The organism is Pseudomonas sp. O230 (assembly GCF_045447035.1).
Taxonomy (GTDB): domain Bacteria; phylum Pseudomonadota; class Gammaproteobacteria; order Pseudomonadales; family Pseudomonadaceae; genus Aquipseudomonas.
This window is the reverse complement of sequence record NZ_JBJGXN010000007.1, coordinates 284159-399501: the sequence shown is the minus strand read 5'-3', so window position 1 is coordinate 399501 and position 115343 is coordinate 284159. Positions and strand designations below refer to the sequence as shown.

The following is a 115343-nucleotide window of genomic DNA, read 5'->3' as shown; positions in this document are numbered from 1 at the left end:
CTGGAGGTCGCCATGAGGGATACCGCAAAGCCGCGCCGCGTGAAGGCGAAGATCACCCGTGTCGTCACTGAGTGGGCAATTGTCATTCTCGACCGCGACGGCAACGTTGAAGAGTTCGAGGAAACGCTTGATGAGATCGAGTGCGGCGAAGTGCTTGAACTGCACAGCATTGATTCAGTGCTGAGCATCCACGCCTAAATCTGAAAACCGGGCTCAGGGTAGTTTTCGCAGATAGCGCCGGAACGTATGTAGAGATCGCGACGTCTCCTCGACGCAGCCCAACAAATGACACACAAACAAAAACGCCGCTCAGTGAGCGGCGTTTTTGCGTTTTGGGAAAGGGAACCGAGACTCGCACCTGGCGTCCGCCCCATTGAAATATAAGGGGTTCCTTTTATTCCTGAAGCAGAAATGGACATAATTCTGGACTTGTTTTTTGGTGTATCAAGAGCAAGAAAAGGCATTACTCCAAAGTCACGCTACCGGCGCTCTGACCATCGCCAATCGGAGAAATGTCATTAAGCTGGCAGCATCAAATCTTGCGTAAGCCACCTTTCCAGCAGCGGCTAGGCGCAGATTTTGGCTGCGCTTAACGAGATTGACAGCGCCAAAGGTGTTGAGCGGTTATCGTTCGCCAGCCTAGATCTGAATCTGACTACAGGCAGCCTTGCCGCCGAAGAAGTTCTCAGCCACGCCTTTTTCATTCCCCTGCGCAGCAGGACGATGTCATTCCCCAGATCGGCACCCCAGTTCAATCAACCCCGCCAACCGTGAGTAGATCCGCCGCTACCCTTTCGAATCCGAATCGATACTGGACGCCGCTCTTTCCCGTACCGCTGCCGGCTTCTGCACTTGGCGCAGCAAACCTGTTGATCAACGCTCGCTGTTGCTGATCGTCCTGGCTCAGGCATTGCGCGACAAGACAGGTGAGCAATTGCAACAACTCGGCCCGTTCTCGTGGCAGTAGATGCACCTATCACCATAAAAAATGCATTGGGCGGGTGACCAGACCTTCCCAATGCAAAACGACCTGATTAGATGTTCCTCGAATCGATCAACCCAGCGTGTTCAGGCACACCACCTTGGGTTGGGTCATTTCCTCATAGGCGAAGCGCACCCCTTCCCGGCCCATGCTGCCGTACTTGGAGCCGCCAAACGGCATCGCATCGAAGCGGTAGTCGGAGGAGTCGTTGATCATCACACCACCGGCCTCGATTCTTCGTGCGGCGCTCAAGGCCGTTGCCAGATCATTGGTGAAGATTCCCGCATGCAGGCTGTATTCGGGCTCGTTGGCCAATGCGATGGCCTCATCGAAGGTTTCGAAAAGCTGCAAAACCACCACCGGCGCGAAGACTTCGGTGCGCCACAGTCGACTGCAATGATCGACGTTTTCCAATACCGTAGCGGCGTAGCACGAGCCTTGGCGCCGATGGCCGCAGAGCAATGTGGCGCCCTCTTGCAACGCGTCGTTCACCACTTGTTCGGCATTCTTCGCGGCTTGCGGAGTAATCATCGGGCCGATATCAGTGTCGGCATGCATAGGGTCGCCGCTCACAAGCGCCTTCGCCTGGCTGACAAAACGCTCACGGAACGCTTCATAAATCGACGCCTGAATCAGCAAACGCTGAGTGCCTATGCAGTTCTGCCCCGCTGCCCAGAAGGCCCCTGACAAGCAACTCTCGACGGCGGCTTCAAGGTTGCAGTCGCCCATGACGATCACCGGTGCATTACCGCCCAAATCCATGGCGAGCTTCTTCAAGCCGGCCGTGCGTGCAATCTGCTCCCCAGTGACGAAGCCGCCCGTAAAGGAAATCATCCGGACCTCACGTGAGGCGACTAAAGCCTTGCCCAGTTCCGCCCCCCCGGTGGCGACCGTGACCACCGATTCGGGCAACCCTGCCATGACCAGATACGACACCAGCTTGATGGCCGACAACGGCGCCAGCTCAGACGGTTTGAGAATCACCGCGTTGCCGCCGGCAATGGCCGGGCCGAGCTTGTGCGCCACCAGATTCAACGGATCGTTGTACGGGGTGATCGCCACTATCAGGCCCAAGGGCTCGCGGGAAAACCAGCCTTGACGCGACTCGGAGCCCTCATAGGCGTCGAATGGCACCACTTCTCCCGCATTACGCTTGGCCTCCTCGGCAGAAAGCTTGAGGGTGTTGACGCAGCGTTTGACTTCTTTTTCTGCCTGCTTGAGGGTCTTCCCGGCTTCGTCGACGATCAGCCGGGCAAACGCCACGGCATCGCGTTCGATGTTCAACGCAGCCTGTTCGAGAATGCGTGCCCGACGATGACGCGGTAACCCGGCACACTCTCGCGCACCGCTGCGCCCGGTATCCAGCAACTGCGGAACCTGTGACGCGCAGACATCCGCTACGGTCCCGATGACAGTACCGTCAAAGGGGTTGAAGATTTCGATTTGCGGCTCCACAACAGCCAGGGCCAGACGCGATAGATTCACAGGCTTTCTCCTAGTTGTGCGCAACAGACTGGTGGATGCTGATGATGTCAGACAGCAGCGCAAACGCTGTTTCCATGCGCCCGGCCCCCGGCCCCGAAACCGTCACTGCGCCGAGCAGATCGGTGCTGAACGACACGGCATTGGTGGCGCCGGAAATACCGGCCAGCGGGTGATCGTGTGTCAACAGACGCGGTTCGACACTCGCACTGATCGAACCATCGGCATGCCGCGTGGCTGCGCCGATAAGCTTCCAGCGTGCCCCGTCCTGCCGGGCTTTTTCGATATCGCCAAGGTCAAGTGAGGAAATACCGCTGCACCTGACATCGCTGACGTTCAGCTTGGCGTCCAGCAGTTCATTGGCCAGGATCACTACTTTGAGGCGCACGTCATGCCCCTCGACATCCGCCGTCGGATCAGCTTCGGCGTACCCCAACTGCTGAGCTTTACTGACCGCTTCGGCAAACCCCAAGCCACCTTCCATACAGGTAAGAACGAAGTTGGACGTGCCGTTGAGTATCCCCTCGAAGCCGACAATCGAACTGCCTGCCAGCGACTGCTTGGCGACGCGAATAACCGGCGTGCCACTCATCACCGAACCTTCGTATTCAAAGGCGACGTTATTGCGTCGGGCCAGTGCTTTCAGCTCGGCACCGTGCAAGGCAATAGGTCCCTTGTTAGTGGTGACTACGTGTTTGCCGCGCTCCAGCGCCCAACGGCAGAACGAGGTGGCCGGCTCGCCGTCCACCGGATTGGTGAAGGTGGCTTCGACAATGATGTCCGCGCCGCAATCCTTGATCACCGCTTCGTTCAGGGCCTCAGCTGCGCCACCCGGCAGCTGCGCGAATGCACCTTTGACTGCCGGCAGCGCAGCCAGCAACGCGGCATCCAGCCCTTCTCGGTCAATCACCGAACCGAGAAACAGGTCGGTCACGCCAACGACTTTCAGGGTAAAACCCAGTTCGGATTTCCAGTTTTCGTTTCGTTCGGCAATCAGCTGAGCCAATGCCCGGTTCACACCGCCGAAGCCGACCAGCGCCAGTTTGTATTCAGTCATTTTTTTTATGCCCTTGATCCGGGTGATGGGTTGTTGGGCTCTAGGTTAGGGGCGCGGCCAGGGCAGTGAAATAGGTCAATTTGCTCTATTTTATGAGCGTTTTGACCAGTGTCCGGGTAAAGCGTCAGGCATAAAAAAAGCCAACACTGGTTGGCTTTTGCAGAGCGATAAAGGAGCTAGACGACGGACGACAGCACGAATGAGGTCACGGTATTTTCCACCCCGGGCAATGCGCAGATTTCATTCCAGACCTTATGCACCCGCTCCGGACTGGCAGCGCCGACCCGCAGCATCAGATCGAACTCGCCACTCATCACATCGCACTGAATGACTTCCGGTATTGCCCGCAGGGCCTGCAGCACTTCCGCGCCGCGCATCCGGTCGTAGCGGTAGACGAAAATCACCGCATTGATGCTCGAGGAAGCATGTCGCCCCTCCCCCGTGCGTACCGTATAACCCTGTATGGCCCCGTCGCGCTCAAGCCGTTCTATACGCTGGCGCACGGCATTGCGCGACAGGTTGACCTTCGCCGCCAGCTCGGCGTGGGCAGCCCGGGCATTGAGCCGCAGTTCCGCGATGATGTGTTCATCGAGAGGGTCCAGAATTCGCTTCACATGGCCTCCTGTTGCCGCGCCTTCACAGTGCGCCAAGCAGCTGATGGATGGTGTCGAGGTCGTCCGGTTGAATCCGGTAAAGCTGCGCCGCCCCTTGCGCCGCAACCTGACGGTGTTGCGCGGGTGTGCTGACCCCCAGCTCGCCGAGCAGCACCGCCGATTTGGCCGGCGAGATTTCCCCGAGGGTAACCATCGGCGCCACCAGGCTTCGGCGGTACAACCGGGCCGCGAGGACACCGGTGGCGGTATGCGGGTCGATGACGTAACCGGTGTCACGATATAGCGAGGTAATTTCCGTCAGTGTCTCCTCATCACTGACCGCGTAAGAGTCGATGATCATCCGTGCCTGCAACCAGAACTCGTTGGCGATGGTCATCTCGCCGCTGGATTCGAACGCTGCCATCAGCGCACTCACGGCCTGATCGTCATGCCCGTAGAGCTCCCAGAGAAAACGTTCCAGGTTAGAAAAGATCGACAGGTCCATTGCCGGCGACAAGGTCTTGTTGGCTCGCAACCTGGAGTAGTGGTTCTTCAGAAACAACTGATGCAACGCGTCATTCTGGTTGGTCGCGACGATTATCTGAGTGATCGGCAAGCCCATTTTCTGCGCGATGTAACCGGCATAGACCTCGGCAAAACTCGCGGCTGGTACGCTGAAACCGATCGGACGCTGACCGCCCCCCAGTTGCAGCACGGCGTGGAAATAAAACACCAGTTGCGCCAACACACTGACCCAGTTGCTGGAGTTGAAACTGATCGCCTCGTGTTGCGTGTACGGCCACTGAAGGAAAAGCCGGGTGACGATGACCTGGCACTCGTCGAAGCTGCCATTCACTGCGAACTGATGAACCTTGGGATGCGCCACTGCTTGCAGATGCTGGAGTTGGTCTTGCGGTACACCTTTCTCCGGGTAAAACACCACCACGTCCGTTTCGTCGCAATGCTTGAATGCCTCTATGGCCGCCAGCCCGGTATCGCCGTTGGTGGCACCGAGCACCACCGCGCGACGCCCGCGTTTGCGCAGAAAGTATTGCACCAGCCGTGCCTGCAACTGGGCGGCAAAATCCTTCGAGGAGCGAGTCGGCCCATGGAACAGCTCCAACACCCATTCGTTGCGATCGACCTGATGCAAAGGTGCCAGGGACCGATGGCTGAATTGGCTGCCAGCCTCCTTGAGCATGCATTTGAGGTCTGCCTCGGAGATCGTCTCGCCAACAAACGGGCTGATCACCCGATAGGCCAATTCGTCGTAGGGCAAGGTCGACCAGTTGGCAATGTCCTGTGGTTCGAACAGCGGCAGTTCGAGCGGCACGAACAACCCGCCGTCCTCGGCAATACCAGACAACACGACCCTTTCGAAATTGACCTGAACAGCCGAATTTCGGGTACTCACATAACGCATGGTTGGCTCCGGTCATTCATTTAAAACGATGTGCCTGCTCGACCAGCCAGGTGGAAAACTTGACCGCGTCGGGGTGCTGGTCGGCCCCGGAACCGCGTACGAGGTAAAAAGACTCGCTGGCCTCGATGCGCTGGTCGAAGGGCTCGACCAGTCGTCCGTCCTGAAGCATCTCTTCAACCATCGAGGACCGAGCCAGGGCAATCCCCTGTCCCAACTCGGCCATGCGCAAGGTGGAAATCAGTGTGTCGAACTGCATGCCGGTCGACGAAGCGACGGTGTCCGCACCGACCATGTTCAACCAGTAACCCCAACCCTCTTCGTAACCCAGGACATGCAACAACGGAAGGTTCGCCACGTCCGCTGGCACCATCAGCGGCGAGCTCGCCATCAGGGCGGGCGAGCAGACCGGAAACAAGGTGTCCCAAGTCAGACGCTGCGACACCAAACCGGGCCATTGACCATGGCCCCAGCGGATTTCCATGTCGTCCTCACCATCCAGTTCCTTGACCCAGATGTTGCTGATGTAGCGGATGTCGACCTGTGGATGGGCCTGGCGAAAACCCACCAGCTTGGGCGCCAGCCAGTGCACGAAAAACGCCAGACTGCCGCGTACCTTGATCGGTCGGCGTTTGTGCTGACCAAAAATCTCGTTGGTCCCCACTGCCAGCCGAGTGATTGCATCCTGCACGACTGGCAGATAGGCCTGACCTTCTTCGGTCAGTCCCAGGCCGCGGGGCAAGCGCTTGAACAGCGCTACACCCAGATGACTTTCCAATTGGCGGATTTGCTGACTGACTGCACCCTGAGTCAGAAACAGTTCATCGGCAGCGTGAGTGAAGTTCAGGCAACGGGCGGACACCTCGAATGCCCGCAACCAGTTCAATGGGGGTAGCGTCTTTTGCTTCATGGTCTGAACCTCATTGACGCCCCCTCCACCGAGCCTTTTGCCCACCCCGTCGCAGACGGCTAGAACGCATCGGACGGTTGTGCCAAGGGGGCAACCGACAAGCGTCGCTCGCGGCTTTTGCGGGTAATGTAATACACGAAATAGCACCAGGCGATGAATGGCAAACCGAAGTACAGAGCCACCCGCTGTTCAGGGTCGAAAGCAATCCCGACACACGCCAGGCTGCAGCAGACCAGCGCTCCCAACGGCACCCACGGATAACCCCGGACGCGGAACTTAAGGTCGCGGACATCGCCGCCATTGGCCACATAGTGACGGCGGAAAGCTATCTGGCTCGCAGCGATGCTCATCCACACCACCACCACTGCCAGCCCGGAGATCGACACCAGTGCGAGGTAGACGGTGTCGGCGGCAAATACGCTACTGAGCAAGGAGGCGCCGCCGCCGACCATGCTCAACACGATGGCATTCAACGGCGTCCCCATGCGGGTCAGGTAAGAGAACTGCTTTGGCAGGTGGCCTTGGTCGCTCAAGGTCCAGAGCATCCGCGAAGCGGCGTACAACCCGGAGTTGGCTGCAGACAAAAGCGCAGTGATGATCACGAAGTTCATGATGTCGGCGGAGTAAGGAATGCCGATGTAGGTGAACACGGTGACGAAAGGACTCTCTACCAAACCGGCCTGCTCGCGGGGCAACAGGGTCGCCAGTACGAAAATGGTACCGACGAAAAAGATCGCCAGACGCAGCACGGTGGTCCGAATGGCCCTCGGCACATTGCGCTGAGGGTCCTTTGTTTCACCGGCGGCGATACCGATCAACTCGGTTCCGGAGAAGGCAAAGGACACCGCCAACAGGGTCATGGCAATCGACATGAAACCAGTGGGAAACAAGCCCTCGCGGGTGAAGTTACCCAGGCCGATGCTGTGGGCCTGATCGATATTCAACAGGCCGAGAATCGCCCCGCCGCCGATCATAAGGAACACTACCACCGTCACTACTTTGATCAAGGACAGCCAGAACTCAGTCTCGGCGAACAAACGCACCGAGATCACATTGGTCAGGAACACCACGCCAGCGAACAGCGCACTCCAGATCCACACCGGCGTGTCCGGAAACCAGCGCGTCATTAGAATACCGGCGGCGGTGAATTCCGAGCCGATGGCCACGGTCCACGTCAGCCAATACAGCCAGGCCACGGTGTAGCCGGTACCCGGCCCGAGAAAGCACGTGGCGTAGGTGCTGAACGAACCGGTTTCCGGCATCTGTACCGCCAATTCGCCCAGGCACATCATGACCATGTAAACCATGAGTGCGCCGATGATGTAAGCAATGACCGCACCCAACGGACCGGCCTGGTTCACGGTGTACCCGGACGTGAGAAACAGCCCGGTACCAATGACGCCGCCTAATGCCAACATGACAATATGGCGCGTCTGCATTTCCTGTTTAAAACCGGCACGCGTAGTGAGTTGTTGTTCTTTTATGGACATGGTTCTTCTCATGAAAGTTGTTAGGGCGCGCATTAACATCTGCGATCAGTTACTGGACAGAGTCAAAACAGGTCGCCACTAAGTTTTATTATTATTCCACTTCATGAACACCTCACTAACGACCTTGTCGTGAGGTACTAACGTTAAAACTTCAGCTTGCTGCCTCGATGCACGTTTTGTTATTCGAGTTCTCTGTGTTTGTCTGTGCCAGCTCATTGCGCGAACACCTGACAAAAGCGAACGCCTGCTTCAAATCGTCGAGCAGATCGTCAGTGTCTTCAATGCCGACCGATACCCGCACCAGTCCTTCGGAGATACCCAGAGCGAGTCGCTCCTCCAGCGTATTCTCGACATGGCTGGTGGTCCGGGCCGGGCCGTAAATGGTTTCCACCGCGCCCAGATTACCCGCGCAGTGGGCGAATCGCAGACGTGGCAAAAGCACCTTGACCGTGTCCATCCCACCGACCAGAACAAAACTGACGATGGCACCGAAACCGGACATTTGTGCGCACGCCACAGCGTGATTCGGGTGGCTGGTCAAGCCGGGGTAATTCACCGACTCCACCAACGGTTCGGTGCAGAGGAACTCCGCCAGGGCACGGGCACTGTATTGCTGCTGACGCATGCGCAGCACCAGCGTTTTCATGCCACGGATGATCATGTAGGCCGAGAACGGGTCGAGCGTCGCCCCGTTGATTTCCCGGTAATGACGAACCTTGGCCATCAAGGATTCGTTGCCGCACACCAGACCGCCGAGCACATCGCCATGACCGCTGAGGAACTTGGTCGCGCTGTGGATGACCACGTCCACCCCTAACGCCAGGGGGTTCTGATTCAGTGGCGTGGCAAAGGTGTTATCCGCCACCACCACAGCACCGACGCGCTTGGCCGCAGCCACCAGACGTTGGATATCGAGTATTTTCAGCGTCGGGTTAGTCGGTGTTTCCAGGTACACCAACTGGCAGCCTTTGGCGATTTCACGCTCGATCTCCTCATGATCGAACGTCTCGCACAAGGTCACCTCAACGCCCGTGCGCGGCAGGAATTCTTCGAAAATCTTGTTGGTGCCACCATAGCTGTCTTTGGTTGACACCACTCGATCGCCATTGGCCAGAAAAGTGAAAAGTACACTGCTGATCGCCGCCATGCCGCTGCTGAAGGCCACGGCGGACTCGGCCATTTCCAATTCGCGAATTTTTGCTTCGAGAGTCTCGACCGTCGGGTTGCTCATGCGACTGTAGATAAAGCCCGGCGTCTTGCCCAACGCAACGTCGTACCAGACGTCGATGTCGTCGTAACCGTAAGCGGCGCTGACTACGATCGGTGTTTGAGTGGCGTTGTAGGGGTGCCTGACTTGCTCCCCGCCCCAGACCGCTCGGGTCCCCGCTCCGGCGTTATCAAGCCCTGCGTTGTCAGGTTTATTGTTCATTAAAACTACTCGCACTGAGGGTGGTGAGTGTTGAGTCATTCACCAGATCTGGCGGCCAATATATTGAAAAGCGGTGCGCCCGAGAAACGATGTTATCGGTGCCAAAGGGCCGCTTTTTTTAATGGCTGAACGTTTAAACGATGACGCAGAATTTTTAGCGCCTGGTTGGTCGGTCTTTGTCGACCGCGATCCGGACATTGAAATGGGGAGTTTCTATATTGCCGGGGCAGTCCGAACACCCTTAAGCAGCCATTTTAGGAACCAAATAGAACATTAATGGAGGTCAATAAACATCAAAATATAAGACATCGCCTCAGCCATCTTTATACGAAAAACCCCTGATTATATCCGCCGGTATGACGCCTTCAAAACCCAGCTTGACCTGGTCGAGCTAGTAGACGTACGCGGGCCTTGATGGCTTCAATTAAAGCGCGTGGCAACCCGCGATACTTACCTGGTGCTGACAAGAACCTGGACAATCTCGCCAGCCCGAAAAGCGGTTTAATGCAGAGGTGAAAACGCCGCCGGAAGGTACACCGTCGAATGCATTTCGCGCAGCTGTGGCGCGGAGTTCTCCGGAGGCCAGACGCCGTCGCGCACGGCGCGGGTGCGTACGTCCAGGCGTTGTTCGAGCGAGTCGTAGGGCCAGATGTGCAGGTAGCGCGGCAACTGACCGTCGGTGGCGTAGAAGGCTGCATAGACCGGGGAGTAGTGCGCGCCGGTTCGCGGCCCTACGGCTTTTTCCCAGCCCTTGAGCGTGGGGGCCAACCCCGATGGCACGAGGTCGTATACGCGAAGTTCGTAGAACGGCCCGTGGCGCCCGGCAGGCAGCGGCTGGATAAAGGGAAACAAGGTGTAGTTTTCCACGCGCATGTCCGTCAGATACGCCTCGATGCCAAACGCGTCGGCATACAACAGATAACGTTCGCGCTCAGCCTGGCGAGACGCCTCGTCGGCAAAACCACGCAACACCGCGATTTGATTCAGCGGGCCGATTTCCGACGCCCAGCAGCCGATCAGTTTCACGGCGGCGTCATCGACGGCCAGGCGTTGCTCCAGACAAGCCATGGCAGTGGCGACAGTGCGCACACGCACGGTGAACGTGATCAATTCGTACAGCTTCATGACAACCTCGATTCAGGACCCGACAAATGCGTGGATGACTTGCATCCACCACGAAAAAACCGACGCCGCCATAACGGCGCGCCGGTTGTGTAACCAGGTCGTGAAGCTGTCGCGATCACACGTCAGCTCCGCGCTCAGAACGTTGCCACGCCACCGTTGAACACCGGTGACAGCCCCATCAACTCAAGCTTGCGGGTGAACTCACCCAGCCTCTGCAGTTTGTAGGCCTCCAGGTCAACGTCCTGGTAATCATAAAAACCCTGACCTTCACGCAGCCCGTTGCGTCCTTGCGCCATGTTCTCGGCAATGACATTGGGTGGCAGGAAACGCGGATCGATGGCTTCAGCCAGGTAATGGGAGGCATAGAACAGAATGTCGCCGCCGCCCCAGTCGATAAACTCAAGCATCCCCAGCACGGAGAAACGCAGACCGAAACCGACGCGAATCGCGGTGTCGATGTCCTCGGCACTGGCCACGCCCTCCTCGACCATTCGCGCCGCTTCATTCATCGCCAATGCCTGGATTCTCGGCACGATGTAACCAGCCGCCGGGGAGCATTGCACCGGCACTTTGCCAATTCGCTTGAGCAATGCCATCAGGCGTTGCACCACCTGCGGGCAGGTGTCCTTGCTGCGGCTGACTTCGACCAGCGGCATCAGGAACGCCGGGTTCAGCCAATGGGCATTGACGAAGCGTTGCGGGTGCGTAACCAGTGCCGCCAACTGCGTCACCAGAAAAGTCGACGTCGTCGATGCAATCACTGTTTCATCGCCACATGCCGCACTCAGCCAAGCGAACGTCAGGGCCTTGAGTTCAAGCACTTCAGGCACCGCTTCAAACACGACGGCGGCGCTGTGCAAATCGTCGCCACTGCCCTCGCGATCACTCAAGCGTACATGGCTCATCACCTGTTCGACTTGTGTCGGATCGAGTGATCCCAGACGTGCAAGCGTCGCCAGTTCGCCGCGCAAGTGGCCCTCGATCTGGCGGAAGTAGCGGTCCTGCGCCACGGGCTCGCGTTGCTTGATATCGATCAGGGTCACCGGCAGTCCAGCGAACATGAACGCCAAGGCAATGCCCTCGCCCATGCGCCCCGCGCCGACGATACAGATGCGTTGCGGATCGGCGCTCATGCTTGCAATCCCTGGTTCAGGCACTGCGCCATTTCGCTGCGGCTCAGTTGATCCAGCCCGAGGTTTTCCAGGGTTCGACCCTCGGCGTACAGGTCGATGCCACTGACCACCGTGGCCAGGCTCAACAGGCCCTGGGCGACCGGCGTCGGCACGCCAGCCCAGCGCCCCACCGACACCAGAAACGACAAGCCCAGTCGTGTGTCTTCAAGCATGTAGCGGTGCTTTTGCAAGTCGATGTCTTCACGCCAATCGCCGCTATCGGTCAGCTTGCCGTGAGCGCCGCGACCGTACATCCATTCATCGCCGTCGGTGGCGTAATGATCGGCCAGCGGGAAATGCGGTGCGCCATAGCCCAGTACTTCACGAACGGCGATACGCTCGGCGTCGAGGGCATTGGTCACGCGACGAATCGAAGGCACGGTCCCTTCGTTGTGGATGTCCCACGTCTCGAAATGCTCAAGTGGACCCGCGTTCATCAGGATCAACGGCGGATGAATGATCGGCCCGGCGTTCATCAGCGCGCCGCTGAGTGCATCTTCGATCGGTTCGACGCTGGGGTAAGCCTCGCGCAATACGGCGAACGCCGACTCGCTCAAACGACTCGGAAAAACCCCGGTCGGCAGACGGGTCGCGTAGCCGCTGATCACCACCTGGTTATCGCCATGCTTGCGTGCCAGATAGGGCAAGGTGCCGGTCTCCGCAAACGCTACCTCGCTGTGATTGCCCGCCTTCGCCATTGCCTGGGCGAACACCAGGCTGCCGAACGTCCCCGGCGGCAGGAACACCACTTGCCCGTCGCGCAACAAGGGCGCCAGTTCATTGGCAAGGGCTTGGTGGGAGGTCGACGGCAAGGCAATCACCAACAACTGAGCATCGGCCACGGCCTGTGTCAGATCGGCCGTCAAGGTCAAGGCATCCCCGATCTGCCCCAGGCTCAAGCGTCGTTCGCCACGAAAGTCGCGCACAAGCAGATGGCCCAGGCCTTGCAGTTTTTCCAGCGCGGCACTGTCTCGGCGCCACAACCGCACCGAATGGCCTTTCTCCGCCAACTCTATCGCTGCCGCGTAGCAACCGTGACCACCGCCGATAACACTGATATTCATGAAAGCACTCCTGTAGAAGAGCCTCGATCCTAGCAACGGCCCCGGCGAGCCACTGCCCGAAACGCGCAAGCGTCATTCCGATTCTGCAACGCAATAAACGGGTCGAATGCGACCACAATCAGTGTGGGAGCAGGCTCACGCCCACAAATGCTCAGGCGCGTCGTCGCTCGAACACGCTGTCGCCGTCAAGGTGGTTCAGGTGGGTGCAGCCCATCAGGTTCATGGTCCGCGCCAGTTCTTCCGTCAAGACGTCCAGCGCCCGGCCAGCACCCTCTTCGCCTGCCACCGCCACACCGTAAAGGGTGGAGCGCCCCAGCAGCACGGCATTGGCCCCGAGCGCGAGCGCTTTGACGATGTCACTGCCACGCCGGATCCCGCCATCCAGCAGCAGGCTGAGCTTGCCTTTCGCCTGAGGCGCAATGGCCGCCAACGCGTCAAGGCTGCAGAGGGCACCATCCAGTTGGCGGCCGCCGTGATTGGACACCACCACACCGTCGAGCCCGAGGGCGATGGCTCGTTCCACATCGGCCGGATGCAACACGCCCTTGAGCAACAACCGCTCGCCCCATTGATCACGCAGACGCGCCAGCATGTCCCAGTCGAGCAAGGTGTCCATCTGCTTGCCGATAAACGCCATTGACCCCAAGGGATTGCGCTCGCTCGGCGGCAAGTAAGGTTCAAGGTTGCCCATACCTGGCAGCCCCGATGGCCACATCACTTGCTTGAGCCAACGCGGGTGGCGGACCACGTCAAATTTGTTACGCAATGACAGCTGTCGCGGCCTGGCGAAACTGCGTCGGTCCCACTCGCGATTGCCTAGCACCATCGCATCACAGGTCAACACCAGAGTCCGGCAACCGACAGCGGCGGCGCGCTGTAACAGGCTTTTTTGCACCGCCGGATCGCGCATGGCGTACAGCTGGAACCACAGGTCGACGCCAGGCGCCGCCGCGACGAGGTCTTCAAGTGAAGTGTTGGACGCGGTGCTCAGGCTGAATGGCAAACCACGTGCCGTCGCAGCCCTGGCCAAGTGAATGTCGGCATCGCGGTGCAACAGACCGTTGTAGCCCGTCGGCCCGATCAGCATCGGCATTGGCAGCACCTTGCCGAACAACGCGCGAGACGTGTCGGGCGCATGGCAAGGCACCATGGCTCTGGCGTGCAGGCCATAAGCACTGAACGCGTCGAGATTATCCTTGAGCGTCAGTTCGGCTTCCGCACCACCGCTGAGGTATTCCCAGACGAAGTAAGGCACGCGTCGCCGGGCCATGTCGGCCAGTTCGGCAATGCTGTGCACACGATTCAAGTCGGAACCGGTATAGAAACGACGCATAGGTCATCCTCGTAGGGCGGATAAAAACCGCTGCGAAAAAAAGCCCGGAAGGAACGATCCGGGCGATGGAAAACCAGTGTTGACAAGCCTTTGCCCGATGCGCGGGCAGCCCGGAAGCCGCGAACGGCTCCCGGAGGATTTCAGAACTTCCAGGTGTAGGTGGTGATCAGGCGGTTCTCCTGATAGTCCGCACCCGAGGCACTGCCATTGCCATAACGCGTCTTGACGTCAATGCGGCGCCATTCGAAACCCACATCTTTGAGCGGACCGCTTTGCACCACATAGCCAAGTACGATGTTGCGTTCGCTTTCGACGTTTTGGTCGAGGGCATTGTTGCCCCGGTCGACACCGGTGCCGCGCATGTAACGCGTCATCAATTTCAGACCCGGCAAACCAATACCCGCGAAGTTGTAGTCATAACGCAATTGCCAGGAGCTTTCGTTCGGCTTGACGAACGCCACGGTCGACCAGTTCACCAGGTAAGGCTGCGGTGCATAGCCGTTGAGCGTCGGGAATGTCGACTCGCCAAGCATGCGCTGATAGCCGACACCGAACGCATGGGCCCCCTTCTTCAGGGTCGTCATGATCCCGTAGGACTTGTTATCGATGTCGCCGTATAACGCCTTGCCATCCTCGCTGTTATTGAAGTAACGGAGGTCGGTCTTCACGCCGTAACCGGCCCCCAGATCATGGTTATAGGTCAAGCCCAAGTAGTGTTGTTTGTAGATGTCCTCCAGCTGGCCGAAGAAGTAAGTACCGGACAAGTTCGGCGTAAACGCATACGTGGCGCCCCCAAAGTTTAAACCGTCACTGCGACGTTTAATGTTGGGCCCATTGAACAAGTACATCTTCTCGGTATTGGAAGACTCCCGGGAACTGATTTCGGTAAAACGGCCACCGGTCAGTGTCAGGTTATCCACTTCTTTCGATTCGAGCTGCACACCGTGATAGGTGGTGATTAATTGCCGCGAGTCGTCGATGTACGCCACCGGCAACGTCGGGCGAAGTTCACCTACCTTGAGTTCGGTTTTGTTGTAACGAACCTTCCCGGTCAGCGCCGCTCGGCCGTAGTCGCGGACCTGTTCACCTTTGCTGGTGTCGTACGGAATGATACTGTCCGGACCACGGCCACCGCCGCCATCCAGGCGATAGGCGTACTGCGCCGAGAGGTCCAGGCCAAACTGCAGCGTGCCTTCGGTGTAACCCGAGATCGCGCGAAAATCGAAGCCTTGGGTCCAACTGCCGATCCGCGATTGCGGCGCGTCATGCTGTTTGAAATCGCGGTCGATGTAGAAGTTGCGCATCCCCAGACTGACTTGGCTGTCGTCTACGAAATCGGCCTGCGCAACGATCGGCGTGAAGATCCCCATTACGGCCGCGGTGGTGATGCCACGGTTTACCCAGCTCTTCTGGAACATCAAACTTTCCTTCTTTTTTACATGCACACAGGCACGACTAGTGGAAGCAGATCAATTCAGCAAAAGTGCAACTTTGGCAGTCAATCCGCAGTATTGTTTTTATAACCACTTACTGCAAAAAAGTCGTAACGCAGCCGTTCGCCAGAACAGCGAAAACCGCTTTATAGTTATTTTAAACACTCAACGATCAGGAAAAGTCTTATCGTTTTTTTGGGCAAGCCCACATCAGGAAGTTGCTTTAGAGGCATCCCCCAAACGGTGGTAGGCACGATTGAAATACACCAGGCCTTCCTGGCTGTCGCCATTACGAATACCCAGCACCTCGCAATAGAAAATCGTGTGCGATCCCACTTCATGAGCCTGGGCGATACGGCAGTCGAAACTGACCAGTGACTCATCAAGCAGCGGCGCACCGCTTTCCAGCGTGCTCCAGGATGCGCAGGAAAAACGCTGTTCGGTATCGAGGTTGCGGTTGGAAAAAGCCCCCGACACCTCCTGATGACCAGGGGTCAGCACGTTGACGCTCAGCACACCGTTGCTCTTGAAATGCACGTTGGAAAACGACGAGCGATTCATGCACACCAACAGCGTCGGTGGCTGGTCGGTCACGCTGCATACTGCCGAAGCGGTAAACCCGAAACGCCCCGCAGGACCATCGGTGGTGATGACCGAAACCGCGCCACCAAGCATTGCCATTGAGTTACGAAATCCAGTTGTATCGACCATGGTCTTACCCTCCGGTCTATCAGATATCCAGCACCAGCTTCTTGGACTTGGCCCGGGAACAGCACACCAGAATCTGGTCATTGGCAGATTTTTCGTCATCCGTGAGATACACGTCGCGATGATCCGGTTCGCCTTCGATGACGTCGCACAAGCACGTACCGCAAACGCCTTGCTCACACGACACTTCAATCTTGATGCCCACGGCAGTCAGCGCATCGACGATGCTCTGGCCTTCGGCAACCTGTACGGTCTTGCCGCTGCGCTGAGCGACCACTTCGAAACCGGCACCCGACGCGTCGACTTCGACCTGGAAGTATTCGCGGTGCACATGATCGTCGGCGTACCCCGCCTCCAGGGCCTGGGCAATGACCCAGTCCATGAAACCGGCCGGCCCGCAGACATACACGTGTACGCCGGCTTGTGGCGTGCCCAGCACTGTTGGCAGGTCGAGTTTCTGTTCGGCGGCTTCGTCGTCAAAGTGGGTGTTCAACCGCGACGCAAACGCAGCGTTACCCAGTTCCTCGAGAAAGGCGCTGCGGCTGCGCGAACGACCGCAATAATGCAGTTCGAAATCGCTGTCGCGGGCATTCAGCGCGTAGGCCATGGCCACCATCGGGGTGATGCCGATACCGCCGCCGATCAGGATCGAACGCCTGGCATCGCTGGCCAGCGGAAAGTGATTGCGCGGCAGGCTGATCTCGATTTCGCGACCTTCCTGCAGCAGTTCATGCACCGCCACCGAACCGCCACGCGAGGCGGGATCCTTGAGTACGCCCAAGCGATAGGCACCTGCGTTGGCCGGATCACCGCACAGCGAATACTGGCGGACCAGACCGGTCTTGAGGTGGATATCGACATGCGCGCCCGCTTCGAAGGCGGGCAAAGGCTGTCCCGCAGGATCACTCAGATCCAGTACGACAACACCTTCGCCCTGTTCTTCGCGCTTGCGCACGACGACTTTCAATAATTGATCGCTCATACAGGACCATCCCGATTTCGTTGTAAGGGGGCACATCTGGGCACCCCCGACTGCTTTTTCAAACCGTGTAACCGTGGACTCAGCGCATGAAGATCCCGCCGTTCACGTCCCAGGTCGCCCCGGTGGTGAAGTAGGCGTCTTCGCTGGCCAGTTGCACGATCAGCTTACCGATGAACGCGGCGTTGCCCAATTGCTTGACCGGGATCGCCTCGATCAGTTTTTCCAGGCGCTCGGGCGGCACGGCGGCGCGCACCGCCGGCGACTCGATAGGGCCCGGGGCGATGGCGTTGACCGTGACACCGGACGCCGCCAGCTCCTTGGCGAAAATCTTGGTCAAGGTAATGATGGCGCCCTTGGACGCGGCGTAATGCGCGCCGGTCGCGGTGCCGCCGTTCTGCCCGGCCAGGGAGGCCATGTTAATGATCCTCCCGTACCCCCGGGCCGCCAGATAGCTGCCGAACACTTGGCAGCCGACAAAAGTGCCGCGCTGATTGACGCTCACAACACGGTCGAACTCTTCCGGACTGATCTGCATCACCGGTGTGGTCATGGTCATCGCGGCGTTGTTCACCACCACCTGCAATTCACCCCAATGCGCCACGACGGCCGCCAGCGCGTCTTCGAAATCAGCCTTGCTCGACACATCGAGCTTGAGCGCCAGGACCCGCTCGCCTGTGGCATCGAGTTCAGTGGCGGTGGCCTGTGCCGATTCCAGCGAACGATCACTGATCACGACCCGATAGCCGGCGTTCAGCAATTGTTCCGCAATGCTTTTGCCCAGCCCCTGGGCCGCGCCGGTGACCAATGCAACCTGTGTCATGGCAACGTCCTCAGAGGATGTAGCCGATACCGGCGAGGGTATCGGTGGAGTTGATCAGCTGAATCAACTTGCGCTGAATCTTGAAACTGTCACCGCTGCGCACCAGTTCAAACGTGACATCGGCGGTGTACTGCTTGAGCACATCCTTGCGAAACTCACGCAGGTTCTGTGCACAGCGCACGGTGACAATTCCGTCTTCATCCGACAGCACGCGAAAGCGCGACTGACTGCGCACGGTGCGCGCTCGCGGGGTGGTCGAAATCGATTCGCCGCTGGTCAATCGGGTGACACGCAACTGACGCATGTGGTGGTCGTCGTAGGCGTAGTTCAGGGTGTTCTCGAAGTCGGTTTCCAGCGGATCGATCGGGATGATGTAGGTCGCGTTCTCGGTCCACAGATCAAGCCATTCGGCAAAATCGCCATGGTCGAGCATGTCCGCTTCCTGCCAGATGAAAGCGCAGACTTGGTTGAGCAATTGCAGGTTGTTCATGGTGTTCTCCGTCACTCAGGCCGACATCATCTTTTTCCACTGCTGGTAACCAGCGCGCATGCCGGTCTCGGCGCTCACATCGCTCACCCGCCCGTCTTCGGATTCCTTTTCCCCCGGCAAGCCGCGGTTGAGCATGATCCACAGATCGGTGCCGGCACTGGCGCCGCGCTGTACGCGCTCCCAGGCCTCGGAATCGTCCGGAGTACCAAAACCCATCGGCCCCTGGAAGTGCTCATGCAGGCGCAGGCGATAACGGTTGGCCACGGCCGGGCCACCGTCCATGGTGATGACGGCGTGATGGATTTCGGTTTCGTTCACCGCGATCGGTTGCAGCACCCGGAAGAACGCCATGGAACAGGCGATGTTCGGGAACAGGTTGAGGTTGAAGCCCGAACCGCCGACCGCACGCACGATGCGACGGACCGATGCTTCGTCCTGGCCTTCGGCGCGCAACTGCGCGGCCAGCTCTTCGAAACGCTCAGGGATCGGCAAGTCGAGGTTGGCTTCCAGGTCGACCAGGTCAGGAATCATCACCATCACGCTGTGTCCGTTGCCGAGGTCTTCGACATAGCCCGGCCCTTCGACGAAGTCGAACAGCTCCAGGGTCTGCTCATCCACGGACGACAGGAACGACTTGTGTACCAGCGGGAAGTGGTAGGCGTCGGTGGTGTTTTCCAGCTGGATCTTCCAGTTGCCAGGGAAGCGGAAGCGGTGCTCGCCGCCCACTTTGACCGGATAGCCGGCGCCCTGCTTCATGAACAGATCGATCCACTTCCTGGCCGGGCCGAGGAAATCGGCGAGGGGCTCAATGTCATCCTTGAAGGTGGCGAAGATCATGCCGTTGTATTGCTCGACACGCAGGCTGACCAAAGGCAGTTCGCCCTTGTCGAGGCAATCGGCGTAGCTTTCCGGGTGCGGCACACCGCGCAAGCTACCGTCCAGGGCGTAGCTCCAGCCGTGATAAGGGCAGACAAAACTGTTGGTCTTGCCCTTCTTGTGTTCGCACACCGTTGCGCCACGATGGCGGCAGCGGTTGAGCAACACATGCACTTCTTTCTTGCGGTCGCGCACGACGATCACCGGCTGCTTGCCGATATAAGTGCTCTTGTAGCTGCCGGACTCCGGGATCTCGCTGGCGTGAGCGACCCAGATCCAGGTGCTGTAGAAAATCTTGTCCAGCTCCTGATCGAAGATCTTGCCGTCGGTGTACAGCGACGTGTGAACGCGGTCATGCAGGACCAGGTCGGAAGGACTGGCGTCGAGCGTTACGGTGCTTATCAGGTTACTCACGATCACTCCTCGTCGGCATTGTTCGCCGACTCTAAGAATTCTGGGTGGTACTTTCAGGACTGGCCGGACTTGCCGGGTACGGGCAGGTGCGCGGCGCTGTTCCAGGTGTCTACCGGTCGGCTGAACAGGTTCTCGGTCTGAAAATGCGCCATGCGCCACTGCCCTTGTTCCTGGGCGAACCGCACGGTCAGGCGGGCGCTGTTGAGGTGCGAGGCACCCGAGGCAAAAGTCGAGGTCTGCAACATCACCCAACTGGCATCTGCGGTCTCTCCGCTGACCCGGATCAGTTCCGAGGTCAGGAAGTGCACGTTCAGCGAAAAGTGCGCCGGTTCGACCATGTAGGTTGCGAACATCGCTTTGATCGCTTCTCGCCCGTGGTAACCGCCGAAGCTGTTCTGGTACTTGGCACCCTTGCCTTCCCAGACCGCTTGCTCGGTGAACAACCCGGCCAGTTCCTCGAGCGGGGAATCCACGCCCAGCTCGTCGCACAAAAACATGTAGCGATTCATGCAGACGCGGATCGCGTTCTCGCTTTCCAGCTGCTCGAGCCGCTGTTCCAGTGCGCGCAAATGCTCTTGTGATGACATGGCGACTTCTCTCGACTCAGCGCTGGATGATCAGTTCGCGACCGGTACGCGCCTCGACCTTGCAATACTTCCAGAGTTTGTAAGGGCCATTGCCGACATCCGTGGTGCGAAACAGATTGCAGGCGGCGTGGACGGTTTCGATGTCGGGTACATCGGCCAACAAGTAAGTGGTCCAGGGCCAGCCGGCAGACGGGCCGACCATGCTTTGATCGTCGTCCATGTTGCCCAGCACGGTGACACCTGGCAGGTCGGCGATGCCGTTCCACATGGCGCCGAACGCGGCCCAGACTTCCAATGCTTCAGGACGTGGGGCATCGAAAAAGTTTTGGTTGATGCCGATGCAGAACAGGACTCGCAGGGCTTTTTTATCGGTCATGGGGTTCACCAATCAGTAGGAAAAAATTACAGGTAGCCAGGCAGCGGCTTATTGCCGAAGAAGATCGCGCCGGCGTTCTGGTAGGTCATATCGCCCATGAAGGCGTGCTGGGTAATGACTTGGGTGTCGTTGACGAAACGCGACAGAGGACTGGTGCGGTACACCCCGCTCATGCCCGACAGCATTTGCGCGGTGCGCGCGACATCGGCCGCGACGCGCGTGGCGTGAGTCGAGGACAAGCGCAGCATATTGGTCTGCTCGACGCTCACCGGGTCGCCGGCCAGAACGCTGGCCCAGGCATCGTCGATGGACTGGTAGAACCACGAACGTGCAGCGCGCAGCGACGCTTCGGCCTTGGCCATCTCGACCTGGGCCAGCGGCCGGTCGGACAACGATGGAGCACCGGTCACGGAGATTCGGCCACTGGCCATGCCGCTCAACTCATCCAGTGCCGCGCGGGCAACGCCCAGCCCGACCACTGACAACACCTGCGTGGCGAACGACAGTGACGGATAGCGGAAGAACGGCTCGTCAAGATTCGATGGACCGCCGCGTACGAAGGTCCACTCCTCCGGCACCACCACGCCTTCGACGACGACGTCATGGCTGCCGGTGCCGACCAGGCCGACGACGTTCCAGGTTTCCTCGATCCGGACCTTTTCCCGAGGCATCACCGCCAGTCGTGGCAGGCCAAGCATCTCGCCGTTTTTCGGGCTGATACCCACGCCGATGAGCGATGCGCCCATGCAACCGCTGGAAAACTTCCAGCGCCCGTTGACCTCCAGGCCACCTTCAACAAAGGACGCAGGCTGCGGAGGGAAGATCCCGCCGGCGAACACCACGTCAGGCGAGTCGGCATAGATTTTCTTGATGGTTTCCAGTGGCAGCGCCGCCAGGTAAACCGGGCTCATGCCGAAGCTGGCGACCCAACCGGCGGAGCCATCAGCGATGGAAATATCTTCCACCATCTGGCAAAACTCGGCCGGCGAACGCTCGTCGCCGCCGAAGCGTTTTGGCACCAGAGCCCGATAGACACCGAGCTTGCGGAACTGCTCGATAACGTCCTGCGAGATGAATTTTTGTTGGTCGAATTCTTCGTTTCGAGCACGCGTACGAATCTCGACCAGCAGTTTCTGAAACGCTTCATTCGCCGTGATCGGCACGCAGCGCTGGTGATTCAGCTCGCTTGGCGCAGTCATGGGTTTCTCCATAGTAAGCATCACGATTACTCTTCCAGGCGCCGGACCAATTCGCGGGCGACTGCGCACAGCAGTTCGTCCGCGCCGTGGGCGGCAATGAGTTGAAGGCCAACCGGTAGTCCCGAGGCGCTTTCCAGAGGAATGCTCAGAGCCGGATGACCGGAAAGGTTGAAAGCGCGCACCAGGGATGTCATGCCCAGGGCGGCGCGAGTGTCGGCCGCATCGGCGACCCGCAAGGGGAAGTCGGGCATGGTCGGCATGGCCAGAATCGGGGTGATGGCCAAGGCTGCGTCCACTTCTGCGATAAACGCGCGACGAATGATTTCGGCTTCTTCAACGGACTCGGCCGAGGTCAGACTGGCGGCGCGCAGACGGTCGGCGACATCGCTGCCAACCCGACCGGTTTGCAGAAGATGACCACACGCAGCCCAGGTTTCGGCGTTGATGATCACCATGCCGGCGCCATACGCGGCGGCCATGCCAGGCAGCGTTTGCTCAAGCAGCTTGAAGTGCGAACGACCCAGCGCCTGGTTCACCACCGAATGGATCTGTTCGTTGGCCTCTACCGCGACAACGCCGATAGCAAGATGCTCAGGCACCGGGACCGAAGTGAACGTGGGATCAATGACGCGCATCGCTTCAATCAAGCGATCGATATCCAGTGCCAGAGGACCTACGCAATCGAGGGTACTGTGCGCAGGCATCACACCCTGACGGCTGACACGGCCGAAGGTTGGCTTGAGACCAAATACACCACAGCACGCCGCTGGAATCCGCACCGAACCGCCGGTATCGGTGCCGAGCGCGAAGTCGCAAAGACCTGCGGCCACCGCAGCGGCCGAACCACTGGAAGAGCCACCCGGTATATAGCCCGGGTAACGCGGATTAGACGCCGTGCCAGTCCATGCGTTGAGGCCGGTGGTGCCGAATGCCAATTCATGCAGGCTGGTTTTACCGGTGATCCGGCAACCCGCATCCAGAACAGACTGAACCACGTGGGCATGTTCGCCGGCCGCCGGCGCATCGGCCAGGGCGCTGCTTGAAGCGCGGGTCGGATAGCCGGCGATATCGATGGTGTCTTTCACCATGACCGAAAGGCCATTCCCTCCCAAGGCTAAATCCTCAACAACGATCGACATGCTCTTTACCTGCTCGTTATGTGTCACCAGAACGGATGACCTCGGCACCATGGCCGGGGAAAACGCTAAATCTAAAATCGTAATATTTACGTGAAATGTCAATTGAATTTTACCAAATAAAAGAGTGTGTATTTTCGGTGCAGATTTTCCATTTTCGCACCAGCGACGTGCAGTTTGGTAACACTGCTGCCAAAACAAAAAATTCCGGATATTTGATATTTTTTCGTTATAAAACAATGTGTTACTAGATTAAATAGAACAAAAAGCAACGAAACATTTAGAAAAATGTTGAGCGGGTGCCTCTCTGGAAAGGCAAACAGGAAAAAATAAATCAGCTCAAAAAAAAGCAGCCAAAAACAGCATAAAAAACCACTATTTTTTGAATTTTTAACCTAGTGTTTTTTGGCCATTTGAGGGCTTCCTTGATCCAGATCAAAGCCTTGTTTGATATGGCGTGCTGCGGGTTTTTCCCACCCGTCAAATGCCCCTCTGGAGGTCCTTCGGATCACCTTGGCCGGACCGCCTCGAAGCGTTCGCATCAGGCATCGCAGTAACGGCTTTCTGCCATGCACCGAAAAATTTCTGGCATGCAATCTGCTTTTGCCCTCTTCGCCTTCGACCGATCGCTCATGGTCGAGCGGCGCCCTGATGGCTCGGTAACAGACCAGGGGTGCCGCCGCAGTTCGATAACTAAAACAGGGCCGTACCTTGGGCCGTACTCGCACCACGTCGTGGTCGGGGCGGCTGGCCATTAGCCTTTTGCAGCGTTGCAACTCTTCGGAGAAAGTCATGCTTTTCAGAAAAGCCGTGTCCACGTTGTTGTTGAGTGCCGCCTGCGCCGCCGCTGCGCAGGCGGATGTGAAAGTCGGTGTCATTACCTCCTCCACCGGGCCGATCGCACTGGTCGGGCTACCACAGAAAAACACCGTGCCGTTGCTGCCGACCCAGGCCGGCGACCAGGTGGTGAAGTACATTTCTCTGGATGATGCGAGCGACCCGACCGCTACGGTGAAGGCGCTGAAGAAGCTGATCGACGAAGAAAATGTCGATGCCATCATCGGCCCGAGCGGCTCGCCCAACGCCATGGGCGTGATCCAGTTTGTCGCCGAGGCAGGCGTGCCATTGCTGGCACCGGTCGGCACCGCTGCAGTGGTGCTACCGATGACCGAGCAGAAGAAATGGGTATTCAAGACCACGCAGAACGATGACCTGATCGCCAAGGCGCTGTTCGAACACATGGCCAAGAAAGGCGTGAAGACCCTCGGCTTCATCGGCACCGGCGACCCTTATGGCGAGAACTGGGCCAAGGTCATGGCCGGTCTGGCAGCGCAGCAGAACATCAAGGTCGTGGCCAACGAGCGCTTCCAGCGCCAGGACACCTCGGTCACCGGGCAGAGCCTGAAAATTCTCGCCACCCGCCCCGATGCGGTGCTGGTCGCAGCACCGGGCAGCTCGGCGGTGATGCCGCAGACCACCCTGTTCGATCAAGGCTATCGCGGCCAGGTCTACCAGACCCACGGCGCGGCGCTGCAAGACTTTCTCAAGCTGGGCGGCAAGAAGGTCGAGGGCACCATTCTGGCGGCCAGCCTGATGCTGGTACTGGATGAAATCCCGGACAGCCATCCTTCGAAGAAAATCGCCAGCGACTACACCACCGCCTACGAAAAACTTAACGGTAGCAAGCCGGCGACCTTCGGCGGGAACACCTTCGATGCCGGTCTGCTGCTGCAGCAGGCGATCCCGATTGCAGCCAAAAAAGCGGCACCGGGCACGCCTGAATTTCGTTCGGCCCTGCGTGATGCGCTTGAGCAAAGCCACGAACTGGCCGGCACCCAAGGCGTTTACAACATGACGCCGCAGGACCACAGCGGCTTCGACGAGCGCGGGCGCGAATTGATCGTGGTGAAGAACGGCAACTGGATGTTGTTGCACGACAACTGATCGAAACCCGGGCGCACAACCACTGCGCGTCCTGCCCGCTTGCCGGCGAGCCAACCTGCGCCGGCAAGCGGGCCTGATATTCAATCTGTAGAAAAGAGCTCTCATTATGAATTTCCAGATAGCCATGCTGCTGGGCCAGGACGGCATGACCAACGGCGCGATCTATGCGCTGTTGGCCTTGTCGATCCTCCTGGTGTTCACCGTGACCCGGATCCTGTTGATCCCCCAGGGTGAATTCGTGACCTACGGCGCCTTGACCATGGCCACGTTGCAGAGCGGTCACCCGACTGCTCTGGTCTGGCTGCTGCTCGGCCTGACGCTGATCGACTGCGCACTCGATATTTGGGGCGCGGCACGTTCAAGCCAGGCCTTTCGGTTCCCCGTGCGCATTCTCTTCAAGCTGGGCTATGCCGGCCTGCTGGCGGTGTTGATCAACACCTTGCCGCTGGCCGAATTGCCGATGGCGGTCCAGGCCTTATTGACGCTGGCGCTGGTGGTTCCGCTGGGGCCGCAAATCTACCGACTGGTGTTCCAGCCGATCGCCTCGGCCAGCTCACTGGTCTTGCTGATTGTGTCGATCGCCGTGCACGTGAGCATGGTCGGTATCGCCCTGCTGCTGTTCGGCCCCGAAGGCGCCCGCACGCAACCGTTCTCCGAAGCTGGCCTGGAACTGGGCCCGGTCACGTTCAACAGCCAGACGCTCTGGGTGCTGGCCGTGTCTTTGGGGCTGATCGTCGGACTGTATCTGTTCTTCGAGCGCACGCTGTATGGCAAAGCCCTGCGTGCCACCGCGGTTAACCGCATGGGGGCGAGGCTGATGGGTATCTCGCCGACCCTCGCCGGCAAGTCGACCTTCCTGCTCGCAGCGCTGATCGGCACGCTGTCGGGGATCCTGATCGCCCCGATCACCACGCTGTATTTCGACTCTGGTTTTGTCATCAGCCTCAAAGGCTTTGTCGGCGCGATCATCGGCGGGCTGGTGAGCTATCCGGTCGCCGCACTCGGCGCCCTGGCAGTGGGCTTGATCGAAGCCTTCTCGATGTTCTGGGCCAGTACCTACAAAGAGATCATCGTGTTCACACTGATTATTCCGTTCCTGCTGTGGCGTTCGTTCACCAGTCGTCATGTGGAGGAAGAAGAATGAATTCGCGCTATCTGTTGCTTGCCCTGTTGCTGGTGGTGGGCGTTGCGCCGCTGCTGTTGCCGCCGTACTACGTCACCCTGCTCAATTACATCGGCATGTACGCCATGGTCGTCTTGGGGCTGGTGCTGCTCACGGGTGTCGGCGGCATGACCAGTTTCGGTCAGGCCGCGTTCGTCGGGCTGGGTGCCTACACCTCAGCCTACCTGACCACCACCGAGCAATTGCCAGCCTGGCTGGCGTGGGCCGGGACGTCACCATGGCTGACGCTGCTGGTGGGCGTGGTGCTCACCGCGTCAGTGGCACTGATTCTCGGTGCCCTGACGCTCAAGTTGTCTGGGCATTACCTGCCGCTGGGAACGATTGCCTGGGGCCTTTCGCTGTACTACCTGTTCGGCACGCTGGAATCCCTGGGCGGCCATACCGGCGTCGGCGGCTTGCCATCGATTTCGCTGTTCGGCCTGAAACTGGATAAGGGCGAAAACATTTTCTACCTGATCTGGGCCCTGCTATTACTGGCGATCGTCATCACCCAGAACCTCCTGAATTCTCGCGAAGGCCGCGCCATTCGCGCACTCAAGGGCGGCCAGGTCATGGCCGAGTCGATGGGGGTCAACACCTTCCGCTCGAAGATGGTGATCTTCGTCATCTCTGCGGTGTTCGCAGCCATTTCCGGCTGGCTTTATGCGCACACCCAACGCTTCGTCAACCCGACACCCTTCGGCCTGAACATGGGCATTGATTACCTGTTCATGGCCCTGATCGGCGGGGTCGGCAGCGTGTGGGGCGCCTTGCTCGGCGCGGGCATCCTGACCCTGCTCAAGCAATGGCTGCAGGACTGGTTGCCGCACTTGCTGGGTAACACCGGCAACTACGAAATCATCGTATTCGGCATCCTGATCGTGGTGCTTATGCAGCGTGCACCGGGTGGTCTGTGGCCTTTGCTGACGCGCCTGATACCGGCCCGCTTCAGGGTCCGCGCCAAGGTCCGGAATGTCGACGCCAAAGCGGCACCCCTGCCCCGTCGGCAACTGCCCAAACATGGCGAGCTGATCCTTGAAGCGCGCAATGTGACCAAGCGCTTCGGCGGACTGGTGGCCAACAACGACATGAGCCTGGAGATCCGTTCAGGTGAAATCCTCGCGCTGATAGGCCCCAACGGTGCCGGCAAAAGCACCATGTTCAACCAGCTCTCCGGCGTCGATACACCGAGCAGCGGCGAAGTGCTGTTCATGGGTCAAAAGATCAACGGCCTAAACTCGCGGCAAGTGGCGCGCATGGGCATGAGCCGCACCTTTCAGCACGTGAAACTGCTGGGCAACATGAGCGTGCTGGAGAACGTTGCCATTGGCGCGCATTTGCGCGGCCAGCAAGGTGTGCTCTCGGCGGCACTGCATCTGGATCGTCGCGAGGAAGCCGAGCTGCTCGGCGAAGCCAGACGTCAGCTGGAGCGCGTTGGCTTGGGCGATTACTTGTATGAAGAGGCCGGGAGCCTGGCACTCGGCCAACAGCGGATTCTGGAAATCGCCCGCGCCTTGTGCGCCGATCCTTGCCTGCTGCTGCTCGACGAACCCGCCGCTGGCCTGCGCCTGAAAGAAAAGGAAGCCCTTGGCATTCTGCTCAGCCGCCTGCGCAGCGAAGGCATGGCGATTCTGCTGGTCGAGCACGACATGGACTTCGTCATGGGCCTGGTCGATCGCGTGGTGGTCATGGAGTTCGGTCAGCGGATCGCCCAGGGCCTGCCCGAAGACGTACAGAAGGATCCGGCCGTGCTGGAAGCCTATCTGGGAGGAGTTGAATGATGAACATGCAAGTGGAACCGCACCTCGCACCGCGCAACCAGGTCGACGACGCCGTGCTGGAGATCAAAGGCCTGAGCGTGGCCTACGGCAAGGTCGAAGCGCTGAGCGACGCCAGCCTGACCGTCGGCAAAGGTCAGATCGTGACAGTGATCGGCCCCAATGGCGCCGGCAAAACCACCCTGCTTTCGGCCATCATGGGCGTGCTTGGCTCCCGGGGTCAGGTGCATTTCGACGGCAGCCTGGAAACCTTGCCGGAAGTGGAAGTGATGGTCTCGCGGGGCCTGGGCCTGGTGCCGGAAAAACGCGAATTGTTCACCAGCATGAGCGTGGCCGACAACTTGCTGCTCGGCGCTTTTCAACGCCATCGTCGAGGCGACCGTCGCTACAGCGAAACGCTTGGGGAAATCTACGAACTGTTCCCGCGCCTGTGGGAACGCCGCGAGCAATTGGCGGCGACGTTGTCCGGCGGTGAACGGCAGATGCTCGCCGTCGGCCGGGCGCTGATGGCCAAGCCCAAACTGCTGATGCTCGACGAGCCAAGCCTGGGCCTGGCGCCGCTGATTACCCGGGAGATTTTCCGCATTATCACGGCGCTGCGTGAGCAAGGGGTATCGATCCTGCTGGTCGAGCAGAACGCGCGGGCCGCCCTGCGGGTGGCCGATTACGCCTATGTGCTGGAAACCGGCCAGATCGCCATGCAGGGCCCGGCGCAGCAACTGGCTGACGACCCTCGCGTGATCGAAGCCTATCTCGGCCTGGCCAGCAAACACCAGGAAATGCTCGCCAACTGACCGCCGCCCCGCCCCGGCGCCCGAAACGGCGTCGGGTCCGGCCTTCACAGCCCTTTCTGATCATCCGGAGTCACGATGAACGCTTCTTCCTTGCGCATCGGCATCGCCGGCGCCGGTGCCATCGGCTGCACCCTGGCAGCCCGTCTTGCGGGTAACGGCCATACGGTCAACGTACTGGCCCGAGGTGAAACCCTGACCGCCATCCGCCGTGACGGCATCCACTTGTCCGATCTGGACGGTCATCATCATGTACGAGTCGAGGCCAGCGAGGACGCTGCCAGCCTTGGCGAGCAAGACCTGATATTCCTCTGCACCAAGGCACAAGCCCTGGCCAGCCTGCTGCCGCAACTGCAACCGATGATCGGCGCCGAAACGGTGGTGATCCCGGTGATCAACGGCGTGCCATGGTGGTACTTCCACGGTGAAGGTGGACGCTACGACGGGCAACGGGTGAACGCGGTTGATCCGCAGTCGACGCTCGCCCAGGCCCTGGACCTGCGTCACGTTATCGGCTGCGTGGTGTTCATCACCGCGCACTGCCCGGCCAATGCCGTGGCTGAATCGAACACCCCGCACCTGATGATTTTCGGTGAGCCTGACAACCGCCTCAGCCCCCGCCTGGAGCGTGTGCGCGCATTGATCGAAAGCGTCGGTATCGAAGCACGAGCCACCGACCGCATCCGCGACAATCTGTGGACCAAGATCATCGCCAACCTCACCTCCAACCCCCTCTCGGTGATTACCGGTGCGACGCTTGATCAGCTTTACAGCCTGCCGGAGTTACGCGACCTGGTCAGCAGTTGCCTGCACGAAGCCTTGCTGACGGCCGCCGCGTACGGCGCGCGCGTGAGCATCGATCCACGGACCTTTCTCGAACTCGGCGCCGGCATGGGCGCCGTGCGTACCTCGATGCTGCAGGACTATGAGAAAGGTCGCCCTCTGGAGTTGGCCGCCATCGGCGACGCCGTGCTGGAATTGGCCGATGGCATGGCGATCCCGATGCCCGTTACTCGACACCTCATTGCCCTGGCACGCTTTCGCGGCGAACAGGCCCGTCACTGACTCACTACGACAAGGACTCCGACATGGACCACACCCCAATGGCAAAACCGCACGCGTACAGCGACGAAGAATGGGCACTGCGCGTGCAACTTGCGCACTGCTACCACCTGGTGGATTTCTTCGGCTGGACCGAGACGATCTTCAACCATATTTCCGCTCGCCTGCCCGGCCCGGCGCACCATTACCTGGTCAACCCGTTCGGCCTCAATTACACCGAAGTGACACCGCAAAACCTGCTCAAGGTCGACCTGCACGGCAAGAAGCTCGAAGACTCACCCTACGACGGCAACCCCGCCGGTTTCGCTCTGCACAGCGCGGTGCACGGCGCCCGTTCGGACATTCAGTGCCTGATCCATACGCACACCACGCCGATTTCCGCCATCGTCATGAAAAAGGCCGGTTTTGCCCATAATGACTTTTACGGTGCACAACTCTACGGACGGGTCGGTTACCACACCTTCGAAGGCATCACGCTGTTCGACGACGAAAAAGCGCGGATGATCGACAGCCTTGGCGACAAGCACATCCTGGTGCTGCGCAATCACGGCATTGCGGTCGGCGAAAGCAGCATTGCCAAGGCGTTCTTCCTGCTGTGGACAGTGCAGCGCGCCGCCGAAATCCAGTGCCAGGCCGGCGCTCTCGGCGGTGAGGACAATCCGCTGCCTGAAGCGATCAGCCAGAAGTGTGCCGAACTCACGGCCATGCTCATTCGGGACAGCGGCTTCGCTGTGAAATTTTTCGACGCCATGGTTCGCAAAATGCGCGCCGAACGCGGCCAGTGCTGGTAATCGCGGGAGCGTTCAGTGGCTAAGTCAAAGGAAAACACGCCGCCGGTCATCGTTGCGGCGCAGCCAGAAATCCCGATCTCACGCCTGGATACTCGCGGCCATCTGATGGCCTGCAACGACGCCTATGTGGCGCTCAGCGGTTACGCCCGAGACGAGCTGCTGAACCAGCCGCACGAACTGATCAATCATCCGCTGATGCCCAATCGAGTCATTGATCGTATGTGGGAGACCTTGCGCAGCGGTGTGCCCTGGACAGCGCCCTTGATGGGTCGCGATAAACAGGGCATGACGTTCTGGTGCAATCTCTATGTGGTGCCACTGCTGGAGGGCGGTCAGCTGAATGCGCTGGGCACGGCATATCACCCGATGGACGCCGCCCAAAGCCTGCGAGCGGAAAAGCTCTATCGACGCTTGAATGCGGGCCACGGCCCGCTGACTTTTGCCCGCCGCGTACAGGAACATGCCAGCACTCAGGGTATCGCCTGGTTAGTGGGGCTTGGTGTGACAGGCGCCATGGCTGTTGGACAGATCGACCTGACACCCGGCCTGCTGGTGCTCGGTGGAGTCCTCGCCGCGAGCTGGCAATGGCGAGCCAGACAACAGGCGGACGTCCGCCGAATCATGGCCCGGCATGATCAGGTCTACAGCGACGCGTTGCTGGCCCCGCTTCAGGAAGGCAGCGCCAGCGTTGCCAACCGTTTTGACATGGCCCTCAACAGCCAGAACACGCGGATGCGCACGGTCATGGCACGTATCCGGATCAACGGCGAGACCGTGCGTCAACGCGCGCAGGAATCGTCGACACTGGTACAGACCCAATCCGGGCACCTGCAACGGCAACTTGAAGAAGCCGAGCAGTCCGCCGCGGCCGTCCATCAAATGAGTGCCACGATCCAGGAACTGTCGCGCAACCTGCAACACGCAGCCGAAGCCACCCAAGCCGTCGACCGACTGGCTCGCGATGGTGACCGGATGTCCGGGCAAAGCCAGCGTTCGATGACCGGCCTGTGCACTTCGGTCGAGGAAATTGGCTTGGCCGTCAGTCGCCTCGCGGAATCGATCGAATCCATCAGCGGCGTCGCGCATGTGATTCGCAGCATCGCGGAGCAGACCAATTTGCTGGCGCTGAACGCGGCCATCGAAGCGGCCCGCGCCGGCGAGACCGGGCGCGGCTTCGCAGTGGTCGCCGATGAGGTACGCAGCCTCGCGACTCGCACTCGTGAATCCACTGAGCAAATCCAGCGCTCGATCGAGCAGTTGCGTGACGGCAGCGCCCTCGCCCTCGCCACCGCGCAACGTGGCGAATCGGCCGCACGGGAATCACGCGAAGACGTATCGCAAGTCCAAACCGCATTGCGGCGCATCTGCGAGGAAGTCGGACAGATCTCTGGCATGAGTTTGCAAATGGCCTCGGCCATCGAACAGCAAGGTCAAGTCGCCCAAGAGATCAATGGGCAGATTTCCCAGATCGTGAATCTGGCGCAAATCAGCAGCGATCAGTCCCTACGCAGTACCCAGATCGGCGAGGAGCTGCATCAACTGGCCAACTCCCAACTCGACCTCGCCCAGCGTTTTCTACAAGGCTGAGCGATTCATCCTCATGCATCAGGCCTGACGTCGCAGGGTCTCGGAAGGCAGGCAGCCGTACTGTTTGCGGTACTGCATGGCGAAATGGCCGAAGCTGGCGACTCCGTGACGCAACAGGATATCCGTCACGCTGTCGGTCGGCCCGGCCTGCTGCAGGGCGACGTGAACCAACGCCAGACGACGTGTGCGGACATAGTCGCTGGGGGTTTGCTGAAGAAAGCGCGTGAAGCCATTTTGCAAGGTGCGGATCGACACATCGCAGAACTGCGCCAGGCTCACCAAGGCAATCGGTTCGGCCAGGTGCTGTTCGATGTAGTCACGGGCCTTTTTGACATGGTGAGGCATTGGTTGGCGCTGGTCTTGCAGCAGATCGACCGAATAATTGTGCGGCAGTTGGGTCAGCAGCACCGACAGCAGATAGTCCGACAGGCTCCCGCCCATGGTCGAGGTCAGCAGCGCCTGGCTGGCGTCGCCATAGAGCTGGCAGATGTAATCCAGGGTTTTCCTTACCGTCGCCATGCCCTGATGCTCGGCATCGACCTGAATATCGAACACCAACGGCTGACGCAAACGCCGGTTGAGCAACACTTGCAGCTGACGCTCAAGGGCTTGGCGATCAACGCGCAAAATCAGGTTGCGGCAGTCCTTGTCGATTCGGATAAAACTGCGCTCGGAAGGCGAAGAAATGGTCAGCCCGCCCTTGCGCAAAATCGCGCACTGCTTGCCCAGGCTGACCATGCCGCTGCCTTCCAGGGTGACCCGAATCAGGTAGTAGTCACTGATATCGCCGGCGTCGATTTCCACCGGTGCACCGTAGTGCAGATCGAACAATGCCGAGCTGCCGAAAAACACGCCATACAGGCGCGATTGCAGGGCGCCACCCTGCTGCATTTTCATCTGGTGGGGCCACAGGTAGTGACTGACCCGATCCTTGACCTCGCCAAACCCGCCGGAACTCAGAAGGCAATGATGACGGAGCGAAGAGTGTTGATCGAACATGCTGAAGCACCTCCAGAAAATGACACCGCTGCCCGCAGGCACGTCGATAATTTAGTGGAAATGGAAAGCAATTTTCACGCCACGCAAACGCTTCTGCGCGCCCGGAACAGCCTCTGCGCCTGGTGCATAGAGTCTAGGCAAACAAGGGCTTAAAAAGGTCCTGCAACACCCATATGCCAAACCATTGGCAACCTGGAACCGCACAACAAAACCAATAAACGCACCAGGGCAAGGCGCTCGGGTAACGACGGCGTCACCAATACACCCAATTGCGAACCGCTGCCGCCGACTGACTGATTGCCAACCCTGAAGGGGCCAAACAGCATGACCAGCAAAACACCGACCGAGGTCACCCGTAAAAGCTATGCCTACGAATGGTATGTCGTTGCCGTTTGCATGCTGGCCTATATTTTTTCGTTCATCGATCGTCAAATCCTGGCGTTGATGATCGAACCGATCAAACACGACATGCAGCTATCCGACACCCAGTTCAGCCTGCTGCACGGCCTGGCTTTCTCTCTGTTCTATGCCTTCATGGGCATGCCCATCGCGTTGCTGGCGGACAAGTTTTCCCGTCCGAAAATCATCGCCATCGGCATTGCGTTCTGGAGCCTGGCGACAGCCCTGTGCGGGGTGAGCAAAAACTTCTTGCAGATGTTTATGGCCCGCATCGGTGTCGGGATTGGTGAAGCGTCGCTGTCGCCGGCCACCTACTCGATGCTCAGCGATATGTTCCCCCGGGAAAAACTTGGGCGCGCCGTGGCGATCTACTCGATCGGCTCGTTCATCGGTGGCGGCGTGGCTTTTCTGATAGGCGGCTACGTCATCGACTTGCTGAAGAACCTCGACAGTGTCGCCGTACCGCTACTGGGCGAAATGCGGCCCTGGCAAGTGACGTTTTTTCTGGTGGGACTGCCGGGCATTCTCGTTGCCCTGCTGATTGCCCTGACCATTCGCGACCCGGCTCGCAAGGGCTTGAAGCTGGATGCGGCGGGTAATGTCCACGCGCCCAGCATGAAACAGGCATTCAAGTTCCTGGCAGTGCACCGCAAGACCTTTTTCTGCCACTACCTGGGGTTTTCGTTCTACGCGATGACGCTGTTCTGCATGCTCAGCTGGACCCCGGCCTTCTATATGCGCAAATTCGGCCTAGCCCCTAGCGATACCGGCTACATGCTCGGGATCGTGGTGCTGCTGGCCAATACCAGTGGCGTGTTTTGTGGCGGCTGGCTGATCGACTGGCTGGCGAAAAAAGGCTACAGCGATGCGCCGATCCGTGCGGGAGTCATCGGGGCAATCGGCATGGCCGTGCCCGCCATCGCGTTCACCCAGGTCAGCGAACTGTGGATGTCCGTGGCATTGCTGGCACCGGCGATGTTCTTCGCTTCGTTCCCAATGCCGGCCTCGACCGCTGCGATGCAAATCCTGCCGCCGAATCAGATGCGAGCGCAGATCAGTGCGCTATTCCTGCTGATTTCCAATCTGATCGGCCTGGGTCTTGGTACCACGTTGGTCGCACTGCTCACTGACAGGCTATTCCAAAATCCGGCCATGGTCGGCTCATCGATTACCCTGCTCAGTGCCTTCGCCGTCGCGCTCACCCTGCTCTTGCTGATCAAGGGGTGCCGCCACTTCCGTGAGAGCCTCAAACACGAAGGCCTGGCCTGACGTCCTTACCGGAGGCGGGCTAAGGCGTGCCTGCTGGTTTTTTGCCGCGGGTGGCGCGACAATGACGCCCGCTATCAAACCCGCTCACCTGAAAGACTACGCCAACCTTTATGACCACCCCGAAAAAGCGCCTGAGCCGATACAACCCTGCCAGCGAAGACTTCAAGAAGGAAGAGTTTCCCTTCTACTGGCTGGCTCGCCTGCACGGCCGCTACTCCATGGCCATGGAGAAAGCGCTGAAAAAAATCGATATGGACATACCGCGCTGGCGGATTCTGTTCATCCTCAAGGAAAATGGCGAGTCGAGCATTTCGGAAATCTCCATCCACGCCATCGCGAAGCTCTCGACCATCACCAAAATTGTCTATCGCATGAAAGCCGACGGCCTGGTAGAAACCAACACCAGCGCCAGCGACGGACGCGTGACTCAGGTCTCACTCACCGATGTCGGCCGCCATACCATTGAAGAAATCCAGCACGGCACCAGCGATATCTTCCGCACCAGTTTCAAAGGCCTGACCGAAGCCCAGATCACCAAATTGAACGGAACGCTGGAAAAAATATTCAATAACCTGCCGGAAGACTGACCCGCGACCACCCACGCGGTGGCCATTGGCGATAGTTTGCATGCCTTGAACGATGTTTTACGGCGCGTTCTGGTAGATGTAGCCAATCAAGCGATGAACGTCGCAGACAGCAGAATCATTAATAGATAGAGGAACATGGGTGCCGTTCCAATTTGACAGGAAGTCGGTGGTGAACGCCTGTCACCGCACCCCTCTCGCAAACTGGTTACGCCCCAACGCCTTGGCGTTATACAGCGCCTGATCTGCGACCTCGATCAATCTTTGCAAATGATCCAGTTCCGTCCCCGTGGCCACAGTAATCCCGATGCTGACACTGACCCGTCCGAACGGGCTGGATGTGTGCGGGATGTTCTCTTGCTTCAAACGGTCGAGGATAAGTTGCGCGACCACTGTTGCACCGTCACTGTCAGTGTCAGGCATGATTACACCCATCTCTTCTCCCCCATAACGTGCCACCAGGTCCGATGGTCGCCGCACACAATCGTCCAGGATTCTGCCAACTGTCTGCAGGCATGCGTCTCCAGCTACATGTCCGAGTGAGTCGTTGAACAGCTTGAAGTAGTCGATATCAATCATCAGCAATGCCAACGTCGTGCCGTCACGTTGTGCGCGTCTTGCTTCCATGACGAGGCTCTCATCAAAGCAGCGCCGATTTGCCAAACCGGTCAGGGCGTCCTTCATCGCAAGCAACTCAAGCTGCCGATTCGATGCAAGCAACTGCTGCTCAGTTTCCCGCAACTGATCTTCTGCCTTGGTACGCCGACGGATATCCAGGATCAGGAGCCAGCCGATGAGGCCTGTAAGCCCCAGCAACCCCGTCACCACCACAGCCGACAGGAGCGCCTCCATTCGCCACGCAGCGAGTGCCTCGTGCTTACCGATTGCGACGGTGGTTATCAGTGGCAACCGGTCACTCTTGCGGAAGGCGTAGAGCCGCTCCACACCATCCAGACTGGAGGTAAACGACGCGGTGCCGACTGATCGATCGACAAGATACTTTGCGTAGATCGGCGACTTGGAAAAGTTGCGCCCCATGTCCTGCTCGCGAAAGGGATAGCGAACCAGCAACGTACCATCGGTATAGGACAAGCCGATTGCGCCCTCCTGCCCTACGTCGATCGTCCCGAACAGCCGCAGGAAGTTTTCGACACCCAAGGTGACCGCCACCACGCCGGCAAACTCGCCGCGAGCATCATTGAAACGTCGGCTGACGGTAATCACCCACTCCTGATTGGAGCGGCTCTGGATGGGCGGGCCGATAAACGTCTCACGCGACGGATCGTCGCGATGATGAATGAAATAGGCTCGATCGCTACTGCTCGCCCCGGCTGGAATCGGCCGATTGGAAGACATCAACCAGCGACCCTGATTATCGTAGATGGTGATGCCGCTGAGCTGTGGCATCAGCGGTTCCTGGCGGTTGACCAGTGCACTTAGCCGTTGAATCTGTGCGGGGCCACTCCCTTCGGTTTCCAGGCGCTCGACGAGCCCGAGCAAAAGCAGCGAGCTTTGACGGACGATACCTTCGGAGTAAGTCGCAAGCGCCTGGGTAAGGTTCAAGCCATGAACGTCTACCTCGTCCAGTGCCCGATCTCGAGAAGCCAACACTTTCCACACCGTCAGAGACGCCAGGGAACAACTGATAACCAACAACAAAAGCACAACAAGGCGGGTATCACGCTTCACGTTACTACCTTATGGAAGGTCCGGTTTTCCGTTCCAGCGACTAATGGGCCAACTCCATCGCTGTCGCGCGTGTCATCGTCTTGAACAAGGATACAAGCAGGGACGGATCGCTGCAGCAACAGTTTCTTTGGTAGAAAAAGTACATTTTTGCTTTGCATCGCCGGGTTCAGACGATGCGAGTCCGAGACGTTAAGAAAGAAGCATCGCACTTGGCGAAACAACGACAAGAATGCCAGCCCAAACCATCGCCATGCTTTCAGAATATGATTAACTTGCTCTGCGCCGAATCCCTCATCAGCGGACAAAGAGCCGGTTATCTATCGGTGACTGCTGATTCACCTTTGTGCTCCAGGTATTGCGGCGCCGCGCTGGTAACCATGGTAGCCATACCGATGCGACGAACGACCAGGCTCGATTGCCAGCCGCAACGTCACGTGCAACCCGGCTCATTCGACACCGATCGGCTGCGTGGCAACCTGGTCGCCGCAGCCCAGGAGTTGGGGCAAGAAAGTGAAACGTTCCTCGCCGATTGTTGCAGCGAAATCCCGGCGAAACGTTTTGGCTGTCCCAAAGAGTTCGGTGTGCTTTGCGCGTTCGTTTGCAGCCGCCACGCAGGCTACCTGACCGGGCAGAACCTGCCGATCGACGGCGGCGCGATTCGCTCAAGTCAGTAGCTCCGGCGCTGGGCATCGCTCTTCAAGCAAACGCACGAACATGGTCAGGCTTTGCGATACCGTCCCCCTGCGCCACACCAGCCAGGTTCGCAAATAGCGAAAGGACTCGGACAACGGCCACACACTCACAGTGGTGCAGCCCGGCATGCTTTCGAGCATGCTGCGCGGCATCAGCGCCAGACCAGCACCGGAGCTGACACAGGCGAGCATGCCGTGATAGGACTCCATTTCGAAAATCTTGCCGGGCACCGAGGCGTCCTTGGCGAACCAACTTTCAAAGTGGTGCCGGTAAGAGCAATTGGAGCGAAAGGCGTAGATGTTTTCACCGTTCACATCCTGCGCGCGGTGAATCGGGGAATGGTTGAGCGGCGCGATCAGCACCATCTCTTCCTCGAATGCCGGTACGCCCTCGAGTGCCGGGTGCAGCACCGGCCCGTCGACAAACGCAGCCGCCAATCGACCCGAGAGCACGCCGTCGATCATGGTCCCGGAAGGTCCAGTGGACAGGGCCAGTTCGACCTTGGCGTGCTTTTGGTTATAGGCGGCCAACAATTCAGGAATACGCACCGCCGCCGTACTCTCCAGCGAACCCAGGGGAAACGATCCCTGCGGCTCTTCCCCGGCAACCGTCGCGCGCGCTTCCTGGACCAGGTCGAGAATGCGTCGGGCATAGTCGAGAAAACTCCAACCGGCCGGCGACAGCCGCAGGCGGCTTTTCTCACGGATAAACAGGTCCACGCCCAAGTCCAGTTCCAGCTGTTTGATCCGCGTCGTCAGGTTCGACGGCACCCGATGGATGTGCTGAGCGGCCACGCTGATGCTGCCATGCTCGGCGACCGCTTTGAAAATTTCGAGCTGAACCAGATCCATGTCATTCTCCAAACGTGAACGATATGATCAGTATTATTCAGTTTCCAGAACACTAACGCCACCGTAGTCTGAGCGCATCCCCACCTCGCAGGACGGTGCCATGACCAACGTTTCCAGCCTCACCCATGCCATCTCGATCAACCCCGCCAACGGCGAACAGATCGGTCACTACCCTTTTGAATCCGATGCGACACTGCAAACCGCACTGTCGCGTGCCGCGGCCGGGTTCCGTATCTGGCGCGGCACACCGGTTGCGCAACGCTCGCAACGGCTGATCGCACTGGCCAACGTCTTGCGCACCAATGCAGAAACGATGGCGAACATGATCACCCTGGAGATGGGTAAGCCGATCACTCAAGCACGTGGCGAAATCGAAAAGTGTGCGCAGCTCTGCGAGTGGTATGCCGAACACGGTCCTGCGATGTTGACCGCCGAACCAACCATGGTTGAAGGCGGCAAGGCGCGCATCGAATACCGCCCGCTCGGCCCGATTCTCGCGGTGATGCCGTGGAACTTCCCGATCTGGCAGGTCCTGCGCGGCGCCGTTCCGGTACTGCTCTCCGGCAATACCTACGTGCTCAAACACGCCCCGAACGTGATGGGCAGCGCTTATCTGTTGCTGGAAGCCTTCAAGCAAGCCGACTTCCCTGAAGGCGTGTTCGAGGTGATCAACGTCACGCCGGAAGGTGTTTCCACGGCGATCAAAGACTCACGCATTGCAGCAGTCACCCTCACCGGCAGCGTGCGGGCCGGCATGGCCATCGGCGCGCAAGCCGGTGCGGCATTGAAAAAGTGCGTATTGGAATTGGGTGGCTCCGACCCTTTTATCGTGCTCAACGATGCCGACCTCGACGAAGCCGTGAAAGCGGCGGTGATTGGCCGCTATCAAAACACCGGGCAAGTCTGCGCAGCGGCCAAGCGCCTGATTGTCGAGCAAGGCATTGTCGAGGCGTTCACGCGCAAATTCGTCGACGCCACGCGCAAGCTGGTGGTCGGTGATCCACTGATCGCCGCCACGTACATCGGCCCGATGGCGCGCTTTGATCTGCGTGATGAACTGCATCAACAGGTGCGCGACACACTGGAAGAAGGCGCGACGTTGTTATTGGGCGGCCACAAGGCCGAAGGCCCCGGCAACTTCTATGAGCCAACGGTTTTCGCGGATGTCACTGACCAGATGACCTCGTTCAAACAGGAACTGTTCGGCCCGGTCGCGTCGATCATCACCGCACGCGACGCCACCCATGCGCTGGAACTGGCCAATGACAGTGAGTTCGGCCTCGCCGCAACGATCTATACAGGCGACGTGGAGCGTGCCCAACAGATGGCCGGCGAACTGGAAACCGGTGGCGTGTTCATCAATGGTTACTGCGCCTCCGATCCGCGTGTCACCTTCGGCGGCGTGAAGAAGAGCGGTTTCGGTCGCGAGCTTTCGCACTTCGGGGTACGCGAATTCTGCAATGCGCAGACGGTGTGGCTGGATCGTCACTGAGTGCCAGAAACGAATGGCCGGCCGAGAAGGCGCTTGCGCTGATCAGGGCGGCTTGTATGGCGCCGGTGTGGTGTTCGAGGTGACCCTGGAGGAATTCTTCCAACGCATCCAAAAAATGCGGGGTCACAGCATCCACTTCAGAAGAATATGAGAGGCAATCCAGGAAGACGCGAGGGTCACGCCCACTCCGAACGCCAGGAACGCGGACAGGTACACCGCAAAAAATCGCATCAACGCCCGCCTCGACATCACCCGCCTCCAGATCCATTGAAACGCTCAAACCGGCTTTATGGCTTCGACGCGCGGCGATTTGAACAGTTCAATGTTTCGCGCGGTCGGGCATTCGGACGCCGTTGCGCCGCAGGATGGGTTTAATCACCTGCGAGTTTGCAAAGTCCGAGAGGCATCCGAAAAAGAAAGGGAACTGGCACTACGCCATCAATGTCGTAGCGGCATGACCTGGAGAATCGGATGACCCGCGCTCGGCACTTTCAGATTAACTATTGCTTCAAAAAAACACGGCAGATGTTCATTCAGCCGGACTCCCACATGAGTGATGACGATGCCTGGTACTACGCGTGCCTGCACGCCGGGGTGGGCCTTTTGTATGGCGAACACCATGATCAGCAAAATCATCTGCAGTTGCGCGCGCATGCTGAAAAGTCCGATTTGACCCACGTCACTTGGGAGGAGTTGCCTTAAAGCGGGCAGAGCGTGCGACCTGGCGCTACGCTCAATACTGTGCATCCTCCTTTAAAAAAGGTAGTCATCATGCCTTTGTCTCTGAGGTTACCTACCTGGGTTCCAGGCGGATTTCTGCTGCTGGTGCTTGTTGTCGGCAACGCTCAAGCGCAAGGCAAAACCTGCGAATGCGAGTTCAGTAGCCACGACTATCAGGCCTACGGCACGAGTGGTGCCTGTGGTGTGTTCATGTACGCGAAAGCGAGTATCTGCGAGATCTCCTTCGCCGCTATCGGCGCCAATCCCGATGTACTTATCAACCCGATGCTGGGCACCCACACGCTGCAGGCGCAGTCAGACGTCGCCCCGGATATTTTCAGTCGGTATCTCGAGTTCATTAAAACGGGCGATATCACCCCGCTCAGCGATCGCGCATTCATAGAACGCAGTTTGCCGGTCATGGCCCGCGCCAGCCTGTTCCGTGCATCCGCGCAAATTGCAGAAGCACCGATCAAACAGCTGGATGCCTTGGTTCAGGAGGTGGCACACAAGTACAGCGGCGAACTGGAAGCGATTTTCCTCGGCAAAAAAGAGCCGCACATCCTCAAGTGGGATGCCGAGAGCGACGTTGAACTGGGTCGCGGTTATGTCCAGATCAACTACCGACAGGATGCACGACTGCGCGTGCTTTACTTCTCGCCAGCACAGAGGTGAAGCCCCATGAACTTCACCTGCCTGGAAGAGCTGTCGGACCTTGAGCGTATGGCTTTGTTTGCGGCCATGGGCTTCGCCGCGATCTTACTGGTCATGGGGCTTGGCTTGTCCTTCCGACTGAAGCTCTGGCAGACACTGGCGGAAATTCTCTACGACAACATCCATTTAAAGTTGCCGCCTCCCCTCCTTTGTCTGGCGACAAGCTTTGCGCTGTTGGGCGGCATCTATTGGTACCTGGATCGCCAATACCCGGCCGACAGCCTGGTGTTCAGTTCAAAGCCGTGGACGCTTGGGGAGATCAAGCAGCGATTGGAAACGGTGTCGGGAGTGGATATTCAACTGAAGGGGGACGTGGCGGGTTTTGCGATTGATCGGCGGATCAGCGGGGCTTGCGCGAGTGATGTGCTGAAATCGCTGTGTGACGATTACCGGGATCAATTGGTTTGTCGCAATGAGCCCGGGCGAACGCTTATTGAACGTAAACCCTGAAGGGTGCCGTACAAAACAAATGTGGGAGCTAGCCTGCTAGCTCCCACAGGGATTGCTGTTAACCCGACAACCGGGTCAACAGCACTTCGGCCCGGCCTTGCTTCCGTAACGCGCTTCCTGACGTTCCCTAAAGAACATTTCGTAGCTCATCACCGGTTTGTCCGGGTGTTTGGTCTGCATATGCTCGACGTAAGTATCGTAGTCAGGCATGCCGACCATCAGGCGTGCGGCCTGACCGAGGTATTTACCGAGACGACTCAGGTCATTGAACATGCTGCACTCCTCGATCAGGCATCCGGCAGCGCCTGAAATGGCGCTTCTTTATCCGTGCGCTCCTTGGTTCCCCACGCGGCGATACCGACCTTGAGGGCAAAGAACAGGATGCTGAACACCACCAACAGGAACAGCGCGGTCAACGTCGCATTGGTGTAGGCGTTGTAGATCACGTGCTGCATCTGCTCGATGCTCTTGGCCGGCGCGAGTACCTGACCGTTGGCCAAGGCATCGCTGTACTTCTTGGCCAGCGCGAGGAAACCGATCGCCGGGTTGGCGTCGAACAGCTTGATGAAGCCGGCGGTGGTGGTGCAGATCAGCAACCAGACCGCAGGCAGCATGGTCACCCAGACGTAGCGCTGGCGCTTCATTTTGATCAGCACAACTGTCGCCAACATCAGCGCGATACCGGCCAGCATCTGGTTGGAGATGCCGAACAGCGGCCACAAGGTGTTGATGCCACCCAACGGGTCGATCACGCCTTGATAGAGCAAGTAACCCCACATCGCCACACAACCGGCGGTGGCGATCAGGTTGGCAGTCCACGACTCGGTGCGTTTCAGCGCCGGCACGAACGAGCCGAGCAAATCCTGGAGCATGAAGCGACCGGCACGGGTACCGGCGTCCACCGCCGTCAGGATGAACAGCGCTTCGAACAGGATCGCAAAGTGGTACCAGAATGCCATGGTGTTTTCACCCGGCAGGACGTGGTGCAGGATCTGCGCGATACCGACCGCCAGGGTCGGTGCACCGCCGGCACGGGCGAGGATGGTGGTTTCACCGATGTCCTTGGCCACTGCTTGCAGGGCTTCCGGGGTAATCAGGAAGCCCCAGCTGCTGACAGTCTGGGCCACCGAAACAGCATCCGCGCCGACAATGGCCGCTGGACTGTTCATGGCGAAATACACGCCCGGCTCGATCACCGACGCGGCAACCATCGCCATGATGGCCACGAACGATTCCATCAGCATGCCGCCGTAACCGATGTAGCGGGCATGCCCTTCACTGGCCAGCAACTTCGGCGTGGTGCCGGAAGCGATCAGCGCGTGGAAACCCGAAACCGCGCCACAGGCGATGGTGATGAACAGGAACGGGAACAGACCGCCCTTCCACACCGGGCCAGTGCCGTCGATGAACTGGGTCAGCGCCGGCATTTTCAGCTCGGGCATGGTGATCAGGATGCCGATCGCCAACGCCACGATGGTGCCGATTTTGAGGAAGGTCGAGAGGTAGTCGCGCGGTGCCAGTATCAGCCACACCGGCAGTACCGCAGCGACGAAACCGTAGCCGATCAACATCCAGGTGATTTGAATGCCGGTGAAGGTGAACGCCTTGGCCCACACCGGATCGGCGGCAATCTGCCCGCCCAGCCAGATCGACCCCAACAGCAACAGCACGCCGACCACGGAGATTTCGCCAATGCGACCCGGGCGGATGTAGCGCATGTAAATGCCCATGAACATTGCGATCGGGATGGTCGCCATCACCGTGAAAATGCCCCATGGGCTCTCGGCCAGGGCTTTCACGACGATCAGCGCCAGCACCGCGAGGATGATGATCATGATCAGGAAGCAGCCGAACAGCGCGATGGTGCCCGGGATGCGGCCCATTTCTTCACGGACCATGTCGCCCAGGGAACGGCCGTTGCGGCGAGTCGACATGAACAGGACCATGAAGTCCTGAACCGCACCGGCCAGCACCACGCCGGCAATCAGCCACAGCGTGCCGGGCAAGTAGCCCATCTGCGCCGCCAGTACCGGACCGACCAGCGGACCTGCGCCGGCGATGGCCGCGAAGTGGTGACCGAAGAGCACGTGTTTGTTGGTCGGCACGTAGTCCAGACCATCGTTATTGAGTACGGCGGGGGTGGCTCGATTGGGGTCCAGTTGCATCACCTTGTTGGCGATGAACAGGCTGTAGTAGCGGTATGCGACGAGGTAGATAGCGACGGCTGCGACTACGATCCAGAGGGCGTTGATCGCTTCGCCGCGGCGCAGGGCCACGACACTTAGCGCAAACGCTCCCAGAACAGCCACGGCAAACCAGGCGAGGTGTTTAGCCAGACGGGGCATAGCGTGTCTCCTGCCGACAGCTTGTGACTGCGGCGGTAATTTTTATAATTGTGTCCGCTGTGCGGAGCTGGCCCAATATCCGCGCATGCCGTCTACAAATAAATCCGCGTTACTACGTACGCGGTCTCTACGTAGTTCTACGTAGACACGCCGATCGTCAGCTGAAATGCAACACCCTGTGGGAGCGGGCTTGCCCGCGAAAGCGATGGGTCAGTCCACTTCAATGCCAACTGAAAGATTGCATTCGCGGGCAAGCCCGCTCCCACAGGGTTTTGTGTTTTCAACTGACTGACCTCCCAACCGCAGGTCATTCCGTCCAGCAGCGCTACTGGACGCGCGTATCTTTGGCATATGATGCCGGCCTTCGCCTTCCCCCGGTCCGGACAGGAGCCCAGATGCAGCTCAAACACAAAATCGTCGCACTCGGGATCCTGCCGCTCGTGTTGGCGATCGCTGTCATCTGTGGGCTGGTGATTTCGCTGAACCGCCAGGTGGGTGATCAACAGGCGCAACTGATCGAAGACAGCATCCTGGCGAGCAAGCGCGCCGAACTGAAAAACTACGTGGAAATGGCCCAGAGCCTGATCGCGCCGCTGTACGACGATGGCCACGGTGACGCGCGCGCCCAGCAACAAGTGCTGGAAGAACTGCGCAAGCTCAGCTTTGGCATCAATGGCTACTTCTTCGTCTATGACCGCGAAGGCCGCAGCCTGATGCACGCGCGGCAGTCGGAACTGGTTGGCCAATACCTGTGGGACATGAAGGACCCGCACGGCCTGGCGGTGATTCAGGCATTGCTCAAAAGTGCGCAATCGGGCGAAGGCTTTCAACGCTACGCGTGGAACAAGCCGTCTTCCGGCCAGGTCACCGACAAGCTCGCCTATGTCGTGATGCTGGATCGCTGGGGATGGATGCTCGGCACCGGCATCTACCTTGAGGACGTCGAGCGCGCAACCCAACAGGCGCGTGACGAGGTGGCTCAGGGCATCCGCAAAACCATGCTGGCGATTGCCGCTGTGGCCCTCGTGGCGGTGCTGTTTGTCTTCGCCAGCGGCATGACGCTGAACGTCAGCGAGCACCGTCTGGCCGACAAAAAACTTCAGCGCCTGACCCAGCGCATCGTCAGTTTGCAAGAGGAAGAACGCTCGCAGGTTTCCCGTGAACTGCACGACGGCATCAGTCAGGTCCTGGTGTCCATCAAGTTTCAGTTCGAACTCGCCAGTCATGTGCTGGAGAATGGACAAGACAAAGGCTTGAGCATTTTAAGAGAGGCCACCGAACGCCTCGGCGATGCGATTGGCGAGGTGCGCAGCCTCTCCCACGACCTGCGCTCATCCTTGCTCGACACCCTGGGTTTGTCGGCAGCCATCGGTCAACTTGCCGAGGAGTTCGAGCAGCGCAGCGGCCTCACCGTGACCTACAACGACAACGAATTCGACTGCCATCTGGTCGATGGCGCGGCGGTTTCGTTGTTTCGCATTGTGCAGGAAGGCCTGACCAACATTGAACGCCACGCCCAGGCAAAAAACGTTTCCATCAACCTGCACGGCGCTGAAGAATCCATCCGGTTGACGGTGATCGATGACGGTATCGGCTTCAACGTCGCCCAGGTCGAACGGGGTCACGCCGGCATCGGCCTGCGTAACATCCGTGAGCGTGTCGAGCATTTTGGCGGCCGGTTCGAGCTGATATCAGTGCCGGGAAGAAGTGAGCTGGACGTGCTGCTACCGATGAAAATGCCCGGCGCAAAGCGCTGATCAGACAAAAAGAGTGAATGCCCGTGATAAATCTGCCCTCCCCGATCCGCGTCGCCCTGGTCGACGATCACTCCCTGGTTCGCGACGGGATCAAGGCGCTGCTGTCGGTCATGGCACCGCTGGAAGTGGTCGGCGAGGCCGAGAATGGCGCGGACGCTATCGAGATGGTCGGACGCTGCCAGCCCGACCTGTTGCTGGTCGACATCAGCCTCAAGGACATCAACGGTCTGGAGCTGACGCGATTGCTGCGCAGTCAGTACCCCTCGCTCAAAGTGCTGGTGCTGAGCATGTACGACAATTATGAATACGTGAGCGAATCCGTGCGTTCGGGGGCCAGCGGCTATGTGCTGAAGAACGCGCCGTCACGGGAAATCATCGCCGCCATTGAAGCCATCGCCAGTGGCGGAACGTTCTACAGCGCGGAAATTGCCCAACGGCTCATTGCCGATAGAAGCACCGACAATGAGCTGACACCGCGTGAAAGTCAGGTGTTGTACAAAATGGCTCAAGGGATGAACAACAAGGAAATGGCCCGTGACCTCGACATCAGCGTGCGCACGGTTGAAACCCATCGCCTGAGCATCCGCCGCAAACTCAACATCGACAAACCGGCGGCGCTGGTCAAATACGCCATCGACCATGGGATCATTTCCCCATAGGCCTGCTAAACACCAACGCCACCTTGTAGGAGCTGGCTCGCCAGAGATGAGGCCCTTGAGCCATGCGTTGTAGTTGAGGGTGCCATCGCTGGCAAGCCAGCTCCTACAGGGGGATGTCGTTGCCGATTTTTTACCTGAGCCCACCGGAGACACCTGTGCCAGCGCTGACCGCCCGCGAGATTTACCAGCTATTACGCGACGCCGCCCTGGAGATTCGTCCCCTGCGGCGAGTGGACGAACCGTCAGTATCCGGCCTGGTACAGGTCGACATAGAGGGCTGGCAGTTAACCCTCGACGTCGACGAAAACCACCTGCGTCACTGCCAACGCTGCCAGAGCCCGGACGGCCGCGAGGGCCTGTTCGACAGTTGGCAACGTTACGGCACTGACCCGGTGAGCCTGCTCAGCACCTGGGAGCTGGCGCAGATAGAACGCTTGCTGACCGAGCTCAAAACCGCGGTTTGACCGCCTTCCAGTCCGGTTTGTAACGTTGCATCTGCTTCACGTCATCGCGTTGACGAATGCCGCAGGTCAGGTATTGATCATGCAGCTTGCCCAGTTGATCGTGATCCAGTTCCAGACCGAGCCCGGGCTCGCGAGTGATTTTCACGCAGCCATCAACGATCGGCAGCTTGCCGCCCTTGATCACTTCTTCATCCGGTTCCTGCCACGGGTAATGCGTGTCGCAGGCGTAATCCAGATTGGGCACCGCGGCGGCGACATGTGCCATCGCCATCAGGCTGATGCCCAGGTGCGAGTTGGAGTGCATCGATACGCCAAGACCAAAGGTGTCGCACATTTTCGCCAGCGCCTGCGTGTCGCGCAGACCACCCCAGTAATGGTGGTCGGCGAGGACGATCTGCACGCTGTTCAACGCCACGCTACGCCGGAACTCGTCGAAATCGGTGACCACCATGTTGGTCGCCAGCGGCAGCCCGGTGCGTTTGTGCAGCTCGGCCATGCCGTCGAGGCCCGGCGTCGGGTCTTCGTAATATTGCAGGTCATCGCCCAGCAACTCAGCCATGCGAATCGAGGTTTCCAGCGACCAGTTGCCATTCGGGTCGATGCGCAACGGGTAACCGGGGAAGGCCCTTTTCAGCGCCTTGATGCACGACACTTCGTGCTCCGGCGGCAGCGTGCCGGCCTTGAGTTTGATGCTCTTGAAACCGTAGGCCTCGATCATCCGTCGCGCTTGGGCAACGATCTGTTCTTCGTTCAGCGCCTCGCCCCAATTGTCCGGTTTGTACGGCGAATCGACATGCTGCGCGTATTTGAAAAACAGGTAGGCGCTAAAGGGAATTTCGTCGCGAATCGCCCCGCCCAGCAAGTCCACCAACGGCACGTTCAACGAATGCGCCTGCAAATCCAGGAACGCCACTTCGAACGCCGAATACGCGTTGCTCACCGCTTTACTGGCGTGGGAGCCCGGTGCCAGTTCCGCGCCGGCAATGCTCGCCGGTTTGTGCGCCGCCACGGTGGCCTGGACGATGCGCCGCAGTTGATTGAGGTTGAACGGATCGAGACCGATCAATTGCGCTTGAAGTTGTTGCTGGATCAGCAGCGCCGGTGCATCGCCGTAACTTTCACCGAGACCGATGTAGCCATTGTCGCTCTCGATCTCGATGATCGAGCGCAGCGCGAACGGCTCGTGAATCCCGCTGGCGTTGAGCAGCGGCGGATCGCGGAAAGCGATGGGGGTGACGGTGACTCGTTTGATTTTCAAGAGGCTGCTCCCTTTGGACCTGAGCTCAAGGCTTGATGACTGACTGATTTTTCTGCCGTGGCGACCTCGGCAGGTTGGCCGGTCAAGGCGCGAACGGGATCGCCACGCGGCGCCGTGCGGGCAAAGAAGATCACCACCGCCGCCACCAGTGAGGTGGCCGCCAGCCCGTAGAGACCGCCTTCGATGGAGCCGGTTTTTTGTTCGAGGAAACCGAACGCCGTCGGGGCGACGAAGCCGCCGAGGTTGCCGATGGAGTTGATCAAAGCGATCACTGCCGCGGCGATGCGGGCGTCCAGATAGCCTTGCGGAATGGGCCAGAACAACGCTGAGGCGGCCTTGAAACCAATCGCCGCAAAGCAGATGGCGACGAAGGCGAAAATCGGCCCGCCAGTGGTGGACATGAACATGCCGAACGCGGCAATCACCAGGGTCAAGGCAACCCAGGCCTGCTGGTGTTTCCATTTGCTGGCCATGGCGGCGAAGCCATACATCGCGACGATGGAAATCAGCCACGGGATCGAGTTGAACAGGCCGACCTGAAAGTCGCCGAGGTTGCCCATCTTCTTGATCATGCTCGGCAGCCAGAACGTCGCGCCGTAGATGGTCAGGGCAATGGAAAAGTAGATGAAACAGAACAGTGCGATCTGCTTGTCGGCGAGCAACTTGAACATCGACGGCTTGACCGTCTGCGTGGCTTCGCGGGCCTGCTGCTCCAGCGCGATGGCGTTCACCAGTGCGTCCTTTTCTTCCGCGCTCAGCCAGTTCGCCTGACGCGGATGAGACTGCAACCAGAACCAGACAAACCCGCAGAGCACGATCGAGGCAAAGCCTTCGATCAGGAACATCCACTGCCAGCCGTGCAGGCTGAAACCGCTGACGTTCAACAGCGCACCGGACACCGGCCCGGAAATCACCGAGGCAATGGCCGAGCCGCTGAGGAAGATCGCCATGGCCTTGCCGCGTTCGGTCGACGGCAACCATTGGGTGAAGTAATAAATGATGCCGGGGAAGAACCCCGCTTCAGCCGCACCGAGGATGAAGCGCAGTACATAAAAGCTCGTTTCGCCGCGCACGAACGCCATGGCCATGGCCGCTGCGCCCCAGGTGAACATGATGCGCGTCAGCCAGGCGCGGGCGCCGTAGCGTTGCAGCAGCAGGTTGGAGGGGACTTCGAAGATCGCGTAACCGATGAAGAACAGCCCGGCACCGAGGCCATAGGCAGCGGCGCCAATACCGAAGTCGGTTTCCAGGTGGCTGCGCACGAAGCCGATGTTGACCCGGTCGATGTAATTGACGATGAACATCACCACGAACAGCGGCAGCACATGGCGCTTCACCTTCGCCGCTGCGCGGGCGAGCACAGTCGGATCGGGCGGACTCTGGAGGGTATTCAAGGGGCGACTCCCATTCATTGTTTTTTTAGGGACGAGGCCGATCATGGATCGCCGACATTGATCCCGTCTAATCTAACTTGGCATTCGATTGATACCTGGATTAGATCAATGTTCGAACTGACCCAACTGCGCTGCTTCACCACGGTGGCCACCGAACTGAACTTCCGGCGTGCCGCCGAACGATTGAACATGACCCAGCCGCCGCTCAGCCGACAGATTCAACTGCTCGAGCATCACCTGGGCGTCGAGCTGTTTACCCGCACCACCCGCAGCGTCGCCCTGACCGCTGCCGGCCGCGCCTTTTTCATCGAAGCGCAGAACCTGCTTGAGCGCGCGCAGCAAGCCGCCGCCACCGCCCGGCGTTTTGCCGAGGGCGATATCGGCACGGTCAACATCAGTTTTGTCGGCAGTGCGGTGTATGAATTTCTGCCCAAGGTCATCGCCGAAGCACGGCTCAAGCAACCGCACGTGAAAATCGACCTGTCGGAGATGAATACCTACCAACAGCACGAAGCCCTGCGCGCCCGCCGTATCGATCTGGGCATCGTCCGCGCGCCGTTGCTGGAACCGGGTTACGCCACCGAGTGCCTGGTGCGCGAGCCGTTTGTCCTCGCTGTACCCAGCCATCATCGATTGGCCAGCGCCGACACCGTGTCGGTCAAAGACCTCGATGCGCAACCGTTTCTGATGTACTCCCACGCGGCCTATCCGCCGTTCAACGAACTGCTGACCGGCATGCTGCGCTCGGCCCGCGTCGCTCCGGAATACGTGCAATGGCTCGGCTCGTCGTTGACCATTCTGGCGCTGGTCAACGCCGGCATGGGCCTGGCGCTGGTGCCACGGTGCGCCAGCAGCGTGGTGTTCAAGAACGTGGTGTTTCGCGATATCGATCTGGGGGAAGGTGTGCAGAGCGAGTTGCATTTGATCTGGCGCGAGAACAATGACAACCCGGCGTTTGCGATGTTGCTGGAGGGGATTCGCACGGCGGTGCGGGAGGGTTGGGGGGTGTAGATGGCGGGCGAGATGTGTGGATGTTGCTTATCGGCAAAACAGCATCGTACGGTACGTCCGTCGGACGCCCGGCGGCGCTGATAAATATGCCCTCCTGCGCCGTGAACCTTGTTTCAGCTCCCCAGTCTTACAGCGGCGCCAATTACGCCCCTAACCGTTGTCATCTCTTCAGAGCTGTCCCTCCATGCGCCAAACCGCCCACGCCTTGCGCTTGACTTCGCTGTGCCTGTTTACCCTGCTTGCTTTTACCGCAAGCCCCGCCCATGCAGGCGCGGAACGGCAACTGGTAGAAGCCATCAACGACTACCGTGCACACCCACAGCGCTGCAAGCGACGTCCTGCCCAACGTTTGTCACCGCTGACGCTGAAATCCAATCTGGCTTTGCCGATCGGCTACGGCGGCGGCTTACGGGACCGGTTGAAAGCTTCCGGTTATCAGGCAGTGACCGTGCGTACCCTGCGCGTGGTCGGCGCGCAAGATGCCGAAGAGGCCTTCGACCTGCTGCAAAGCGACTACTGCATGGCATTGCTGGATAGCCAATACGCCGATATCGGCGTCAGCCGCAGTCGCAGCGAATGGCAAGTGGTGCTGGCGCGGCCGGTACTGGACAGCCAAATGGACGACACCCGAGCCGTCAACCGGGCCTTGCTCGCCCAGGTCAACGCCGCGCGGGCAAAACCGCGCCTCTGCGGGCGCCAGCGCTTCGCCGCCGCCCGACCACTTGCCTGGAATGCCAGCCTCGGGGCAGCAGCGCAGGGCCACAGCAAGGCCATGGCCTACGGAAATTACTTCGCACACCGTGATCCCGACGGTGATACGCCCGCCGACCGTGCGAGAGCTGCCGGATTCCGTGGTCGCCAAATTGGCGAAAACATCGCCGCAGGCCAAGGCTCACCGAGCAAGGCAATGGCAGGCTGGCTCGCCAGCCCCGGACACTGCGCCAACCTGATGAGCCCGCTGTTCACCCAAGTGGGAGCCGCCTACGCGACGGACTCGCGCAGTGACGAAGGGGTTTACTGGACGATGTTATTTGGAGCGCCTTGAGGCCGGTAACGCAGCGAATATCATGAGGCGTCACGCAGGCCGGCGCACCACCCTCACCTTCCCGCTGCCACCACCGCCGCAGAAAAACTGATCGCCGCCATCGGATTCAAGTCCCGATACGCCGACTCCGGTCGGCATCTTGACGCTGTGCAGCACCTCCCCGGTTTTGGAATCAACGTGGCGTAGCTCGCTTTCATCCCCTTCCCACGTCCCATGCCAAAGCTGCCCTTCAACCCAGGTCACCCCGGTGACGAAACGGTTGGATTCGATCGTGCGCAAAATCGCGCCGGTCTCGGGGTCGATCTGGTGAATTTTCCGATCACGATAACGGCCGACCCACAGCGTACCTTCAGCCCACGTCAGCCCGGAGTCATTGCCCTCACCGGGAGCCGGAATGGTGTTGAGCACCTGGCCGGTCTGCGGGTCGATTTTCTGGATGCGGTCGGCGGCGATCTGGAACAGGTGCTTGCCGTCAAAAGCCGTGCCCGCGTCGGCGGTGACCTCGATTGCACGCAAGGTCTTGCCGCTGGCCGGGTCGATGGCGATGAGCTGTTCGCCACTGGCAAACCAGACGCGCTCACCGTCCCAAGTCACGCCATGCACGCTGTCGACGCCGGTAAAAGGGCCGTATTCACGGAGAATTTCTGCGCTTGAGTGTTTCATCTCGATTGCCTCTTCAGGGGTTCGTGGCGTTCATCCTAGTCACTCGGCAGAGGCGCCGGGAGTAACAAGGTCGTCGCGAAACCCGGCACCGGCGGGGTCATCCAGCGCCGCGCCCGGCCGATCCCGAATGGCTGCACTTTGCCGGCCGCCGCCAGCGCATCGAGTGTGCGCTGCACCGTGCGCTGACTGGTGCCGAGGGCCAACGCCAGCGCTGAACTTGACCAGGATTCGCCATCGGCGAGCAAGGCAAACAGCGCCGCATATCGTTGTTCGACCGGTTGCGTCAGCACCACCACGTCGGATGAAACCAGCGCCACCAGCGCAAACCCGTGTTGGGTGGAGATGACACCCGCCAAGGGTTTCAGCGCTGCGCGCAAGCGCCCGACTTCAACACGCAAGCGCGCTCGATGGGACTCGTCTGAAAGCTTCAGGCGAAACGCCTGGCGGATCAGTGTTTCCCGCGATACGTCCCCCGGCCAGGCTTCGGCCAACGCCCGGGCGAGGATGAACAACACCGGGCGCCGAGCGAGGGAAACCGACATGCCGGCGCCGCGCACGGCATAACGGCAAGCGTCCACCACCAACGCGGTCGACCCGAGCACGGCTTCAACTTCATCCAGCAGCAACGGTCGCTCTTCGCCATGGACGATCAGGCGCGCTGCCGGGGAATTCAGGACAAGAGAGGCGTTTTCGACCTCGGCACTGAGCGCCGGGATGCCCGCCTCGCGCGCGGCATGCTCGGCCCTCGCCAGGGCATGCCGGGCCGTTTGCGATTGCAGGCGGCGGATAGCAATCCCCGCCACCACCAGTTCATGGGCGGCGCGCAGCACCGGCGGCAACGGGGCGGGATCCAGCGCGGCCAACAGGACGTCAGCCTCATCAAGCCGACCGATCAGCAACAGTCGCCGAATCTGCAGATACCGCGCGTGAGCGGCGTTCACTCGATCCCCGTGCGCCTCAAGCGTCACCCGCGCGGCTTCGAGTGTCTTCACCGGCCAGCCCAGGTCGCGCGAAGCCAGCGCAATCTCGGCTTCGGCCACTGTGCACCGCGCCCGCGCCAACGCCTCTTTCGGCCCGAATGCGCGCGCGGCGCTGTTCACCAGTGCTTTCGCCCGAGCCAGATCGCCGAGCTGCGCCATGGCGATGCCGCGCAACGCGAGCGCGGGCGCATCGTCACGCAACGCTACCCGGTCCAGCGCACCGAGCGGGTCACCCGCCGCCAGTGCCCGCGCTGCGGCGGTGATCAACGAGTCCATCGGAGTAGCGCCACGGTTGTCGCTCCTGCCGTTCGATAACCCTGGTTAGTCTAGTCACACGACAGGATGTGCACGGGGGTGGATTTTTTGCGTTTGTAAGGGGATGTCCGAGGGTCAGGCGTGGGTCAGCAACCGCATGTTCAACAGTGCGACCCGACGACCATCCGGCGAGAGCCGCTCCTCAATACCGAACGGCATAAATCCGAGCTGCGGATACAGCAGCAGCCCTGCGGTATTTTCGTTGAAACACGAAAGCTGCACTTCACTGGCCCGGTGACGATCGATCGCCAGCCCGACCATCGTCTCGACCAGAAATTTCGCCACGCCCTTTCCCCGGGCAGTGGGTGCCACGATCACGTTTCCGATGGCACAGACGCCCTCTCGCTCAAACCTGTAAAAGTTCGCAAAACCAATGACCGCGCCATGTTCCTCAACCACCGTCGAGTCCGAACGTTGGGCAATCGATGCAAGTAACTGGTCCTCCGTCAGCGGGTACTGCGCCTTGGGAAACATGAAAAACAGTTCTTTCGGGGTTTGCGGGAAGTTGCAGATCGCCAGAACATCTTCAGCGCGTACGGGGCGGTGGGTAATTGGCATGATTTGGCTCCATCCAAATGTCGGTGTCACACATTACTGATTGCAGGCTGCGGATTAAAGTGGCTGCATGCGGACAGTTGGCTGACCATGAAACGCAAAAAACCTCGCCCTCTCAGAGAGGACGAGGCCTTTCGGTGACCGCCGATCAACCGGCGTTCAGCAGCACCTCGTCGTGCAGCTGCGTTTGCCGTAGCGTGCTTCCTGACGTTCACGAAAAAACGCCGAATAGCTCATGACCGGTTCGTCCGGATGATTTCGCTTCATCTGCGCGACGTAGTTGTCGTAATCCGGAACGCCCACCATCAGGCGCGTGCTCTGGCTGAGGAACCTGGCGGCAAGCTGCAGTTTGCGGAATATGGCAAAAGCCTCTTTGTGGTGTTGGACGGTCCCATGAAACCGCACTCATGTATCTGCATTGTGTCCGCAGCCGGGGAATTTGTATGTTCAAGTGGCGGCTCGAAACCGGCAAACCGTCCCCCCGATCACAGCACCAGCCTGCGGTAATCCGCCGACACGCTGCTCAGATAAGCGTTGAAGCGCCCCGCCGCCGCGCCATCGATCACGCGATGATTCCAGCTCAGGCTCAACGGCACAGTGTTGCGCGTCACAACCTGCCCTCCCGCGCCTTTTCAGCCAGTGCGACATTGCCCGGGCAATCACCAGCACGCCTTTCTGATTGACGTCCTTGATAACGGGGACGACCACCCCTTCGGGCGTATCGGCGGCGAAACGGATGTTCGTCAACCCGCACGGAGCGCCCAACGGGGTGAATGCAGCCCTGCTGGCAAACAATTTATAGTTGATATTATTTGGCCGCTACCTCGAAGCGCACTCTAATGATGCAACTTGAATGACTGCCAGGTCACAGCTTTGCGCGGCATCACTCGGACACGGCGATCTGGTTGCGGCCACGTGCCTTGGCTCGATACAGGGCTTTGTCGGCGTTATTCATCAAACTGTGCAAATCAAGGTCGGCGGCGTCCATCGACGCGACACCGAGGCTGGCCGTTATGCAGTGCACCGGCCCGGTCATCAATCCGGCAATGGAATGAATGAGTTGCTCGGCAATGTTCAGGGTTTCTTCAATCGAGGTGTCCGGGAGCAGAATGGCGAACTCCTCTCCCCCCAGCCTGCCGTAGACATCCGTTTCGCGAAACGACGAGCTGATGACCAGGCCCATCTGACTCAAGACCTGATCCCCGACCTGATGACCATAGGTGTCATTGATGTGTTTGAAGTGATCCATATCCAGCATCACCGCACACAGCGGCAACTGATTGTTTTTGCAGTAACTGTGCAACTGCTGGGCGTGCTCGAAAAAAGCCCGGCGATTCCTCAGGCCGGTGAGTTCATCGGTCTGTGCGGCAAGGTTGGAAATGCGGTGCGCCTGCTCCATTTCACGGGTCAATCGAAAGGCGGTTTCCATTGCATCGGAGAGCTTGCGGGTAGCGCTGGCCACAAAGGAGGCAAACACCAGCACAGACAGCGCCATGCCGACTTGTATCGCTGACGACTGGAACAACAGCCATATCGTGCACGGCAACAACACCAGGCCAATGGACACCAACGTCATGTATGGGTAGGCCGAGTAGCAGGACACCGCACTGACTGACATCCCGACAGTAAAAAGCACGACCAGTGTCTGGGACAAAATATCGTCTGCGGGCATCAGTGCCAGTGCACCTGCGCCCCAGATACCGGCAGATAACACCAGCGTGCTCCAGTATTTCCACTCCCAGTGCTGAGGGGTGCGCGTACCTTTGTCGCTGCGGAAATAGGCGATAAACATCAACACGCGCAATGTAGTCGACGCCGCCAGGATGCCCATCCACCAAAAAATAACGCGGTGATCGAAGCGCTCCCAACACAACAGGCACAGCATGATCGCCGCCAGGACACTGCCCGGAATCGCCGTCACCGACTGATGGAACAGCTGATGCAGGCGATCAGTGCGCACCTGCGCTGCTATCAATGCATCCGGGGCATACCGGGGTCCTAGTCCGTCCATTTGATCCGCCTGATCATGATGCTGCGACAAAGAAGCATTGTGGCACCCGGCCAGTAGCGCAAACAACCAAGGCCTTGAAATGTTTCGGGCGTCGAATTGAAAGAGTCCGTCTATCACGCCCCAACACTCGCCCTATTAGCTGACTTCCCGGCTCGGGTCTAACCTTAGTCTGCGCTGGCATCATAGGCCGGCCGATTTAGTGCTGAGAAGGAGACAGGAATGAGTCCGAAGCTTGACTAGGCCACCAGTGGACCACCTTGCAGGCAACCCGATTGCCGCTGTGCCTTGCCCGTGTGGTCGCGACAATCAGTTGATCAAACTGCTGGCCCTGCAGCCTATGTCATTCATTTCGCTCGTCGCTATTTAACGCCCGTCCCGGGCCCGATAGCCGGATGAACACGACCAAAGGTAGCTCGCACATGGCAAACGAATCGAAATGCCCGTTCAATCACGCTGCAGGCGGTGGCACGACGAACCGCGACTGGTGGCCTGACCAACTGAATCTGAAGATCCTGCACCAGCACTCGTCCCTGTCAGACCCCATGGACGAGGGCTTCAACTACGCCGAAGCGTTCAAAAAGCTCGACTTTGCCGCGGTCAAGCGCGACCTGACCGCGCTGATGACCGATTCGCAAGACTGGTGGCCGGCGGACTTCGGTCACTATGGGCCGCTGTTCATCCGCATGGCCTGGCACGCCGCAGGCACCTACCGCACCGGTGATGGTCGTGGCGGCGCCGGTTCCGGCCAGCAACGCTTCGCCCCGCTCAACAGTTGGCCGGACAACGTCAGCCTCGACAAGGCACGCCGGTTGCTGTGGCCGATCAAGCAAAAGTATGGCAACAACATTTCCTGGGCCGACCTGATCGTCCTCACCGGCAACGTCGCGCTGGAGTCGATGGGCTTCAAGACCTTTGGTTTTTCAGGTGGTCGCGCGGATGTCTGGGAACCCGATGAAGACGTTTACTGGGGCTCGGAAAGCAAATGGCTGGGCGGCGATTCTCGCTACGGTATAGACAACGCGCCCGTGCAAGCACCCGGCGATGTTCCACTCGTTGCCGAACCTGGTAGAAATGAGGACAGCCGTACTGAAGAGGGGCGCAATCTGGAAAACCCTCTGGCTGCCGTGCAGATGGGCCTGATCTATGTGAACCCGGAAGGTCCGGAGGGCAATCCCGATCCCGTCGCTTCGGCCCTGGATATTCGCGAAACCTTCGGCCGCATGGCGATGAACGACGAAGAAACCGTGGCGCTGATCGCCGGCGGCCACGCCTTCGGCAAAACCCACGGCGCCGGCCCTGCCGACAACGTCGGTGCCGAGCCGGAAGCCGCCGGTCTAGAAGCCCAGGGTTTTGGCTGGAAAAACAGCTTCGGCACCGGCAAAGGCCCGGACACGATCACCAGCGGACTGGAAGTAACCTGGACCACCACACCCACCCGGTGGAGCAACAACTACCTGGAAAACCTGTTCGGTTTCGAGTGGGAGTTGAGCAAAAGCCCGGCCGGTGCGAACCAGTGGGTGGCGAAAAACGGCGCCGGTGCCGGCACCATTCCGGATGCGCACGACCCGTCCAAGCGCCGTAACCCGACCATGCTCACCTCGGACCTGGCGCTGCGCTTCGACCCAATCTATGAACCGATTTCCCGGCGTTTCCTGGCCAATCCCGATCAATTGGCCGACGCCTTCGCCCGCGCCTGGTTCAAACTGATTCACCGCGACATGGGCCCGCTCTCACGCTACCTCGGCCCGGAAATGCCCGGCGAAGAACTGTTGTGGCAAGACCCGATTCCGCAAGTCGACCATGCCGTGGTCAACGACAGCGACGTCGCCGCACTCAAGAGCAAAATCCTCGCCTCTGGCCTGAGCGTCTCGCAGTTGGTATCAACCGCCTGGGCGGCGGCGTCGACCTTCCGTGGCTCCGACAAACGTGGCGGTGCCAACGGTGGACGCCTGCGACTGGCGCCACAGAAATTCTGGCAAGCCAATCAACCAGAACAACTGGCGAACGTGCTGACGAAACTGGAAAACCTTCAGAGTGAGTTCAACAACAGCGGCAAGAAAATCTCGCTGGCGGACCTGATCGTGCTGGCCGGCAGCGTCGGTGTCGAACAAGCCGCAAAAAATGCCGGGCACAGTGTGACGGTGCCGTTCACACCGGGACGGGCCGACGCCTCGCAGGAGCAAACAGACGTCGAGTCTTTCGGCTTCCTCGAACCCATCGCCGATGGTTTCCGCAACTACCTGAAAACCCGCTACCGCGTGTCGGCCGAACACCTGTTGATCGACAAGGCGCAACAACTGACCCTCAGCGCACCGGAAATGACCGTGCTCGTGGGCGGTTTGCGGGTGTTGAACAGCAACGTCGGCCAGACTCGACACGGCGTGTTCACCCAGCAGCCGGAGGCGTTGACCAACGACTTTTTCAAAAACCTGCTGGACATGGGAGTGGAATGGAAGCCGGTGTCGGACGCCAATCAGGAGTTCGAAGGCCGCGATCGCAAAACCGGCGAAGTGAAATGGACCGGGACACGTGTCGATCTGGTGTTTGGCTCGAATGCGCAGTTGCGTGCGCTGGCTGAGCTGTATGCCAGCAGTGATGCGAAGGAGAAGTTTGTGAAGGACTTCGTAGCCGCCTGGACGAAGGTGATGAACCTGGATCGTTTCGATCTGTAGGAGCCGGCTTGCTGGCGATTCAGACGACGCGGTGAGCCTGATGACGCCATCGCTGAAACAACAACGCCTCCCGCTGTGGAGGCGTTGTGCTTTTTGCGCATTGAGGACAGGAACTAGGTTGGCGAGATCGTGGCCAAGGCACCGATCAAAATGGTTAACAGCAGAAATCCACCCAGAAAAATGGCCATCTTGGGCATGGGGCCTCCTACATGATGAGTGTGCGGATCAGTGGCTACCGCGACTGCGGACCGTGCGGTCATTGTGGGGCGCAAGCCGGGTACATTACAGATGCAGATAGCGCAGAAAAATACGGATCAGAGCAAATTCTGTCGGATCGCCGCAGCGCAGCGATTGCGGTGGGTCAATCAACTTGTTTATCGCCTGAACGGGCGCTATCGCCGGCAAGCCGGCTCCTACAGGAATCCGTGTCTACCTGACACAACACCGAACCGGTAGGAGCCGGCTTGCCGGCGATAGCGTCCGTTCAGGTACACCGCGTCGCCACAGGATGGTAAAACTCATGGCCAGGTTTTCTGTTTGAAGCGCTCGAAAAGGACCACATCGGTGAAGTCACCCGCCACGCCTGATTCACGCACCCCTGCCGAGTCTGCTCTGAGCCTGCAAACCCGGATGATTGCGCTGGTGGTGGCGGTGACCTTTTTCATGGAAAACCTCGACGCGACAGTCATCGCGACCGCGCTGCCGACCATGGCCAGCGCATTCGGCATTACCCCGGTCGACATGAACGTCGGCATCACCGCCTACATTCTGGCGGTGGCGATCTTCATCCCATTGTCCAGCTGGATCGCCGACCGTTTTGGGGCGCGAAGGGTGTTTGCCGGCGCAATCATCGTCTTCACCCTCGCCTCACTCCTGTGCGGGCTCAGCCAGAACATCGAGATGTTCGTTTTCGCCCGCGTGCTCCAGGGCATCGGTGGCGCGCTGATGGTGCCGGTGGGACGTCTGGCCGTGCTGCGCAACACCGACAAAAAAGACCTGGTGAACATGATTGCGGTGATTACCTGGCCCGGCCTGGTAGCGCCTATTCTCGGGCCATTGGTGGGCGGTCTGATCGTCACCCACGCGTCATGGCCGTGGATCTTTTACGTCAACCTGCCGCTTGGGGCATTGGCGCTGTTCGCCGCGCTGTGGCTGGTGCCCGAAGGACGTGAAGAACAGATCCGCCCCTTCGACGGCAAAGGCTTCGCCCTGTTGGCGGGCGCCTGCGCCTCGCTGCTGGGCGGTCTGGAGTGGCTGGGCAGCCAACACGGCAACGCGATGTTGTCAGGATTCGCGCTAGTGATTGCCGGCGTAATCCTCGGCGTGTGGGCCGTGCACCACTGCCGACATCACGCCCACCCGCTATTGCCCCTCGGCACCGTGTCCATCAACACCTTCCGGGTCAGCCTCTTCGGCGGATCACTCTTTCGCCTGGCCATCAGCGCCTTGCCGTTTTTGCTGCCGCTGTTGTTCCAGGTCGCCTTCGGCTTATCACCCGTCGATGCCGGCCTGCTGGTGCTCGCGGTGTTTGCCGGCAACCTGGCGATGAAGCCGTTTACCACGGCAATCATGCAACGTTATGGCTTTCGCCGAGTCCTGCTGATCAACGGCGTCATTGGCGTTATCTCAATTGTCGCCTGCGCGTTTTTCACCGCACAGACACCCTTCGCCGTGATGGCCGCCGTGCTGTTTGTCGGTGGCTTGTCGCGATCCATGCAATTCACCTGCTACAACTCCATCGGCTTCGCCGACGTACCCAAGGCGCGCATGAGCGAGGCTTCGGCGTTGTTCAGCCTGTTTTTTCAACTGGCCATGGGGTTGGGAGTGACGGTTGCGGCGCTGTTGTTGCGGGCGTCGATGTCGGTGCAAAGCCATGAGCTGCAGGCGCAGGTTGCAGACTTTCGAGTGGCCTTTGTGGGCGTGGCAGTGTTGGGATTGTTGGCGTTGGTTGATGTGATCAGGTTGCCCAAGAATGCGGGGGACAGTGTGTTGAAGCGGTCTTGAGTCTGCTTCAAAGCGGCGGAACAGAGACGGCTCATTCGAGCCGCCTCTGTGCTTGATCAGCCGCGTTTGGGCAATGTCCAGTTGGGTCGGATGAAGTGGCAGGTATAACCGTCGGGAAGTCGTTCCAGGTAATCCTGATGCTCCGGTTCCGCCTCCCAGAATGGCCCGGCCGGGGTGATTTCGGTCACCACCTTGCCGGGCCAAAGGCCGGAAGCTTCGACGTCGGCGACGGTGTCTTCGGCAACCCGTTTCTGCTCATCGCTGAGGTAGAACAGCGCAGATCGGTAGCTGGCGCCGACATCGTTGCCCTGGCGATTCTGAGTCGTCGGGTCATGAATCTGGAAAAAGAACTCGAGAATCTGGCGATAGCTGATTTTTTGCGGATCGAACACGATCTCGATCGCTTCCGCGTGATTGCCGTGGTTGCGATAAGTCGCGTTCGGCACATCGCCGCCCGAGTAACCCACTCGCGTGGACAGCACGCCGGGGTAACGTCGCAGCAAATCCTGCATACCCCAGAAGCAGCCACCGGCCAGGATGGCGGTTTCGGTTTGCGTGGTCATGAACAGTCATTCTCCTCAATGAAAGTGGCGCGTTATTGATTGCCGATCGGACTGTTGAACTGGTCGGAGTAACTGCCGTCCATCAGCGAGGATGCCACTCGATCCGAACCAATGCCATTACGGGAGTACGCGAGACGCGCCGCGCCGATATGATCCGTGCCGTCCGCTGCGACTGCGCCAGCACCGACGTGATCTGCGCCATCCGCTGCGACTGCACCAGCGCCGACATGATCTGCACCGTCAGCTGCGACTGCACCAGCGCCGACGTGATCTGCACCGTCAGCCGCGACTGCACCCGCGCCGACATGATCTGCACCATCCGCTGCGACTGCGCCCGCGCCGACATGATCTGCGCCATCCGCTGCGACCGCGCCAGCGCCGACATGATCTGCGCCATCCGCTGCGACTGCGCCCGCTCCGACATGATCTGCACCGTCAGCTGCGACTGCGCCGGCACCTACATGGTCGGCACCGTCAGCTGCGACCGCGCCGGCACCTACATGATCTGCGCCATCCGCTGCGACCGCGCCGGCACCTACATGATCTGCACCATCCGCTGCGACCGCGCCCGCGCCGACATGATCTGCGCCATCCGCTGCGACCGAGCCTGCCCCTACATGATCCGCGCCATCCGACGCCAAGGCTCGTGCCTGTGCAGCCGAGGCACCGGGCGTTACCACCGCTGCCGCAAGTGCTAATAAAACGCCTGAAAAAAGTCTGTATTTCATGATGTTCTCCACGACCCACTAGCTACAAAGCCAAGAACACGGCCAGTCATTCAATGCTGGAGACGCGACGCGTGGACTCAGCGCTGGTTACGTTGGCGGTTGGCACGGGTGCTCCGTACAGCGCACGGGTGTCGACGGGTTGTATGACAGAAAGACAACGAACTGCTCCAGTATAGATCGGCTATTGCAGCTGACCCGACCCGGTGACCATCGGTGCTTTACCGCATGGCTATCGCACAGATGGCCAGGCAATGACCACAAAAAACTTGGCCGCTAGCCCGTAAGCTCGACGTAGCTCGACTCCCCGCCGCCAGTCGCGCCCGACAACCACCCCCAAACGAAGGCCAGAGTGGTACGCCCTGCGTGATCAACGCCCACCGTGCCACGAGACCAGCCGGCAAGCATCTCGCCATCCGCCGTCAAACACTGAAAAAGAAGCTCAAGGGTATCGGGGCCTGTCACACGCCCGACTTGATTACCGATGCGTATCCGTCCGCCCCGGTAAGTGCTCGAAATGGCATTCCCCTCGACCTGGTAGTGAAACACGGTGCCTGCACCGGACAGCCCTTGAGCGTTATCCGCAACCGTAAATCGGCGATTGTTCAAACGCTCGCTGATTTGAGAAAAGGGGGTTTCCATGAATGTCGCGTCCTTTGGTTGAGATGTTCCGCATTTAGGCTTTGATGATCCTGACTCATTCTTTTTTGAGTGAGAAAGACACTGGTTTGGCGATCTCTGGTGCTGTGGCTTCAATCCAAAACCAAAAAAGGCCTGCCCCGGCTAAATGGGGCAGAGCTTCTTTTGGCGCATCACGTCACATCGACGCCCTCGCCTACTCCTGCGGGTCAACCTGATCCAGCACCCGACTCACCGTCAATTCCGCTAACGCAATCATTTGCTGAATCCCGAGTGCCAAATTGCATTTGGGGCCGCTGAGAATGAAGGCCAACTCACTGGCCATGACACTGGCTGAGGCGAGAGTTTCGCAGGCGTGAACCAGCAAGGTTTCAGTGCTTGCGGTGGGGACGATGGCGAAGATCGGGTTTGGCCGGCGCTCGGCCTCGGCGGGTTTGCGGGGTGGGGATTCAGAAGATTCGGATGGGTTAGCGTGTTCGTCGAGCATTTGGAACTCCAATGAACTGGGCTCCTATGAGAAAGTCGGGCTACCACACCCGGTCGCTGTATTGGCAGCGGCAGAGGGAGATTAGTAAGGTCGCTTCCTAGGTGCAAGCCTATTAGGTTGTAGGAAATTTCAATGGAGTTAGGCGCTGAATCCGTAGGGATTGCTTTCGGCCGAAGCAAATTATCTGTGAGCGCGAATAAATACATCTGTCCCCTTTTCCCGATCGAGCAGTCCGTCTTTCACGCCGGTCAACTTAGTCGCGATGTGGAAGCCAGGATGCGGGCCTTTGGGAAAAAGCAAACTGAGTGCGTACAGATCATCGACGTGACCATCAAGGGCGATGTTAACTGTAGTTGTAGTCATCTGACGCGCATTAGGTTCCAGATCTCAGTTGCTGCCAGCTAGGTTGGCGATCCAAGGTAGCTTCGTTCCAGGGAACTGGCCCCTATGCGATCTTCGATATGTAAATATCCGGCGAATCATGTTGGGTAGTCCATGACTATTTCCGACCGAAAACCGCCTAGCTGTATACAGCATTGGTGAGGTCGGCTTTCGGCCAAAAGCGGTTATCCACGATTAGGAGCTATGCGGTTTCGGCTCAAGCTGGCCCTAAAGTCCAACTGTCCCGGAACGCTGCTTCTAGAATCATGTTGCAGACGATTACTAAGGCACTTCTGATACTACTGGTATGGTCGTGGGGATTTGCCACGAAGGTTTTTTGCCGTCCTGACTGTCGAAGAGGCTGCGCGCTTTGCGGAAGTCGTCGACGTTTTCAACGACCCAAGTCCAGATAGGGGACATACGAATCAATAGCCCCATGCCCAGCGGCGTCAGCTCATACTCAACTCGCGGCGGAATCTCATCGAACTCCCGTCGAATCACCAGACCATCGCGCTCCAAGGCGCGCAGTGTCTTGGTCAGCATTCGCTGAGTCACGCCGGTCATCTGCCTTTTTATCTCGGCATGGCGCATCTTGCCGTACACACCAAGGGCATGCAGGATGCCCAATGACCAGCGACTACCTGCGTGAGCGAGAACTTCCCGCCTGACCCCGTCATCATCTTCTCTGAGCGTTTGGCAGATAGCCTCCGCTTGGCTGAGAGTTTCACGATCGGTCATTTCTCCCCCTGGTATCACGCGTGTGCCTTCTTACGAGTGTTGCCGAATAGTGCAAGCATTGGCTGATCTTACAGGCAACAGGTCTCAGGAGACATCATGACCGAAGTAACCCAGCTTTCCCCCCAATCAATTCTCGTACTAGGTGCCGGCGAACTCGGCCTTCCGGTTTTGCGCAATCTCGCACATGTGGCAAAGCGCGCGCCCGGTTCCAAAATCAGCGTCCTGCTCAGGGACTCAACGATCAACACTCAGGTGCCGGAGAAAAAGGCAGAAATCGATGAGCTACGTAGTCTGGGCATCCAAATGGTGGCCGCAGACCTAGTGAACGATTCGATCGATCAGTTGGCTGAAGTCTTCGCACGATTCGATACCGTAATCGGCTGTGCGGGCATGGTCGCGGGTCGGGAAACCCCGATGAAGTTGGCCACAGCCGCTCTCAAGTCCGGTGTGAAGCGCTACTTCCCATGGCAATTTGGCGTCGATTTTGAGGTGATTGGGCGCGGCAGCCCTCAGGATCTATTCGATGCGCAGCTCGATGTGCGCGAGCTGCTTCGCGCCCAAGATAAAACTGAATGGGTAATTATCTCGACGGGGATGTTCACCAGCTTCCTTTTCGAGCCTGTGTTTGAGGTGGTCGACTTCGAAAACGACGCAGTGAACGCCTTGGGCAGTCTTGATAACAGCGTGACTCTCACTACACCGCAAGACATCGGGAATTTGACAGCAGAAATCGTCTTCTTCGAGCCTCGCTTGCGCAATCAAATCGTCTACCTTTCCGGCGACACTGTGACGTATGGGCAGGTTGCGAGCCTCCTTGAACGTGTGCTGGGACGTCCATTCAAACGTAACGTTTGGACTGTTGCGCACCTGATCCGGGAATTGGAAAAAGACCCCACTCATCACATCAAAAAGTACCGCGCTGTGTTCGCACAAGGCAGAGGCGTGGCTTGGCCCAAGGCTGGCACTTTCAACGAGCAGCAGTCCATTCAAGTCACCACCGCCGAGCAGTGGGCTCGAAAAAACCTCACAGACATCTGAACGCTAAAGCAGGTAACCCAGCGGTCCCACGCTCCGGATTTGTCTAATGAGAAACCCTAAGCCCGATAATCGTGGTCGATGACAGAGATTGAAAAGTGGAGCGCGGGATGCTCAATCCGACGAAAGACCAAAATTGAAAAGACTGAGCTGCGCTCTCAACGGGGACTTTTGTTCTCAGAAAGGCAATTACCGCCGTCGACCACAAGAAGCTCGCCCGTAATGTAGCTTGACTCTGGAGATGCAAGAAAGGCGACTGCGGCAGCAACCTCCTCCGGTCTACCGGCACGTCCGACCGGAACATACCGCGCCGCAGTCAACTCCTCAGCTGTGCTGGACTGCGTCGCGATCCATCCAGGGGCAACAGAATTTACGGTGATGCCGTAAGGCGCGACTTCCAGCGCCAAGCTCATGTTCATCCCCACAATCCCTGCTTTTGCCGCCGCATAGGCTGCCTCGCCCGGGTTGCTGACGCGGGTACCGGTCGTAGAACTGATATGGACGATGCGCCCGTATCGACGATGCTGCATCCCCGGCAACACTGCCCGGGTCAGCAAAAATGCAGTCGTCAGATTACGCGCAATCGACGTGTTCCAGACATCGATGCTCATATGAGCCACGTCGGAGAACACCTCGGCTTCACCCTGAATTGCCATGCCGGCGTTGTTCACAAGCACGTCGATTCGGCCCCATAGCGATTCAGCCCAGGTCACCAGTTCAACGACCTGATCGGGCTGAGTGAGATCCGCAGCGCGACCCTCCACCTTATAACCTTCCGCGCACAGTTGCGCGACGCGATCATGGATGCGGGCACTGCTGCCGGTGATGATCAGATTCGCACCTGCGTCGCCAAGGCGCCTGGCGATGGCGAGACCAATCCCCTGTTCGCTGCCTGCTCCACTGACCAATGCGACCTGACCACTCCAGTTTTTAAACATGCAATGCTCCACAGAGATACACAGGAAATACTGTCTAACCGTTGAGAATAGACGGTGCCTACGCTGCATCAATCCGCCAAGCATTGTGAGAGGCAGCATTTGGCCGAAAGCCGTCCTCCACGAGCGACTACGACAAAGCAGCAATCAATCTTTCAACAAGCTATCCGCAATTGTCCCCGAAAAAATGGCCTCAACCGGCCCAGTAAGAAACACCGGCCCCACACCATCCCATTGAACCGTGACACTCCCGCCATCACATTCAACCTCAACGGTATCGTCCAACAACCCCCGACGAATCCCGTTAATAGCGGCGCCACAAGAACACGAACCTGAACCCAGCGGAATAGCGCCCCAGCGCTCCCAAATGCGCAGCCGAATGTGCTTGCGGTCAATGATCTGGACGAAGTGCACATTCGTCCTGAGCGGAAACAGCGGGTGGGTTTCAAGGGTGGGTCCGATGGCCGCAATATCAATCGCCGTCACGTCATCCACAAAGTAGGTGCAGTGCGGATTGCCCATGCTGCACGCCGCCGGGCCGCCATCAAGGGGCAGAACCAACGTATCCATTTCCTGAGCCAGGGGAACATCCGACCAGCCGAACAGCGGCGGCCCCATGCTGACGGAAATGTTGCCGTTGGAGGTTCGTCGGCAAGTGAGCAGCCCCCGGTTGGTGCGGAGCGTTACCGACGTCGAATTCGATTCGCGCATCAGCCTGTCCGCAGCCCCCCGCGTTGCGCTGCCACACACATCCAGCGGGGAGCCGTCGGCATTCCAGAACATCAATCGCGCATCGGCATCCTCGCAATCGAGCACCACCGCCAGTTGATTGAAGCCGATGCCACGATTGCGATCGCCCATGCGCCGAGCCAGGGCACTTGTCACTGGATTGGCTGAGTTTCGCGCATCCACGACCACGAAGTCATCGCCATTGGCGTGCATCTTATGGAAACTCAGCGGCATAAACAGATCCCTGTGGTGAATGGCCGTTTGCAGGCGATCTAGCCCCATCTGCATTGCTTTTGCAAGTTGCGTGAAGGTAAGCGAAAGCTACCCGCCAGCCCTGTATTCCAGGCACAAAAAAGCCCACTGACCGTCACCGGCGCAGTGGGCTTTTTGACAGGGCGTCTAGTTACAGAGCCATATCAGTTGCAGCGTTAGCCTTCGGCGCCTTTGGCGCTTCAGCCGGAGCAGCAGCCTGGGCCGCAACCTGACCAACAGCCGGAGGCGGAGTCAGTTGCAGGACCTTGGCGGTGTAAGCCCACTCTTGCGCAACCTTCTCAGGACTGCCATTCAGTTGCGTGCCATAGCTCGGCACGATCTGGTGCAGTTTTTCCTGCCAGGCTGGAGACGCGACCTTGTCCTTGAACACTTTCTGCAGCACGGTCAGCATGATCGGTGCAGCCGTCGAAGCGCCTGGCGAAGCGCCCAGCAGGCCAGCAATCGAGCCGTCTGCGGAAGCCACGATTTCGGTGCCCAGTTTCAGCACGCCACCCGCCGCTTCATCACGTTTGATGATTTGCACGCGCTGGCCGGCTTGCCACAGGCGCCAGTCTTCGGCCTTGGCGTTCGGGAAGTATTCTTTCAGGGCGTTGAGGCGGTCTTCATCCGACAGCATAAGCTGACCGGCAAGGTACTCGACCAGCGGGTATTCCTTGATGCCGACCTTGGTCATTGGCCACACGTTGTGCGTGGTGGTGGTGGTCAGCAGGTCCAGGTACGAGCCTTCTTTGAGGAACTTGGTGCTGAAGGTCGCGAATGGGCCAAACAGGATGACGCGCTTGCCGTCCAGGACACGGGTGTCCAGGTGCGGAACCGACATTGGCGGTGCGCCAACGGAAGCTTTGCCGTAGGCCTTGGCCAGGTGTTGCTCGGCGATGGTCGGGTTTTCGGTGACGAGGAACGAACCGCCGACCGGGAAGCCTGCGTATTCCTTGGCTTCAGGAATGCCGGACTTTTGCAGCAGGTGCAGTGCACCGCCGCCCGCGCCGATGAACACGAACTTGGCGTCGGTTTCGGACTTAGTGCCGTCTTTCAGGTTTTTGTAGCTGACGCGCCAGGTGCCGTCTTCGTTCTTGGTGATGTCTTGCACTTCGCTAGACAGTTTCAAGTCGAATTTCGGCGTGGTTTGCAGGTGCGCAACGAACTGGCGGGTGATCTCGCCGAAGTTCACGTCGGTGCCGATCGGGGACCAGGTGGCCGCGATTTTCTGGTTCGGGTCGCGCCCTTCCATCATCAGCGGAACCCACTTGGCGATCTGCGCCGGGTCTTCCGAGTACTGCATACCAGCGAACAGCGGGCTCGCTTGCAGGGCTTCGTAGCGCTTTTTCAGGAACTTGATGTTGTCATCGCCCCACACAAAGCTCATGTGCGGTGTGGAGTTGATGAACGAACGCGGGTTCTTCAGCACGCCTTGCTGAACCTGCCAGGCCCAGAATTGACGGGAGATCTGGAACGCTTCGTTGATTTCAACAGCTTTCGGGATCGAGACTTTGCCGTTCTCGTCTTCCGGGGTGTAGTTCAACTCGGCCAGGGCCGAGTGACCGGTACCGGCGTTGTTCCAGCCGTTGGAGCTTTCCAGGGCGACGCCGTCGAGGCGTTCGATCATTTCCATCGAAGTGCCAGGTTCCAGCTCATTGAGCCAGACACCGAGGGTCGCGCTCATGATGCCGCCGCCGATCAGCAGTACATCGACTTTCTTTGCCTCTTCCGCGTGAACGGACGTGATCCCCATCGACAAAGCCAGCCCCAGCAGGGCCGTGTTCATTTTCTTAAACATCTGTAGCACCTTTGATAAAACGCCATCCGCCCTTCCATCCTCACGACGAAACCCTTGTTTCACACGGCATTCAGGCAGATGTCGTGGGGCTCGCACATGAGATCCGGAGGGTGGGCACACAAGGCCGACGTGATCCATCGACCTCAGTTTATATGTCCCTACTGAACTGACTTTTTATCTTTATTGGCTTCAGCTACTTGAGCGACAGTGATTCTGTTGGCGCGTCTCGAGGACACGCAAACTGAATAGGTCAAACCAAGTTGTGGCGGAGAATATCATGCCGGAGCAAACCCGCGCGTCTGTTCCCGACCTGATAGTCCGGACACGCACGCCGGGGCCACTATACTCAACCTGTTTTTTCGATGAACCAGTGAGGAGCCGTGATGAGCGATAAAGACGATCTGCGCAAATATTCCTCTCAAGTGGTCGACGGCGTGGAGCGTGCGCCCGGTCGTTCGATGTTGCGTGCAGTAGGTTTCACCGACGAGGACTTCAAGAAGCCGCAGATCGGCATCGCCTCGACATGGGCGATGGTCACGCCGTGCAACATGCACATCGACAAGCTGGCGATCGAGGCGGAAAAAGGCGCGAATGCCGCCGGGGCCAAGGGCGTGATTTTCAACACCATCACCATCTCCGACGGCATCGCCAACGGCACGGAAGGCATGAAGTATTCGCTGGTATCGCGCGAAGTGATTGCCGATTCCATCGAGGTCGTGGCCGGTTGCGAAGGCTTCGATGGCCTGGTGACCGTGGGCGGCTGCGACAAGAACATGCCGGGCTGCCTGATCGGCATGGCGCGGCTGAACCGCCCTTCCATCTTCGTCTATGGCGGGACGATTCGGCCCGGCGCGGGCCACACCGACATCATTTCCGTGTTCGAAGCCGTGGGCCAGAATGCGCGCGGCGACATCAACGAAATCCAGGTCAAGCAGATCGAGGAAGTGGCGATTCCCGGCCCCGGTTCCTGCGGCGGCATGTACACGGCCAACACCATGGCCTCGGCCATTGAAGCGCTGGGCATGAGCCTGCCCGGTTCGAGCTCTCAGGATGCGGTCGGCAGCGACAAGGCTTCGGACAGTTTCCGCGCCGGTCAGCAGGTCATGGCGTTGTTGAAGCTGGACCTCAAACCGCGGGACATCATGACCCGCAAAGCCTTTGAAAATGCGATCCGCGTGGTCATCGCCCTCGCCGGCTCGACCAATGCCGTGCTGCATCTGCTGGCCATGGCGCACGCGGTGGATGTCGAGTTGACGCTGGATGATTTCGTCGAGCTGGGCAAGGTCTCCCCCGTAGTGGCCGACTTGCGCCCCAGCGGCAAGTACATGATGAGCGAACTGGTTGCCATCGGCGGCATTCAACCGCTGATGAAGCGCATGCTCGCGGCCGGCATGCTGCATGGCGATGCGATGACGGTGACCGGCAAGACCCTCGCGGAAAACCTCGAAAACGTGGCGGATTATCCCGAAGGCCAGGACGTGATTCTGCCCTTCGACCAGCCAGTAAAAAAGGACTCGCACCTGGTGGTGTTGCGCGGCAACCTTTCGCCCACCGGTGCGGTGGCCAAGATCACCGGCAAGGAAGGCCTGCGCTTTGAAGGCACGGCGCGGGTTTACCACGGCGAAGAAGGCGCATTGGCCGGGATTCTCAACGGCGAAGTGAAAGCCGGCGAGGTGATCGTGATTCGCTACGAAGGGCCCAAGGGCGGCCCGGGCATGCGCGAAATGCTCTCGCCGACGTCGGCGGTCATGGGCAAGGGGCTGGGCAAGGACGTTGCGTTGATTACCGACGGCCGCTTTTCCGGTGGTTCACACGGCTTTGTGGTGGGGCACATTACACCGGAAGCCTTTGATGGCGGGCCGATTGCGCTGATCGAAGACGGCGACAAAATTACCATCGATGCCGAAAGCCGGCAGATCACCGTGGATGTTTCCGATGCTGAACTGGCCGAACGCAAGACCCGCTGGGTGCGGCCGGAATCGAAGTACAAACGCGGGGTGTTGGCCAAGTATGCGAAGACTGTTTCCAGTGCTTCGGAAGGGGCGGTGACGGATAAGTATCTCTAGGCCATTCGTTCTGTTTTGCCTGAGCGATCGCCATCGCGGGCAAGCCCGCTCCCACAGGAACCGTATCGTACGCAGTAGTCAGGCTCGACACGGACCTTGTGGGAGACTGTTTCCAGTGCTTCGGAAGGGGCGGTGACGGATAAGTATCTCTAGACCATTCGTTCTGTTTTGCCTGAGCGATTGCCATCGCGGGCAAGCCCGCTCCCACAGGAACCGTGTCGTACGCAGTAGTCAGGCTCGACACGGACCTTGTGGGAGACTGTTTCCAGTGCTTCGGAGGGGGCGGTGACGGATAAGTATCTCTAGGCCATTCGTTCTGTTTTGCCTGAGCGATTGCCATCGCGGGCAAGCCCGCTCCCACAGGAACCGTGTCGTACGCAGTAGTCAGGCTCGACACGACCTTGTGGGAGCGTGCTTGCCCGCGATGGCGTCAGGTCAGGCGCCGCTTCACAGCCTGAACCGATCCACCGATTGCGACAGCTTGCCCGCCAGCGCCGACAAATCATCCGTGGTCGAAGCCGTCTGGCCAATCACCTTGCTGTTGCCTTCGGACATGCCTGCAATCATTTCCACCTGATGCGCTATTTCATTGCTCGCCAGGCTCTGCTCACCAATCGTGCGGGAGATGTCATTCACCAGTTGCGTGGTGTTCAGCGTGGCCTCGAGAATTTCGCGGATGGCGCGTTCGACGTCGGCGGTCACGGCCATGCCCTTGTCGACCTGCGCGACGCCCGCCTCCATGCTGGTAACCGCTTCGCGGGTACTTTGCTGGATGCGTGAAACCATCGCGGCAATTTCCTGGGTCGAGGCGCTGGTGCGTCCCGCCAGGCTACGGACCTCGTCGGCCACCACCGCAAAGCCACGGCCCTGCTCACCGGCGCGAGCCGCCTCGATGGCCGCGTTGAGCGCCAACAGGTTGGTTTGATCGGCAATGCCTTTGATCACCTGGATGATGCTGAATATCGCCTCGGAATCCTTGTCCAGCGTGCGAATGACCTGTGCCGACTGCTGTGCGGAACGCGCGATCCCGTCCATGTCATTGACCACCTGATGGATCACCCGACCACCGTCCTTGGCCAGCGTCTCGGCCTGGTTGGCCATGTTCAGTGCACGCTCGGCGTGCCGGGTGATTTCCTCGATGCTCGCGGTCATTTCACTCGCGGCGGCGGCCATGGTGCTGGCGGCGGCGCTTTGCTGCTGGCTGCTGCCCGCCACTTCGTGGCAACCGCTGCTCAATTGCGCGCTCATGCCGCTGACGCCATGAGCATTGCTGCGCACGACTTCGATCATGCCGCGCAAGTCACGTTGCATGGTCGCGAGGCTGCGAATCAGTGCGCTGGCTTCGTCATTGCGGGTGGGTTCGACAATCGGTTCGCTGAGGTTGCCGTGGGCGATGCTCTCGGCAATGCGGCTGGCGGTCCGCAACGGTCCCATGATGCTCAGGATCACCCAGCGGCCTTGGGCGATCAGCAGCAACAGGCTGGCGATGAGCACGATACCGAGCGTGAGGTTGGCGTTGCTGATCGCGTGCTGCGTGCCCGTGCTGGTCTGTTGAGTGTTGGTCTCGATCAACTCGCTGAGGGCGGCCATCTGGTCTTCCAGTTGGCTGAACGCCGTGTTGAACGTGCCCAGTTCCTTTTGCGCGGCATCCGGATTTTCCAGCGCCAGCCCGACGATGCGCTCGGCGGCACTGATGTAGGTGTCGAGGCTCGGTTTGATCTTGTTCAGGCCAGCCTTGATGGTGTCGTTGACCGGCAGTTTGAGGTTTTCACCGAGCACTTCACGAAAGTGCGCGGCGTGTTCCTCGATGGAACTGCGCACCTCGGCGTTGCTGCTGGTGCTTTTGCCCAGCCCGACGACCATCGCCGACAGCACATCCGCGCGTAACGCGTCGTGCATCATGTCGGCTTCGAGGTGATTGCGCAGCGCGGCCATGCTGACCTCGTTGTCATTCACCGCGGTCGCCATTTGCGAATTCCCCAGGTAACTGACCAGGCTCATGATCAAAGCCGTGAGCAGACCGGTGCCAATCAGCAGGATCAAACGTAATTTTATCGACACTCTGTGAGTCCCCTGTCAGTTGGGTACAGCCATTCGCGGATGACTTCTGAACAGGTTATCGACTGTGCCACAGCGTAATTGAAGGCTATTTGTGCTCGCGCGGACTTTTTACGACATGCGGTAATTACCCCCCGGGACTGTTCGTTTTTCCCTCAGTGCATGCTAGGTTGTACGACGACTGATGAATGAAACTATATCCATCACTTGATCACCCACAACAACAAGGAAACACCCAATGAAAAACGCGAAATTGCTGATTGGTTTTCTGTGCCTCTTCAGTGGATAGGTGGCGGCAGCCCCATCCTCCGGTGAGAAAGATGTCGCCCAGGCAGTCGACCATCTGACCCAGGCGATGCTGAAAAAGAACATTGCCGAACTGAACGCACTGACCGCCGAGAACCTGACCTACGGGCATTCCAGCGGCAAAATCCAGAACAAGCAGGAATACATCGCCGACATCGAAACCGGTCGCAGCGCCTTCAAGACTCTGGAAATGCAAAACCAGACCATCACCCTGTCCGGTGACGTCGCGCTGGTCCGCAACCATTTCTCGGCACAGGCGCTGAAAGGCACTGAGGTGATTCCGACCGAAATCGAGAATTTCCAGATCTGGCAGAAACAGAAAGGCAAATGGTTGTTGGTAGGACGTCAGGCGTTCAAGTTCTGATTGTTGCGTGATGAAGGCGATGGGGTATTCGAGCCCTGTCCCCTTTTACTTCAATCAGGAATAGCGTCAGCCCCGACAATCGTCAGCCAAGGCCAGCGAGCCTGATAACTTTCAGCCTTCTGCACAAACAGATCGGGCTGATGATTGAGCGGATTGATCCGTAACAGCCCGTCCTCGACATCGCCCAAACCGTAAGGTGCGTACACCTCGCCGCTCACTACATCGAGGCCGATGCACGTTCCCGCAATCAAATACCGGTCGATGCCGTCCTTTGCCGACCTCAGCTTCGGGTACGGCCTGCCGAACCGCCGCTCGTACCAGCGATGGACCCGTGCCTGGTTCTTGATTTCGATGTTTACGTCAAGGTCGTGAAAGAGCGCTTGCGCCGCCAGGATGACTTCGTTTTCGGCGTCCCACGATTCGTCTTCATCAAAGTAGAACACGTCGTAATCCTTGATGCCCCACGCGGCAGGCCGGCCGGACTGATGATTCCAGACCGCCTGAAACAGGCAGCCTGCGGTCAGCATGCACTGGTGCATCCCGAGCGCAGGCAGGCGCCGGGCAATCTCGGCGTTGGCCGGGTTGGTCATGGCGATTTCAATCAGAGTTTCGGTGACCAATGTCATGTGGGCTCCGTGCACAGTCTCAAATCCTTGCCGGCAGACAATACATCAAGAAGCACGGGCGGGCATTCAGACAACCTCCCCCGCCATCGGCGAAGTCAGAGATTGCAGTGGCCATCCTCTCGAAGGTAGTATTGAGAACGATTCACACTAACATCTGGAAAGCCAACCGGTGCAACCTCCTTCGCCCAACAAGCTGGGCTTCTTTTTCAGCGACCATCATCGTTGGCTGCTGCAGCATATCCAGCGGCGCCTGCGTAATCACGCGGACGCCGAGGACACCGCCGCCGATACGTTTTGCCAGATGCTGACAGCCCGCGTAGACCCCGACAGCATCGAACAACCTCGCGCTTACCTGTCGACCATTGCCCGACGATTGATCTTTGACCGTCATCGCCGGCGCAAGCTGGAACTGGCCTACCTCGAACGCCTGTCCACGCTGCCTGAAGCGATGGCGCCCTCCCCCGAAGAACAGTTGCAGTTGATCGAGGCCCTGGTCGCCATCGACCGGGCGCTCGACGGCTTGCCACGGGTCGTCAAAGCCACGTTCCTCTACAGCCAACTGGACGGTCTGAGCTACGTCGCGATTGCGCAAAAACTGGAGTTGTCGGAACGCACCGTCAGTCGTTACATGAAACAGGCCTTGCGTCAGTGCTATCTGAGCGAGTTGGCGCCATGAGCAAGCCACGCCTGGACCCTGTCAGCGAGCAGGCCATCGACTGGATGGTGAGCCTGCGCGCCGGCGAACCTGATGCAGCACTGCAAGCGCGGTTCAACGCATGGCTGGCGATGGACATTGCACACGCCCAGGCCTGGGCCACGTTGCAGGAACGCCTCGGCGGCTCGTTCAACACCGTTCGCTCGCTGGACCGACGCTTGCCCGGCCAGGCGGGCGAGGCGCGCCAATTGTTGCTGCAAACCCATGCTTCGCGCCGTGATGCGCTGCGCGTGATCGCTGGCCTGGGCCTGTTCGGCGGCGGTGTGTGGCTAGGCGCTAACAGCCCGCTGGGCGATTCGCTGCTGGCTGACCTGCACACCGGGCGTGGTCAGCGTCAGGATTTCGATCTGACCGATGGCAGCCGCCTGAGCCTCAATGCCAACAGTGCCGTGGACCTGCAGTTCGATGACAGGCAAAGGCTGGTGATCCTGCGCCACGGTGAACTGGTGATTCAGGTCGCGCCCGATCCGCGTCGTCCACTGCGCGTGCGCACCGCTCAGGGTGAAATACGTGCACTGGGCACCCGTTTCCTCGTCGCCCAGGAGCAAGACGCCAGTCGCGTGGTGGTGTTGCAGCACTCGGTCCAGGCACGACTGTTCGACGGCACGACGCTGGATCTGCAGGAAGGTCAATCGGCGTTGCTTTATGCCCGGCAAATTGCCCCGGTTGCCGCTGACCAACTCCATCGCGCCGACTGGCTCAGCGGACGCTTGAATGTGCTGGACGAACCGCTGGAACAAGTCATCGATACGCTACGCCCCTACCACCGGGGTTTTGTGCGTGTTGCCCCCGAGGTGCGCAGCTTGCGCGTCCAAGGAGTATTTCCCCTCGACGATCCCGATCGGGTGTTTACCGCGCTGGCCGAAACCCTGCCGATTCGTGTGGATCGCTACAGCCCATGGTTGACGTTGATTCGTGCGAAATAGCCAGCCTGAAAAATATTTTTTGGAAATCACTCTCATTCGTGTCCGGTTTTCTTTTCTCATTCCTCCTATCTCCTGACACTTCCACACGAACAGGAGAATGCTGTGTTCAACCCGTGGCCCCATGCCCTTTCCGTCGCCGTTGCCTTGGCAACGCTGGCGAGCCCTGCCCTGACGCAGGCGCAAAACCTGACCTTCAACCTGCCTGCCGGCCCGCTCGCCAGCACGCTGAACGCCATCGCCAGCCAGAGTGGACACATCGTTTCACTGGAGCCTTCGCTGGTGCGGGGCAAACAGGCGCCGGCCGTAGTCGGCAATATGCCGGCTGAACAGGCGATGCAGACGGCACTGGCGGGCAGCGGCCTGCAATTGCGAGTGACTGGCCAGGGTAACTTCAGCGTCGAGCCAGCGGCGGACAACAGCGCAGCGTTGCAACTGGGCGTTACCAACATCGTCGAACGCAGCACCGACGCCACCACCGAAGGCTCGGGTTCCTATGCCGCACGGGCGGTGACCATCGGCAAGGGCACCCACACCCTCAAGGAAATTCCACAGTCGGTCACGGTGATGACCCGCAAGCAAATGGACGATCAGGATATCGTCGACCTCAAGGACGCGGCCAACAAAACCACCGGGCTGGTCGGTGCCCAAGGCGTCGGCAGAGGCATGATTCTGAGCTCGCGTGGTTTCCAGATCGATGACTGGCAATACGACGGCGTGCCAATCCCGCGTAATTTCTATGCGCTGGGCAACTGGGCCACGCAGGACCTGATCTTCTTCGATCGCATGGAAATGCTGCGTGGCGCATCCGGTTTGCTGCAAGGCACCGGCAGCCCTGGCGGCGCGGTCAACCTGGTGCGCAAGCGCGGGCAGGCGGCGCCGAAAGTGACCCTCACCGGCAAAGCCGGGTCCTGGGATCACTACGGTCTGCAACTGGACGCCGGCGGGCCGCTGAACCAGACCGGCACCGTGCGTGGACGCTTCGTGGCCGATCAGGATGACAGCCGCTCGTTCGTTGATTCGGAGTGGTCCAAGACCACCTCGCTGTACGGCGCGCTGGACTTCGATCTGACTGAAGCCACGACTCTGGGCCTGGCGGTCAGCCAATCCGACGGCGAATCACGCTCCAATGTACGAGGCTTCCCGCGCTACGCTGACGGTAAACCCATCGACTTGTCGCGCTCGACCTACACCGGTGCGAAGTGGAACCATTCGGACATCGATGTCACCACCCTCTACACCGATCTGGAACACCGTTTCAACGACGACTGGGCCTTCAAGGTCGGCGCCGTGCGCATGACTGAAACCAACAAGGCGAAGAACCAGCGAACGCAGTCCAGCGGCAACGGCATAAATACCGATGGCAGCGGCGTGCAATACGCTGATTTCCTGACGGACATGGACTCCACCAAAGTCGCTCTGGACATGAACCTCACCGGCAAGTTCGAAGCCTTGTCCATGCACCAGGAAATCATGCTGGGCGGCAACTATTCCAAATTTACCTCGGACGACAAATTCGCTCGAACCTTCAACAACAGCTCCGATAACATCTTCGACATTGATCACAACCGTCCAGAGATAAGTTACGAAGGTTTGATCAATAGCCCCGGTGGTCGTGGGACTCCCAGCGAATACGACGTCCGTCAGAAAGGCCTCTACGGTAGCTGGAGGGTCAAGCCTGTTGATCAGTTGACCCTGATTCTCGGTTCACGGGTAAGTTGGTACGACTACAGCTATAAATCGTGGACCCAGCTTCCGACCAGCATTACCGCCGAGCCTGATAGCACCACCAACGAAACCGGGGAAGTCACCCCTTTCGCCGGTATCGTCTATGACCTGAGCCGTGAATGGTCGGTCTACGCCAGTTACACCGACGTATTTACACCGCAGACCGAACGCGATACAGGCGGCTCGGTCCTTAAACCGATTGTCGGTAGCAACTATGAGATTGGTCTCAAGGGTGAGTTGATGGATGGACGGGTCAATACCTCCCTGGCCCTGTTCCGTTACGACCAGGAAAATCGTGCCGTTCTCGATATGCAGGGTGAGCAAAACTGCGACGGTTGGTACTGCTCGACGGCGTCGGGGAAAGTGCGCAGCCAAGGTCTTGACGCCGAAATCAGCGGTGAAGTGATCGACAATCTGCAACTGTTTGCCGGCTATACCTACAACACCACCCAATACATCGACGACCCTGACAACGAAGGCAAAATCTTCAGCTGGTGGACGCCGAAACACATGCTGCGTGTCTGGGGCAACTATCAGTTCAGCGGTGACTGGAATCGCGTGAGTACTGGCCTGGGCTTTACCGCCCAAACCCACACTGTGGGCTTCGACCACTCCGTCAACGTTCCGGGCTACACCGTGTGGAATGCCCGTGTCGGCTACCAGCTCACACCGGAAATCGAGCTGGCGATGAACGCCAACAACCTGTTTGACAAGACCTACTTCACGGCGGCCTACAACCAGATCAATGGCAACAACAACTACGGTGATCCACGCAACATGATGTTCAGCGTGAAATACACGCCGGAGTTCTGACACCGCAAGTCGTTTCAACAACGCCCTCCCCGGCCGCAAACGCGGGGAGGGCAGTTGCAGCATCCCTACGCTTGACTCCGCCCTCCTTTGAAAGCCTCACGCCGAGCTTGCCGCTCTGCGGCGTAGGCTTCGCTTTGCTCACTGATCAGCTCATCCCGGCGCAACAGTTCACCACAGTGTCCGCACAGCGGCCCTAACCCGGCGGGCTCGCCACAGGTTTTGTGGGTGTACACCACCGCCAACCCTTCTTCCTGCGATTTGCACCAGGTTTCCCCCCAGGCGCGCAGTGCCAACACCACCGAGTAAAAGTCCTGCCCTTTCGCGGTGAGGTGGTACTCGTAGCGCGGTGGCCGTTCGTTGTAGGGACGGCGCTCGACGAGGCCGTCGGCCTCCAGGTTTTTCAGGCGTGAGGCGACCATTTGCGGGGTGCCGCCGGTCTGCGCCTGGATCTCGTCGTATCGATGACTCCCCATGAACAACTCGCGCAGGACCAGCACTGTCCAGCGGTCGCCCACGACTGTTTCGGCCCGTGCAATCGGGCATAAAGTGTCGGGAGCAGTGATGTTGTTCGACATATGGGCTTGCCTCTTTCTCTGTAACTATGATTATCATATCGACAAGATGCCCAGGCAAGTCCCCGGCACCGGTTACTCAACTTTTCGTGGAGAACATCGTCATGTCGAACGCCCTTTATCCGCTCAACAGGACCGCCTATCTGCTGGTCGATCCGTATAACGATTTCCTCTCGGAAGCCGGCAAGGTCTTTCCCTTGATCAAGCCGATCGCCGAGCAAGTCGGCCTGCTCGATAACTTGCGCACGCTCGACCGCACGGTTCGCGCCCTCGACATTCCGGTCGTCATCGTACCGCACCATCGCTGGGAACACGGTGACTACGAAGGCTGAGACCATCCAACACCGACCCAGTGCAAGATCATGCACATGCATCACTTTGCACGCGGCGAATGGGGCGGTGAATGGCATCCGGATTTCGCGCCGAAGGACGGTGACATCGTCGTGCAGGAGCATTGGGGTTCGAGCGGTTTCGCCAACACCGACCTGGATTTTCGTCTCAAGCAAAAAGGCATCACCCACGTGATCATCGTCGGTCTGCTGGCCAACACCTGCATCGAAGCGACTGCCCGCTACGCATCGGAACTGGGTTACCACGTCACCCTGGTGCGTGACGCGACTGCCGCCTTCCGCCCGGAAATGATGCACGCCGCCCACGAGCTGAACGGGCCCACATTTGCCCATTCGATTGTGACCACGGACGAACTCGTCGCCACCTTCGCAGGGTAGGAATGACCGATGAAGAAACTGACAGGAAACCTGATCATCGGTACGCACGATGTCGCGGCCACCGAAGGAACGATGAAGGCGCTCAACCCTGCGACCAACACGCTGATCGAACCGGATTTTGCCCTCGGCGGCGTCGCGCAAGTCCACCAGGCGGCCACGCTCGCCGACGAGGCGTTCGACAGTTACAGCCATACGTCTCTCGTGGGGCGCGCGGCGTTTCTCGAGAGCATCGCCGACAATCTCGAAGCCGTCCGCAATGACTTAGCGGCACGGGCCGCACTTGAGACGGGTTTGCCGCAAGCGCAACTGGAAGGCGAGGCAACAAGGGCCGCCACACAGTTTCGTCAATTCGCGGAGGTCGTGCGCAAAGGCCGCTTCCTGCAACTGGCCATCGACCCGGCACAACCTGATCGCCAGCCTCGCCCGCGCATGGACCATCGCCTGCAGAAAATGGCCATCGGCCCGGTGGCCATTTTCGGTGCGAGCAACTTTCCGATCGCCTAATCAGTGGCCGGCGGCGACACCGCTTCGGCACTGGCTGCCGGCGCGACGGTCATCCTGAAAGCGCACAACGCTCACCCGGGCGCCTCGGAAATCCAGGCGCGGGCCATCCAAAAAGCCGTGCAGGACCACGGGCTGCACGAGGGGGTTTTCTCGATGGTGCGCGGCAGCGGCAACACCATCGGCGAAGCGCTGGTCGATCATCCTTTGATAAAAGCCGTGACGTTTACCGGCTCGGAACAGGGCGGCATGGCGCTGTATCGGCGTGCACAGCTGCGGCCCGATCCCATTCCGGTATTCACCGAAATGACCAGCATCAACCCCACGTTCATCCTGCCCGCAGCACTGGCCGAACGCGGCGCGCAGATCGGCGATGGGTTTATCGAGCGCATGCTGGTCAATGTCGGGCAAGCCTGCCTCAGACCGGCCCTTCTGATCGCGATCAAAGGCGCCGGCCTTGACGCACTCCGCGACGCCATGGTGCAGCGCGTCAGCGAGGCCGCGGCCCGCACGATGCTGACGCCGGGGATCCATGCGTCTTACCTGAACGGTCTCGCGGCGATGGAAAACGCCGGGGCGCAGCGCATCGCCGAAGGCACGGCCGCCAGCGCGGACGTTGACGGCCAATCGGCGCTGCTGGAGGTCACCGGCCAACGCTTCCTCAAAGAAGCCACACTGTCGCAGGAAGTCTTCGGTCCATCGGCGCTGCTGGTGACCGTCGAGGACGAGGCTGAACTGCTTGCCATTGCCCGCTCGCTCCAAGGCCAACTCAGCGCCGCCCTGCACCTCGAGACAACTGACTTGCCCCTCGCCCAACGCTTGCTGCCGGTGCTGGAGCGCAGAACCGGGCGTATTGTCGTCAATGCCTTCGCCCATCCGCAGGAGGTGACCCACGCCACCGTTCACGGCGGACCGTTTCCGGCGACCTCGGACAGCCGCTTCACCTCGGTCGGAATGACCTCAATCGAACGCTTTTTGCGCCCGGTGGCTTACCAGGGTTTTCCGGATGCGTTGTTGCCTGAGGCCCTGCGTGATTTCAACCCGTCGAAGCTGCCTCGCCTGGTGGACGGGCAATAGTTGCCATTCCGCCCGGCAATCAAGGATCGACCTGAGCCATCAGTTCGGCGACCGTTTCCGGGCGATTGGCGTAGCGCTGAGCCAACACGGCGCAGACCATCAGTTGAATCTGGTGAAACAGCATCAACGGCAGGATCAACACGCCAATGGTGCTGCCGGCGAACAACACCTGGGCCATCGGCACGCCGGTGGCCAGGCTTTTCTTCGAACCACAGAACAGGATGGTGATGCGGTCTTCCTGATTGAAGCCGAACGCTTTGCCCAACACCGTGGACGCCAGCAAGACCAACGCCAGCAAAATGCAGCAAGCGACCACCAGTCCGACCAGTTCCCAGAGCGGTATCTGATGCCAGATGCCTTCGATCACCGCCTCGCTGAACGCGCCGTAAACCACCAACAGGATCGAGCCCTGATCAACGAATTTCAGCCAACCCTTGTTGCGTGCGACCCAGGCGCCGATCCAGCGTCGGGCGATCTGCCCGGCAATGAACGGCAGCAACAGTTGCACGCTGATTTTCACAATCGCATCGAGCGTCGAGCCGCCGTCACCGTGCACGTCCAGCAGCAAAGTCACCAGCAACGGTGTGAGGAAAATCCCGAACAGGCTGGAGGCGGCCGCACTGCAAATCGCCGCCGGGATATTCCCGCGCGCCAGGGAGGTGAACGCAATGGCCGATTGCACCGTTGCGGGCAGCGCGCAGAGATAGAGCATGCCCATGTACAGGTCGGCGCCGATCATCGGCGACAGCAAGGGCTTGAGCGCCAGTCCGAGCAAGGGAAACAGGACAAACGTCAGACCGAACACGAGCATATGCAGGCGCCAGTGGCCGGCCCCGGCGATGATCGAATCGCGGGACAGTTTGGCGCCATGCAGAAAAAACAGCAGGGCAATGGCGATGTTGGTCAGCCAGCCAAAACCGACCGCGACCTGGCCGCTGGCGGGTAGCAGGCTGGCGAGAGCGACCACGCCGATCAGGGTCAAAGTGAAGTTGTCAGGCAAGAAACGGGGGCGGGTCATCGGTATCATCCGGCGGTGGCGAGGAACGTTGCCTCGACTCTAACGCGCCAGCCGATTGCCGACTAACGCTAACAAGCCAGTAGATGTCGCTTAACGGACATACCAGCGCTTCAGGCATTCGAGCTGTCGACCCGCATCGCGCGTTTGATTTCGCAAGCTTTGAAATACCAGAAACGCACGTTCCGGGGCGTTCCTTTGCATCGACCAGGACCGATCCGGGTTCGCCGGCTTCGTACATGAACTCGTTACCCCCTCTGGCGGCGGCTCAATCATCCTCATGCAACTTGATGCCCCTGGCGTGCAGCAGGTGCGGGACCAGCAGCACCAGCAGCGTCAACGCCAGAAACGCAGCGGAAATCGGTTGCGTCAGAAACACTGTCCAGTCGCCCTCGCTGATCGACAACGCGTTACGCAGTTGTTTTTCCGCCATCGGCCCCAGCAGCATGCCCACGATCACCGGGGCGACGGGGAAGTCGAATCGCCGCATCAACACCCCTCCCCACCCGATCGCCAGCATCAGCAACAGGTCGAAAGATGAGTGACGCATGCCATACACGCCGATGGTGGCGAACACCAGGATCCCGGCGTTCAAGTAGGGTCGCGGGATTTGCAACAACTTCACCCAGAGCCCCACCAACGGCAGGTTCAGCACCAGCAATATGACGTTGCCGATGTACAGCGAGGCCACCAGAGTCCAGACCAGCTCACCCGAGGTTTCAAACAGCAGCGGCCCCGGTTGCAGGTTGTAATTCTGGAACGCCGCCAACAGGATCGCTGCGGTGGCGGACGTCGGGATTCCGAGGGTCAGTAATGGCACCAACGAACCGGTGGCGCTTGCGTTGTTCGCCGCTTCAGGGCCGGCGACGCCCTCAATGGCGCCCTCGCCTTTGCTGGCGGCAAATTCTTTCGGGTATTTGCTGAGTTTGCGCTCGGTCGAATAGGACAGGAATGTCGGGATCTCCGCACCACCGGCCGGAATCGATCCGAAGGGAAAACCGATCAACGTCCCTCGCAGCCAGGCCGGAACCGAGCGCTTCCAGTCAGCGCGCGTCATCCACAACGAGGTCATGCGGTGTCGGCCGGTGGCCTCTTCTTTCTGATACAGCAGGCTGTACAACGCCTCGCCCACCGCAAACAACCCGACCGCCACCAGCACGACTTCGATGCCGTCGACCAATTCCGGGACGCCCAAGGTGTACCGAGCGATACCCGAGGTCGAGTCCAGCCCGATCAATCCGACGGTCAAGCCAATCCCCAGGGATGCAAAGCCGCGCAACATCGACGCCCCGAGCACGGCAGACACCGTCGTGAACGACAGCACGAGGATTGCGAAATACTCCGCAGGTCCAAATTTGAGCGCCAGTTTGGCCACTAGCGGCGCAAACAAGGTCAGCAGAACCGTGGCGATAGTGCCCGCCACAAAAGAGCCGATGGCTGCCGTGGCCAAGGCCGGTCCCGCTCGACCATTGCGGGCCATGAGGTTGCCTTCCAGGGCCGTGACCATGGAAGACGATTCCCCCGGGGTATTGAGCAAAATGGACGTCGTCGAACCGCCGAATTGAGCGCCGTAGTAGATGCCGGCGAACATGATCAGCGCGCCGGTGGGATCGACCTTCGCGGTAATAGGCAGCAACAACGCCACGGTCAGCGCCGGGCCGATGCCCGGCAAGACACCGATGGCGGTGCCAAGCAGGCAGCCCATGAACCCCCATATCAGATTGATCGGCGTCAGGGCCGAGGAAAAACCCATTGCCAGGCTTGCGAGAATATCCACCCTGTTGATCTCCTGCGGCCCGAATCAGATCCAGGCGTTGACAAGCGGCGGAAGGGAAACCCCCAGCCCGGCATTGAACAGCCAGTAAATCGGTAGCGTCAGGGCAACGCCGATGGCGAGATCGCGCAGCGGATGGCGACTGCCAAAGCCTCGCGCCGAACAGGCGAACAACAGCGCGGCTGACAGGACAAAGCCAATGAGATTGATAAGCGTAGCCACGCCTATCAACCCCGCCGTTACCCAGGCCACCCCCGCTTTGCCGCCGCGCAACACGTTGGCAGATTCGTCATCATGATCGGCCAGTTCGCGGAAACCGCCGGTGACGGCCTGATAACTCAGTACCACGCCCACGCCTGCGAGGAATACCGCCACGGCATAGGGATAGACGTACGCGCCAAGGATGACGAACCCCATCTCTTCAGGGAACAGAAAGGCGCCGTAGGCCAGCATGGCGCTGATGGCGATCACACCGACGCCAATCGCCAGTTGCACCGGTACGATTGCGCGCGATTGACTCATGGCTTGACCAGCCCCACCTCGACCAGCATCGCCCGCAGCCGCACGTGTTCCGCTTCGACGAATTTGCCGAAGTCGTCACCGGTCAGGACGTTGGGTGCCCATTTGTTGATTTCGATGTTGTCTTTCCAGACCTGGCTGTTGGCGCCGGCCACTACGGCGTCGGTCACTTCCTTGCGCTGCTCGGGAGTGAGATTCGCAGCACCGTAAACACCACGCCAATTGCCGATGATCACGTCGTACCCGCTTTCTTTAAGCGTCGGGGCGTCGATGCCTGCAATGCGCTCTGGTGCACCGATGGCGAGCACACGGAACTGATCGCTCTTGATGTACTGGCCAAGCTCGGCGTAACCGCCGGTGATCACTTTGATCTGCCCCCCCAATGCCTGGGCAACCACTTCCCCCCCGCCTGCGAAGGCCACGTAATTGACCTTGTTGACCGGAATCCCCATTTTTGCGGCCAATTCGGCAATGCCGATGTGATCGATCGACCCCTTGGAGCCACCGCCCCAGGAAATACTGGTCGGTTTGTCCTTGAAGGCTTTCAGCAGGTCCTCCAGGGTCTTGAATTCGGACTCTTTGCGCACTGCAATCACGTTGTACTCGGTAAACAGCCGTGCAATCGGCGTCACATCCTTCAAGGTAATCTGCGGTTTGTTCTGCTCAATGCCCGTCACCATGATCGCACCGACCACCAGCAGCGCATTCGGATCGCCTTTGGTGCTGTTGGCGAACTGCGCCAGCCCCAGCGTGCCCCCTGCTCCACCCTTGTTTTCGAAGGTGGTGGATTTGGCAGCCTTGGCTTCAATCAAGGCTTTGCCCAGAACACGGGCGGTCTGGTCATAACCCCCGCCCACCGAACCGGGCGCCATGAACTTGACCGTATCCAGGGCAAAGGCAGGCGTTGCGAACACAGCGATACTGACGACAACCGCGAGGCAAAGGGTGGATCGACGTAACAAAGCGAACATGCATTTTCTCCCGAGACTTTTGTTTTTATGGGGCGCCGGTTGAACGTCGATCAGGGCGAGTACCCCGATCAATGAACATCCATCTCGGGATAAGCGTAGGCCATGGTTAGAATGGCGGCTTACAACAGTGAATCACTTCATTTCAGGAAGACGCGTACATGGACGAACCCCGTGCCGATAGCCCCAGTAGCCCATGGTCGGTGTTTATCATTTTCCTGCGCCTCGGGCTGACCTCGTTTGGCGGCCCCATCGCGCACCTGGGCTACTTCCGTGACGAGTTCGTCACACGGCGTCGCTGGTTGTCGGAGCGCAGTTATGCGGATCTGGTAGCGCTGTGCCAATTCCTGCCGGGGCCGGCCAGCAGCCAGGTCGGCATTGCACTGGGCCTGTCTCGGGCGGGATACCGCGGGGCGTTCGCCGCGTGGGCCGGTTTTACGCTGCCTTCGGCCGTCGCCCTGATCCTGTTTGCACGGGGCATTTCCCGCTACGGCACGGCGTTGGCGCCCGGCGCGCTGCACGGGCTCAAAGTGGTGGCCGTCGCGGTGGTTGCGCAAGCCGTGTGGGGCATGGCACGAAACCTGTGCACGGACGGGCTGCGCGTCACCCTCATGATGATTTCAGCCTGCATTGTCCTGCTTGAACCGTCCGCCTGGACACAGGTCGGCGTGATGGTCGCCGCTGGCGTCGCCGGCCTGCTGTTGTTCAAACCCGCGCAGCGTGACGGGCACGATCCTCTGCCCATCCCCCTCAGCCGACGCGCCGGGGCGATCTGGTTGTCACTGTTTCTGGTACTGCTGATCGGCCTGCCGATCTTGAACCCACTCTTGCAGAGTCAAACCCTGGCACTGGTGGATGCCTTCTACCGGACCGGCTCCCTGGTGTTCGGTGGCGGCCACGTCGTACTGCCGCTGCTGCAAGCCGAGGTGGTGCCTTCGGGTTGGGTTGGCAACGAAGCGTTTCTCGCCGGGTATGGCGCCACGCAGGCCGTACCGGGTCCGCTGTTCACGTTCGCCGCGTTTCTGGGTGCATCCATGAGCCTTGCGCCGTCGGGCTGGCTCGGTGGCTTGATCTGCCTGCTGGCGATCTTCACGCCGTCGTTTCTGCTGATCCTCGGCGCTCTGCCGTTTTGGGAACGGTTGCGTCGCAGCGTACGTTTGCAGGCCGCACTGATCGGGGTGAATGCTGCCGTGGTCGGTTTGTTGTTGGCTGCGCTGTATCAACCGGTCTGGACGAGTGCGATTTTCAAAGTGCAAGACTTCGGCCTGGCGCTGGTCGCCCTTGTCGCATTGATGTTCTGGAAGCTGCCGCCGTGGCTGGTGGTGCTCGGCTGCGCGATTGCGGGATGGCTGTTGAGCGTCATTGGCTAGGATTGGTCAGCGAGTACAGCCCCTTCCCTGACGGGCACACGTCAAGGAAGGGGGCAATCACCCTCAGGTATTGGTTTTCAACTTGGTCCACAGACGCGTGCTCAATCGCGCAATGGCCGCCGGCAGTTCCTCGACGGTAAACAATTTCTCCAACACACTTTTCGGTGGGTAGATCGCCAGGTCCTGCTTCACGGCCGGGGTCACATACTGATCCGCGGCGAGGTTGGGGTTGGCGTAGTGGATGCTGTTGCTGATGTTGGCAATCACTTGCGGCGTCAGCAGGTAGTTCATGTAGGCGTAGCCGTTCTTCTCGTGCGGCGCGCTCTTCGGCATGACGACCATATCGAACCACAGGGTCGAGCCTTCGTCCGGAATCGAATACGCAATGTCGATGCCGTTGTGGGCTTCCTTGGCGCTGGCGGCGGCTTGAACGATGTCGCCGTTGAACCCGATTACCGCGCAGACATTGCCGTTTGCCAGGTCACTGATGTACTTGGACGCGTGGAAATACTGGATGTACGGCCTGATTTTCAGCAGCGCCTGCTCGGCTTTCTTGTAATCCGCCGGCTCGTGGCTATGGGGCGGCAGTCCCAGGTAATTGAGGGTGATCGGCAGGATCTGCGTCGGGTTGTCGATAATCGCCACGCCACACTGGCTGAGTTTCTTGATGTTTTCCTCATCAAAAAACAACTTCCACGAATGGGTGACATCGGTGTTGCCAAAGATCGCCTTGATCTTCTCGACGTTGTAGCCAATCCCCGCCGTGCCCCACATGTACGGGTAGCCGTACTGGTTACCCGGATCATTGACCTCGAGTTTTTTCATCAGCGCCGGGTCGAGGTTTTTCCAGTTGGGGAGCTGGCTGCGGTCGAGTTTCTGAATGGCCCCGGCCTTGATCAGCCGTGACAGGAAATGGTTCGAAGGGCTGACCACGTCGTAGCCGGTGTTGCCGGTCATCAGCTTCGATTCCAGCACTTCGTTGCTGTCATGGATATCGTAAGTCGCCTTGATCCCGGTTGACTGGGTGAAACCGGCCAGGGTGTCGTCGGCGATGTAGCCGTTCCAGTTGGAAATATTGACGACTTCGTCCGCATAAGTGGCGGCCGACAACGTGGTCAGTACAACCATCAGGGAAATTGTGTTCACGCGCATGTTCAATCACCTTGTTGATGAGCTTTTGTTGTTTTTTGATCGCCGGGGTTTCTAGATTTCTGTTCTGGCCCTGACCGCCTCCACGCGCATGCGAAGCATGGCACCGATATCGAGCAAGGGCTTGGGCGGCAGCCAGCCCGGTTGCGCCCTGCGCATGACCGATTCGAGGATGGGCGAGCAGGTGCCCGAGGCCATTTCGGCGAGCAATCGCCCCCACAGCGTGCCGCGCGCGACGCCCGAACCATTGCAGCCGGCGACCGCGAACACGCCCTCTTCGACCTTGCCGAAATAGGGTTGCCCGGTGCGCGAGGCGCTCAAATGTCCGGTCCAGGTGTACTGAATGTCCTGCTCGCCGAGAAACGGAAAGCGCCGTTGCAAGCCGAGTACATGGTGTTTGCGCCGATGCAGCAGTTCGCTATCGGTCAGGTCACGGGAGCGATACTCGGCGGTGTTGCGGATCATCACCCGACGGTCCGGGGTCAGGCGTACCGTGGCGCCGAGCGGCCGGGTGGAGAGCACGCCCCACGGCTCGACGGCGCCGATGGACTGGAACTCTTCATCGCTGAGCGGCCGGGTCAGGCTGGCGCTGAGTTCCATCGGGAAGGTGCCGCTGTCCTCGATGCCCGAGCGGGGAATGAAGGCGTTCAGGCACACCATCACTTGCTTCGCCTCGATGCTGCCGGCACTGCCATTGGCGCGAATGCGGCCTTTGCCCAGACGCTCCAGGCCGGTGATGTCGGTGTTTTCGAAGACGGTCACGTTGTCTGGGAGTGCATCCAGCAAGCCCTTCACGTATTTCGCCGGTTGCAGCAACGCGTTGCCGTGACCGCACCAGATCGCAGACTGGTAGTGCCCGCTGCCGAGTTTTTCGCTCAGTTGCTCACCTTGCAGAAACTCAGCAGAGGCGCCGACGGCGCGCAGCGTGGTCAGTTTGGCCTCGACATCGGTCAATTTGCCAGGATCGCTGACGGCGAAGAAATAGCCGGAATCCCGGAAGTCGCATTCGATGCCGTGACGTGCGATGCGTTGGCGGACTTCGTCGCTGGCGGCGCGTGAAATCGCGGTGTCCACTTCATAACCGGCAAAACCGGGGTTGCCGATCAGTTCATCCGTGGTCGGGTGTTCGTGGCCCACCACAAAACCCGAGTTGCGCGCTGAGGCGCCTTGCGCCGCGCGCTGCCGGTCGACGATCACGATCCGCGCCTGGGGGTGCAATTGCGCGAGCGAGTGCGCGGCACTCAACCCGGTGATACCGGCACCGATAATCAGCCAGTCGGCTTTTTCCGTGCCTTTGAGAGGACCGCGAACGGCTGAACTTCCCGCCAGCGCAATCCAGCCACATTGATTGGTCATGCCTCACCTCATTGACTGTCGTTCTGCGAGCGCATGCTGTAATCGCATGGGCGTTTTCGGAAGACGCTCGCCAGAGCTAGAATCTATAAGGCCTGTAATGATACAACCAACGTTTTAAAATCATCGAGCCATTCAGAAAACGCATGGATAAAATTCGCCACGTTCCTTCGCTCCAGGCCTTGCAGGCACTGGTGGAAGTTTCCGACTCGGGCAGCTTCACCCAAGCCGCGGCCAAGTTGTGCCTGACCCAAAGTGCGGTGAGCCGGAAGATTCAGCTGTTGGAGAGCCACTTCGGCGTGCCGATGTTTGCGAGGAACAGCCGCCATGTGCGGTTGACACCGGAAGGTCAACAGGTGCTGGGCACTGCCCGCAATATCCTGGCGCAACTGAAAACCCTGGAGGACCGCCTCGCACCGCAGGAACGCCCGTTCCGCATCCGCATGCACGTGTCATTGGCGGTTCGCTGGTTGCTGCCGAAGTTGAGTGAGTTGTATCGAAATCATCCGGAGGTTTCGTTGTCGATCGAGACCGTGGCGACGGAAGTGGTGGAACCGGGCATCGACAGTGATGCGTACATCCTCTACTTGCCCGAGCCGTCCGCTGATCCGGATAGCCTGACGCTGTTCAAGGAAGCGCTGGTGCCGGTGTGCGCCCCAGGCCTCGGCACCTCGACGCGGCCACTGGCAGCGGTGCAAGACCTGGTGAGTTTCCCGTTGCTGCATCGCTCGGCGGACAGGCATGACTGGGTCCAGTGGCTGTCTGCCAATGGCGGAAAATCGCTGGAAGATTACCGGCACATCCCCTTCAACCTCGACGAACTGGCGCTAGACGCAGCGGCGCGAGGATTGGGCGTGGCGATGACGGATATGACGCTGGCAGGCGAATCGATCGAACGGGGCGTGCTCGTCATCCCGTTTGGCCGCCCGTTGGAAACACGAGGTGTTTACGCGCTGAATCTGCAACCTTCAGCCGCCGCGCACCCGGCCTGTGCGTTGATTCTGCAATGGTTTGCGCAGCAGGCCGGAAAAGAGGCCCTTGCGCTTTAGGTCCCTCCGTCTACACCTTCAACCGCATTGGAAAACGCCACGCCGGCCTCGCGCACCAATGTCCGCCATTCCGCGCTGTTGATCAGTCCTGCGCGCTCCATCTCGTCGGCGGCCTTGAGCAGCTCGTCGTATTGCGCCTCTGCATCCCTGCGGATTTCGGGCTGCGCGAGGAGCTTATACCAGGCCGCCAGTGCTTCTCGTCGTAGATCATCGGTCATGGTCTAACTCCCAAGGATTGTCTTCGCTTGGAAGTTCGTATCGGATAGCCGTTCCTCGTGCCCGACATACGGCAGTCATCTGGATCGATGAAACCCTGCCGGCCCCTTCGCCAGCAAGCCAGCTCCTACAGGGGTTCGGTGGCCACATGAACGACAACAATCCGTAGCAGCCGGCTTGCTGGCGATGGCGTGCGAAAGACCAGCGCCTATTCAAAGGCCGTGCATTACAAACTTGTCATCGAGTTGCCAGCGTAGCCAGCCCCCTCGCGCCCTAAAGTGAGCGGTGCAACTGTTCGCCGTGCAGCAACCGATCGCCAAAACCCTGTTCGGCGAACGCACCAATGCTGCCGCCTGGCACAGCAATCCGTCGTGGTACACGGTCTCCAGCCTCGACCAGACCATCAATCCGGACCTCGAACGCTTCCTCGCCAAGCGCATGGGCGCGACCACCATCGAGCTGCCGTCGAGCCACTTGTCGCTGGTCTCCCACTCCAAAGAGATCGCCGACCTGATCCTCGAAGCCTCCGGTCGCCAGCCCTGACGCCGAGGCCGTTTCATTACAACTTTGTCATTGAACTGTTGGTCGGCTGTCCGGATCGCCTGGTTAACCTGAACTCACTGCCAGGTACCGCCGGCAGCCTCCAAACCCTGAATAGAGAGCCTCATCATGAAAATGTTTATCCTCGGTTTCGCCGCCCTCCTCGCCACCGGTTCGGCGTTTGCCGATACTCAGACCCGCGCGCCAGTGATCCACGACAAGACCGGTTTCTTCGTGCACATGGACGTCGATAAAGTCCTGTCCAGCACCGACATTTCGCAGAAGTGCGGCCTGATTCCGGCACGGCTCGACTACCTCGACCATCAGGGTCGCGAGCACGTGCTGGATTACCAGGTCGCCGGCACCGGCTGCACCGATGATCATTGATCCGGCTACACTGGCGCCAATTGGCTGAGGCAGACCGTCATGAACATCCTCGTAGTCGAAGACGAACCCAAGGCAGGCAACTACCTGCTCAATGGCCTGCAGGAACTCGGTTACTCCGTCAGCCTGGCGCGAGACGGCGTCGATGGCCTGCACCTGGCCCTTGAGCACGACTTCGACGTCATCGTGCTGGACGTGATGATGCCGAAAATGGATGGCTGGGAAGTCCTGCGCCGCTTGCGCAAGGAAGCGGACACGCCGGTGTTGTTCCTCACCGCACGAGACGACATCGCCGACCGCATCAAGGGCCTGGAGCTGGGCGCCGACGATTACCTGATCAAGCCGTTTTCCTTCGCCGAACTGGTGGCACGCCTGCGCACCCTGACCCGCCGTGGCCCAACTCGCGAAGAAGAGCAGTTGCAAGTCGACGACCTGCAAATCGACGTACTCAAGCGCCGCATCACCCGCGCCGGCGTGCGGATCACCCTGACCAACAAGGAATTCGCCTTGCTGCATTTGTTTGCCACGCATCAGGGCCAGGTCCTGTCGCGCTCGATGATCGCGTCACGGGTCTGGGACATGAATTTCGACAGTGACACCAACGTCGTCGACGTCGCCGTGCGCCGCTTGCGCCTGAAAATCGACGACCCGTTCCAGCTCAAGCTGATCCACAGCGTGCGCGGCATCGGCTACCGCTTCGACACTCAGCCATGAAGCGCCTTCGCCATTCGCTGACACTGCGCCTGGCACTGGTGTTTGCCTTGCTCGCGTTTGTCTCGCTGACCCTGTTGGGCGTGGCGCTGTACCGCGACCTGGAGCGCGAACTGATCCGCCGCGACGACGCTGCGCTGGTAAACCGCATCGATCAATTGCGTACCTTCCTCAATGACAGCAATACGCTGGAGCTGATCAGGACTAAACCGGCGTTGTTCCAGAACATGCTGGGTAATCGCGAAGCTTTGTTGACCATTGGCGCCCCCGGGCAAAAACCGCTGTTGGTGGTCAATCCCGGCAACCTCGCCTTGCCCTCGCTGGCACCGGTGTCGATGGACCATCCGTTGAGTCTGGCCGATGTGCAGCATTACCCCGGCATGGACGGCATCCCCTTCGCGGCCGTCGCGGCGACCATCGAATCCGACGATATGGGCAGCTTGCAAGTGGTCACCGGACGCCTGATGACCGAGCGCACCACCGTGCTCGCCCGATACCGGCTCAATGTGTACCTCTTCGCCAGCGTGGCCGCGATTCTGCTGGCACTGTCCGGCTATCTGTTAGTACATCGCGGCTTGCTGCCTGTGCGACGTCTGGCCCGGCACGCCCACGGCATCGGCGTCGGCAACCTTACCGAGCGTCTTGATGGCCAAGGCGCGCCAAGGGAACTGCTGCCGATGATCGAGGCGTTGAACGCGATGCTCGACCGGCTGGGCAAGGGTTTCGTGCAACTGAGTCAGGTGTCGACCGACATGGCCCATGAACTGCGCACGCCGATCAACAACCTGCTCGGCGAAACCCAGGTCGCGTTGCAGCAGAACCGCAGCGTCGAAGCCTATCAGCAACTGCTCGCCTCTAATGTCGAAGAACTTGAGCGTCTGGCGCGCATGCTCGACAACATGCTGTTTCTGGCGCGCACCGACCCGGCCAGCGCGCTCAGCCAACGCCAGGAACTGGAGGCCGCTGACGAAATGGAACGCATGGCCGACTATTTTGAAGGGCTGGCGGCGGACGTCGGGATCAACATCGACGCTCAGGGCAGCGGCGTGATCTGGGCTGAACCGATGCTGCTGCGCCGTGCGCTGGCCAACCTTTGTGCCAATGCGATCAAGTACGGCGCGCCGCATTCCGAGCTGGTCATCCGCGCCATACCTTCGGCTGACGGTATCCGGGTGATCGTGCGTAACCTTGGCGCGACCATCCCCGCCGAGCATCTGCCGCGGTTGTTTGAACGTTTTTACCGCGTCGATGAATCACGCGAGCGTTCGGCTCATTCCAATGGTTTGGGGCTGTCGATCGTGGCGACAATCATGCAGTTGCATCACGGGGCTTATAGCGTTGCCAGCGGTGAGGGGGTGACGTGTTTTGAGTTGTTTTTCCCGGGACGGCGGGTGGGTGAGTGAAGCTGGTTTGGTGGTTGAGTACATCTCCGTTGTGGCGGTAACGGCGGCTATTGGTTCCGCTCTTAGCGGGTTAATAGGAAAAGCGCCGAGTAACCAAGTGCTTTTGCCCCTTTCGTTCGGTGGGACCGCGAGGCGGCCAACCGGCCGTCCTGGCTCTTCGGATGGATGCATTCCCCTGTGGGCACCGCGGCAAGGATGCCGCGGTAGCCGCCCCCGGCGATGGATGGCCGATGGCGGCGGGCCCACGGAGCAGGACCATAGCAAGGCACCGTACGTCGGGGGCAAAGATGACCTAACCTCATAGGCTGAATGACTAACAACAGAGTCGGACACTCCTATGCGTCATGCACTGAAAGCCATGATTTTCTTCGCTTTGACGTTTTTCGGGGCGGGGCCCGGAATGCTCTCGGCGGCGGCCCCTCCAGACCTTTCAGCGGCCAGGACGGGCACCGCCACCCTGACCGTTTCCCAGAGCGATCTCCAGGCGCTGCAACTGCGCCTGGACAGCCTCAAACAGCAGATCTCCCTGGTCGATAACTTCAACCAGTTGGAGGGCCCGCAGGACCTGGTCCAGGTGTTCATGCTGGATGTCGATCGCCTAACCGCATCACTGCTTCCCCTACAGACTCAACTCCGCGCACAACTGGGCGTACTGGGGCCAGCCCCCCTCGATGACAACTCCGCCGAACAGTCCGATATCGCCGCGCAGCGAACGGCGCTCACCGAACAAAAAAACAAAGTCGACGCCACCCTGAAAACCCTGGCCGCTCTGAAAGCGAGTGCCACTGACCTCATCACCCAGATCTCCGGTATCCGTCGCAACCTGCTGGAAAGCGAACTGACCCTGAGCACCCGAAGCATCCTGAACCCAAACTTCTGGTCACCGGCCATGGCCCCTTCGATGGACGATCGGCTGCGCGTCAGAATGTTCTTCGATCAGGCGACAGAGGTCGTCAAAGTGGCTTGGCAACCGGGCCAACGCCTCACCACCAGCGCACTGTTGCTGCTGGCCCTGGTCATCTGGACGCTCGGCCGCCGGCTCGCCGAACGTGGGCTGACCTGGCTGTGCATTCACCGGATGCCGGAAGGACGCCTGCGCCGAAGTTCCCTCGCGCTGGCTTCTGTGCTGGCCACCGTATTGACTGTCGGCGTCGCCCTGCAACTGCTGTTTTATACCCTCACACGCCATACTCCGCTGACGCCGATGCTGACCACCTTTTCCCAGGAGTTCGAAAAAGTCGCCTACACCTGCGTCCTCATCACCTCGCTGAGTCGCGCCCTGTTATCCACGAAACACCCGTCCTGGCGGCTGCCGGCGCTCGCCGATCCGGTGGCGTTGTCACTGGCACCTTATCCCCGAATTCTGGCGGTCGTGCTGTTTGTTGGGGTGACGATGAACCAGATCATCAACGCAGCCGGGATGAGCAGTGGCGTGGTGATCGCCACTCGAGGCATCGTCGCCATGATGGTTTCGTTTGTTCTGCTGGATCTGTTGTTGCGCACCGGCAAAGTCCGAAGAGCCGTCGTAGTCGCTGGAGAAACCCCTGAAGCAGGCCGGACTTTCGCTGGCGTGCTCTACACAATCGCCAGTCTCGCGGTCGTGATTTCACTGTTAGCGCTGTTGACGGGGTACGTGTCCCTCGCACGATTCATTACCTATGAACTGGTCTGGGGATTCCTCGTGCTCTGCGGCTTCTACCTGCTGATGCAATGCTTCAAGGATGCCTGCGAATACCTGTTCTCGGTCAAAAGTCCCAGCGGCAAGTCGCTGAAACAGCTACTGGGCATTGAAGACCAGCGCCTGGAGCAGATCTCGACCATTCTGTCGGGGGTCGGTCGGGCCGGGCTTTTGCTGTTGGCACTTATCACGCTGTTTGTCGGGGGGGTCGGAACGACGCTGGGGCAACTGCTCTCCAACGTTTTTTCCATTCTCGGTGGCGCCGGGCTGCGCAAACTGAACATCATCCCCGGTCACTTGCTCAATGCCACACTGGCTCTGTTGATCGGCATTTACCTGATACGAACGCTGGGCCGCTGGCTGGACAAGGAACTCCTGCCAAAAACCGAGATGGACCCGGGCATGCGCGCTTCGCTGACCACGCTGTTTGCCAACATTGGCTATGCGTTGGTCATCCTGATGACCCTGTCATCGTTGGGCGTGCAGTGGACCAACCTGGCCTGGATCGTCAGCGCGTTGTCGGTGGGGATTGGTTTTGGCTTGCAGGAAATCGTCAAAAACTTCGTCTCCGGCCTGATCCTGCTGACCGAGCGACCGGTGAAAGTCGGCGACCTGATCAGCATCAGCGGCGTCGAGGGCGACATCCGCCGGATCAACGTGCGGGCCACCGAAATCCAGCTCAGTGACCGCTCGATTGTCATCGTGCCCAATTCACAACTGATCTCGCAAAACCTGCGCAACGTAACCTTGGGCGGCAGTGCCCAAGGGGTGGCGACACTCGAACTCACCTTCCCCCTGGACATCGACCCCGAACAGGTGAAAGACCTGCTTTACAACACCTACTGCGAGCACGAGACCATTCTCGACAAACCGGCACCGATGGTGCGCTTCAGCAAACTGACCCCTGAAGGCATCACCCTGACTGTCACCGGCTACGTCGGCAGCCCGAGAATTGTCGGCGCGACCAAGAGTGACCTGCTGTTTGAGATCCTCAAGCGCCTGGGCGCCGCGGGTATCGAGCTGGCGAAGCCGGCACCCGCGGTGTGAATCAGTGCGCGATGCACACCGATTTCAGCTCGGTGTAGGCCTCGATCACCGCACGCCCGAACTCGCGGCCCATGCCGGATTGCTTGACCCCGCCAAACGGCATCGCCGGGTCAAGCAGCACGTGAGCGTTGACCCACACGGTGCCGGCCTCGATGCGCGGCACCAGGTTCATCGCTTTGCCGAGGTCATTGGTCCACAGGCTCGCAGCCAGCCCGTAGCGGTTGTCGTTGGCCAGGGCAATCACGGCGTCTTCATCGTCAAACGGCATCACCCCCAGCACCGGTCCGAACACTTCTTCGCGGGCCACCGCCATGCTGTGGTCGATGTCAGCCAAAATCGTCGGCTGCACGTAGAAGCCCTCGCCTTCCAGCAACTCGCCACCGGACACCACCCGTGCGCCTTCGCGGCGCGCCAGCTCGATGTGTTTGAGCACACTTTGTTGTTGCTTGCGCGACACCAGCGGATTGATCGCTGCCTCGCCGTTCATGCCTGCGCCGATGGGCATTGCCGATACAGCGGCAGCAAGTGCTTCGACGAATTGATCGTGGATCGAACGATGCACGTAGAAGCGCGAAGCCGCCGCGCAGACCTGACCGTTGTTCAGCAGACCGCCGAGGATTGCACCCTGAACGGCTTTGTCGATGTCGGCATCGGCCAGCACGATCATCGGGTTTTTACCGCCCAGCTCCAGCGAGAACCGCGTCATGTTTTCCATGCACGCCACGCCGACACTTTTGCCCACGGCGGTGGAACCGGTGAACGACACCTTGCTCACCAGCGGATGCGCCGTCAGCACCCCACCGACATTGGCGCCGCCACCGGTGACGACGTTGAACACGCCCGCCGGAATTCCCGCTTCAAGGGCCAGTTCAGCCAGCCGCATGGCGGTCAATGGCGTTTCCATTGCCGGTTTGATGATCACCGTGCAACCGGTAGCCAGCGCCGGCATCAGCTTCCACGCCGCGATCAGCAGCGGGAAATTCCACGGCACAATCCCTACCACCACGCCCACCGGCTCACGCTTGGTGAACGCGGTGAACTTCGCCCCCGGCGGCAGCGGAATCGACACGTCAAAGGTCTGCCCTTCGATCTTGGTCGCCCAGCCGGACATGTAGCGCATGAACTCCACGGTGGCGTTCAGGTCCAGCGCGCGGGCCATGTTGATCGACTTGCCCTGGCTCAGGGTTTCCAGCTGCGCCAGCTCTTCGGCATGCGCCTCAACCAGCGCGGTGAAGTTCAGCAGAATGCGTTCACGGTCCGCCGGGCGCAGCCCCGACCACACGCCGGATTTGAAGGCTTTATGCGACGACTGCACGGCCTGCTCCACCACTTCCAGCGGCGCGTCGAGGGTTTCGCACAGGGTTTTGCCGGTGGCCGGGTTGACCACGGCAATGCTCGGCCCTTGGGCAAACACCCACTGGCCATCGATGAAGCAGCCATGGCGGCGGTCAAGAAATGCAGCAACCTGCGGCAGGATTTCAACGTTGCTCATAAATCACCTTTGGTTCAGACGCATTGTTCAGCCGGATAGCAGGCTGATTACTGTTGTTCTTTGAGGAAACACACGACCGCCTGGCGATCGTCGGCCGAGGCCAGGCCCATGTAGGGCATGTACGTCCCCGGCACGAACGCCTGGGGTTGGGCGATGAGTTGCGCGATGTTCTCGGCCTGCCAGTTGATGTCTTTGTTGCGCATGGCCTGGGAATAGTTGAAGCCCTCCAGTGAGCCGGATTTGCGCCCGACCACACCCGCCAGGTTCGGTCCCATCATCCCTGTCATGCCCTTGGTCACCGAATGGCAGACCGCGCACTCATTGGCGAAGACCTGGGCGCCGTGCCCCTGGTCGGACGCGCAATCGGCGGCCAGTGCGGTTTGCGCGAGGGAGAGTGAGAGCAGACCGATGAGGGGCAATCGCAGCGAAGTGAGCATAGGAAAACGACCTTGAAAATCCGCGCTCGTCAATTGAGCGGCAACACGGGAGCGCCGATGCAACGGTGCATCGGCAGGGTTGACACGGATTGTCGGTGGTCAGTGACGCGCAGGTTTTGCCCTGCGTGCCAGTCGTGTTGGCGGGGCTGCCAAACCGGGCATGTTGGCAAGCACAGCCAACTCTTTGGCAACCATACAAAAGGCCGGAAAAGTTCCGCGCCTTAGTATCGAAAAAGACCGCAAGCCTGCGCTCAAGAACAAGAACGGATGCCACACCATGCTCAAGTCCCCCTTGCTTCGTCTCTCTACCCTCGCGCTGATGATCAGTGCTGGCCATGCCAACGCGTACGAACTCTACGCCGATGACGACAGTCACCTGAACGCCACGCTGGAAGCGGTCTTCGGCATTTTTCACAGTCAGGAAAACTATGCGCTGTCCGGCCGCCTCGACCCGGGTTCTTCGTCGTGGCGCGAGGGCTACGTCAAATATGGCCTGAGCTTCGACAAAGGCCTGGCCGGGGTCGGCACCGCGTACGGCGCGGCCAATCTGCTCAGTTCCGGGACCTGGGGCGACGGCGATGCTGCGGGCTTCAGCGATGGTTCGGAACGCACCACCAAATTTGAAGACGCCTACCTCGGCTGGCGTTCGGGCAAGCTATTCGACGTGCTCGGCGAGGACGGCGTCGACCTGTCCTTCGGCCGTCAGAACATCGTGATCGGTGACGGTTTCCTGATTGACGGCGATGCCTTGAACATGGGCAAAGGCCTGGCCGACGGCGATTTCAATCGCGGCGGCGCTTACTATCTGGCGGCGCGCAAAGCCTTCGACGAGACCGCCGTGTTGCGTCTGGGAGGCAAGGAAGGCTGGCGTGGCGACCTGATGTGGTTGAAATCCGATAACCGCGCTCAGGCGAAAACCGAAATGTACGTCGGCACCCTTGAGCACGTCGCCGAAGCTGGCACGGTCGGTTTGACCTACATCGACACCACCGATGTCGACGAAGAGTTCGCCTCCCCTGTTCAACTTGAACGCGATGGCATGAAAACCTACAGCCTGCGCGCGACAGGCAATGCCGGGGTGAAAAACCTGTTCCTCTCCGGTGAATACGCCAAGCAGGACAAACCCCACTCCGCCACCGAAGACGCCTGGTATCTGGAAGCCGGCTGGACCTTTGCCGACGTGGCCTGGACGCCAAATGTCAGCTACCGCTACAGCCGTTTCTCGGAAGGTTACGACACGCTGTTCTACGGTTTCAGTCGCGGTTATGGCACCTGGTTCCAGGGTGAAGTCGCCGGTAACTACGCCGGTCCGTTCAACAGCAATTCGCGCATTCAGAACGTCACGCTGAAAGTCTCGCCACTGGAGAACCTGACAGTGGGCGCGATGTACTTCAACTTCGACACCATCGACCGCAACCTCGGCAATACCGATGGCCACGAAGTTGATCTGTATGCCGAATGGCACGTCAACGAGCACCTGACGGTGATGCCGCTGATCGGCCTCTATCAGCCGGACAAGAGCGCCGATGAGGGTGGCACGCAACTGGGCAGCAACGATAAGAACCTCTACAGCCAGGTGGTGTTCGCCACCACCTTCTAAGCCCGATCAGGGCAGTGGCGCATCCACTGCCCGCGTGGAAAAAGGCCTTTCCAATGCATAAGAAATTCCTGACGATTCAGAGCAAGATCGCCCTGCTCGCCGGCCTCTGCCTACTGCTGGTAGTGGCTTTGCTGATGGGTTTGTCGCTGTACCAGACCCATCAAAGCAGCCAGCAAGTGGCCCGGGCCAGCAGCGATATGCTCGCCAACGCCGCCAAGGAACACATGCAGGCGCTGGGCAAAGTGCAGGCGATGCAGGTGCAGCGCACCTTCATGCAGACTCACGAATATGGCCAAGGGTTGTCGCGCTATCTGCTTTACCTCAGGCAGTTGCAACACCAGGGCAACCTGACCCGCCCACAACTGCGCCAGGCGCTGAACACCCAGTTGCATCAAGCCCTGATCGACAAGCCCGACCTGCTCGGGCTTTATGTCATTTTCGAACCCGATGCCCTGGACGGCGCCGACGCCAGTTTCGTCGATCAGGCCGTCATGGGCAGCAACGAGACCGGGCGCTTTTCCCTGTACTGGGTGCAAAGCAAACCCGGTGAACTGCAAGCGGTGATCGGCGACGAAACGCTGCTCGCCAACACCTCACCCGGTCCTAGCGGCGCGCCGTACAACGCCTTCTACACCTGCGCCCGCGACAGCCGCAAAGCCTGCGTACTGGAGCCGTATTTCGACGAGGCGTCCGGCAGCCGCAAACTGGTGACCAGCATTGCGTTTCCGCTGATCGACAATGGCAAAGTCATCGCCGTGGTCGGCCTCGACATCAACCTCGCCGCCCTGCAACAGAACAGCGAAGCCAGCGCGCGTCAACTGTTCGACGGCAACGGGCAGATCAGCATCGTCAGCCCCCGTGGCGTGATCTCCGCCAACAGCCAGGACGTCAGCCGGCTCGGCCAACCGCTGGACAATGCCGAGGTGATGGACACCTTGCGTCAGGGCCAGCCGAAAGTGTTCGTCGACCGGCAACAGATCAAAGTCCTCGAACCGCTGGCACCGATTGCCGGTGCAGTGCCGTGGGGCGTGCTGGTCGGCGTGCCGCAGGATGTGCTGCTTGCGCCAGTAGCCACACTGCAAAGCGAACTCGATGCGCATGGCGTGCAAAGCACGGCGTTGGAGTTGTTGTTGGGAGGCGGTTCGGCCCTGCTTGGCCTGGTGTTGATCTGGTACGCGGCGTATCGCATCACCCGGCCGCTGCAACTGCTGACGCGGGTCATGGAGGACATCTCCCTGGGCGAAGGCGACCTGACTCGACGCCTGGCCGTGCAATCACGGGATGAAATCGGTCAACTGGCGACGGCGTTCAACCGCTTTGTCGAGCGCATCCACCGCTCCATTCGCGAGGTCTCTTCGGCAGCGCTCGGCGTCAACGAAGGCGCCAAGCGTGTGCTGCTGGCCTCCAACGCCTCGCTGAGCAATTTCGATGAACAATCGACCCGCACCAACAGCGTCGCCGCCGCGATCAACGAGCTGGGCGCCGCCGCCCAGGAAATCGCGACTAACGCCTCAGATGCCTCACAGCAAGCTTCCGCCGCGCGCGAACAAGCCGAAGACGGACGTCAGGTGGTCGAGCGCACGATTCAGGTGATGAACGAACTGTCCGGCAAAATCAGCGCGTCGTGCGTCAACATTGAAGTGCTGAACAGCAAAACCGTGAACATTGGGCAGATCCTCGAAGTGATCAAGGGCATCTCCCAGCAGACCAACCTGCTGGCGCTCAACGCCGCGATCGAAGCGGCGCGGGCGGGTGAAGCGGGTCGCGGCTTCGCCGTGGTCGCCGACGAAGTGCGCAGCCTGGCCGGACGCACGCAAACCTCGGCAGCGGAGATTCAGCAGATGATCGAAGAGCTGCAAATCGGTGCGCGTGAATCGGTGACGACCATGACCGAGAGCCAGCAACACAGCGAGGAAAGCGTCAACATCGCCAACCTCGCCGGCAAACGGCTGGGCAGCGTGACCCAGCGTATTGGCGAGATCGACAATGTGAACCAGTCGGTGGCGGCGGCAACTGAAGAGCAGACCTCGGTGGTCGAGGCGTTGAACGTGGACATCACCGAGATCAACACGCTGAACCAGCAAGGGGTGGAGAACCTGCAATCGACGTTGCAGGCGTGTACCGAGTTGGAGCGGGAGGCCGGGCGGCTGAATCAACTGGTCGGGAGTTTCCGGATCTGAGCGTGTTGTTGCCTGTTACTCCTCCATCGCGGGCAAGTCCGCTCCCACAGGGTTGTGGCGTTCACAAGTAGCGTGTTCGCCAAAACCCTGTGGGAGCGTGGCTTGCCCGCGATGCACGATAACGCGGTGTTTCAGCACGCAGCCCCTGCGTGCTCAAGCCGATGAAACAACCGGTTGAAATACACCAGGCTATCCCCTTCTCCTCGCACCCCGACCTAAGGCCCGGCGCGGCGCCGAACCATTCTGACGATCCCCATGGCAAGGTGGGCTTTCCACTAGTCGACCAGGTGATTTCTTTATCGTCAGCCCCCCCAGCAGTGGGTATTCTGCTGATTGGCGTCAACACAGGCGCCGATGTCCGCCGCAGCGTGCACGCGTGCGAAAACAATAATTAGAAATTCTCGTGGCAGTCCCTGATGGAAATCCGCAAACCAATTGTTTATATCGTTGATGACGACAAAGATTTGCGCACTTCGCTGGCCTGGTTGCTGGAATCGGTCAGTGTGCAGGCGCAGTGCTTTGCCGGTGCTGAACAGTTCCTGAGCCAGTATGACCCCAGGCAACCGGCGTGCCTGGTGCTGGATGTGCGCATGCCGGAGACCAGCGGCTTTCAACTGCAGGAAATCCTCAACCAGCGCGGCAGCACCCTGCCGACCATCTTCGTCTCCGCGCATGGCGACATTCCGATGTCGGTGCGGGCGATGAAGAACGGTGCGTTGGATTTCGTCGAGAAACCGTACAACCCGCAGCAAATGATCGACCGTATTCAGGCGGCGCTGAAAACGGCCGTGCATGCCCAGGCCGATCAGGAGCAACGCCAGCACCTGCAAAGCAAACTGGCCTTGCTGACCAGTCGTGAGCGGGAAGTGTTGATGCTGGTGATCGATGGCAAGGCAAGCAAGGTCATCGCCCGGGAGCTGAACATCAGCGTGAAAACCGTTGATGTGCACCGAACCAAGATCAAGGAAAAGATGGGCGTGACCAGCATTGCAATGCTGGTGCGCGAAGTGCTGCATTTGCCGGCAGAAGAGCCGGCGCGGCATTGAGACTCTTCGGGGACGGTCAGGCCGCCACGCGCAATCAATTCTGGCTATAGCGTTTGCGATACGCCCCCGGCGACACGCCGAAGCGCGACTTGAACGCCGATGAGAAATAACTGGAATCGGAAAAGCCCCAGGCGTAACACAGCGCAGAGAGCTTCAGCTCAACATCGGAGCGGCGCAGGTTCTCTGCGCAGAAATCCAGGCGTCGGTGCTTGATGTATTGCGCCACCACCAGGCCACGCTTGGAGAACATCCGGTACAACCCCCGCACTGAAACCCCCACCTCCCGGGCGATCAGCTCGGGGCATAGCTCTTCGGCGATGTGTTCGTCGATGTAGGCGATGACCTTGCGAAACTGCCGCTCGTGGGCATCGCCGCCGCTGTCGCGGGCGCTGATCGCCGGTAACAGCAGGCTAACCAGGGCATCGAGCACCGCTTCGCTGTCCTGCATGTCCAGGCCGTCCTGTTGCCGGGTGTCCATCACCAACTTGTTGGCCATCGCCGCCAGTGGTGTATTGGCCGCGATCCGCGTAGCGCAGTTGACCCCCTTGAAGTGCGAACCGCGCTCGACCACCTGCCGCGGCAGGATCAGCGACAGCTGTCGGGAGTCCTCGTTGTAGGTCATGTCACTTGGGCGGCAGGCATCGATCAGGGCGATGTCGCCCGCCCCCAGCTGAGCGCGATTCTCACCCTGCTCCAGCTGTGAACTGCCACGCATCTGGAACACCGCGTAATAGTGGCCGTCGCGACAGACGCTGACGTCTTTGCTGGTGCGATACAGGTGCACGTGCGCCATGTCGACGACACTGAGGTTAATGGCGCCGCTGCGGTATTCCGCGAGTTCACCGTAAAAATCCGTATCCAGGGCCCGGGCATCGAAACGCCCACAGGCCTGGTTGACCTGGCTCAACCAGCTTTCGAACGCCTCATTGCGAACCGCCGAAGAAGTCATCATCACTGCAAAGCCTCACGCCTGTTTTATTGTTATTTTTCGACCGCTTCGTCGAGCGGTTCGGCAAATATTACGTACCTGGCTGTCTCCTCCCTTGAAGGCGGCCTGAGGGCTATTCAACAGGCTCCGGCGCTGGCTTGCCAGCCTTCCCTCGCGTTACATGTCCCATACCAGACGAGCGGAAACAGCGCGGGAAGCGCAGGCACAAATCTGCTTGTTGGACGCCTTTTCCCTGTTCGACGGACAGTTGTCGCAGGGGCTCTGGCACGCCGTCCAGTGGCGACCGTTGATGCGGTCAGTGTAAAAACCGCATCGGGTCGCCGCTATTGGTGCGTGTAGCCCCTTGGCTAAAGAAATCCCCTAGCCCCCCCCGGTTTCTTCCGAGCGCATCCCCACGCGCAAGACGGTACAAAAACGCCATACTTCCCTTTCACCGGTTCCTCTGGGCTGCGCGATGTACCTGCCAACACCACACGACTTTTTCACCCTCATCGAAGCCATGCCTTTGTGCATCATTCTTCACGATGCACAGAGCAAGGAGATTCTCTGGGCCAACACCGCCGCCCTGAACGCGCTCGGTTTCACCCTGGAAGAACTGACGCCGCTGAAAGCCCCGGACATGACCCGCGATGCGCCGAAGTACCGGCGCTCGGTGGGTTTGCGTTGGCTGGAAGGCGCCGCGCGCACGGGCCAGCGCGCCATCGAGTGGTGTTATCGCTCCAAGCAGGGGGTGGAAATTCTGTCCGAGGCGGTCGCCACGCTGGTGCATCTGGAAGGGCGCGATGTGTTGATGGTGCAGTTCCGCGACATCTCCAGGGAAGACAAGGTCAAGCGCGACCTCAAGCGTTTCGAGAGTCGGCTCAAGGCATTCATGCAGGATTTGGCCGAGGGTGTTGCGGTGCTCGGTCCAGAGGGGGATATCCGTTTTATCAGCGACTCCGGCGCACATTTGCTCAACAGCGAAGAGCACGCGCTGATCGGCGAAAATTTCCTGTCATGGTGCGACAACGATTCACGCCAGCGCCTGCTGCAACAGTTGGCTAGCGAGACACCGGAACATGCGCCGTTCAGCGTGCACTATCACGTGCAGCGCCGCGACGGTGAGTGGCGCTGGCATGAGGCGACGTGTCGTTTTATCGAAATTGAAGACGATCTGGTCGGCCATCTACTGCTGTTTCGCGACGTCACCGACCAAGTGCGCGCCGAAGAAGCGCGGCGCGTCAGCGAGCAAAAACTCGAGTACCTGGCCCGCTACAACGCCATGGGCGAAATGGCCGTGGCGATTGCCCATGAGCTGAGTCAACCGCTGTCCGCCACCCGCAACTTCATCGAAGGTGCGGTGATTCGCCTGAACAAAGAGCAAGCCACTGATCAGGGGGTCGCCTGGGGTTTGCAGAGCGCCGTACGGCAAATCGAGCATGCGTCGCTGATCATCAAGAGCGTGCGCGATTACGTGGTCAAGCTGGAACAAAGCGAAGAACTGATCGACCTCAATGCGTTGCTAGACGAAACCCGCTATTTCATCAGCCTGCGCGCCGCCCCGAGTCTGATCCGCGTCGACATTGTCGCCAGCCCGACGCCGCTGATGGTGAGCTGCGAGAAGGTTCTGATCGGTCAGGTCATTCTTAATCTGGCCTTCAACGCGATTGAAGAAATGAGCGATCTGCCTGTTGAACGACGGGTGTTGCGCCTTCACGCCAGCCGCTCAAACGATGTGGCGTTGGTGCGCATCGAAGACTGCGGGCGCGGCATTCAGGTCGAAGCGCAGGAGAAACTCTTCGATGGGTTCTTCTCCTCCAAAGTCAGCGGTAACGGCATTGGCCTGGCGCTGTGCAAAAACATCATCGGTCGCCATCGCGGCGATATCTGGGCGCAAAATCTTGAGCCCTGCGGCGCCGTGTTCACCTTCTCCCTTCCCCTCGCAACGCCCGCCTGATGTAAACCGCTTTTCGTAGGAGCCGGCCCCTCCCTGCAATTACGGTGCGTGCAGCCTGATTTCGAAGACTGGCACAGACACACAAACACTTGGCAGCCACAGCAATTCACTCCCTCGGCCAGCGAGGCAGAATCGAACTGCAAAAATCTGCCAATGCACCCGCGATTTGCACGAACAATAATTCAGGGAGTTCCCCCTAATGCGAGCCACCAGGATCACCGTACAGTCAGCGCTGAGTCTCAGCCTGCTGGTACTGGGTTTGAACAATGCCAGCGCGGATCTGCCCGCTGACACGATCGGCCAGACTGTTCTGGCATTTCCGCCGGAAGCCCATCGGGCCTTTATCGTCGACGTCGAATTCGAAAGTTTCGTGGCGGGTCGCGTCACCGTGGTCGACCCCGATAAAAAACGCGTCCTCGGCATGGTGCCGACCGGTTTTGCCGCGCCTTCGACGCTCAGCCACGATCAGAAAACCCTCTACAGCGCCGACATCTTTTACTCGCGCGGCACTCGCGGCACCCGCACCGATGTGCTGACTGCGTGGGACAGTTCGACCCTGTCGCCGGCCTGGGAGCTGTTGATTCCAACCAAGCGCGCCGAGTCGCTGACCCAGCGCTACGGTTTGAAGACCAGCGGGGATGACCGCTTCGTCTACGTCTACAACTTCACCCCGTCGACCTCGGTGACCGTGGTCGACACCCAGGCCAAAGCCGTCACCGCCGAACTGGCGATTCCGGGTTGCGTGCTCAACTACCCGGTCGGCAATCGCCGCTTCGCTTCGTTGTGCGGCGACGGCAGTTTGCAAGTGATCACGCTGAACGATCAGGGCCAGGAAACCGCCCGCAGCCGCACACCGTTCTTCGACCCGAACGCGGAAAAACTGGTGGAACGGGCGGTGAACGTCGGCGATACCTATTACTTCACCACCACCACGGGCACTGTGCGCCCGGTGGACTTCTCCGCCGACGCACCGAAAATTCTGCCGTCATGGTCGCTGACCAACGACGAGGAAAAGAAGGCCGGCTGGGCACCGGGCGGCTGGCAGCTGATGGCGGTGGCGCCGAAGCTCAACCGCTTGTACGTGCTTATGCACGACACGCATGAACCGATGAAGTGGGAAGACCCAAGCCCGCTGATCTGGGCGTTTGATCTGAAAACCCACAAGAAAGTGGCGACTCTGCAAGCGCCGGTTCCGGTGTGGAGCATGCAGGCCACCGGCGACGACAAGCCACTGTTGCTGGGTACCGACGTCGAAGGCGGTTTGCAGATTTTCGACCTGAAGACCAACACGCTCACCGGCAGCATGCCAAAAGTCGCGAAAACCGCGACCCAGGTCATGAGCTACTAACCGAGGTTCGGCCATGCACTTAGATCCGATCTTCATCATTGCCAGCGCCCTCGCCATTGCGGTGTTGCTGGCCAGTGCCGCGACTCACAAGTTGCGCGCGCCGGCACGTTTTGCCCGGCAACTGGCGGACTACCAACTGCTACCCGGCGCGCTCGTTCGGCCAATCGCCCGAGTGATTCCGGTGGTTGAACTGGTGGTCGCGTTTGCGCTGCTGGTGCCGGCCTGGCGCTCGTCGGCCGCGCTGAGTGCCGCCAGCCTGATCGCGCTATACGCCGCGGCAATTGGCATCAACCTGTGGCGCGGCCGTCGCGACATCGACTGCGGCTGTGCCGGGCCGGACCAGGCGCAACCGCTGCGTCCGGTGTTGCTGCTGCGCAACGGCGCACTGGTGGGCCTGGCGCTGCTGGCCAGCGTGTTGCCGGCGGCCCGGGAACTTGGTTTTTTCGACGGCTTCGTCACTGTCGCCGCCAGCGCCGTCGCGCTGCTGATTTACGCCGCAGCCGATGGCTTGCTGGCGAACTCCCCTCTTCTGCTCAAACTGATTGGTAGGTGATCAATGGAAGGCTTAATCGTTTCCAACGTTCTGCTCTGGGTACTGCTGGTGGCCGTGGCGTTTGCCGTCATGGGCCTGGTCCGGCAGATTGGTGTGCTGCACGGTCGCCTGGCCCCGGCCGGCGCGTTGATGATGGACAAGGGCGTGGCGGTCAATGAAGCCGCGCCGCAAGTCACTGCGTCCGACCGTAAAGGGCGCCCGGTGAACTTCGGTTATGCCGGCGAGAAATCGCAACTGCTGTTCTTCCTCTCGCCAACCTGCCCGATCTGCAAATCGCTGCTGCCGGCGATCAAATCCATCGCTAAAGAACAGGCGGATCGCCTCGACGTGGTGTTCATCAGCGACGGCGACATGGACGCGCAGCAAGCGCTGATCCGCGAACACAAACTGGACGACGCCATTTACGTGGTCGGCCCGGAAGTGGGCATGACCTACCAGATCGGCAAGCTGCCGTACGCCGCGCTGATCGACAAGACCGGCACCCTGCGCGCCAAAGGCCTGGTCAATTCCCGCGAGCACCTGGACAGCCTGTTCGAAGTCGAGCACCTGAAAAGCGCCACGCTGCAGGAATACCTGAACAGCCAACCGCACGCACACGACCACAGCCACGGCCATAGCCACTGATTAAGGCAGGGAGACTTTTATGAAACTGCTGGATCTGTTGTTTGAGCGTTCGACTCGCCGTGTTGCCGACACCACTTCGCGACGCAAACTGTTGTCGCGCATGGGTTCTCTGATGGTCGCCGGCGCTGCGCTGCCGTTGCTGTTGCCACTGGACCGCACCAGCAAGGCGCTGGCTGCCGACAACCCGAAAGCCGGTGACCCCGGTGATCCGAACAGCTGCGACTACTGGCGCTACTGCTCCATCGATGGCTTTTTGTGCAGCTGCTGCGGGGGGTCGGTCACGTCCTGTCCGCCGGGCACGGAAGCGTCGCAAGTGACCTGGATCGGCACCTGCCGCAACCCGGCCGACGGCAAGGACTACATCATTTCGTACAACGACTGCTGCGGTAAGCAGAGCTGTGCGCAGTGCGCCTGCACCCGTAACGACAGTGAAGAACCGGCCTATCGCCCGTTCAACAACAACGATGTGAACTGGTGCCTGGCCGCCAAATCGCACATCTACCACTGCACCGTTTCGATCATTCGCGGCGTGGCGGTTTAACGCTTGATTGCGGTTGGCTATTTGTAGGAGCCGGCTTGCCGGCGATGGCGTTTTCATTGACGCCTTCGCCAGCAAGCTGGCTCCTACAGGTCCGTTTTTCTCCTGCACAGGTGGAGGTGCTGCTTATGGGTAGGTTGCTCATCCTCGGTCTTGTCTGCTTCATGACCGCCCCGCTCGTTCATGCCAGAGCCATTCCCGACCCGGCGCAACGGCACGCGCCGGGCAATGAAGCCCTGCAAAAACCGATTGCCCAGGCCGGTTACAGCGTTGGCGTGAACTACCAACTGCAATGCGCCGGTTGCCACTTGGGCAATGGCATGGGGTCTGCCGCCAATGACACGCCGCGGATGACCGGGTTTGTCGGCAATTTTCTGAAAGTGCCGGGCGGCCGCGAGTTTCTCGTGCGTGTGCCGGGCATGTCGCAGTCTGCACTGAACAACGCGCAATTGGCCGATCTGCTCAATTGGTTGATCCGTGCCGACGGGATGGCGGGTAAAAGCACGCCGGCCGACTATCAGCCGTACAGCGCTGAAGAAGTGGCGGCACTGCGCGCAGAAACCATGCTCAACCTCCCCGGCACCCGCGCCGGACTGATCCAGCAAATGCGTGCGCAAGGCATCGCAATTGAAGACGGGATGAACAACTGACATCGGTTTGAAAAAAGCCGTCATTGCGAAAACGGGGGCCAGCCCCCGCCCTGCCGCTGCGCCCACTCTCCCCACTGATGACAAGACGCCCCGGCGACGAGTGCCACGGATGCGTCTCACCGTGGCTGGCTCGGCACCTTGTGCCTGACTGCATTTTTATTCATGGATGTTGTCTCAAACCGCAGCTATTCAGTGATTGTTTGCACAGTGGTGCTAAAGTGACAGCACCTGTCTTCGTCTCACCAGATTTACACATTTGAGGGCGGGACCTGTCACAAGTATGAGCAAGCTTGTCGGTGACGCTGAGTCTCTCAAACGAGGGCTGTGTTGACCTGAATCTCGTCATCACCGAGCGCAAGGGAAAGCAAATGAGGTCTAAATATGATATTTGAGCCCAACAGTACCCGTTCCGTTCTCCAGCGAAGAAGCAGTACCAGTATCGTCATTCAGGCCGGTCTTGACTGCGTTGCGGTAACCGGTGTTGCATGGTTTTTGATCAATTATCATATCGGGTTCATCTCGCAAGACTACGTCATCATGCTCTTGCTCCTGCTTGGCGCGTTGGCCGTCGTCTATGACCACTATGCCATTTACCGCAGCAATGTCGGGTTCACCGTCAAAGCCTTCAAGCTTCTAAAGGCGTGGACCGCAACCTTTGGTTTTCTCGTTGCCATGGCTTTTCTAACCAAAACAAGCGAACAGTATTCGCGGCTATTGGTTGGGGAGTTATTTGTGCTTGGCTATTTTGCCCAGTTGTTTTTGCACCTCGCGACACGGGAAATGCAGAAGAAGTTTCTGGCTCATCCGACGCAACTGGAAAATTCGCTGATCATTGGCTCCGGCGAGTTGGCCAGCTACCTCTACAAAAAAATCAGCAACAACCCCTGGCTCGGTGAACGCATCGTTGGCTGTGTGTTGATTGGCGCGGACGATGATCGGGGCAAGGAGGGTCAGGAAGGCGCACGACGCCTGACGATCCTGGGCAATATCTCTGATCTTGATGAACTGGTTGTCAAACATGCCATTCGTACCGTGTATTTTGTGACCCCCGTGGGTGGCTCTGAAGTTATCCAGAAGGTTTATTTGAGCCTGTTCGATAAACACGTCAGGGTTAACTGGGTGCCTGACATTTTCGCCTTGAAGTTGATCAACCACAGTGTTCGCGAGATTGCCGGCATTCCCGTACTGACTTTGTCCGAAACGCCGCTGATGGGGATGCGACTGTTTCTGAAGAATCTCGAAGACAAGGTCGGGGCTTTTCTCATCCTGCTGTTTGCGGCGCCCGTGCTGGCGATAGTCGCCCTTGCGATCAAGATCGATAACCCCGGCCCCGTGTTCTTTCGTCAGCAACGCATGGGGTGGAGTGGCGAAGTTTTCCGTATCTGGAAGTTCCGGAGCATGGTGGTCCATCAACCGTCAGACGGCACCGTCAAGCAGGCACAAAAGAATGATCCGCGCGTGACCCGGGTGGGCGCCTTTATTCGGAAAACCAGCCTGGATGAGCTGCCACAGTTGTTCAACGTGTTGATGGGCGAAATGTCGCTGGTGGGGCCTCGCCCGCACGCGATTCAACACGACGTGCAATACTCGCCCGATGTCTCGGGCTACTTTGCGCGACACAACATTAAGCCGGGTATCACCGGGCTGGCGCAGGTACGTGGCCTTCGCGGTGAAACGAAAGATATAGAACAAATGATTCGCCGCGTTGACTCAGACATCGAGTACATCAACAACTGGTCACTGTGGCTCGACTTCATCATTCTATTACGAACGATATCTGCCTTTTCCGGCAAGCAAGCCTACTAGCCTGTCTTCAGTGCCGGGGTGATCGCCACCCCGGTTTGATGCGCAATTCAACGAGGCCAAGGCCTCGCCAGATCACGACGGAAACAGATCCAGCGTGCGCTCGACCTCATCGGGGTCGACAGTAAAACCACTGCCTGCGGGCGTACCGACGACAAAACCAAAGTGTTGATGATCACGATCGGTCAGGTACTTGAAGAAACAGATGAAACGATCAGGGGGTTGCAACACCAGCAGCGAACCACCCGGCGGCAAAACATTAACCCCATGGATCAATTGACTGCCCTCGACCCCTATCACGGTTCTGGCCCCGGCGCAGGCCGCGACGATGGTTGGAACATCGCACAGCGCCGGGTCGAGAATGCGAAAACCTCGACGATCGCGCAGACGTTCAGCCAACTCCCTTTCATTGCGCAGCAAACGCAAATCGCCGCGTCCACCTCTCAGGATGAAGACGCCTGGATGAACGCTTGAGTCGACGTGGGACAGCAACTGTTCGCCCATTGCACGGAAGCGCAGATGCTTGTGTCGATTTTGGCTGATGTCGTCAAAGATCACGAGTTGACGAAAAAACGCGTTACGTAAACGAACCGGCTTCATGCCAAGCCAGTCCTCATAACCGGGAGTGTGAAGGACGCCGTTCCTGGACGTGGAAACAATGTTGGCGGAGGCCACCGTGGTCACTGGAACGCCTTCGTTGCATGCCAGTGAATAGGTCAGGCAATCGTCCATCAACCAACTGCCAAACCACTTATTGCCCCCCGCCGTGCAATACAACGCGCCGCGAGCGATTTCGTTTTCGACGCGAACCCCCGGCAACCGGCCAACGCCAGGCGTCAACCAGGATTTGGCATTCCCTTTGTAGAGCGCGCCGTCGATTAACCAGACATCTTTCAGCAGATAACCTCTGGTCGGTCCATGTTCCACACGACCGACGCCTTCCATTGTGCGACGAGGATGTTCGTGAGGATAAAAAAGTTGCTCTTCCCACCCCGTCACACGCTCAAGTTGATTGGGCAGAAAGAACGCGGGGTGAACAACCGAGATTTCGCTCGGTGCAATCTCCCAGGTTTTTGTCGCCATACTTTGCAGTGTTAACGATGGTTTCCGGGCAAGGCGAGTTTTAAAGAGGTGTTTATACGCCGCCAGGCTCCACTTCGCCGGGCTGCTACTTGTCAATGCGATGAGTTCTGACATATACACCCCGGCGTAATGTGATCATAAGGAACCAGCGTTCGCTGCCAAACACTCCTTGTTGTTTAAGCGCTTGTAATAGTTTGCAAAATGGGCGGCGACTTCAAATGGGCGTAGCGACTGCGCAAGGTGTCGAGCAGCACGGCGTCCGGCTCTCTGGAACAATGGAGATAAAGTTTGAATAGTCCCCCAAAGCCCATTTCACGATATCGGTTAGCCACTTCCTCATCACTGGGTCCTTCAGGTAGTCCAAGATGAAGTGTCAAATGTTTGCCTTCGACAGCAAAGAGTGGCGTCTCCCACAGAAACTGCGCAGCGCCGATTCTGGGCAGCCGAACAAACACGTAGCCGTGGTTTCCCAGCGTATCGACATCGCCGCCGCGTCTTCTTTTCCACTCAAGAAGCCCATCGTCCGGGCGGGCCAGACACGTGCCGATATCGTAGTAATCAAACCCGTTTTCAATCGCCCACTCCAGCGCCATGAACGTGGTGATTGAGTTGATTTCGCGTAATTTTTTGGCATCCGAGAACACGGCGTCAGGGTAGCCGAAACGCACGGTGCTCCAGTAACGCTTGCCTGCGCGGGTGACCACGCAGCCCAGATGGCAGGCTACTATCTGGTCTTCCAACACCACCAGATCGAGGCGTCCGGCACTTTTAGCCACGCGCTGAACTTCATGAGATGCAATTTGCGAGGCGGCTGCGCCATGCCTGGCCCTGGCATAGGGTTGAAGCATTTCCCGATCCGCCGTTTCAATCTCGTCATCGTTCAATGCTTGCTTCATACCGTAGCGCAAGCGGTTCTTGCGCAGATTTCGCCGTAACTCGGTATTGTATCGCGCCGTAATTTCGTCAATAGATCTGCGCAGTGGCACGACAGCACTCAGGTATTGCGGCACATACAATGCCCCCCAGGTCGGCATATCACTGACAACGACCGTATGGTCTGATGTCGGCAGGTGATCAAGCCCTTGAGACTCAGCGCCCAAAAGCACCTTCACAAATTCACGCTGGGATTTCCTGCCCACATACAAAATGTCGTAACGGCTGTCTTCCCGCAGTTTGAATCTGGCCACTTCCCAGCGCCAAATACAGGCACGCGCGGCGATATCGCGCAACCAGGCGAGCGCTTTTCTTAGTTCAAATCGCATTGAAGGCGACATTAACCTGCGCATCAGTGTTGATATATATTTTTTCATTTGTTTATTAGCACACTTCAAGGAGCGTTCATTTGAACGTGCATATCAACAATCCCACTACTCGAAATGAGAGTCGATAGCTCACCGTGTCTTTCAAAATTTGCGGCAAACCATAACGACCGAACCTATAGGATGCGCGCTGTTTTTTGAATGTACGCCCTGCTGTCTTTGTTGCGAGAAACTCGCTTCTCATTCCTTGGAATCAAGATTTTCTGACGCCATTAATTCGTCCTGAACCTTAATAAAAAAACAATCGCCAACTCACCCGTCGAGTCGGTAATACAAGGCTGAGTAAAGATCCTGGGACAGAGTTTTGCAAGATATTTCAGGCGTGTTTTTCAGGCGACCTGTCAACTCATTCTGACGTCAAATTCCTGTTACGTCAGGAGCCTCGGCAGATCAGCGTGCGCAACAAAAACTGCGGATTACCCACGACATAGCGAGTGAATAATCGCTTGGGCTCGCTTAGCAGCCTGAACACCCACTCACAACCGAGGCGACGTACCCATTGCGGAGCACGCGTCACCTTGCCGCCGAGAAAATCCAGGATCGCCCCACCGCATACCACCAGGCATGGCACGCCACTGGCAGCCAGCCTCGCAGCAACGACTTCTTGCTTGGGCATGCCCATACCCAGCACCACCAGTTCCGGTTGCGCCTGCCGGGCAAGGTT

General features: G+C 59.5%; 102 protein-coding genes and 9 pseudogenes (1 of these 111 cut by a window edge). 50 read left to right on the top strand and 61 right to left on the bottom strand.

Annotated elements, in window-relative coordinates:
• Window positions 1-12 precede the first annotated feature (12 nt).
• Entirely contained in the window at window positions 13-198 is a 186-nt protein-coding gene (locus tag ACI77H_RS17775) for a hypothetical protein (protein ID WP_407013040.1), read from the top strand.
• Window positions 199-570: 372 nt separating this feature from the next.
• Window positions 571-711 (top strand): annotated as a pseudogene (locus ACI77H_RS17770) (CoA ester lyase); the annotation flags it as partial.
• Between the two features lie 343 nt (window positions 712-1054).
• Here ACI77H_RS17770 and ACI77H_RS17765 read toward each other — a convergent pair.
• The 21 genes from ACI77H_RS17765 to ACI77H_RS17665 form a co-directional block, all read right to left on the bottom strand.
• Window positions 1055-2467: an aldehyde dehydrogenase family protein gene (locus tag ACI77H_RS17765; RefSeq protein WP_407013039.1), complete on the bottom strand. Its 1413-nt coding sequence runs from the start codon at window positions 2465-2467 to the stop codon at window positions 1055-1057.
• A 10-nt stretch (window positions 2468-2477) separates the two neighbouring features.
• Complete coding sequence (locus ACI77H_RS17760; RefSeq protein WP_407013038.1) at window positions 2478-3521, bottom strand: homoserine dehydrogenase; 1044 nt, start codon at window positions 3519-3521, stop codon at window positions 2478-2480.
• Window positions 3522-3697: 176 nt separating this feature from the next.
• Complete coding sequence (locus ACI77H_RS17755; RefSeq protein ID WP_407013037.1) at window positions 3698-4135, bottom strand: Lrp/AsnC family transcriptional regulator; 438 nt, start codon at window positions 4133-4135, stop codon at window positions 3698-3700.
• A gap of 22 nt (window positions 4136-4157) precedes the next feature.
• On the bottom strand, window positions 4158-5537 hold the full coding sequence (thrC, locus tag ACI77H_RS17750; protein WP_407013036.1) for a threonine synthase: 1380 nt from the start codon (window positions 5535-5537) through the stop codon (window positions 4158-4160).
• 16 nt (window positions 5538-5553) lie between these two features.
• The gene (locus tag ACI77H_RS17745; RefSeq protein WP_407013035.1) at window positions 5554-6444 is read right to left on the bottom strand and encodes a LysR substrate-binding domain-containing protein; all 891 of its coding nucleotides are present in this window, start codon (window positions 6442-6444) and stop codon (window positions 5554-5556) included.
• A gap of 59 nt (window positions 6445-6503) precedes the next feature.
• Window positions 6504-7934 carry an amino acid permease gene (locus ACI77H_RS17740; RefSeq protein WP_407013034.1) on the bottom strand — a complete coding sequence of 477 codons (1431 nt, stop codon included), beginning with the start codon at window positions 7932-7934 and terminating at the stop codon, window positions 6504-6506.
• Between the two features lie 151 nt (window positions 7935-8085).
• Window positions 8086-9363, bottom strand: coding sequence for a cystathionine gamma-synthase family protein (locus ACI77H_RS17735; RefSeq protein WP_407013033.1), 1278 nt, complete (start codon window positions 9361-9363; stop codon window positions 8086-8088).
• A 501-nt stretch (window positions 9364-9864) separates the two neighbouring features.
• On the bottom strand, window positions 9865-10488 hold the full coding sequence (locus tag ACI77H_RS17730; protein ID WP_407013032.1) for an NIPSNAP family protein: 624 nt from the start codon (window positions 10486-10488) through the stop codon (window positions 9865-9867).
• A gap of 134 nt (window positions 10489-10622) precedes the next feature.
• Complete coding sequence (locus tag ACI77H_RS17725) at window positions 10623-11621, bottom strand: 3-hydroxybutyryl-CoA dehydrogenase (RefSeq protein WP_407013031.1); 999 nt, start codon at window positions 11619-11621, stop codon at window positions 10623-10625.
• Window positions 11618-12724: an NAD/NADP octopine/nopaline dehydrogenase family protein gene (locus ACI77H_RS17720; RefSeq protein WP_407013030.1), complete on the bottom strand. Its 1107-nt coding sequence runs from the start codon at window positions 12722-12724 to the stop codon at window positions 11618-11620. The genes ACI77H_RS17725 and ACI77H_RS17720 overlap by 4 nt, the downstream gene beginning before the upstream one ends.
• A gap of 151 nt (window positions 12725-12875) precedes the next feature.
• A complete protein-coding gene (locus ACI77H_RS17715; protein ID WP_407013029.1) occupies window positions 12876-14057 on the bottom strand; it encodes an alpha-hydroxy acid oxidase in 1182 nt (393 codons plus the stop codon).
• A gap of 140 nt (window positions 14058-14197) precedes the next feature.
• Window positions 14198-15475 carry an OprD family porin gene (locus ACI77H_RS17710; protein WP_407013028.1) on the bottom strand — a complete coding sequence of 426 codons (1278 nt, stop codon included), beginning with the start codon at window positions 15473-15475 and terminating at the stop codon, window positions 14198-14200.
• Between the two features lie 225 nt (window positions 15476-15700).
• Window positions 15701-16201, bottom strand: coding sequence for a flavin reductase (locus ACI77H_RS17705; RefSeq protein WP_150632634.1), 501 nt, complete (start codon window positions 16199-16201; stop codon window positions 15701-15703).
• A 19-nt stretch (window positions 16202-16220) separates the two neighbouring features.
• Complete coding sequence (locus ACI77H_RS17700; RefSeq protein WP_150632635.1) at window positions 16221-17180, bottom strand: PDR/VanB family oxidoreductase; 960 nt, start codon at window positions 17178-17180, stop codon at window positions 16221-16223.
• A gap of 79 nt (window positions 17181-17259) precedes the next feature.
• On the bottom strand, window positions 17260-18000 hold the full coding sequence (locus ACI77H_RS17695; protein ID WP_150639518.1) for an SDR family NAD(P)-dependent oxidoreductase: 741 nt from the start codon (window positions 17998-18000) through the stop codon (window positions 17260-17262).
• 10 nt (window positions 18001-18010) lie between these two features.
• Window positions 18011-18490 (bottom strand): aromatic-ring-hydroxylating dioxygenase subunit beta, encoded by a 480-nt coding sequence (locus ACI77H_RS17690; protein ID WP_407013027.1) that lies wholly within the window; start codon window positions 18488-18490, stop codon window positions 18011-18013.
• Window positions 18491-18505: 15 nt separating this feature from the next.
• Entirely contained in the window at window positions 18506-19780 is a 1275-nt protein-coding gene (locus tag ACI77H_RS17685; protein ID WP_407013026.1) for a Rieske 2Fe-2S domain-containing protein, read from the bottom strand.
• 53 nt (window positions 19781-19833) lie between these two features.
• The gene (locus tag ACI77H_RS17680) at window positions 19834-20367 is read right to left on the bottom strand and encodes a nuclear transport factor 2 family protein (protein WP_407013025.1); all 534 of its coding nucleotides are present in this window, start codon (window positions 20365-20367) and stop codon (window positions 19834-19836) included.
• Between the two features lie 16 nt (window positions 20368-20383).
• Complete coding sequence (locus ACI77H_RS17675; RefSeq protein WP_084317862.1) at window positions 20384-20743, bottom strand: IacB protein; 360 nt, start codon at window positions 20741-20743, stop codon at window positions 20384-20386.
• 26 nt (window positions 20744-20769) lie between these two features.
• A complete protein-coding gene (locus ACI77H_RS17670; protein ID WP_407013024.1) occupies window positions 20770-21942 on the bottom strand; it encodes an acyl-CoA dehydrogenase family protein in 1173 nt (390 codons plus the stop codon).
• Window positions 21943-21968: 26 nt separating this feature from the next.
• Entirely contained in the window at window positions 21969-23081 is a 1113-nt protein-coding gene (locus ACI77H_RS17665) for an amidase (protein ID WP_407013023.1), read from the bottom strand.
• A gap of 789 nt (window positions 23082-23870) precedes the next feature.
• On the opposite strand from ACI77H_RS17665, the gene ACI77H_RS17660 reads away from it, so the two are divergent.
• From ACI77H_RS17660 to ACI77H_RS17630, 7 genes are all read left to right on the top strand, one after another.
• Window positions 23871-25022, top strand: coding sequence for an ABC transporter substrate-binding protein (locus tag ACI77H_RS17660; protein WP_407013022.1), 1152 nt, complete (start codon window positions 23871-23873; stop codon window positions 25020-25022).
• A 106-nt stretch (window positions 25023-25128) separates the two neighbouring features.
• Window positions 25129-26166, top strand: coding sequence for a branched-chain amino acid ABC transporter permease (locus ACI77H_RS17655; protein WP_407013021.1), 1038 nt, complete (start codon window positions 25129-25131; stop codon window positions 26164-26166).
• Window positions 26163-27965: an ABC transporter permease subunit gene (locus tag ACI77H_RS17650; protein ID WP_407013020.1), complete on the top strand. Its 1803-nt coding sequence runs from the start codon at window positions 26163-26165 to the stop codon at window positions 27963-27965. The genes ACI77H_RS17655 and ACI77H_RS17650 overlap by 4 nt, the downstream gene beginning before the upstream one ends.
• On the top strand, window positions 27962-28756 hold the full coding sequence (locus ACI77H_RS17645) for an ABC transporter ATP-binding protein (RefSeq protein ID WP_178082315.1): 795 nt from the start codon (window positions 27962-27964) through the stop codon (window positions 28754-28756). The genes ACI77H_RS17650 and ACI77H_RS17645 overlap by 4 nt, the downstream gene beginning before the upstream one ends.
• Before the next feature lie 75 nt (window positions 28757-28831).
• A complete protein-coding gene (locus ACI77H_RS17640) occupies window positions 28832-29818 on the top strand; it encodes a ketopantoate reductase family protein (RefSeq protein ID WP_407013019.1) in 987 nt (328 codons plus the stop codon).
• A gap of 23 nt (window positions 29819-29841) precedes the next feature.
• Window positions 29842-30606 (top strand): class II aldolase/adducin family protein, encoded by a 765-nt coding sequence (locus ACI77H_RS17635; protein ID WP_407013017.1) that lies wholly within the window; start codon window positions 29842-29844, stop codon window positions 30604-30606.
• A 15-nt stretch (window positions 30607-30621) separates the two neighbouring features.
• Window positions 30622-32193 (top strand): methyl-accepting chemotaxis protein, encoded by a 1572-nt coding sequence (locus ACI77H_RS17630; protein ID WP_407013016.1) that lies wholly within the window; start codon window positions 30622-30624, stop codon window positions 32191-32193.
• 18 nt (window positions 32194-32211) lie between these two features.
• Here ACI77H_RS17630 and ACI77H_RS17625 read toward each other — a convergent pair whose 3' ends face one another.
• Window positions 32212-33192 carry an AraC family transcriptional regulator gene (locus ACI77H_RS17625; protein WP_407013015.1) on the bottom strand — a complete coding sequence of 327 codons (981 nt, stop codon included), beginning with the start codon at window positions 33190-33192 and terminating at the stop codon, window positions 32212-32214.
• Between the two features lie 324 nt (window positions 33193-33516).
• On the opposite strand from ACI77H_RS17625, the gene ACI77H_RS17620 reads away from it, so the two are divergent.
• Window positions 33517-34860, top strand: a complete 1344-nt coding sequence (locus ACI77H_RS17620) for a spinster family MFS transporter (protein ID WP_407013014.1) — start codon at window positions 33517-33519, stop codon at window positions 34858-34860.
• A gap of 110 nt (window positions 34861-34970) precedes the next feature.
• A complete protein-coding gene (locus ACI77H_RS17615) occupies window positions 34971-35447 on the top strand; it encodes a MarR family winged helix-turn-helix transcriptional regulator (protein WP_084317873.1) in 477 nt (158 codons plus the stop codon).
• 180 nt (window positions 35448-35627) lie between these two features.
• Here ACI77H_RS17615 and ACI77H_RS17610 read toward each other — a convergent pair whose 3' ends face one another.
• Window positions 35628-37133, bottom strand: coding sequence for a diguanylate cyclase (locus ACI77H_RS17610; protein WP_407013012.1), 1506 nt, complete (start codon window positions 37131-37133; stop codon window positions 35628-35630).
• A gap of 392 nt (window positions 37134-37525) precedes the next feature.
• Between ACI77H_RS17610 and ACI77H_RS17605 the strand changes: the two genes are divergently transcribed.
• Window positions 37526-37807: an SDR family oxidoreductase gene (locus ACI77H_RS17605; RefSeq protein WP_407013011.1), complete on the top strand. Its 282-nt coding sequence runs from the start codon at window positions 37526-37528 to the stop codon at window positions 37805-37807.
• Here ACI77H_RS17605 and ptrR read toward each other — a convergent pair.
• The gene (ptrR, locus tag ACI77H_RS17600) at window positions 37796-38677 is read right to left on the bottom strand and encodes a putrescine utilization regulator PtrR (protein ID WP_407013010.1); all 882 of its coding nucleotides are present in this window, start codon (window positions 38675-38677) and stop codon (window positions 37796-37798) included. The genes ACI77H_RS17605 and ptrR overlap by 12 nt on opposite strands.
• Window positions 38678-38777: 100 nt before the next feature.
• Between ptrR and ACI77H_RS17595 the strand changes: the two genes are divergently transcribed.
• A complete protein-coding gene (locus ACI77H_RS17595; RefSeq protein ID WP_407013009.1) occupies window positions 38778-40169 on the top strand; it encodes an aldehyde dehydrogenase family protein in 1392 nt (463 codons plus the stop codon).
• Here ACI77H_RS17595 and ACI77H_RS17590 read toward each other — a convergent pair.
• Window positions 40165-40278, bottom strand: a pseudogene (locus ACI77H_RS17590) (CPBP family intramembrane glutamate endopeptidase); the annotation flags it as partial. The gene ACI77H_RS17595 and the pseudogene ACI77H_RS17590 overlap by 5 nt on opposite strands.
• A gap of 362 nt (window positions 40279-40640) precedes the next feature.
• On the opposite strand from ACI77H_RS17590, the gene ACI77H_RS17585 reads away from it, so the two are divergent.
• The 3 genes from ACI77H_RS17585 to ACI77H_RS17575 all read left to right on the top strand — a co-directional run bounded on the left by ACI77H_RS17585 (window position 40641) and on the right by ACI77H_RS17575 (window position 42053).
• Entirely contained in the window at window positions 40641-40871 is a 231-nt protein-coding gene (locus tag ACI77H_RS17585; RefSeq protein WP_407013008.1) for a DUF6555 family protein, read from the top strand.
• A gap of 69 nt (window positions 40872-40940) precedes the next feature.
• Window positions 40941-41564 carry a hypothetical protein gene (locus ACI77H_RS17580; RefSeq protein WP_407013007.1) on the top strand — a complete coding sequence of 208 codons (624 nt, stop codon included), beginning with the start codon at window positions 40941-40943 and terminating at the stop codon, window positions 41562-41564.
• 6 nt (window positions 41565-41570) lie between these two features.
• Window positions 41571-42053 (top strand): hypothetical protein, encoded by a 483-nt coding sequence (locus tag ACI77H_RS17575; RefSeq protein WP_407013005.1) that lies wholly within the window; start codon window positions 41571-41573, stop codon window positions 42051-42053.
• 75 nt (window positions 42054-42128) lie between these two features.
• Here the strand turns inward: ACI77H_RS17575 and ACI77H_RS17570 are convergent, their stop codons facing one another.
• Window positions 42129-42326: a YbdD/YjiX family protein gene (locus tag ACI77H_RS17570; protein ID WP_407013004.1), complete on the bottom strand. Its 198-nt coding sequence runs from the start codon at window positions 42324-42326 to the stop codon at window positions 42129-42131.
• A 14-nt stretch (window positions 42327-42340) separates the two neighbouring features.
• Window positions 42341-44398 (bottom strand): carbon starvation CstA family protein, encoded by a 2058-nt coding sequence (locus ACI77H_RS17565; RefSeq protein ID WP_407013003.1) that lies wholly within the window; start codon window positions 44396-44398, stop codon window positions 42341-42343.
• 395 nt (window positions 44399-44793) lie between these two features.
• Here ACI77H_RS17565 and ACI77H_RS17560 point away from each other — a divergent pair, with 395 nt between their 5' ends.
• The 3 genes from ACI77H_RS17560 to ACI77H_RS17550 all read left to right on the top strand — a co-directional run bounded on the left by ACI77H_RS17560 (window position 44794) and on the right by ACI77H_RS17550 (window position 47278).
• The gene (locus ACI77H_RS17560) at window positions 44794-46155 is read left to right on the top strand and encodes a cache domain-containing protein (RefSeq protein ID WP_407013001.1); all 1362 of its coding nucleotides are present in this window, start codon (window positions 44794-44796) and stop codon (window positions 46153-46155) included.
• Window positions 46156-46181: 26 nt separating this feature from the next.
• Window positions 46182-46814, top strand: a complete 633-nt coding sequence (locus ACI77H_RS17555; RefSeq protein WP_407013085.1) for a response regulator — start codon at window positions 46182-46184, stop codon at window positions 46812-46814.
• Window positions 46815-46969: 155 nt separating this feature from the next.
• Window positions 46970-47278, top strand: coding sequence for a hypothetical protein (locus tag ACI77H_RS17550; protein ID WP_407012999.1), 309 nt, complete (start codon window positions 46970-46972; stop codon window positions 47276-47278).
• Here ACI77H_RS17550 and ACI77H_RS17545 read toward each other — a convergent pair.
• Window positions 47262-48536 (bottom strand): glucarate dehydratase family protein, encoded by a 1275-nt coding sequence (locus ACI77H_RS17545; RefSeq protein WP_407012998.1) that lies wholly within the window; start codon window positions 48534-48536, stop codon window positions 47262-47264. The two genes, ACI77H_RS17550 and ACI77H_RS17545, sit on opposite strands and share 17 nt — an antisense overlap.
• On the bottom strand, window positions 48533-49930 hold the full coding sequence (locus ACI77H_RS17540; protein ID WP_407012997.1) for an MFS transporter: 1398 nt from the start codon (window positions 49928-49930) through the stop codon (window positions 48533-48535). The genes ACI77H_RS17545 and ACI77H_RS17540 overlap by 4 nt, the downstream gene beginning before the upstream one ends.
• 108 nt (window positions 49931-50038) lie before the next feature.
• Between ACI77H_RS17540 and ACI77H_RS17535 the strand changes: the two genes are divergently transcribed.
• Both ACI77H_RS17535 and ACI77H_RS17530 read left to right on the top strand, forming a co-directional pair.
• Window positions 50039-50941, top strand: a complete 903-nt coding sequence (locus ACI77H_RS17535) for a LysR substrate-binding domain-containing protein (RefSeq protein WP_407012996.1) — start codon at window positions 50039-50041, stop codon at window positions 50939-50941.
• 184 nt (window positions 50942-51125) lie between these two features.
• Window positions 51126-51986 carry a CAP domain-containing protein gene (locus tag ACI77H_RS17530; RefSeq protein ID WP_407012995.1) on the top strand — a complete coding sequence of 287 codons (861 nt, stop codon included), beginning with the start codon at window positions 51126-51128 and terminating at the stop codon, window positions 51984-51986.
• Window positions 51987-52016: 30 nt separating this feature from the next.
• On the opposite strand, the gene ACI77H_RS17525 is transcribed toward ACI77H_RS17530, so the two are convergent.
• The 6 genes from ACI77H_RS17525 to ACI77H_RS17500 all read right to left on the bottom strand — a co-directional run bounded on the left by ACI77H_RS17525 (window position 52017) and on the right by ACI77H_RS17500 (window position 56510).
• A complete protein-coding gene (locus tag ACI77H_RS17525) occupies window positions 52017-52649 on the bottom strand; it encodes a PQQ-binding-like beta-propeller repeat protein (protein WP_407012994.1) in 633 nt (210 codons plus the stop codon).
• A gap of 35 nt (window positions 52650-52684) precedes the next feature.
• Complete coding sequence (locus tag ACI77H_RS17520) at window positions 52685-53905, bottom strand: helix-turn-helix domain-containing protein (protein ID WP_407012993.1); 1221 nt, start codon at window positions 53903-53905, stop codon at window positions 52685-52687.
• A gap of 114 nt (window positions 53906-54019) precedes the next feature.
• The gene (locus ACI77H_RS17515) at window positions 54020-54502 is read right to left on the bottom strand and encodes an N-acetyltransferase family protein (protein WP_407012992.1); all 483 of its coding nucleotides are present in this window, start codon (window positions 54500-54502) and stop codon (window positions 54020-54022) included.
• A gap of 156 nt (window positions 54503-54658) precedes the next feature.
• Window positions 54659-54859 carry a YbdD/YjiX family protein gene (locus ACI77H_RS17510; RefSeq protein WP_150637154.1) on the bottom strand — a complete coding sequence of 67 codons (201 nt, stop codon included), beginning with the start codon at window positions 54857-54859 and terminating at the stop codon, window positions 54659-54661.
• A 125-nt stretch (window positions 54860-54984) separates the two neighbouring features.
• Complete coding sequence (locus ACI77H_RS17505) at window positions 54985-55110, bottom strand: 2-oxo acid dehydrogenase subunit E2 (RefSeq protein ID WP_407012991.1); 126 nt, start codon at window positions 55108-55110, stop codon at window positions 54985-54987.
• Window positions 55111-55382: 272 nt separating this feature from the next.
• On the bottom strand, window positions 55383-56510 hold the full coding sequence (locus ACI77H_RS17500; RefSeq protein WP_407012990.1) for a diguanylate cyclase: 1128 nt from the start codon (window positions 56508-56510) through the stop codon (window positions 55383-55385).
• 419 nt (window positions 56511-56929) lie between these two features.
• Between ACI77H_RS17500 and katG the strand changes: the two genes are divergently transcribed.
• Window positions 56930-59182, top strand: coding sequence for a catalase/peroxidase HPI (gene katG / locus ACI77H_RS17495; RefSeq protein ID WP_407012989.1), 2253 nt, complete (start codon window positions 56930-56932; stop codon window positions 59180-59182).
• Between the two features lie 630 nt (window positions 59183-59812).
• Window positions 59813-61186, top strand: coding sequence for a DHA2 family efflux MFS transporter permease subunit (locus tag ACI77H_RS17490; RefSeq protein ID WP_407013084.1), 1374 nt, complete (start codon window positions 59813-59815; stop codon window positions 61184-61186).
• Between the two features lie 56 nt (window positions 61187-61242).
• On the opposite strand, the gene msrA is transcribed toward ACI77H_RS17490, so the two are convergent.
• Complete coding sequence (gene msrA / locus ACI77H_RS17485) at window positions 61243-61749, bottom strand: peptide-methionine (S)-S-oxide reductase MsrA (protein WP_407012988.1); 507 nt, start codon at window positions 61747-61749, stop codon at window positions 61243-61245.
• Between the two features lie 149 nt (window positions 61750-61898).
• On the opposite strand from msrA, the gene ACI77H_RS17480 reads away from it, so the two are divergent.
• Window positions 61899-62447 (top strand): hypothetical protein, encoded by a 549-nt coding sequence (locus ACI77H_RS17480; protein ID WP_407012987.1) that lies wholly within the window; start codon window positions 61899-61901, stop codon window positions 62445-62447.
• Between the two features lie 303 nt (window positions 62448-62750).
• Here the strand turns inward: ACI77H_RS17480 and ACI77H_RS17475 are convergent, their stop codons facing one another.
• From ACI77H_RS17475 to ACI77H_RS17465, 3 genes are all read right to left on the bottom strand, one after another.
• The gene (locus ACI77H_RS17475) at window positions 62751-63116 is read right to left on the bottom strand and encodes a hypothetical protein (RefSeq protein WP_407012986.1); all 366 of its coding nucleotides are present in this window, start codon (window positions 63114-63116) and stop codon (window positions 62751-62753) included.
• A gap of 193 nt (window positions 63117-63309) precedes the next feature.
• Window positions 63310-63600 (bottom strand): DUF6124 family protein, encoded by a 291-nt coding sequence (locus tag ACI77H_RS17470; protein WP_407012985.1) that lies wholly within the window; start codon window positions 63598-63600, stop codon window positions 63310-63312.
• 663 nt (window positions 63601-64263) lie between these two features.
• Window positions 64264-64719, bottom strand: a complete 456-nt coding sequence (locus ACI77H_RS17465) for a winged helix-turn-helix transcriptional regulator (protein ID WP_407012984.1) — start codon at window positions 64717-64719, stop codon at window positions 64264-64266.
• A gap of 96 nt (window positions 64720-64815) precedes the next feature.
• Between ACI77H_RS17465 and ACI77H_RS17460 the strand changes: the two genes are divergently transcribed.
• Window positions 64816-65757, top strand: coding sequence for an aromatic alcohol reductase (locus tag ACI77H_RS17460; RefSeq protein ID WP_407012983.1), 942 nt, complete (start codon window positions 64816-64818; stop codon window positions 65755-65757).
• Between the two features lie 155 nt (window positions 65758-65912).
• On the opposite strand, the gene ACI77H_RS17455 is transcribed toward ACI77H_RS17460, so the two are convergent.
• The 3 genes from ACI77H_RS17455 to mqo form a co-directional block, all read right to left on the bottom strand.
• Window positions 65913-66692, bottom strand: coding sequence for an SDR family NAD(P)-dependent oxidoreductase (locus ACI77H_RS17455; protein ID WP_407012982.1), 780 nt, complete (start codon window positions 66690-66692; stop codon window positions 65913-65915).
• 144 nt (window positions 66693-66836) lie between these two features.
• Window positions 66837-67652, bottom strand: coding sequence for a diaminopimelate epimerase (gene dapF, locus ACI77H_RS17450; RefSeq protein WP_407012981.1), 816 nt, complete (start codon window positions 67650-67652; stop codon window positions 66837-66839).
• Window positions 67653-67821: 169 nt separating this feature from the next.
• Window positions 67822-69468 carry a malate dehydrogenase (quinone) gene (gene mqo, locus ACI77H_RS17445; protein WP_407012980.1) on the bottom strand — a complete coding sequence of 549 codons (1647 nt, stop codon included), beginning with the start codon at window positions 69466-69468 and terminating at the stop codon, window positions 67822-67824.
• A 383-nt stretch (window positions 69469-69851) separates the two neighbouring features.
• Here mqo and ilvD point away from each other — a divergent pair, with 383 nt between their 5' ends.
• Entirely contained in the window at window positions 69852-71534 is a 1683-nt protein-coding gene (ilvD, locus tag ACI77H_RS17440) for a dihydroxy-acid dehydratase (protein WP_407012979.1), read from the top strand.
• Between the two features lie 447 nt (window positions 71535-71981).
• Here the strand turns inward: ilvD and ACI77H_RS17435 are convergent, their stop codons facing one another.
• Both ACI77H_RS17435 and ACI77H_RS17430 read right to left on the bottom strand, forming a co-directional pair.
• Entirely contained in the window at window positions 71982-72707 is a 726-nt protein-coding gene (locus ACI77H_RS17435) for a methyl-accepting chemotaxis protein (RefSeq protein ID WP_407013083.1), read from the bottom strand.
• Window positions 72708-72839: 132 nt separating this feature from the next.
• Window positions 72840-73595, bottom strand: a pseudogene (locus tag ACI77H_RS17430) (MCP four helix bundle domain-containing protein); the annotation flags it as partial.
• Between the two features lie 286 nt (window positions 73596-73881).
• Here ACI77H_RS17430 and ACI77H_RS17425 point away from each other — a divergent pair.
• Window positions 73882-74262, top strand: a complete 381-nt coding sequence (locus ACI77H_RS17425; RefSeq protein WP_407012978.1) for a nuclear transport factor 2 family protein — start codon at window positions 73882-73884, stop codon at window positions 74260-74262.
• Window positions 74263-74312: 50 nt separating this feature from the next.
• Here ACI77H_RS17425 and ACI77H_RS17420 read toward each other — a convergent pair whose 3' ends face one another.
• Window positions 74313-74888: a nucleotidyltransferase family protein gene (locus ACI77H_RS17420; protein WP_407012977.1), complete on the bottom strand. Its 576-nt coding sequence runs from the start codon at window positions 74886-74888 to the stop codon at window positions 74313-74315.
• Window positions 74889-75057: 169 nt separating this feature from the next.
• On the opposite strand from ACI77H_RS17420, the gene ACI77H_RS17415 reads away from it, so the two are divergent.
• The 3 genes from ACI77H_RS17415 to ACI77H_RS17405 all read left to right on the top strand — a co-directional run bounded on the left by ACI77H_RS17415 (window position 75058) and on the right by ACI77H_RS17405 (window position 79067).
• Window positions 75058-75564: a sigma-70 family RNA polymerase sigma factor gene (locus ACI77H_RS17415; RefSeq protein ID WP_407012976.1), complete on the top strand. Its 507-nt coding sequence runs from the start codon at window positions 75058-75060 to the stop codon at window positions 75562-75564.
• Window positions 75561-76529, top strand: coding sequence for a FecR domain-containing protein (locus tag ACI77H_RS17410; RefSeq protein ID WP_407012975.1), 969 nt, complete (start codon window positions 75561-75563; stop codon window positions 76527-76529). Before ACI77H_RS17415 ends, ACI77H_RS17410 begins: the two co-directional genes overlap by 4 nt.
• Window positions 76530-76631: 102 nt before the next feature.
• The gene (locus ACI77H_RS17405; protein ID WP_407012974.1) at window positions 76632-79067 is read left to right on the top strand and encodes a TonB-dependent siderophore receptor; all 2436 of its coding nucleotides are present in this window, start codon (window positions 76632-76634) and stop codon (window positions 79065-79067) included.
• A 65-nt stretch (window positions 79068-79132) separates the two neighbouring features.
• Here the strand turns inward: ACI77H_RS17405 and ACI77H_RS17400 are convergent, their stop codons facing one another.
• Complete coding sequence (locus ACI77H_RS17400) at window positions 79133-79642, bottom strand: winged helix-turn-helix transcriptional regulator (RefSeq protein WP_407012973.1); 510 nt, start codon at window positions 79640-79642, stop codon at window positions 79133-79135.
• Between the two features lie 101 nt (window positions 79643-79743).
• Here ACI77H_RS17400 and ACI77H_RS17395 point away from each other — a divergent pair.
• Window positions 79744-80367: pseudogene (locus ACI77H_RS17395) on the top strand (isochorismatase family cysteine hydrolase).
• Between the two features lie 9 nt (window positions 80368-80376).
• Window positions 80377-81945 (top strand): annotated as a pseudogene (locus ACI77H_RS17390) (aldehyde dehydrogenase (NADP(+))).
• A gap of 19 nt (window positions 81946-81964) precedes the next feature.
• On the opposite strand, the gene ACI77H_RS17385 reads toward ACI77H_RS17390, so the two are convergent.
• The 4 genes from ACI77H_RS17385 to ACI77H_RS17370 all read right to left on the bottom strand — a co-directional run bounded on the left by ACI77H_RS17385 (window position 81965) and on the right by ACI77H_RS17370 (window position 86224).
• Window positions 81965-82963 (bottom strand): bile acid:sodium symporter family protein, encoded by a 999-nt coding sequence (locus ACI77H_RS17385; RefSeq protein WP_407012972.1) that lies wholly within the window; start codon window positions 82961-82963, stop codon window positions 81965-81967.
• 265 nt (window positions 82964-83228) lie between these two features.
• Window positions 83229-84737, bottom strand: coding sequence for a tripartite tricarboxylate transporter permease (locus ACI77H_RS17380; protein WP_407012971.1), 1509 nt, complete (start codon window positions 84735-84737; stop codon window positions 83229-83231).
• 24 nt (window positions 84738-84761) lie between these two features.
• Window positions 84762-85256, bottom strand: a complete 495-nt coding sequence (locus ACI77H_RS17375) for a tripartite tricarboxylate transporter TctB family protein (protein WP_407012970.1) — start codon at window positions 85254-85256, stop codon at window positions 84762-84764.
• Window positions 85253-86224: a Bug family tripartite tricarboxylate transporter substrate binding protein gene (locus ACI77H_RS17370; RefSeq protein WP_407012969.1), complete on the bottom strand. Its 972-nt coding sequence runs from the start codon at window positions 86222-86224 to the stop codon at window positions 85253-85255. Before ACI77H_RS17370 ends, ACI77H_RS17375 begins: the two co-directional genes overlap by 4 nt.
• 158 nt (window positions 86225-86382) lie before the next feature.
• Between ACI77H_RS17370 and chrA the strand changes: the two genes are divergently transcribed.
• Complete coding sequence (gene chrA / locus ACI77H_RS17365; RefSeq protein WP_407012968.1) at window positions 86383-87591, top strand: chromate efflux transporter; 1209 nt, start codon at window positions 86383-86385, stop codon at window positions 87589-87591.
• A 63-nt stretch (window positions 87592-87654) separates the two neighbouring features.
• Here the strand turns inward: chrA and ACI77H_RS17360 are convergent, their stop codons facing one another.
• Window positions 87655-88743: a polyamine ABC transporter substrate-binding protein gene (locus tag ACI77H_RS17360; RefSeq protein WP_407012967.1), complete on the bottom strand. Its 1089-nt coding sequence runs from the start codon at window positions 88741-88743 to the stop codon at window positions 87655-87657.
• A 51-nt stretch (window positions 88744-88794) separates the two neighbouring features.
• Window positions 88795-90096, bottom strand: a complete 1302-nt coding sequence (locus tag ACI77H_RS17355) for an NAD(P)/FAD-dependent oxidoreductase (protein WP_407012966.1) — start codon at window positions 90094-90096, stop codon at window positions 88795-88797.
• A gap of 143 nt (window positions 90097-90239) precedes the next feature.
• Between ACI77H_RS17355 and ACI77H_RS17350 the strand changes: the two genes are divergently transcribed.
• A complete protein-coding gene (locus ACI77H_RS17350; RefSeq protein ID WP_407012965.1) occupies window positions 90240-91142 on the top strand; it encodes a LysR family transcriptional regulator in 903 nt (300 codons plus the stop codon).
• Here ACI77H_RS17350 and ACI77H_RS17345 read toward each other — a convergent pair.
• Window positions 91139-91360 (bottom strand): hypothetical protein, encoded by a 222-nt coding sequence (locus ACI77H_RS17345; protein ID WP_407012964.1) that lies wholly within the window; start codon window positions 91358-91360, stop codon window positions 91139-91141. The two genes, ACI77H_RS17350 and ACI77H_RS17345, sit on opposite strands and share 4 nt — an antisense overlap.
• Window positions 91361-91640: 280 nt before the next feature.
• On the opposite strand from ACI77H_RS17345, the pseudogene ACI77H_RS17340 reads away from it, so the two are divergent.
• From ACI77H_RS17340 to ACI77H_RS17320, 5 genes and pseudogenes are all read left to right on the top strand, one after another.
• Window positions 91641-91901: pseudogene (locus tag ACI77H_RS17340) on the top strand (alpha/beta hydrolase); the annotation flags it as partial.
• Window positions 91902-92027: 126 nt separating this feature from the next.
• Window positions 92028-92285 (top strand): DUF2790 domain-containing protein, encoded by a 258-nt coding sequence (locus tag ACI77H_RS17335; protein ID WP_407012963.1) that lies wholly within the window; start codon window positions 92028-92030, stop codon window positions 92283-92285.
• Window positions 92286-92324: 39 nt separating this feature from the next.
• Window positions 92325-92996 carry a heavy metal response regulator transcription factor gene (locus ACI77H_RS17330; protein WP_149418845.1) on the top strand — a complete coding sequence of 224 codons (672 nt, stop codon included), beginning with the start codon at window positions 92325-92327 and terminating at the stop codon, window positions 92994-92996.
• Window positions 92993-94396 carry a heavy metal sensor histidine kinase gene (locus ACI77H_RS17325; RefSeq protein WP_407012962.1) on the top strand — a complete coding sequence of 468 codons (1404 nt, stop codon included), beginning with the start codon at window positions 92993-92995 and terminating at the stop codon, window positions 94394-94396. The genes ACI77H_RS17330 and ACI77H_RS17325 overlap by 4 nt, the downstream gene beginning before the upstream one ends.
• Before the next feature lie 337 nt (window positions 94397-94733).
• Window positions 94734-97121: a DUF3772 domain-containing protein gene (locus ACI77H_RS17320; protein ID WP_407012961.1), complete on the top strand. Its 2388-nt coding sequence runs from the start codon at window positions 94734-94736 to the stop codon at window positions 97119-97121.
• A gap of 1 nt (window position 97122) precedes the next feature.
• Here ACI77H_RS17320 and ACI77H_RS17315 read toward each other — a convergent pair whose 3' ends face one another.
• Together ACI77H_RS17315 and ACI77H_RS17310 are read right to left on the bottom strand one after the other, a co-directional pair.
• Window positions 97123-98613 carry an aldehyde dehydrogenase family protein gene (locus ACI77H_RS17315; RefSeq protein WP_407012960.1) on the bottom strand — a complete coding sequence of 497 codons (1491 nt, stop codon included), beginning with the start codon at window positions 98611-98613 and terminating at the stop codon, window positions 97123-97125.
• A 47-nt stretch (window positions 98614-98660) separates the two neighbouring features.
• Window positions 98661-99050 carry a c-type cytochrome gene (locus tag ACI77H_RS17310; RefSeq protein WP_407012959.1) on the bottom strand — a complete coding sequence of 130 codons (390 nt, stop codon included), beginning with the start codon at window positions 99048-99050 and terminating at the stop codon, window positions 98661-98663.
• Between the two features lie 277 nt (window positions 99051-99327).
• On the opposite strand from ACI77H_RS17310, the gene ACI77H_RS17305 reads away from it, so the two are divergent.
• The 3 genes and pseudogenes from ACI77H_RS17305 (at window position 99328) to ACI77H_RS17295 (ending at window position 102830) form a co-directional block, all read left to right on the top strand.
• The gene (locus ACI77H_RS17305; RefSeq protein ID WP_407012958.1) at window positions 99328-100650 is read left to right on the top strand and encodes a hypothetical protein; all 1323 of its coding nucleotides are present in this window, start codon (window positions 99328-99330) and stop codon (window positions 100648-100650) included.
• 53 nt (window positions 100651-100703) lie between these two features.
• Window positions 100704-101432, top strand: a pseudogene (locus ACI77H_RS17300) (cache domain-containing protein); the annotation flags it as partial.
• A 144-nt stretch (window positions 101433-101576) separates the two neighbouring features.
• Window positions 101577-102830, top strand: a complete 1254-nt coding sequence (locus ACI77H_RS17295; protein WP_407013082.1) for a methyl-accepting chemotaxis protein — start codon at window positions 101577-101579, stop codon at window positions 102828-102830.
• A 131-nt stretch (window positions 102831-102961) separates the two neighbouring features.
• Here the strand turns inward: ACI77H_RS17295 and ACI77H_RS17290 are convergent.
• Window positions 102962-103045 (bottom strand): annotated as a pseudogene (locus tag ACI77H_RS17290) (4-hydroxyphenylacetate 3-monooxygenase reductase subunit); the annotation flags it as partial.
• Window positions 103046-103246: 201 nt separating this feature from the next.
• Here ACI77H_RS17290 and ACI77H_RS17285 point away from each other — a divergent pair.
• Window positions 103247-103876, top strand: coding sequence for a response regulator transcription factor (locus ACI77H_RS17285; RefSeq protein WP_407012957.1), 630 nt, complete (start codon window positions 103247-103249; stop codon window positions 103874-103876).
• Between the two features lie 34 nt (window positions 103877-103910).
• Here the strand turns inward: ACI77H_RS17285 and feaR are convergent, their stop codons facing one another.
• On the bottom strand, window positions 103911-104828 hold the full coding sequence (gene feaR, locus ACI77H_RS17280; protein ID WP_407012956.1) for a transcriptional regulator FeaR: 918 nt from the start codon (window positions 104826-104828) through the stop codon (window positions 103911-103913).
• Between the two features lie 153 nt (window positions 104829-104981).
• A pseudogene (locus ACI77H_RS17275) lies at window positions 104982-105102 on the bottom strand (oxidoreductase); the annotation flags it as partial.
• Between the two features lie 177 nt (window positions 105103-105279).
• On the opposite strand from ACI77H_RS17275, the gene ACI77H_RS17270 reads away from it, so the two are divergent.
• From ACI77H_RS17270 to ACI77H_RS17240, 7 genes are all read left to right on the top strand, one after another.
• The gene (locus ACI77H_RS17270; protein ID WP_407012955.1) at window positions 105280-106761 is read left to right on the top strand and encodes an ATP-binding protein; all 1482 of its coding nucleotides are present in this window, start codon (window positions 105280-105282) and stop codon (window positions 106759-106761) included.
• 199 nt (window positions 106762-106960) lie between these two features.
• Window positions 106961-108109, top strand: a complete 1149-nt coding sequence (locus ACI77H_RS17265) for an amine dehydrogenase large subunit (RefSeq protein ID WP_407012954.1) — start codon at window positions 106961-106963, stop codon at window positions 108107-108109.
• Between the two features lie 13 nt (window positions 108110-108122).
• Entirely contained in the window at window positions 108123-108662 is a 540-nt protein-coding gene (locus tag ACI77H_RS17260; protein WP_407012953.1) for a MauE/DoxX family redox-associated membrane protein, read from the top strand.
• A gap of 3 nt (window positions 108663-108665) precedes the next feature.
• Complete coding sequence (gene mauD / locus ACI77H_RS17255) at window positions 108666-109286, top strand: methylamine dehydrogenase accessory protein MauD (protein WP_407012952.1); 621 nt, start codon at window positions 108666-108668, stop codon at window positions 109284-109286.
• A gap of 19 nt (window positions 109287-109305) precedes the next feature.
• Complete coding sequence (locus ACI77H_RS17250; RefSeq protein ID WP_218436500.1) at window positions 109306-109827, top strand: methylamine dehydrogenase light chain; 522 nt, start codon at window positions 109306-109308, stop codon at window positions 109825-109827.
• A gap of 125 nt (window positions 109828-109952) precedes the next feature.
• Window positions 109953-110474: a cytochrome C gene (locus ACI77H_RS17245; RefSeq protein ID WP_407012951.1), complete on the top strand. Its 522-nt coding sequence runs from the start codon at window positions 109953-109955 to the stop codon at window positions 110472-110474.
• Between the two features lie 381 nt (window positions 110475-110855).
• Window positions 110856-112280, top strand: a complete 1425-nt coding sequence (locus tag ACI77H_RS17240) for an undecaprenyl-phosphate glucose phosphotransferase (RefSeq protein WP_407012950.1) — start codon at window positions 110856-110858, stop codon at window positions 112278-112280.
• A gap of 72 nt (window positions 112281-112352) precedes the next feature.
• Here the strand turns inward: ACI77H_RS17240 and ACI77H_RS17235 are convergent, their stop codons facing one another.
• From ACI77H_RS17235 to ACI77H_RS17225, 3 genes are all read right to left on the bottom strand, one after another.
• Window positions 112353-113474, bottom strand: coding sequence for a glycosyltransferase family 61 protein (locus ACI77H_RS17235; protein ID WP_407012949.1), 1122 nt, complete (start codon window positions 113472-113474; stop codon window positions 112353-112355).
• Between the two features lie 62 nt (window positions 113475-113536).
• Complete coding sequence (locus ACI77H_RS17230; RefSeq protein ID WP_407012948.1) at window positions 113537-114670, bottom strand: hypothetical protein; 1134 nt, start codon at window positions 114668-114670, stop codon at window positions 113537-113539.
• A gap of 382 nt (window positions 114671-115052) precedes the next feature.
• Window positions 115053-115343 carry the end of a WecB/TagA/CpsF family glycosyltransferase gene (locus ACI77H_RS17225; protein ID WP_407012946.1) on the bottom strand. It continues 444 nt past the right edge of the window, so 291 of the gene's 735 nt are visible here — the last part of the coding sequence; the start codon falls outside the window, past its right edge; the stop codon is at window positions 115053-115055.

What these genes read in the sequence shown, in the direction of transcription:
- ACI77H_RS17775 (WP_407013040.1), top strand. Translation starts at nt 13, where the DNA reads ATGAGGGATACCGCAAAGCCGCGCCGCGTGAAGGCGAAGATCACCCGT.
- ACI77H_RS17760 (WP_407013038.1), bottom strand. Translation starts at nt 3,521, where the DNA reads ATGACTGAATACAAACTGGCGCTGGTCGGCTTCGGCGGTGTGAACCGG.
- thrC (WP_407013036.1), bottom strand. Translation starts at nt 5,537, where the DNA reads ATGCGTTATGTGAGTACCCGAAATTCGGCTGTTCAGGTCAATTTCGAA.
- ACI77H_RS17745 (WP_407013035.1), bottom strand. Translation starts at nt 6,444, where the DNA reads ATGAAGCAAAAGACGCTACCCCCATTGAACTGGTTGCGGGCATTCGAG.
- ACI77H_RS17740 (WP_407013034.1), bottom strand. Translation starts at nt 7,934, where the DNA reads ATGTCCATAAAAGAACAACAACTCACTACGCGTGCCGGTTTTAAACAG.
- ACI77H_RS17735 (WP_407013033.1), bottom strand. Translation starts at nt 9,363, where the DNA reads ATGAACAATAAACCTGACAACGCAGGGCTTGATAACGCCGGAGCGGGG.
- ACI77H_RS17730 (WP_407013032.1), bottom strand. Translation starts at nt 10,488, where the DNA reads ATGAAGCTGTACGAATTGATCACGTTCACCGTGCGTGTGCGCACTGTC.
- ACI77H_RS17725 (WP_407013031.1), bottom strand. Translation starts at nt 11,621, where the DNA reads ATGAGCGCCGATCCGCAACGCATCTGTATCGTCGGCGCGGGGCGCATG.
- ACI77H_RS17720 (WP_407013030.1), bottom strand. Translation starts at nt 12,724, where the DNA reads ATGAATATCAGTGTTATCGGCGGTGGTCACGGTTGCTACGCGGCAGCG.
- ACI77H_RS17715 (WP_407013029.1), bottom strand. Translation starts at nt 14,057, where the DNA reads ATGCGTCGTTTCTATACCGGTTCCGACTTGAATCGTGTGCACAGCATT.
- ACI77H_RS17710 (WP_407013028.1), bottom strand. Translation starts at nt 15,475, where the DNA reads ATGTTCCAGAAGAGCTGGGTAAACCGTGGCATCACCACCGCGGCCGTA.
- ACI77H_RS17705 (WP_150632634.1), bottom strand. Translation starts at nt 16,201, where the DNA reads ATGGTCGATACAACTGGATTTCGTAACTCAATGGCAATGCTTGGTGGC.
- ACI77H_RS17700 (WP_150632635.1), bottom strand. Translation starts at nt 17,180, where the DNA reads ATGAGCGATCAATTATTGAAAGTCGTCGTGCGCAAGCGCGAAGAACAG.
- ACI77H_RS17695 (WP_150639518.1), bottom strand. Translation starts at nt 18,000, where the DNA reads ATGACACAGGTTGCATTGGTCACCGGCGCGGCCCAGGGGCTGGGCAAA.
- ACI77H_RS17690 (WP_407013027.1), bottom strand. Translation starts at nt 18,490, where the DNA reads ATGAACAACCTGCAATTGCTCAACCAAGTCTGCGCTTTCATCTGGCAG.
- ACI77H_RS17680 (WP_407013025.1), bottom strand. Translation starts at nt 20,367, where the DNA reads ATGTCATCACAAGAGCATTTGCGCGCACTGGAACAGCGGCTCGAGCAG.
- ACI77H_RS17675 (WP_084317862.1), bottom strand. Translation starts at nt 20,743, where the DNA reads ATGACCGATAAAAAAGCCCTGCGAGTCCTGTTCTGCATCGGCATCAAC.
- ACI77H_RS17670 (WP_407013024.1), bottom strand. Translation starts at nt 21,942, where the DNA reads ATGACTGCGCCAAGCGAGCTGAATCACCAGCGCTGCGTGCCGATCACG.
- ACI77H_RS17665 (WP_407013023.1), bottom strand. Translation starts at nt 23,081, where the DNA reads ATGTCGATCGTTGTTGAGGATTTAGCCTTGGGAGGGAATGGCCTTTCG.
- ACI77H_RS17660 (WP_407013022.1), top strand. Translation starts at nt 23,871, where the DNA reads ATGCTTTTCAGAAAAGCCGTGTCCACGTTGTTGTTGAGTGCCGCCTGC.
- ACI77H_RS17655 (WP_407013021.1), top strand. Translation starts at nt 25,129, where the DNA reads ATGAATTTCCAGATAGCCATGCTGCTGGGCCAGGACGGCATGACCAAC.
- ACI77H_RS17650 (WP_407013020.1), top strand. Translation starts at nt 26,163, where the DNA reads ATGAATTCGCGCTATCTGTTGCTTGCCCTGTTGCTGGTGGTGGGCGTT.
- ACI77H_RS17645 (WP_178082315.1), top strand. Translation starts at nt 27,962, where the DNA reads ATGATGAACATGCAAGTGGAACCGCACCTCGCACCGCGCAACCAGGTC.
- ACI77H_RS17640 (WP_407013019.1), top strand. Translation starts at nt 28,832, where the DNA reads ATGAACGCTTCTTCCTTGCGCATCGGCATCGCCGGCGCCGGTGCCATC.
- ACI77H_RS17635 (WP_407013017.1), top strand. Translation starts at nt 29,842, where the DNA reads ATGGACCACACCCCAATGGCAAAACCGCACGCGTACAGCGACGAAGAA.
- ACI77H_RS17625 (WP_407013015.1), bottom strand. Translation starts at nt 33,192, where the DNA reads ATGTTCGATCAACACTCTTCGCTCCGTCATCATTGCCTTCTGAGTTCC.
- ACI77H_RS17620 (WP_407013014.1), top strand. Translation starts at nt 33,517, where the DNA reads ATGACCAGCAAAACACCGACCGAGGTCACCCGTAAAAGCTATGCCTAC.
- ACI77H_RS17615 (WP_084317873.1), top strand. Translation starts at nt 34,971, where the DNA reads ATGACCACCCCGAAAAAGCGCCTGAGCCGATACAACCCTGCCAGCGAA.
- ACI77H_RS17605 (WP_407013011.1), top strand. Translation starts at nt 37,526, where the DNA reads ATGCGACGAACGACCAGGCTCGATTGCCAGCCGCAACGTCACGTGCAA.
- ptrR (WP_407013010.1), bottom strand. Translation starts at nt 38,677, where the DNA reads ATGGATCTGGTTCAGCTCGAAATTTTCAAAGCGGTCGCCGAGCATGGC.
- ACI77H_RS17595 (WP_407013009.1), top strand. Translation starts at nt 38,778, where the DNA reads ATGACCAACGTTTCCAGCCTCACCCATGCCATCTCGATCAACCCCGCC.
- ACI77H_RS17585 (WP_407013008.1), top strand. Translation starts at nt 40,641, where the DNA reads ATGACCCGCGCTCGGCACTTTCAGATTAACTATTGCTTCAAAAAAACA.
- ACI77H_RS17580 (WP_407013007.1), top strand. Translation starts at nt 40,941, where the DNA reads ATGCCTTTGTCTCTGAGGTTACCTACCTGGGTTCCAGGCGGATTTCTG.
- ACI77H_RS17575 (WP_407013005.1), top strand. Translation starts at nt 41,571, where the DNA reads ATGAACTTCACCTGCCTGGAAGAGCTGTCGGACCTTGAGCGTATGGCT.
- ACI77H_RS17570 (WP_407013004.1), bottom strand. Translation starts at nt 42,326, where the DNA reads ATGTTCAATGACCTGAGTCGTCTCGGTAAATACCTCGGTCAGGCCGCA.
- ACI77H_RS17565 (WP_407013003.1), bottom strand. Translation starts at nt 44,398, where the DNA reads ATGCCCCGTCTGGCTAAACACCTCGCCTGGTTTGCCGTGGCTGTTCTG.
- ACI77H_RS17560 (WP_407013001.1), top strand. Translation starts at nt 44,794, where the DNA reads ATGCAGCTCAAACACAAAATCGTCGCACTCGGGATCCTGCCGCTCGTG.
- ACI77H_RS17535 (WP_407012996.1), top strand. Translation starts at nt 50,039, where the DNA reads ATGTTCGAACTGACCCAACTGCGCTGCTTCACCACGGTGGCCACCGAA.
- ACI77H_RS17530 (WP_407012995.1), top strand. Translation starts at nt 51,126, where the DNA reads ATGCGCCAAACCGCCCACGCCTTGCGCTTGACTTCGCTGTGCCTGTTT.
- ACI77H_RS17525 (WP_407012994.1), bottom strand. Translation starts at nt 52,649, where the DNA reads ATGAAACACTCAAGCGCAGAAATTCTCCGTGAATACGGCCCTTTTACC.
- ACI77H_RS17520 (WP_407012993.1), bottom strand. Translation starts at nt 53,905, where the DNA reads ATGGACTCGTTGATCACCGCCGCAGCGCGGGCACTGGCGGCGGGTGAC.
- ACI77H_RS17515 (WP_407012992.1), bottom strand. Translation starts at nt 54,502, where the DNA reads ATGCCAATTACCCACCGCCCCGTACGCGCTGAAGATGTTCTGGCGATC.
- ACI77H_RS17500 (WP_407012990.1), bottom strand. Translation starts at nt 56,510, where the DNA reads ATGGACGGACTAGGACCCCGGTATGCCCCGGATGCATTGATAGCAGCG.
- katG (WP_407012989.1), top strand. Translation starts at nt 56,930, where the DNA reads ATGGCAAACGAATCGAAATGCCCGTTCAATCACGCTGCAGGCGGTGGC.
- ACI77H_RS17490 (WP_407013084.1), top strand. Translation starts at nt 59,813, where the DNA reads ATGATTGCGCTGGTGGTGGCGGTGACCTTTTTCATGGAAAACCTCGAC.
- msrA (WP_407012988.1), bottom strand. Translation starts at nt 61,749, where the DNA reads ATGACCACGCAAACCGAAACCGCCATCCTGGCCGGTGGCTGCTTCTGG.
- ACI77H_RS17480 (WP_407012987.1), top strand. Translation starts at nt 61,899, where the DNA reads ATGATCCGTGCCGTCCGCTGCGACTGCGCCAGCACCGACGTGATCTGC.
- ACI77H_RS17475 (WP_407012986.1), bottom strand. Translation starts at nt 63,116, where the DNA reads ATGGAAACCCCCTTTTCTCAAATCAGCGAGCGTTTGAACAATCGCCGA.
- ACI77H_RS17470 (WP_407012985.1), bottom strand. Translation starts at nt 63,600, where the DNA reads ATGCTCGACGAACACGCTAACCCATCCGAATCTTCTGAATCCCCACCC.
- ACI77H_RS17465 (WP_407012984.1), bottom strand. Translation starts at nt 64,719, where the DNA reads ATGACCGATCGTGAAACTCTCAGCCAAGCGGAGGCTATCTGCCAAACG.
- ACI77H_RS17460 (WP_407012983.1), top strand. Translation starts at nt 64,816, where the DNA reads ATGACCGAAGTAACCCAGCTTTCCCCCCAATCAATTCTCGTACTAGGT.
- ACI77H_RS17455 (WP_407012982.1), bottom strand. Translation starts at nt 66,692, where the DNA reads ATGTTTAAAAACTGGAGTGGTCAGGTCGCATTGGTCAGTGGAGCAGGC.
- dapF (WP_407012981.1), bottom strand. Translation starts at nt 67,652, where the DNA reads ATGCCGCTGAGTTTCCATAAGATGCACGCCAATGGCGATGACTTCGTG.
- mqo (WP_407012980.1), bottom strand. Translation starts at nt 69,468, where the DNA reads ATGTTTAAGAAAATGAACACGGCCCTGCTGGGGCTGGCTTTGTCGATG.
- ilvD (WP_407012979.1), top strand. Translation starts at nt 69,852, where the DNA reads ATGAGCGATAAAGACGATCTGCGCAAATATTCCTCTCAAGTGGTCGAC.
- ACI77H_RS17435 (WP_407013083.1), bottom strand. Translation starts at nt 72,707, where the DNA reads ATGGCCGCCGCCGCGAGTGAAATGACCGCGAGCATCGAGGAAATCACC.
- ACI77H_RS17420 (WP_407012977.1), bottom strand. Translation starts at nt 74,888, where the DNA reads ATGACATTGGTCACCGAAACTCTGATTGAAATCGCCATGACCAACCCG.
- ACI77H_RS17410 (WP_407012975.1), top strand. Translation starts at nt 75,561, where the DNA reads ATGAGCAAGCCACGCCTGGACCCTGTCAGCGAGCAGGCCATCGACTGG.
- ACI77H_RS17400 (WP_407012973.1), bottom strand. Translation starts at nt 79,642, where the DNA reads ATGTCGAACAACATCACTGCTCCCGACACTTTATGCCCGATTGCACGG.
- ACI77H_RS17385 (WP_407012972.1), bottom strand. Translation starts at nt 82,963, where the DNA reads ATGACCCGCCCCCGTTTCTTGCCTGACAACTTCACTTTGACCCTGATC.
- ACI77H_RS17375 (WP_407012970.1), bottom strand. Translation starts at nt 85,256, where the DNA reads ATGAGTCAATCGCGCGCAATCGTACCGGTGCAACTGGCGATTGGCGTC.
- ACI77H_RS17370 (WP_407012969.1), bottom strand. Translation starts at nt 86,224, where the DNA reads ATGTTCGCTTTGTTACGTCGATCCACCCTTTGCCTCGCGGTTGTCGTC.
- chrA (WP_407012968.1), top strand. Translation starts at nt 86,383, where the DNA reads ATGGACGAACCCCGTGCCGATAGCCCCAGTAGCCCATGGTCGGTGTTT.
- ACI77H_RS17360 (WP_407012967.1), bottom strand. Translation starts at nt 88,743, where the DNA reads ATGCGCGTGAACACAATTTCCCTGATGGTTGTACTGACCACGTTGTCG.
- ACI77H_RS17355 (WP_407012966.1), bottom strand. Translation starts at nt 90,096, where the DNA reads ATGACCAATCAATGTGGCTGGATTGCGCTGGCGGGAAGTTCAGCCGTT.
- ACI77H_RS17350 (WP_407012965.1), top strand. Translation starts at nt 90,240, where the DNA reads ATGGATAAAATTCGCCACGTTCCTTCGCTCCAGGCCTTGCAGGCACTG.
- ACI77H_RS17345 (WP_407012964.1), bottom strand. Translation starts at nt 91,360, where the DNA reads ATGACCGATGATCTACGACGAGAAGCACTGGCGGCCTGGTATAAGCTC.
- ACI77H_RS17335 (WP_407012963.1), top strand. Translation starts at nt 92,028, where the DNA reads ATGAAAATGTTTATCCTCGGTTTCGCCGCCCTCCTCGCCACCGGTTCG.
- ACI77H_RS17330 (WP_149418845.1), top strand. Translation starts at nt 92,325, where the DNA reads ATGAACATCCTCGTAGTCGAAGACGAACCCAAGGCAGGCAACTACCTG.
- ACI77H_RS17325 (WP_407012962.1), top strand. Translation starts at nt 92,993, where the DNA reads ATGAAGCGCCTTCGCCATTCGCTGACACTGCGCCTGGCACTGGTGTTT.
- ACI77H_RS17320 (WP_407012961.1), top strand. Translation starts at nt 94,734, where the DNA reads ATGCGTCATGCACTGAAAGCCATGATTTTCTTCGCTTTGACGTTTTTC.
- ACI77H_RS17315 (WP_407012960.1), bottom strand. Translation starts at nt 98,613, where the DNA reads ATGAGCAACGTTGAAATCCTGCCGCAGGTTGCTGCATTTCTTGACCGC.
- ACI77H_RS17310 (WP_407012959.1), bottom strand. Translation starts at nt 99,050, where the DNA reads ATGCTCACTTCGCTGCGATTGCCCCTCATCGGTCTGCTCTCACTCTCC.
- ACI77H_RS17305 (WP_407012958.1), top strand. Translation starts at nt 99,328, where the DNA reads ATGCTCAAGTCCCCCTTGCTTCGTCTCTCTACCCTCGCGCTGATGATC.
- ACI77H_RS17295 (WP_407013082.1), top strand. Translation starts at nt 101,577, where the DNA reads ATGGACACCTTGCGTCAGGGCCAGCCGAAAGTGTTCGTCGACCGGCAA.
- ACI77H_RS17285 (WP_407012957.1), top strand. Translation starts at nt 103,247, where the DNA reads ATGGAAATCCGCAAACCAATTGTTTATATCGTTGATGACGACAAAGAT.
- feaR (WP_407012956.1), bottom strand. Translation starts at nt 104,828, where the DNA reads ATGATGACTTCTTCGGCGGTTCGCAATGAGGCGTTCGAAAGCTGGTTG.
- ACI77H_RS17270 (WP_407012955.1), top strand. Translation starts at nt 105,280, where the DNA reads ATGTACCTGCCAACACCACACGACTTTTTCACCCTCATCGAAGCCATG.
- ACI77H_RS17265 (WP_407012954.1), top strand. Translation starts at nt 106,961, where the DNA reads ATGCGAGCCACCAGGATCACCGTACAGTCAGCGCTGAGTCTCAGCCTG.
- ACI77H_RS17260 (WP_407012953.1), top strand. Translation starts at nt 108,123, where the DNA reads ATGCACTTAGATCCGATCTTCATCATTGCCAGCGCCCTCGCCATTGCG.
- mauD (WP_407012952.1), top strand. Translation starts at nt 108,666, where the DNA reads ATGGAAGGCTTAATCGTTTCCAACGTTCTGCTCTGGGTACTGCTGGTG.
- ACI77H_RS17250 (WP_218436500.1), top strand. Translation starts at nt 109,306, where the DNA reads ATGAAACTGCTGGATCTGTTGTTTGAGCGTTCGACTCGCCGTGTTGCC.
- ACI77H_RS17245 (WP_407012951.1), top strand. Translation starts at nt 109,953, where the DNA reads ATGGGTAGGTTGCTCATCCTCGGTCTTGTCTGCTTCATGACCGCCCCG.
- ACI77H_RS17240 (WP_407012950.1), top strand. Translation starts at nt 110,856, where the DNA reads ATGATATTTGAGCCCAACAGTACCCGTTCCGTTCTCCAGCGAAGAAGC.
- ACI77H_RS17235 (WP_407012949.1), bottom strand. Translation starts at nt 113,474, where the DNA reads ATGTCAGAACTCATCGCATTGACAAGTAGCAGCCCGGCGAAGTGGAGC.
- ACI77H_RS17230 (WP_407012948.1), bottom strand. Translation starts at nt 114,670, where the DNA reads ATGAAAAAATATATATCAACACTGATGCGCAGGTTAATGTCGCCTTCA.